Annotated in this window: 100 protein-coding genes, 1 tRNA gene and 1 pseudogene (1 of these 102 running past the window's edge); 58 read left to right on the top strand and 44 right to left on the bottom strand. The window is 71.7% G+C overall.

Annotated elements, in window-relative coordinates; translation table 11 throughout:
• On the top strand, window positions 1-17 hold the 3' end of the coding sequence (locus AB0958_RS02640) for an SDR family oxidoreductase (protein ID WP_366888455.1). It extends 724 nt beyond the left edge of the window; the window shows 17 of its 741 coding nt (coding positions 725-741); the start codon falls outside the window, past its left edge; it ends in the stop codon at window positions 15-17.
• Between the two features lie 18 nt (window positions 18-35).
• Here AB0958_RS02640 and AB0958_RS02635 read toward each other — a convergent pair whose 3' ends face one another.
• Window positions 36-1145, bottom strand: a complete 1110-nt coding sequence (locus tag AB0958_RS02635; RefSeq protein ID WP_366888545.1) for a mechanosensitive ion channel domain-containing protein — start codon at window positions 1143-1145, stop codon at window positions 36-38.
• A 145-nt stretch (window positions 1146-1290) separates the two neighbouring features.
• Here AB0958_RS02635 and AB0958_RS02630 point away from each other — a divergent pair, with 145 nt between their 5' ends.
• On the top strand, window positions 1291-1860 hold the full coding sequence (locus AB0958_RS02630) for a dienelactone hydrolase family protein (RefSeq protein WP_366888454.1): 570 nt from the start codon (window positions 1291-1293) through the stop codon (window positions 1858-1860).
• A gap of 7 nt (window positions 1861-1867) precedes the next feature.
• Here the strand turns inward: AB0958_RS02630 and AB0958_RS02625 are convergent, their stop codons facing one another.
• The 5 genes from AB0958_RS02625 to AB0958_RS02605 all read right to left on the bottom strand — a co-directional run bounded on the left by AB0958_RS02625 (window position 1868) and on the right by AB0958_RS02605 (window position 7241).
• Window positions 1868-3550, bottom strand: coding sequence for an alkaline phosphatase D family protein (locus AB0958_RS02625; RefSeq protein WP_366888453.1), 1683 nt, complete (start codon window positions 3548-3550; stop codon window positions 1868-1870).
• A gap of 113 nt (window positions 3551-3663) precedes the next feature.
• Window positions 3664-4074, bottom strand: coding sequence for a hypothetical protein (locus AB0958_RS02620; protein ID WP_366888452.1), 411 nt, complete (start codon window positions 4072-4074; stop codon window positions 3664-3666).
• Between the two features lie 157 nt (window positions 4075-4231).
• Window positions 4232-5053 carry a thioredoxin domain-containing protein gene (locus tag AB0958_RS02615; RefSeq protein ID WP_366888451.1) on the bottom strand — a complete coding sequence of 274 codons (822 nt, stop codon included), beginning with the start codon at window positions 5051-5053 and terminating at the stop codon, window positions 4232-4234.
• Between the two features lie 99 nt (window positions 5054-5152).
• Window positions 5153-5848 (bottom strand): hypothetical protein, encoded by a 696-nt coding sequence (locus AB0958_RS02610; RefSeq protein ID WP_366888450.1) that lies wholly within the window; start codon window positions 5846-5848, stop codon window positions 5153-5155.
• 67 nt (window positions 5849-5915) lie between these two features.
• Complete coding sequence (locus AB0958_RS02605) at window positions 5916-7241, bottom strand: DUF2252 domain-containing protein (protein ID WP_366888449.1); 1326 nt, start codon at window positions 7239-7241, stop codon at window positions 5916-5918.
• Between the two features lie 183 nt (window positions 7242-7424).
• Here AB0958_RS02605 and dnaE point away from each other — a divergent pair, with 183 nt between their 5' ends.
• Window positions 7425-10964 (top strand): DNA polymerase III subunit alpha, encoded by a 3540-nt coding sequence (gene dnaE, locus AB0958_RS02600; protein ID WP_366888448.1) that lies wholly within the window; start codon window positions 7425-7427, stop codon window positions 10962-10964.
• Between the two features lie 111 nt (window positions 10965-11075).
• Here the strand turns inward: dnaE and AB0958_RS02595 are convergent, their stop codons facing one another.
• Window positions 11076-11255 (bottom strand): hypothetical protein, encoded by a 180-nt coding sequence (locus tag AB0958_RS02595; protein ID WP_366888447.1) that lies wholly within the window; start codon window positions 11253-11255, stop codon window positions 11076-11078.
• Between the two features lie 221 nt (window positions 11256-11476).
• On the opposite strand from AB0958_RS02595, the gene AB0958_RS02590 reads away from it, so the two are divergent.
• From AB0958_RS02590 to AB0958_RS02575, 4 genes are all read left to right on the top strand, one after another.
• On the top strand, window positions 11477-12694 hold the full coding sequence (locus AB0958_RS02590; protein WP_366888446.1) for an NYN domain-containing protein: 1218 nt from the start codon (window positions 11477-11479) through the stop codon (window positions 12692-12694).
• Window positions 12695-12782: 88 nt separating this feature from the next.
• Window positions 12783-13802, top strand: coding sequence for an ABC transporter ATP-binding protein (locus tag AB0958_RS02585; protein ID WP_366888444.1), 1020 nt, complete (start codon window positions 12783-12785; stop codon window positions 13800-13802).
• A gap of 115 nt (window positions 13803-13917) precedes the next feature.
• A complete protein-coding gene (locus tag AB0958_RS02580; protein WP_366888443.1) occupies window positions 13918-14745 on the top strand; it encodes an ABC transporter permease in 828 nt (275 codons plus the stop codon).
• A 34-nt stretch (window positions 14746-14779) separates the two neighbouring features.
• Window positions 14780-15445: an AAA family ATPase gene (locus tag AB0958_RS02575; protein WP_366888442.1), complete on the top strand. Its 666-nt coding sequence runs from the start codon at window positions 14780-14782 to the stop codon at window positions 15443-15445.
• A 33-nt stretch (window positions 15446-15478) separates the two neighbouring features.
• Here the strand turns inward: AB0958_RS02575 and ybaK are convergent, their stop codons facing one another.
• The 4 genes from ybaK to AB0958_RS02555 form a co-directional block, all read right to left on the bottom strand.
• Window positions 15479-15985 carry a Cys-tRNA(Pro) deacylase gene (ybaK, locus tag AB0958_RS02570; protein WP_366888441.1) on the bottom strand — a complete coding sequence of 169 codons (507 nt, stop codon included), beginning with the start codon at window positions 15983-15985 and terminating at the stop codon, window positions 15479-15481.
• 16 nt (window positions 15986-16001) lie between these two features.
• Window positions 16002-16742, bottom strand: coding sequence for an LON peptidase substrate-binding domain-containing protein (locus tag AB0958_RS02565; RefSeq protein ID WP_366888440.1), 741 nt, complete (start codon window positions 16740-16742; stop codon window positions 16002-16004).
• A gap of 11 nt (window positions 16743-16753) precedes the next feature.
• Window positions 16754-17809: a hypothetical protein gene (locus tag AB0958_RS02560; RefSeq protein ID WP_366888439.1), complete on the bottom strand. Its 1056-nt coding sequence runs from the start codon at window positions 17807-17809 to the stop codon at window positions 16754-16756.
• A 136-nt stretch (window positions 17810-17945) separates the two neighbouring features.
• Entirely contained in the window at window positions 17946-19523 is a 1578-nt protein-coding gene (locus tag AB0958_RS02555; RefSeq protein ID WP_366888438.1) for an oxidoreductase, read from the bottom strand.
• A 253-nt stretch (window positions 19524-19776) separates the two neighbouring features.
• Here AB0958_RS02555 and hisD point away from each other — a divergent pair, with 253 nt between their 5' ends.
• The 10 genes from hisD to AB0958_RS02505 all read left to right on the top strand — a co-directional run bounded on the left by hisD (window position 19777) and on the right by AB0958_RS02505 (window position 27528).
• Window positions 19777-21102 carry a histidinol dehydrogenase gene (gene hisD, locus AB0958_RS02550; RefSeq protein ID WP_366888437.1) on the top strand — a complete coding sequence of 442 codons (1326 nt, stop codon included), beginning with the start codon at window positions 19777-19779 and terminating at the stop codon, window positions 21100-21102.
• Entirely contained in the window at window positions 21099-22208 is a 1110-nt protein-coding gene (locus tag AB0958_RS02545; protein WP_366888436.1) for a histidinol-phosphate transaminase, read from the top strand. Before hisD ends, AB0958_RS02545 begins: the two co-directional genes overlap by 4 nt.
• Window positions 22205-22798: an imidazoleglycerol-phosphate dehydratase HisB gene (hisB, locus tag AB0958_RS02540; RefSeq protein ID WP_366888435.1), complete on the top strand. Its 594-nt coding sequence runs from the start codon at window positions 22205-22207 to the stop codon at window positions 22796-22798. The genes AB0958_RS02545 and hisB overlap by 4 nt, the downstream gene beginning before the upstream one ends.
• On the top strand, window positions 22795-22959 hold the full coding sequence (locus AB0958_RS02535; protein ID WP_046729563.1) for a hypothetical protein: 165 nt from the start codon (window positions 22795-22797) through the stop codon (window positions 22957-22959). The genes hisB and AB0958_RS02535 overlap by 4 nt, the downstream gene beginning before the upstream one ends.
• Window positions 22950-23597, top strand: a complete 648-nt coding sequence (gene hisH / locus AB0958_RS02530; protein WP_366888434.1) for an imidazole glycerol phosphate synthase subunit HisH — start codon at window positions 22950-22952, stop codon at window positions 23595-23597. The genes AB0958_RS02535 and hisH overlap by 10 nt, the downstream gene beginning before the upstream one ends.
• The gene (gene priA / locus AB0958_RS02525) at window positions 23594-24319 is read left to right on the top strand and encodes a bifunctional 1-(5-phosphoribosyl)-5-((5-phosphoribosylamino)methylideneamino)imidazole-4-carboxamide isomerase/phosphoribosylanthranilate isomerase PriA (protein ID WP_366888433.1); all 726 of its coding nucleotides are present in this window, start codon (window positions 23594-23596) and stop codon (window positions 24317-24319) included. The genes hisH and priA overlap by 4 nt, the downstream gene beginning before the upstream one ends.
• Window positions 24316-24744: a RidA family protein gene (locus tag AB0958_RS02520; RefSeq protein WP_366888432.1), complete on the top strand. Its 429-nt coding sequence runs from the start codon at window positions 24316-24318 to the stop codon at window positions 24742-24744. Before priA ends, AB0958_RS02520 begins: the two co-directional genes overlap by 4 nt.
• Window positions 24741-25496, top strand: a complete 756-nt coding sequence (gene hisF, locus AB0958_RS02515) for an imidazole glycerol phosphate synthase subunit HisF (RefSeq protein WP_132886231.1) — start codon at window positions 24741-24743, stop codon at window positions 25494-25496. Before AB0958_RS02520 ends, hisF begins: the two co-directional genes overlap by 4 nt.
• Before the next feature lie 118 nt (window positions 25497-25614).
• Complete coding sequence (locus AB0958_RS02510; RefSeq protein WP_366888431.1) at window positions 25615-26202, top strand: helix-turn-helix domain-containing protein; 588 nt, start codon at window positions 25615-25617, stop codon at window positions 26200-26202.
• Between the two features lie 15 nt (window positions 26203-26217).
• The gene (locus AB0958_RS02505; protein WP_366888430.1) at window positions 26218-27528 is read left to right on the top strand and encodes an MFS transporter; all 1311 of its coding nucleotides are present in this window, start codon (window positions 26218-26220) and stop codon (window positions 27526-27528) included.
• Window positions 27529-27543: 15 nt separating this feature from the next.
• Here AB0958_RS02505 and AB0958_RS02500 read toward each other — a convergent pair whose 3' ends face one another.
• Window positions 27544-27951, bottom strand: coding sequence for a VOC family protein (locus AB0958_RS02500; RefSeq protein ID WP_366888429.1), 408 nt, complete (start codon window positions 27949-27951; stop codon window positions 27544-27546).
• 10 nt (window positions 27952-27961) lie between these two features.
• The gene (locus AB0958_RS02495) at window positions 27962-28597 is read right to left on the bottom strand and encodes a TIGR03085 family metal-binding protein (RefSeq protein ID WP_366888428.1); all 636 of its coding nucleotides are present in this window, start codon (window positions 28595-28597) and stop codon (window positions 27962-27964) included.
• An 82-nt stretch (window positions 28598-28679) separates the two neighbouring features.
• On the opposite strand from AB0958_RS02495, the gene hisI reads away from it, so the two are divergent.
• The 11 genes from hisI to lgt all read left to right on the top strand — a co-directional run bounded on the left by hisI (window position 28680) and on the right by lgt (window position 37620).
• Window positions 28680-29102 carry a phosphoribosyl-AMP cyclohydrolase gene (hisI, locus tag AB0958_RS02490; protein WP_366888427.1) on the top strand — a complete coding sequence of 141 codons (423 nt, stop codon included), beginning with the start codon at window positions 28680-28682 and terminating at the stop codon, window positions 29100-29102.
• 11 nt (window positions 29103-29113) lie between these two features.
• Window positions 29114-30601 carry an anthranilate synthase component I gene (locus AB0958_RS02485; RefSeq protein ID WP_366888426.1) on the top strand — a complete coding sequence of 496 codons (1488 nt, stop codon included), beginning with the start codon at window positions 29114-29116 and terminating at the stop codon, window positions 30599-30601.
• Window positions 30602-30673: 72 nt separating this feature from the next.
• Entirely contained in the window at window positions 30674-31318 is a 645-nt protein-coding gene (locus AB0958_RS02480) for a TIGR02234 family membrane protein (protein ID WP_366888424.1), read from the top strand.
• A gap of 145 nt (window positions 31319-31463) precedes the next feature.
• Window positions 31464-31721, top strand: a complete 258-nt coding sequence (locus tag AB0958_RS02475; protein ID WP_366888423.1) for an HGxxPAAW family protein — start codon at window positions 31464-31466, stop codon at window positions 31719-31721.
• Between the two features lie 80 nt (window positions 31722-31801).
• On the top strand, window positions 31802-32251 hold the full coding sequence (locus AB0958_RS02470; RefSeq protein WP_366888422.1) for a DUF2752 domain-containing protein: 450 nt from the start codon (window positions 31802-31804) through the stop codon (window positions 32249-32251).
• Between the two features lie 145 nt (window positions 32252-32396).
• Window positions 32397-33206 (top strand): indole-3-glycerol phosphate synthase TrpC, encoded by an 810-nt coding sequence (gene trpC / locus AB0958_RS02465; protein ID WP_361336398.1) that lies wholly within the window; start codon window positions 32397-32399, stop codon window positions 33204-33206.
• A gap of 21 nt (window positions 33207-33227) precedes the next feature.
• Window positions 33228-33455: a tryptophan synthase subunit(beta) gene (locus tag AB0958_RS02460; RefSeq protein WP_366888421.1), complete on the top strand. Its 228-nt coding sequence runs from the start codon at window positions 33228-33230 to the stop codon at window positions 33453-33455.
• A 78-nt stretch (window positions 33456-33533) separates the two neighbouring features.
• Entirely contained in the window at window positions 33534-34817 is a 1284-nt protein-coding gene (gene trpB, locus AB0958_RS02455; RefSeq protein WP_366888420.1) for a tryptophan synthase subunit beta, read from the top strand.
• On the top strand, window positions 34814-35632 hold the full coding sequence (gene trpA / locus AB0958_RS02450; protein ID WP_366888419.1) for a tryptophan synthase subunit alpha: 819 nt from the start codon (window positions 34814-34816) through the stop codon (window positions 35630-35632). The genes trpB and trpA overlap by 4 nt, the downstream gene beginning before the upstream one ends.
• 114 nt (window positions 35633-35746) lie before the next feature.
• Window positions 35747-36523 carry a thioredoxin domain-containing protein gene (locus AB0958_RS02445; RefSeq protein WP_366888418.1) on the top strand — a complete coding sequence of 259 codons (777 nt, stop codon included), beginning with the start codon at window positions 35747-35749 and terminating at the stop codon, window positions 36521-36523.
• A 92-nt stretch (window positions 36524-36615) separates the two neighbouring features.
• Complete coding sequence (gene lgt / locus AB0958_RS02440) at window positions 36616-37620, top strand: prolipoprotein diacylglyceryl transferase (RefSeq protein ID WP_366888417.1); 1005 nt, start codon at window positions 36616-36618, stop codon at window positions 37618-37620.
• A gap of 57 nt (window positions 37621-37677) precedes the next feature.
• On the opposite strand, the gene AB0958_RS02435 is transcribed toward lgt, so the two are convergent.
• From AB0958_RS02435 to AB0958_RS02405, 7 genes are read right to left on the bottom strand one after another with little or no spacing between them, the layout of a single operon-like run.
• The gene (locus AB0958_RS02435; RefSeq protein WP_366888416.1) at window positions 37678-38499 is read right to left on the bottom strand and encodes a CoA ester lyase; all 822 of its coding nucleotides are present in this window, start codon (window positions 38497-38499) and stop codon (window positions 37678-37680) included.
• On the bottom strand, window positions 38496-39698 hold the full coding sequence (locus tag AB0958_RS02430; RefSeq protein ID WP_366888415.1) for a CoA transferase: 1203 nt from the start codon (window positions 39696-39698) through the stop codon (window positions 38496-38498). The genes AB0958_RS02435 and AB0958_RS02430 overlap by 4 nt, the downstream gene beginning before the upstream one ends.
• Window positions 39695-40588 carry a ribokinase gene (rbsK, locus tag AB0958_RS02425; protein ID WP_366888414.1) on the bottom strand — a complete coding sequence of 298 codons (894 nt, stop codon included), beginning with the start codon at window positions 40586-40588 and terminating at the stop codon, window positions 39695-39697. The genes AB0958_RS02430 and rbsK overlap by 4 nt, the downstream gene beginning before the upstream one ends.
• On the bottom strand, window positions 40585-42195 hold the full coding sequence (locus AB0958_RS02420) for an ADP-ribosylglycohydrolase family protein (protein ID WP_366888413.1): 1611 nt from the start codon (window positions 42193-42195) through the stop codon (window positions 40585-40587). Before AB0958_RS02420 ends, rbsK begins: the two co-directional genes overlap by 4 nt.
• Window positions 42183-43358: an ADP-ribosylglycohydrolase family protein gene (locus AB0958_RS02415; protein ID WP_366888412.1), complete on the bottom strand. Its 1176-nt coding sequence runs from the start codon at window positions 43356-43358 to the stop codon at window positions 42183-42185. Before AB0958_RS02415 ends, AB0958_RS02420 begins: the two co-directional genes overlap by 13 nt.
• A gap of 8 nt (window positions 43359-43366) precedes the next feature.
• Window positions 43367-44485, bottom strand: coding sequence for an ADP-ribosylglycohydrolase family protein (locus AB0958_RS02410; RefSeq protein WP_366888411.1), 1119 nt, complete (start codon window positions 44483-44485; stop codon window positions 43367-43369).
• Complete coding sequence (locus AB0958_RS02405; RefSeq protein ID WP_366888410.1) at window positions 44482-45795, bottom strand: ADP-ribosylglycohydrolase family protein; 1314 nt, start codon at window positions 45793-45795, stop codon at window positions 44482-44484. Before AB0958_RS02405 ends, AB0958_RS02410 begins: the two co-directional genes overlap by 4 nt.
• 295 nt (window positions 45796-46090) lie before the next feature.
• Here AB0958_RS02405 and AB0958_RS02400 point away from each other — a divergent pair, with 295 nt between their 5' ends.
• The 3 genes from AB0958_RS02400 to AB0958_RS02390 all read left to right on the top strand — a co-directional run bounded on the left by AB0958_RS02400 (window position 46091) and on the right by AB0958_RS02390 (window position 53244).
• Entirely contained in the window at window positions 46091-46822 is a 732-nt protein-coding gene (locus tag AB0958_RS02400; protein ID WP_366888409.1) for a VIT1/CCC1 transporter family protein, read from the top strand.
• A gap of 373 nt (window positions 46823-47195) precedes the next feature.
• Window positions 47196-51791 carry a glutamate synthase large subunit gene (gene gltB / locus AB0958_RS02395; RefSeq protein WP_366888408.1) on the top strand — a complete coding sequence of 1532 codons (4596 nt, stop codon included), beginning with the start codon at window positions 47196-47198 and terminating at the stop codon, window positions 51789-51791.
• Window positions 51784-53244 carry a glutamate synthase subunit beta gene (locus AB0958_RS02390; protein ID WP_366888407.1) on the top strand — a complete coding sequence of 487 codons (1461 nt, stop codon included), beginning with the start codon at window positions 51784-51786 and terminating at the stop codon, window positions 53242-53244. Before gltB ends, AB0958_RS02390 begins: the two co-directional genes overlap by 8 nt.
• Window positions 53245-53377: 133 nt before the next feature.
• On the opposite strand, the gene AB0958_RS02385 is transcribed toward AB0958_RS02390, so the two are convergent.
• From AB0958_RS02385 to AB0958_RS02375, 3 genes are read right to left on the bottom strand one after another with little or no spacing between them, the layout of a single operon-like run.
• On the bottom strand, window positions 53378-53836 hold the full coding sequence (locus AB0958_RS02385; RefSeq protein WP_366888406.1) for a hypothetical protein: 459 nt from the start codon (window positions 53834-53836) through the stop codon (window positions 53378-53380).
• Window positions 53833-54168: a hypothetical protein gene (locus AB0958_RS02380; RefSeq protein ID WP_366888405.1), complete on the bottom strand. Its 336-nt coding sequence runs from the start codon at window positions 54166-54168 to the stop codon at window positions 53833-53835. Before AB0958_RS02380 ends, AB0958_RS02385 begins: the two co-directional genes overlap by 4 nt.
• Entirely contained in the window at window positions 54165-59228 is a 5064-nt protein-coding gene (locus tag AB0958_RS02375) for a caspase family protein (protein ID WP_366888404.1), read from the bottom strand. The genes AB0958_RS02380 and AB0958_RS02375 overlap by 4 nt, the downstream gene beginning before the upstream one ends.
• A 189-nt stretch (window positions 59229-59417) precedes the next feature.
• Between AB0958_RS02375 and AB0958_RS02370 the strand changes: the two genes are divergently transcribed.
• Window positions 59418-60143, top strand: a complete 726-nt coding sequence (locus AB0958_RS02370; RefSeq protein ID WP_366888403.1) for a VWA domain-containing protein — start codon at window positions 59418-59420, stop codon at window positions 60141-60143.
• Between the two features lie 76 nt (window positions 60144-60219).
• Window positions 60220-61881, top strand: a complete 1662-nt coding sequence (locus AB0958_RS02365; protein ID WP_366888402.1) for a cytochrome bc complex cytochrome b subunit — start codon at window positions 60220-60222, stop codon at window positions 61879-61881.
• A gap of 69 nt (window positions 61882-61950) precedes the next feature.
• On the opposite strand, the gene AB0958_RS02360 is transcribed toward AB0958_RS02365, so the two are convergent.
• Entirely contained in the window at window positions 61951-62919 is a 969-nt protein-coding gene (locus AB0958_RS02360; protein ID WP_366888401.1) for an acyl-CoA dehydrogenase family protein, read from the bottom strand.
• 1 nt (window position 62920) lies between these two features.
• The gene (locus AB0958_RS02355; protein WP_366888544.1) at window positions 62921-64060 is read right to left on the bottom strand and encodes an acyl-CoA dehydrogenase family protein; all 1140 of its coding nucleotides are present in this window, start codon (window positions 64058-64060) and stop codon (window positions 62921-62923) included.
• A gap of 53 nt (window positions 64061-64113) precedes the next feature.
• Between AB0958_RS02355 and AB0958_RS02350 the strand changes: the two genes are divergently transcribed.
• The 3 genes from AB0958_RS02350 to AB0958_RS02340 are packed head-to-tail and all read left to right on the top strand — an operon-like array spanning window position 64114 to window position 66733.
• Window positions 64114-64902, top strand: a complete 789-nt coding sequence (locus tag AB0958_RS02350; RefSeq protein ID WP_366888400.1) for an SDR family oxidoreductase — start codon at window positions 64114-64116, stop codon at window positions 64900-64902.
• 15 nt (window positions 64903-64917) lie between these two features.
• On the top strand, window positions 64918-65529 hold the full coding sequence (locus tag AB0958_RS02345) for a TetR/AcrR family transcriptional regulator (RefSeq protein ID WP_366888399.1): 612 nt from the start codon (window positions 64918-64920) through the stop codon (window positions 65527-65529).
• Between the two features lie 46 nt (window positions 65530-65575).
• Entirely contained in the window at window positions 65576-66733 is a 1158-nt protein-coding gene (locus AB0958_RS02340; protein ID WP_366888398.1) for an acetyl-CoA C-acetyltransferase, read from the top strand.
• A 176-nt stretch (window positions 66734-66909) separates the two neighbouring features.
• Here AB0958_RS02340 and AB0958_RS02335 read toward each other — a convergent pair whose 3' ends face one another.
• From AB0958_RS02335 to AB0958_RS02320, 4 genes are read right to left on the bottom strand one after another with little or no spacing between them, the layout of a single operon-like run.
• Window positions 66910-67959, bottom strand: a complete 1050-nt coding sequence (locus tag AB0958_RS02335) for a nitronate monooxygenase (protein ID WP_366888397.1) — start codon at window positions 67957-67959, stop codon at window positions 66910-66912.
• Window positions 67959-68687, bottom strand: coding sequence for a CoA-transferase (locus AB0958_RS02330; RefSeq protein WP_366888396.1), 729 nt, complete (start codon window positions 68685-68687; stop codon window positions 67959-67961). Before AB0958_RS02330 ends, AB0958_RS02335 begins: the two co-directional genes overlap by 1 nt.
• Window positions 68684-69535: a CoA-transferase gene (locus AB0958_RS02325; RefSeq protein WP_366888395.1), complete on the bottom strand. Its 852-nt coding sequence runs from the start codon at window positions 69533-69535 to the stop codon at window positions 68684-68686. Before AB0958_RS02325 ends, AB0958_RS02330 begins: the two co-directional genes overlap by 4 nt.
• Entirely contained in the window at window positions 69528-70280 is a 753-nt protein-coding gene (locus AB0958_RS02320) for an enoyl-CoA hydratase family protein (RefSeq protein ID WP_366888394.1), read from the bottom strand. The genes AB0958_RS02325 and AB0958_RS02320 overlap by 8 nt, the downstream gene beginning before the upstream one ends.
• Before the next feature lie 101 nt (window positions 70281-70381).
• Between AB0958_RS02320 and AB0958_RS02315 the strand changes: the two genes are divergently transcribed.
• Window positions 70382-71143: an SDR family oxidoreductase gene (locus AB0958_RS02315; protein ID WP_366888393.1), complete on the top strand. Its 762-nt coding sequence runs from the start codon at window positions 70382-70384 to the stop codon at window positions 71141-71143.
• Window position 71144: 1 nt separating this feature from the next.
• Window positions 71145-72050 (top strand): SDR family oxidoreductase, encoded by a 906-nt coding sequence (locus AB0958_RS02310; protein WP_366888392.1) that lies wholly within the window; start codon window positions 71145-71147, stop codon window positions 72048-72050.
• Between the two features lie 25 nt (window positions 72051-72075).
• Here AB0958_RS02310 and AB0958_RS02305 read toward each other — a convergent pair whose 3' ends face one another.
• Window positions 72076-72966 carry a hypothetical protein gene (locus AB0958_RS02305; RefSeq protein WP_366888391.1) on the bottom strand — a complete coding sequence of 297 codons (891 nt, stop codon included), beginning with the start codon at window positions 72964-72966 and terminating at the stop codon, window positions 72076-72078.
• Window positions 72967-73034: 68 nt separating this feature from the next.
• Window positions 73035-74786 carry a beta-galactosidase family protein gene (locus tag AB0958_RS02300; RefSeq protein WP_366888390.1) on the bottom strand — a complete coding sequence of 584 codons (1752 nt, stop codon included), beginning with the start codon at window positions 74784-74786 and terminating at the stop codon, window positions 73035-73037.
• Between the two features lie 122 nt (window positions 74787-74908).
• On the opposite strand from AB0958_RS02300, the gene AB0958_RS02295 reads away from it, so the two are divergent.
• From AB0958_RS02295 to pepN, 3 genes are all read left to right on the top strand, one after another.
• Window positions 74909-75763 (top strand): AraC family transcriptional regulator, encoded by an 855-nt coding sequence (locus tag AB0958_RS02295; RefSeq protein WP_366888543.1) that lies wholly within the window; start codon window positions 74909-74911, stop codon window positions 75761-75763.
• Window positions 75764-75774: 11 nt separating this feature from the next.
• Window positions 75775-76125, top strand: a complete 351-nt coding sequence (locus AB0958_RS02290; protein ID WP_366888389.1) for a chorismate mutase — start codon at window positions 75775-75777, stop codon at window positions 76123-76125.
• Window positions 76126-76299: 174 nt separating this feature from the next.
• A complete protein-coding gene (pepN, locus tag AB0958_RS02285; protein ID WP_366888388.1) occupies window positions 76300-78783 on the top strand; it encodes an aminopeptidase N in 2484 nt (827 codons plus the stop codon).
• Between the two features lie 426 nt (window positions 78784-79209).
• Here pepN and AB0958_RS02280 read toward each other — a convergent pair whose 3' ends face one another.
• Window positions 79210-79758 carry a GNAT family N-acetyltransferase gene (locus AB0958_RS02280; RefSeq protein WP_366888387.1) on the bottom strand — a complete coding sequence of 183 codons (549 nt, stop codon included), beginning with the start codon at window positions 79756-79758 and terminating at the stop codon, window positions 79210-79212.
• 228 nt (window positions 79759-79986) lie between these two features.
• On the opposite strand from AB0958_RS02280, the gene AB0958_RS02275 reads away from it, so the two are divergent.
• The 3 genes from AB0958_RS02275 to pyk all read left to right on the top strand — a co-directional run bounded on the left by AB0958_RS02275 (window position 79987) and on the right by pyk (window position 84402).
• Complete coding sequence (locus AB0958_RS02275; RefSeq protein ID WP_366888386.1) at window positions 79987-81345, top strand: aminotransferase class V-fold PLP-dependent enzyme; 1359 nt, start codon at window positions 79987-79989, stop codon at window positions 81343-81345.
• A complete protein-coding gene (locus AB0958_RS02270; protein WP_366888385.1) occupies window positions 81342-82748 on the top strand; it encodes a SidA/IucD/PvdA family monooxygenase in 1407 nt (468 codons plus the stop codon). Before AB0958_RS02275 ends, AB0958_RS02270 begins: the two co-directional genes overlap by 4 nt.
• A gap of 217 nt (window positions 82749-82965) precedes the next feature.
• Window positions 82966-84402, top strand: a complete 1437-nt coding sequence (pyk, locus tag AB0958_RS02265) for a pyruvate kinase (protein ID WP_366888384.1) — start codon at window positions 82966-82968, stop codon at window positions 84400-84402.
• A 33-nt stretch (window positions 84403-84435) separates the two neighbouring features.
• Here the strand turns inward: pyk and AB0958_RS02260 are convergent.
• Window positions 84436-85082: pseudogene (locus AB0958_RS02260) on the bottom strand (transcriptional regulator).
• A gap of 103 nt (window positions 85083-85185) precedes the next feature.
• A tRNA-Leu gene (locus tag AB0958_RS02255) sits at window positions 85186-85258 on the bottom strand.
• A 102-nt stretch (window positions 85259-85360) separates the two neighbouring features.
• Here AB0958_RS02255 and AB0958_RS02250 point away from each other — a divergent pair.
• Window positions 85361-86017, top strand: coding sequence for a response regulator (locus AB0958_RS02250; RefSeq protein ID WP_366888383.1), 657 nt, complete (start codon window positions 85361-85363; stop codon window positions 86015-86017).
• Between the two features lie 114 nt (window positions 86018-86131).
• Here the strand turns inward: AB0958_RS02250 and AB0958_RS02245 are convergent, their stop codons facing one another.
• The 7 genes from AB0958_RS02245 to AB0958_RS02215 form a co-directional block, all read right to left on the bottom strand.
• Window positions 86132-86848, bottom strand: a complete 717-nt coding sequence (locus AB0958_RS02245; protein ID WP_366888382.1) for an ABC transporter ATP-binding protein — start codon at window positions 86846-86848, stop codon at window positions 86132-86134.
• On the bottom strand, window positions 86845-87777 hold the full coding sequence (locus AB0958_RS02240) for an ABC transporter ATP-binding protein (RefSeq protein ID WP_366888381.1): 933 nt from the start codon (window positions 87775-87777) through the stop codon (window positions 86845-86847). The genes AB0958_RS02245 and AB0958_RS02240 overlap by 4 nt, the downstream gene beginning before the upstream one ends.
• 6 nt (window positions 87778-87783) lie before the next feature.
• Window positions 87784-89562, bottom strand: coding sequence for a branched-chain amino acid ABC transporter permease (locus AB0958_RS02235; protein WP_366888542.1), 1779 nt, complete (start codon window positions 89560-89562; stop codon window positions 87784-87786).
• 5 nt (window positions 89563-89567) lie between these two features.
• Window positions 89568-90506, bottom strand: coding sequence for a branched-chain amino acid ABC transporter permease (locus tag AB0958_RS02230; protein WP_366888380.1), 939 nt, complete (start codon window positions 90504-90506; stop codon window positions 89568-89570).
• Window positions 90507-90615: 109 nt separating this feature from the next.
• A complete protein-coding gene (locus AB0958_RS02225) occupies window positions 90616-91824 on the bottom strand; it encodes a branched-chain amino acid ABC transporter substrate-binding protein (protein WP_366888541.1) in 1209 nt (402 codons plus the stop codon).
• Between the two features lie 526 nt (window positions 91825-92350).
• Window positions 92351-92842 (bottom strand): hotdog fold thioesterase, encoded by a 492-nt coding sequence (locus AB0958_RS02220; RefSeq protein WP_366888378.1) that lies wholly within the window; start codon window positions 92840-92842, stop codon window positions 92351-92353.
• A gap of 50 nt (window positions 92843-92892) precedes the next feature.
• The gene (locus tag AB0958_RS02215; protein WP_366888377.1) at window positions 92893-95172 is read right to left on the bottom strand and encodes an FdhF/YdeP family oxidoreductase; all 2280 of its coding nucleotides are present in this window, start codon (window positions 95170-95172) and stop codon (window positions 92893-92895) included.
• Between the two features lie 210 nt (window positions 95173-95382).
• On the opposite strand from AB0958_RS02215, the gene AB0958_RS02210 reads away from it, so the two are divergent.
• The 8 genes from AB0958_RS02210 to AB0958_RS02175 all read left to right on the top strand — a co-directional run bounded on the left by AB0958_RS02210 (window position 95383) and on the right by AB0958_RS02175 (window position 104288).
• The gene (locus tag AB0958_RS02210; protein WP_366888376.1) at window positions 95383-95823 is read left to right on the top strand and encodes a S26 family signal peptidase; all 441 of its coding nucleotides are present in this window, start codon (window positions 95383-95385) and stop codon (window positions 95821-95823) included.
• Window positions 95820-97685 carry an AfsR/SARP family transcriptional regulator gene (locus AB0958_RS02205; RefSeq protein ID WP_366888375.1) on the top strand — a complete coding sequence of 622 codons (1866 nt, stop codon included), beginning with the start codon at window positions 95820-95822 and terminating at the stop codon, window positions 97683-97685. Before AB0958_RS02210 ends, AB0958_RS02205 begins: the two co-directional genes overlap by 4 nt.
• Window positions 97686-97744: 59 nt before the next feature.
• Window positions 97745-97942 (top strand): hypothetical protein, encoded by a 198-nt coding sequence (locus AB0958_RS02200; protein ID WP_366888374.1) that lies wholly within the window; start codon window positions 97745-97747, stop codon window positions 97940-97942.
• A 3-nt stretch (window positions 97943-97945) separates the two neighbouring features.
• Window positions 97946-98488: a MauE/DoxX family redox-associated membrane protein gene (locus AB0958_RS02195; protein WP_366888373.1), complete on the top strand. Its 543-nt coding sequence runs from the start codon at window positions 97946-97948 to the stop codon at window positions 98486-98488.
• Entirely contained in the window at window positions 98485-98991 is a 507-nt protein-coding gene (locus tag AB0958_RS02190) for a hypothetical protein (RefSeq protein WP_366888372.1), read from the top strand. Before AB0958_RS02195 ends, AB0958_RS02190 begins: the two co-directional genes overlap by 4 nt.
• Entirely contained in the window at window positions 98988-100853 is a 1866-nt protein-coding gene (locus AB0958_RS02185; RefSeq protein ID WP_366888371.1) for an ABC transporter ATP-binding protein, read from the top strand. The genes AB0958_RS02190 and AB0958_RS02185 overlap by 4 nt, the downstream gene beginning before the upstream one ends.
• A 143-nt stretch (window positions 100854-100996) precedes the next feature.
• On the top strand, window positions 100997-103723 hold the full coding sequence (polA, locus tag AB0958_RS02180; protein WP_366888370.1) for a DNA polymerase I: 2727 nt from the start codon (window positions 100997-100999) through the stop codon (window positions 103721-103723).
• Window positions 103724-103919: 196 nt separating this feature from the next.
• A complete protein-coding gene (locus AB0958_RS02175) occupies window positions 103920-104288 on the top strand; it encodes a hypothetical protein (protein WP_366888369.1) in 369 nt (122 codons plus the stop codon).
• Here the strand turns inward: AB0958_RS02175 and AB0958_RS02170 are convergent.
• A complete protein-coding gene (locus AB0958_RS02170) occupies window positions 104227-105063 on the bottom strand; it encodes a DUF4184 family protein (RefSeq protein ID WP_366888368.1) in 837 nt (278 codons plus the stop codon). The genes AB0958_RS02175 and AB0958_RS02170 overlap by 62 nt on opposite strands.
• 337 nt (window positions 105064-105400) lie before the next feature.
• Between AB0958_RS02170 and AB0958_RS02165 the strand changes: the two genes are divergently transcribed.
• From AB0958_RS02165 to AB0958_RS02155, 3 genes are all read left to right on the top strand, one after another.
• Entirely contained in the window at window positions 105401-107212 is a 1812-nt protein-coding gene (locus tag AB0958_RS02165; protein WP_366888367.1) for a lytic transglycosylase domain-containing protein, read from the top strand.
• 164 nt (window positions 107213-107376) lie between these two features.
• Window positions 107377-107511 carry an SPW_0924 family protein gene (locus AB0958_RS02160; RefSeq protein WP_366888366.1) on the top strand — a complete coding sequence of 45 codons (135 nt, stop codon included), beginning with the start codon at window positions 107377-107379 and terminating at the stop codon, window positions 107509-107511.
• A 21-nt stretch (window positions 107512-107532) separates the two neighbouring features.
• Entirely contained in the window at window positions 107533-108525 is a 993-nt protein-coding gene (locus tag AB0958_RS02155) for a DUF3068 domain-containing protein (RefSeq protein WP_366888365.1), read from the top strand.
• Here AB0958_RS02155 and AB0958_RS02150 read toward each other — a convergent pair.
• Window positions 108515-111220: an ATP-dependent helicase C-terminal domain-containing protein gene (locus AB0958_RS02150; RefSeq protein WP_366888364.1), complete on the bottom strand. Its 2706-nt coding sequence runs from the start codon at window positions 111218-111220 to the stop codon at window positions 108515-108517. The genes AB0958_RS02155 and AB0958_RS02150 overlap by 11 nt on opposite strands.
• An 80-nt stretch (window positions 111221-111300) precedes the next feature.
• On the bottom strand, window positions 111301-112257 hold the full coding sequence (locus AB0958_RS02145) for a class I SAM-dependent methyltransferase (RefSeq protein WP_366888363.1): 957 nt from the start codon (window positions 112255-112257) through the stop codon (window positions 111301-111303).
• A 227-nt stretch (window positions 112258-112484) separates the two neighbouring features.
• Between AB0958_RS02145 and rpsA the strand changes: the two genes are divergently transcribed.
• Together rpsA and AB0958_RS02135 are read left to right on the top strand one after the other, a co-directional pair.
• Window positions 112485-113981 (top strand): 30S ribosomal protein S1, encoded by a 1497-nt coding sequence (gene rpsA / locus AB0958_RS02140; protein WP_366888362.1) that lies wholly within the window; start codon window positions 112485-112487, stop codon window positions 113979-113981.
• 228 nt (window positions 113982-114209) lie between these two features.
• Window positions 114210-115148 carry a PAC2 family protein gene (locus tag AB0958_RS02135; RefSeq protein WP_366888361.1) on the top strand — a complete coding sequence of 313 codons (939 nt, stop codon included), beginning with the start codon at window positions 114210-114212 and terminating at the stop codon, window positions 115146-115148.
• Window positions 115149-115343 lie beyond the last annotated feature (195 nt).

Raw genomic sequence — 115343 nt, 5'->3', positions numbered from 1 at the left:
CCGAACGCGGCCACTGACCGGGGGCGCGGGCGCGGTCAGGGGCCGGTGCGGGGCGGTGCGTGCAGCCGGTGGCCCTGGTCCGCGCCGTCCTGGGAGGGGATGATCCCGCCCTGCGAAAGGACCGCGTCGGCCGTGTTCACCCGGGGCAGCGCGTACGGGTGCTCGGCGGCCAGCCAGGTGATCATCTGCTCGCGGACGGCGACCCGGGCCGTCCAGACGTCGTCCGAGTCCTTGGCGGTCACCAGGGCCCGCACCTGGATGGTGTTCGGCGTGGAGTCGGTGACCACCAGGCCGTAGGCCCGTCCGTCCCAGGCGGGGCACTCGCGCAGGATGTCGCGCAGCCGCTCCCGCATCGCCTCGATCGGCGCCGAGTGGTCCAGGTGCCAGTAGACGATCCCGGTCATCTCCGGGGTGCCCCGCGACCAGTTCTCGAAGGGTTTGGAGGTGAAGTACGACACCGGCATCGTGATCCGGCGCTCGTCCCAGGTCCGTACCGTCAGAAAGGTCAGGGTGATCTCCTCGACCGTGCCCCACTCGCCGTCGACCACGACCGTGTCGCCCAGGCGCACCATGTCGCCGAAGGCGATCTGCAGACCCGCGAACATGTTGCTCAGCGTGGACTGCGCGGCCACACCGGCGACGATGCCGACGATGCCCGCGGAGGCCAGCAGTGAGGCGCCGGCCGCCCGCATCGCGGGGAAGGTCAGCAGCATCGCCGCCGCGGCCACCACACCGACGATCGCCGTGACCACGCGCATGATCAGCGAGACCTGGGTGCGCACCCGGCGGACCCGGGCGGCGTCGTGGTGGGCGCGGGCGTACCGGGAGTACGAGGTCTGCACGATCGCCGACGCGATGCGCACCACCAGCCAGGCGGTCGACCCGATCAGCACCAGCGACAGCATCTGGCCCACGGCCACCCGGTGCCCCAGGAGCACCTCGGCCTGGTCGTAGGAGCCTCTGAGCAGGCCCGAGCAGAGCACCAGCTGGTAGGGGACGCGGCCGCGGCGCAGCAGCCCCCACAGGGGTGTCTCGCTGTGCCGTGCGTCGGCCTTGCGCAGCAGTTGGTCGGTCGCCCAGCCGATCAGCAGGGTGAGGACGACGGCGCCGCCGACCACGATCAGCGGGCGGAGTACGTTCTCCATCTCCATGGCTTCGAACGTAACCGGATCCGCGGGGTCCTGAACCTGCGGGAGGGTGAGAAGGATGTCACTGCCAGGCCGGTGCCGACCGGTGCCCGGCCGCAGGGACCGGGTCGGGGCCGCCCGCGACGGCTGGCACCATGGGCGCATGAACATCATGCTCTTTCACTCGACCCATGGCCTCAGGCCCGCCGTGCGCGAGGCGGCGGACCGGCTGCGTGCCGCCGGGCACGAGGTGTGGACGCCCGACCTCTTCGAGGGGCGCACGTTCGACGCGGTCGAGGACGGGATGGAGTTCAACGAGTCGATCGGCAAGGACGAGCTGCTGAAGCGGGCCGTGCTGGCGGCGGCGCCGTACTCGGAGCGCGGGCTGGTGTACGCGGGGTTCTCGCTGGGCGCGTCGATCGCGCAGACGCTGGGACTGGGCGACGAGCGGGCGCGGGGGCTGCTGCTCCTGCACGGCACCTCGGACATCGCGCCGAACGCCGCGGTGGACGGGCTGCCGGTGCAGCTGCACGTGGCCGAGCCGGACGCCTTCGAGACGGACGACTGGCTGAGCGCCTGGTACCTGCAGATGGGCCGGGCGGGCGCCGACGTGGAGATCTACCGGTACCCGGGCGCCGGGCACCTCTACACCGACCCCGGCCTGCCGGACTACGACGAGGAGGCCGCCGAGGCCACCTGGCGGGTGGCCCTCGGCTTCCTCGACACGCTGTAGCCGACGGTTACACCGGGTCGTAGGTGCGCTCGACCTTCTGGGTGCCGCTGCGGGTGCGGTACGACCGCTCCCAGGACGCGGTGGCGTCGGCCTTCGTCTTGTCGGAGAGGACGTAGTAGTCCATCTGCGCCCGGTCGGCGGTGATGTCCAGGACGCCGTAGCCGTGCCGGTCGGTGTCGACCCAGTGCACGTGGCGGTTGGCCAGCTGGATGACCGGGGCGGCGACGGTGGAGACGACGCCGGGGGAGACCTTGAGGATGTCGTCCAGGTTGTCCGAGGTCACCGAGGTGACCACGAACTCGGTGGCGGCCGAGGCGGACAGCGGGTAGGTCCCGGCGTCGACGGGCACGTCGTTGGCCCACGCCATGTGGATGTCGCCGGTCAGGAAGACCGTGTTGCCGATCGCGTGGGCACGCAGGTGGGCCAGCAGCTCGCGGCGGTCGTCGGTGTAGCCGTCCCACTGGTCGGTGTTGAGGGCGAGGCCGTCCTGGGGCAGGCCCAGCAGCTTGGCGAGCGGCTTCAGCAGGTCGGCGGAGAGCGAGCCGATGGCGAACGGCGAGATCATCACCGAGTTGCCGACCAGCCGCCAGGTGGTGTCGGAGGCCGTCAGCCCGGCCTTCAGCCAGTCGAGCTGGGCACGGCCGGTGATGGTGCGGTCCGGGTCGTCGACCGCGCCGCTGCCCGTGGACACCTGCTGGGAGCGGAAGGAGCGCAGGTCGAGCAGGGAGAGGTCGGCGAGCTTGCCGAAGCGCAGCCGGCGGTAGGTGGTGCCGGCGATGGCCGGGCGGACCGGCATCCACTCGAAGTAGGCCTGCTTGGCGGCGGCCTGCCGGGCCGTCCAGGTGCCCTCGGCGCCCTCGGTGTGGTTCTGGGCACCGCCGGACCAGGAGTCGTTGGCGAACTCGTGGTCGTCCCAGATCGCGATCACCGGCGCCTTGGCGTGCAGGGCCTGCAGGTCGGGGTCGGTCTTGTACAGGCCGTGCCGTATGCGGTAGTCGGCGAGCGTGATGATCTCGTGGGTGGGCGCGTGCTGCCGCACCACGGTGCCGCGGGTGCCGTACTCGCCGGTGCCGTACTCGTAGATGTAGTCGCCCAGGTGCAGCCAGGCGTCCAGGTCGCCCCGGGCGGCCAGGTGGCGGTAGGCGGCGAAGTAGCCGGCCTCCCAGTTGGTGCAGGAGACCACGCCGAACCGCAGGCCGGGGACGGCGGCGTCGGCGGCCGGCGCGGTGCGGGTGCGGGCGACCGGCGAGTCCGTGCCACCGGCCGAGAAGCGGAAGAAGTAGTCGGTGGCCGGCGCCAGCCCGCGGATGTCGGCCTTGACCGTGTGGTCGGAGGCCGCGGTCGCGGTGACGGAGCCCCGGGAGACGACGTTCGTCAGCGCCCTGTCGGTGGCGACGACCCAGCTGACCTCGGTGTCCGGGCCGACCCCGGAGCCGGGCAGGGCGTCGGCGGTCGGGGTCACCCGGGTCCACAGCAGGATGCCGTCGGGCAGCGGGTCGCCGGAGGCGGTGCCGTGCAGGAAGGCGGGGGCGTCCGAGGCAGCCCGGGCCGGCAGCGCGGCGGCGAACGGGGCGGCCAGAACAGCGGTCGCCGCCGCGGCCTTGACGACCGTACGGCGGCGGGGGGCGAGGACGCCGGGGCGCTCGGACGGGGTGCCGGCGCTCGTGGATGCTCTGTGTCTACTGGTCACGGGCGATCAGATTACTGACGAGTAGCGCCGGGATCAGGCGAACCGGAAAGAGGTTCGCCTGATGTTCGGCCACGCGTCAGGCGCCGACCTCGTGGGCCGTCACGGAGACGGCGTCAGCAGATGTTTACCGACCCGGAGGACAAGGAAAGGTTCCCGGAGTAGATCCAGCCTTTGGTCTGGCCGCTGCCCACGCGCCCGTACACCCAGAAATTCCCGGACGTGTTGTAGACACCGCACCAGGCGTGAAATGCCGTACCCGGGGCCACCGACTGGGTCTGCGTACACGACTCGAACGGTCCGTTCCGAAGGTGCCCGACCACGACCTTGAGTTCGCCGTCGGAATTGTTGGGGCCGGTGCTCCCGCATCCGTACGTCGTGTCCGCGCTGGCCGGGGCCGCCCCGCCCACGGTTACGCCGCCCAGTACGGCAACGGTGGCGGCAGCGGTCACGAGGGCTTTCTTGAATCTCATCTTTCCTCCGCAACGTGTCATGTCCGGGTGCGGCGTGAACGCTACCTTGATCAAATGTTGAATGTAAACGGCTTTTCTTTGCCCGGACGAGGATGGCGGATGTGTATCCCTTTACTTGTCTTGATTTCGTTCCCCCGGCATTCACGGTCGGGAGTCGAAAAAACGGAATGCCCCGGACCGCATAAGCGGTCCGGGGCATTCCGTTTGCTGCTCAGCCCTTGAGGGCCGCGGCCATCGCGGTCTCGTAGTCGGCGACGGTCATCGGGGCGCTGCCGTTGGCGCCGTTGACGAGCTTGCCGTCCATCACGAGGGACGGCGTTCCCTGGATGTTGTACTTCTTGCTGTCCGTGTCGAACTTCTCGCTCATGAGCAGAGCCCACTTGTCGAAGGTGCCGTTCTTCACGGCGGTCTGGAACTTCGTGTTGCCCTTCAGGGCCGGGACCGTGTCCGCCACCTTGATCAGGTAGGCGTCGTCCTTGAACTTGTCGTCGGTCTCGTCGGGGTGGTACTTCTTCGAGTACATCGCGGACTTGTACTCGAGGAACGCCTCGGGACTGACGTTCAGCGCCGCGCCGAGAGCGCTCAGCCCGTTCTTGGAGCCCTCGCCGGTGAGCTTGTCGTCGAGGAAGGTCGCGCCCACGTACTGGATCTTGTACTTGCCGTCCGCGACGTCCTTGTCCACGGTCGGTCCGACCGTCTGCTCGAACTGGGCGCAGATGGGGCAGCGCGGGTCCTCGTACATGGCGAGGGTCTTCTTGGCGCTCGCCTTGCCGATGACGACCGTCGTGCCGTTCTCGCCGCTGGTGTTCGCCGGCTTGACGAGCTTCTCGCTCTTGACGCTCTCCCAGTGGGCGGGCTTGTTGCTCTGGACGACGGCGTAGCCTATGCCGCCCGCCGCGGCCAGCACGGCCACGATCGAGCCGGCCACGATGAGCTGCCGCTTGGCCTTCGCGCGCTTGGCCTGCTTCTCGCGCTCGACGCGCAGCCGCTCCCGGGCGGCGGTCTTGGCGGCCGCGCTGTTGCGCTTGCTCATGTCGGTGATCTCCCTTGGGGACGCGCACGTGTCGTACGCGGAATACGTGTGAGGGACTCGTCCTGCTCGGACGAGGGACGTGCTCGGGAGGAGGGGCGCTCAGGCGAAGGCGAGAGGCCGTGCGGGCGCCCCGGAGCTCGGCGGTCCGCGCCGTCCCAGGGAGTGCACCAGCACCAGCTCGCGGGCGGCGGCCGTGCGCGGCACCGGACGCGGCCGCCGCCGTACCGCGGCCGGCCGGACCGTGCCCGCGGCGACCGCGAGGAGCAGCGGCCGGAAGGTGGTGGCGGCGACCGCGCGCAGCAGCTGGGTCAGGGCGCGCTCGCCCCGGCGCAGCCACGCGGCGGCCAGCAGGCCGACGCAGACGTGCGCGGCGAGCAGCAGCCAGGCGGCGGCCGGGTCGGCGTGCGCGAGGACCGCCGAGGCGCGGGAGCCGCCGGCCATCTGCGCCAGCGGAGTGCCCACCGCGCCGTGGCACAGCACGTCGAAGCCGACCGCGCGCAGCGGGCCGGTGACGGGGCCGCCCGCCCGGCCGTAGCAGGCGTGCTGGCCGGTGGTGAAGACCGTGTCGGCGGCCAGCTCCAGCGGGATCAGCAGGGCGGCGATCCGGCCGAAGCCGCGTTCGCGGCCGGCCAGCGCGTACGCCGTGCAGAACACCCCGGCGGCGACCGCGGCCACCGTCGTGACCGGCAGCGGGGCCCGGGACAGCAGCACGTGCGACGCGGTGCTGAGCGTCACGACGAAGGCCGTGAACAGCGCCGCGCGCACGGCTCTGAGCTGGGTCCCGGATATGTCCATAGCGGTGCAGAGTCTGTCACGTACTCGCGTAGGAGGCCCCTAAAAGGGCCCTGAGAATCCGCGAAGGTTACAGGCCCGGAATGCGGCCGTTGCGGAAGAGGTCGACGAAGATCTGGTGGTCGGTGCGGGCGCGGGCGCCGTAGCTGTGGGCGAAGTCGGTCAGCAGGGGGGCGAACCCGTCCTCGTCGGCGGCGATCGCCGCGTCGATGGCCCGCTCGGTGGAGAACGGCACCAGGGACTCGCCGGACTGGTCGTCGGCCGCCGCGTGCATGGACGCCGTGGCCCGGCCGAGGTCCGCCACGACCGCCGCGATCTCCTCCGGGTCGTCGAGGTCGCTCCAGTCCAGGTCCACCGCGTACGGCGACACCTCGGCGACCAGCTGCCCGGCGCCGTCCAGCTCGGTCCAGCCCAGCCACGGGTCGGCGTGCGCCTGCAGGGCACGCTGCGAGATCACCGTGCGGTGGCCCTCGTGCTGGAAGTAGTCCCGGATCGCCGGGTCCGTGACGTGCCGGGAGACCGCCGGGGTCTGGGCCTGCTTGATGTAGATCACGACGTCGTTCTCCAGGGCGTCCGTGGCCCCCTCCAGGAGGATGTTGTACGACGGCAGACCGGCCGATCCGATGCCGATCCCGCGCCGCCCCACCACGTCCTTCACGCGGTAGGAGTCCGGGCGGGACAGGGACGCCTCGGGAAGGGTCTCCAGATAGCCGTCGAAGGCCGCGAGCACCTTGTAGCGGGTGGCGGCGTCCAGCTCGATGGAGCCGCCGCCGGCGGCGAAGCGGCGCTCGAAGTCCCGGATCTCCGTCATCGAGTCCAGCAGCTCGAAGCGGGTCAGTGAGCGGGCCGCGCGCAGCGCGCCGAGCAGCGGGCCCTCGGCGGTGTCCAGGGTGAAGGGCGGCACCTCGTCGCGCTTCGCGCCCGTCGCCAGCGCGTGGATCCGCTCCCGGTAGGCGGCCGCGTACACCTCGACCAGGTCGGTGATCTGCTCGTCGCTGAGCGCCTTCGCGTATCCGACCAGCGCTATGGAGGCGGCGAAGCGCTTCAGGTCCCAGGTGAAGGGGCCGACGTAGGCCTCGTCGAAGTCGTTCACGTTGAAGACCAGGCGGCCGTTGGAGTCCATGTACGTGCCGAAGTTCTCCGCGTGCAGGTCGCCGTGGATCCACACGCGCGAGGTGCGCTCGTCCAGGTACGGGCCGCCGCGCCGGTCGGCGTCGAGGTCGTGGTAGAAGAGCCCCGCCGTGCCGCGGTAGAAGGCGAAGGCCGAGGCGGCCATCTTCCGGAACTTGACGCGGAACGCGGCCGGGTCGGCGGCCAGGAGCTCGCCGAAGGCGGTGTCGAAAACGGCGAGGATCTCCTCGCCGCGCTGCTCGTCGTTGAGCGGGGTGACCGACATCGCGGAGTGCCTCCTGGTGCATGACGTGTACGACAGCCGTATCTGCCGTAGCCAACGCACGAAGGTACGTGGGAGTGCCCGGCCGGTGTCAGTCCCGGGGCATAGACTTCGACGCTGTCCCCCCAGACTGTCCGCGGCCGGTCGGAAGATCGTGGACGACTGTTCTTTTTGGAGGCAGAACCAGTGTCGAAGCCGCCCTTCACGCACCTGCACGTCCACACCCAGTACTCGCTGCTGGACGGTGCCGCGCGGCTGAAGGACATGTTCAACGCCTGCAACGAGATGGGCATGACGCACATCGCCATGTCCGACCACGGGAACCTGCACGGGGCGTACGACTTCTTCCACTCCGCGCAGAAGGCCGGGGTGACCCCGATCATCGGGATCGAGGCGTATGTCGCCCCCGAGTCCCGGCGGAACAAGCGCAAGATCCAGTGGGGACAGCCGCACCAGAAGCGGGACGACGTCTCCGGTTCCGGTGGTTACACGCACAAGACGATGTGGGCGGTGAACAAGACCGGCCTGCACAACCTCTTCAAACTCTCCTCCGACGCCTACGCCGAGGGCTGGCTGCAGAAGTGGCCCCGGATGGACAAGGAGACCATCTCCCAGTGGTCCGAGGGGATCGTGGCCTCCACCGGCTGCCCCTCCGGCGAGGTGCAGACCCGGCTGCGGCTCGGCCAGTACGACGAGGCGCTGAAGGCCGCCGCCGACTACCAGGACATCTTCGGCAAGGACCGTTACTTCCTGGAGCTGATGGACCACGGCATCGACATCGAGCACCGGGTCCGCGACGGCCTCCTGGACATCGGCCGGAAGCTCGGCATCCCGCCGCTGGTGACGAACGACTCGCACTACACGTACGCGCACGAGGCGGCCGCCCACGACGCCCTGCTGTGCATCCAGACCGGCAAGAACCTCTCCGACCCCGACCGCTTCAAGTTCGACGGCACCGGCTACTACCTGAAGTCCACGGACGAGATGTACGCCATCGACTCCTCGGACGCCTGGCAGGAGGGCTGCGCCAACACGCTCCTGGTCGCCGAGATGGTCGACACCACGGGCATGTTCGAGAAGCGCGACCTCATGCCCAAGTTCGACATCCCCGAGGGCTACACCGAGGTCTCCTGGTTCAAGGAGGAGGTCCGCCGGGGCATGGACCGCCGCTTCCCGGGCGGTGTCCCCGAGGACCGGCAGAAGCAGGTCGAGTACGAGATGGACGTCATCATCCAGATGGGGTTCCCCGGCTACTTCCTGGTCGTCGCCGACTTCATCATGTGGGCCAAGAACAACGGCATCGCGGTGGGCCCCGGCCGAGGCTCCGCGGCCGGCTCGATCGTCGCCTACGCCATGGGCATCACCGACCTCGACCCGATCCCGCACGGCCTGATCTTCGAGCGGTTCCTCAACCCCGAGCGCGTCTCCATGCCCGACGTCGACATCGACTTCGACGAGCGCAGGCGCGTCGAGGTGATCAGGTACGTGACCGAGAAGTACGGCGCCGACAAGGTCGCCATGATCGGCACCTACGGCAAGATCAAGGCCAAGAACGCCATCAAGGACTCCGCGCGCGTGCTCGGCTACCCGTACGCCATGGGCGACCGGCTCACCAAGGCCATGCCCGCCGACGTCCTCGGCAAGGGCATCGACCTCGACGGCATCACCAACCCCTCGCACCCGCGGTACAACGAGGCGGGCGAGATCCGCGCCATGTACGAGAACGAGCCGGACGTCAAGAAGGTCATCGACACCGCCAAGGGCGTCGAGGGCCTGGTGCGGCAGATGGGTGTGCACGCGGCCGGCGTGATCATGTCCAGCGAGCCCATCGTCGACCACGCCCCGATCTGGGTGCGGCACACGGACGGCGTGACCATCACGCAGTGGGACTACCCGCAGTGCGAGTCGCTCGGCCTGCTGAAGATGGACTTCCTCGGCCTGCGCAACCTGACGATCATGGACGACGCCGTCAAGATGGTGAAGTCCAACAAGGGCATCGACCTCGACCTGCTGTCCCTGCCGCTCGACGACCCGAAGACCTTCGAACTCCTCCAGCGCGGCGACACCCTGGGCGTCTTCCAGTTCGACGGCGGCCCCATGCGCTCCCTGCTGCGCCTGATGAAGCCCGACAACTTCGAAGACATCTCCGCCGTGTCGGCGCTCTACCGTCCCGGCCCGATGGGCATGGACTCGCACACCAACTACGCGCTGCGCAAGAACAAGCTCCAGGAGATCACCCCGATCCACAAGGAGCTGGAGGAGCCCCTGGAAGAGGTCCTGGCCGTCACCTACGGCCTGATCGTCTACCAGGAGCAGGTCCAGAAGGCCGCGCAGATCATCGCGGGCTACTCGCTCGGCGAGGCCGACATCCTGCGCCGCGTGATGGGCAAGAAGAAGCCCGAGGAACTGGCGAAGAACTTCACCATCTTCCAGGCCGGTGCCCGCAAGAACGGCTACAGCGACGAGGCCATCCAGGCGCTGTGGGACGTGCTGGTCCCGTTCGCCGGATACGCGTTCAACAAGGCGCACTCGGCCGCGTACGGCCTGGTCTCGTACTGGACCGCGTATCTGAAGGCGAACCACCCCGCCGAGTACATGGCGGGGCTGCTCACCTCGGTCAAGGACGACAAGGACAAGTCGGCCGTCTATCTCAACGAGTGCCGGCGCATGGGCATCAAGGTGCTCCCGCCGAACGTCAACGAGTCGGTGCACAACTTCGCCGCGCAGGGCGACGACGTGATCCTCTTCGGCCTGGAGGCCGTCCGCAACGTCGGTACGAACGTGGTCGAGTCGATCATCAGGAGCCGCAAGGCCAAGGGCAAGTACAGCTCCTTCCCCGACTACCTCGACAAGGTCGAGGCGGTCGCGTGCAACAAGCGCACCACGGAGTCGCTGATCAAGGCGGGCGCCTTCGACTCCCTGGGGCACACCCGCAAGGGCCTCACCGCGCACTTCGACACGATGATCGACAACGTGGTCGCGGTGAAGCGCAAGGAGGCCGAGGGGCAGTTCGACCTGTTCGGCGGGATGGGCGAGGAGGAGAGCGACGAACCCGGCTTCGGCCTCGACGTCGTCTTCACCGACGAGGAGTGGGACAAGACCTATCTGCTCGCCCAGGAGCGGGAGATGCTCGGTCTCTACGTCTCCGACCACCCGCTCTTCGGCCTGGAGCACGTGCTCTCCGACAAGGCCGACGCGGGCATCGCGCAGCTGACCGGCGGTGAGCACGCCGACGGCGCGGTGGTGACGATCGGCGGCATCATCTCGGGTCTCCAGCGCAAGATGACCAAGCAGGGCAACGCCTGGGCGATCGCCACCGTGGAGGACCTCGCGGGCTCCATCGAGTGCATGTTCTTCCCGGCGAGCTACCAGCTGATCTCCACCCAACTCGTCGAGGACGCGGTGGTGTTCGTCAAGGGCCGGCTCGACAAGCGGGAGGACGTGCCGCGGCTGGTCGGCATGGAGCTGACCGTTCCGGACCTGTCCAACGCCGGCACCAACGCGCCGGTGGTCCTCACCATCCCGGCCACCCGGGTCACCCCGCCGATGGTCAGCCGGCTCGGTGAGATCCTCAGCCATCACAAGGGCGACAGCGAGGTCCGGATCAAGCTCCAGGGTCCGACCAGGACGACGGTGCTGCGCCTCGACCGGCACCGGGTGAAGCCGGATCCGGCGCTGTTCGGCGACCTGAAGGTGCTGCTCGGCCCGTCCTGCCTGGCCGGATGAGCGGGAGCGCGGCCCGCTGAGCCGTGCGCGTGCCGGAGGGGCGCACCCGATGCGGGTGCGCCCCTCCGTGATGTCCGGGCCTCAACAGCCCTGGCGGACCCGCCGGTCCGCTCAGTTGTGGCCGAAGCGCTTCTGCTGCCTACGGGCAACGTCCGCGGGGCTGCCCTGGATGTGCGACACCGGCGAGTCGTGGGACTCGGCCGACGTGCGCTGCGCGTGCTCGTGGGCCTGCTCGGCCTGGGGCGCGCGGTTCTGCGAGCCGCCCTGCTTACGGTTCTTGTTCTTGGCCATGGTGATCTGCCTCCTGTGGGGGATCTAGGGGCCGAATTCAGATTCACATAGGCTGACAACAGACGCATTTCGGATAATTACCCTGTGTAACAGGGCTGGTCGGCGAGGAAGGCCCCGAAACGCCACGCCGAAGATCGAGTTCGGGCCGTTAACCCCCGCGCCGTCGGGCAGACTCGAAGGAAGCCCCGAAAAGCAAACCTCCCGGAAAGAGGGTGAGTCGCGTGGACCGCTGCATCGTCCTGGTGGACGCCGGGTATCTGCTGGGTGCCGCCGCCAGTCTCCTCGCCGGTGAGCCCTCCCGATCCCGGATCACCGTCGACCACGCCGCGCTGATCCAGGCGCTGCGCGAGCGCGCGGAGTCCGACACCGAACGTCCACTGCTGCGCATCTACTGGTTCGACGGCGCCCCGGACCGCGTTCCCCAGCCGGAGCACCGCCGGCTGCGCGTGATGCCCCGGGTGACCGTCCGGCTCGGCGCCCTGACCCGCAGTGACGGACGCTGGGCGCAGAAGGGCGTGGACGCGGCCATGCACGCCGAGCTGACCGAACTGGCCCGCAACCGCGCCTGCTCCGACATCGTCCTGGTGACCGGCGACGGGGATCTGCTGCCGGGCATGATGGCCGCCAAGGAGCACGGGGTCGCCGTGCACCTGTGGGCCGTGCAGGCCGCCGACGGCGACTACAACCAGTCCGAGGACCTGGTCGCCGAGGCCGACGAGCGGCGGGTCCTGGACCGCGCGTGGATCACCCAGGCGGTCCGGGCCAAGGAGCTGACCGCGGTCTGCGCGCCCTCGCCGGTGCCCCGGCCGGAGATCGCCGCGATCCTCTCCGCGCCGCTGCCCGAGTCGGCGCCGGCCGCCGCGGAGACCGGCGCCGAGGAGGGGGAGCGGGCGCCGGTGGCGGGCGCCGCCGGGAGCCGGACGCAGGAGCGGGTGGCCACGCCGAAGGGGGTGCCGACGCCGAAGGACCTCGCGGCGCTGCGGGCGCCGGGGGCGCAGCCGGTGCACCCGGCGACCACCGCCACCCTGCGGTGGTCCTCCGACAAGGGGTGGGTGGACCGGCCCGGCGCCGTGGCGGAGTCGGCGGAGGCGGCCGCCATGCCGACGCTGGCCCAGCTGACCACGGCGGAGCAGCGGTGGGCCGACCGCGAGGAGGACATCACGACCGTCGGCGGGGATCCGTACGAGGTCGGACAGGTGTTCGCCCGGCGGTGGATCTCCCGCCTCGGGGACCAGGGGCACCTGCACCGGCTGTCCGGGATGTACCCGCGGATTCCGCACCGGATCGACGGGGAGCTGCTGCGGTACGCGGCGCGGTTCGGGCTGCTCGCGCACAAGGACGACCAGATCGACGAGCACGACCGGTACGCCATCCGGGCGGGCTTCTGGAGAGAGTTCGACGTACCGGCGGGGGCCGGGGAGCATGCGTCCTCGGAGTGACGGAGGAGGGGGTGCCCCCGGTGCCCCTTCGAGGCGCTGAGTGACCCAAGGACGAGTAAACGGGGGTGACCCCGTAATCTCGTTGCTTGTGAGCAACGGCGTGGGTCAGGTACTGCGGCATCGAAGTGACGTGGTGTGCGCGGTGCGTGGGCTGACCAAGACCTACGCCGCGGTCAAGGGGCGCCGTGGCACTCCCGGCGTGCCCGAGGTGCGCGCCACCGACGGGGTGGAGCTGGACGTCCGGCGGGCGGAGATCTTCGGGCTGCTCGGGCCGAACGGGGCCGGGAAGTCCACGCTGGTGCGGCAGCTCACGGGACTGCTGCGACCCGATTCGGGAGGCGTCGAGATCCTCGGGCACGACATCGTGCGGCATCCGGAGCGGGCGGCGCGGATCCTCGCCTACCTCGGCCAGCAGTCCACCGCCCTCGACGAGCTGACCGTCTCGCTCGCCGCCGAGACCACCGGGCGGCTGCGCGGCCTCGACGTACGGCAGGCGCGCCGGGAGCGCGACGCCGTGCTGGAGGAGCTGGGGCTGACGCCGATCGCCGGGCGGGCGCTCAAGAAGCTCTCCGGCGGACAGCGGCGGCTGGCCTGCTTCGCCGCCGCGCTGGTCGGGGAGCGGCCGCTGCTCGTGCTGGACGAGCCGACGACCGGGATGGACCCGGTGGCCCGGCGGGCGGTGTGGGCCGCGGTCGACCGGCGGCGCGCCGAGCGGGGCACGACCGTCGTCCTGGTCACCCACAACGTGATCGAGGCGGAGACGGTCCTGGACCGGGTCGCCGTACTGGACCAGGGGCGGGTCATCGCCTGTGACACCCCCGCCGGGCTCAAGGAACGGGTCGCCGGCGAGGTGCGGGTCGAGCTGGTGTGGCGGGAGCGGGCGCCGCTGGACGTGCCCGAGGTGGCCGCCCTGCGGGAGCGTGCCGTCGAGTCCGGCCGGCGCTGGACGCTGCGGCTCGCGCCCGAGGAGGCCCGGGCCGCCGTCGCCACGGTGACCGGCGGGGCAGCCTTCGCCGCCCTGGACGACTTCACCCTCGCCACGCCCAGCCTGGAGGACGTCTACCTGGCGCTGGGCGGCGCCGCACGGCAGGGGCTGGTGAAGGCGTGAAGGTGGATGCGAGAGTGAACGCGGCGGCGGGCGGGCCCGTACCGGAGGACGCGGCGGCCGTACGTGCCGTGGGCGCCGTGCGTGCCGTCGCCGTCGGGAAGAGGAGCAGCGCGACGTGAGTGTCGTACCCGCGGACATCCTGCCGGGCGGTGCCCTGGGCGCACAGGAGACGGCGCCGGGCGGCGCGGTGGCCGAGCTGGGGCCGCGTGCCCGGCTGTGGCCGTCACTGACGGCCGTCTACCGGGCGCAGCTGTCCCGCGCCCGGGTGGCGCGGATCCCGCTGCTGTTCGTCGCGACCTTCCAGTCCGTCGGCATCATGATCATGATGCGCGGAGTGGTGGACAACCGGGGCGAGGCCCAGTCCGTGGTGGCCGGCTCCTCGGTGGTCGTCGTCGCCTTCGTGGCCCTGAACCTGCTGGCGCAGTACTTCGGGCAGCTGCGGGCGAGCGGCGGGCTCGACCACTACGCCACCCTGCCGGTGCCGCCGGCCTCCGTGGTGCTCGGGGCCGCCGCCGCGTACGCCTCCTTCACCGTGCCGGGCACGCTGGTGACGGCCGCCTTCGGGTGCGTGCTGTTCGGGCTGCCGCTCGGGAACCTCTGGATCCTCGTCGCGGTGATCCCGCTCGCCGGGGCCGCCCTGGCCGGACTCGGCGCCGCCTGCGGACTGCTCGCGCCGCGCCCCGAGCTCGCCACGCTGCTCGGGCAGCTGGGCATGTCGGCGGCGCTGCTGCTGGGCGTGCTGCCGCCGGACCGGATGCCGGAGATCATCCGGTTCGCGCGGGACCTGCTGCCGTCGACGTACGGCGTCGAGGCCTACGCCCGGACCTTCGGGGCGCGCCCCGACTGGGCCGTCGTCCTCGTCGACCTGGGTGTGTGCGCGGCGGTCGGGGTGGTGTCGCTGGCCGTCGCGACCTGGGCCTACCGCCGGGCCGCCGTCCGGTGACGCGCCGCACAGCGCGACCTGGCACGATGTCAGGGTGACCGCACCGTTGACGCCGCCTCCGCCGCCGCACGACCAGTCCTCGCACCAGGCATGGCAGGTGCCGCCGCCCGCCGGGGCGGCCGCGGGAGAGTCGGGCGAGTACGGACAGGACGGTCCCGGGATGAAGACGGAACTGCGGGAGGCCGCGGTCGTCGCGGTGGCGCTGGCCGTGAGCGGGGTGCTGCTGGGGCTGCTGTGGCTGTGGCTGGCGCCGCACGTGCCGCTGGTGGGGGACCGGTCCGGCAGGAGCTGGGTGGTCTACCTCAAGGACACCGAGGGCGAGCAGGCGGCCGGCGTGGACGGTACGTTCACGCTGCTGGCGCTGGCCTTCGGGGCCGTGAGCGCGGTGGCGGTGTTCCTGTGGCGGCGGCGCGGGGGCGTGCCGCTGGTGGTGGCGCTGGGCGTCGGCGGGCTGCTCGCCTCGCTGCTGGCCTGGCGGCTGGGGACGTGGCTGGGGCCCCAGCAGGACGTGATCGCGCACGCCAAGGCCGTGGGGAAGGGCGTGACCTTCTCGGCGCCGCTGAAGCTCGGGGCGAAGGGGGCGCTGCTCGCGTGGTCGTTCTCGGCGCTGCTGGTCCAGCTGGGCCTCACGGCGCTGTTCGGCCCCCGCGACCCGGAGCCCCCCTACGAGGAGGGCCCGTACGCGGCCCCGCCGGCCTAGGCAGCCCCGCCGGGGCGCGGCCGTGCCGGGAGGTCAGGCGCGGCCGATCGGGGCCAGCGTGGCGCCCGTCAGCGTCACCAGGGAGGCCGGGGCGAGTTCCACTTCCAGGCCCCGGCGGCCCGCCGACACGCAGATCGTGGCGTGGGACGACGCCGACGCGTCCAGGACCGTGGGCAGCTTCTTGCGCTGGCCGAGCGGGGAGATGCCGCCCCTGACATAGCCCGTGGTGCGTTCGGCCAGGGCCGGGTCCGCCATCGCCGCGCGCTTGCCGCCCACCGCCGTGGCCAGGGCCTTGAGATCCAGGCTGCCCGCCACCGGTACCACCGCGACCGTCAGCGTGCCGTCCACGTCCGCGACCAGCGTCTTGAAGACACGGTCCGGGGAGACGCCCATCGCCTCCGCCGCCTCCTCGCCGTACGACGGGTGGGCGGGGTCGTGGTCGTAGGAGTGGACGGTGAAGTCCACGCCCGCCGCGGTCAGCGCCACCGTGGCCGGGGTGCCGCCCGCGGACTGCTGCTTCTTGTTCGCCTTCTTCGGCATGTCACAGGCCCCCTGCTCAGTTCAGACTCGTCGGCGACCGCGTCAGCTCCGCCGCGGGCAGTGACGGCAGGTTACGGATGATCGCCGTCTCGGAGCGAAGGAGTTTCAGCTCGTCACGGAGGCGGGAGGCGGTGTCGGGGGCCTGGAGGAGGCGCTGCTTGGTCGGCGTGTCGTGCATCATCGCGGCGGCCACCAGGTAGGAGACGACGGACGGCTCGTCCGGGAGCTCGATCCCCGCGGCCAGTGACCGCTCGCGGGCGCCGGCCAGCCGCTTCTGGTACTGGCGGAACGCCCGCAGGACGCCCTCCGCCAGCGGGCCGGCCTCGTCGCCCTGGTCCTCCGGCAGCTCCTCCAGCTCGGCCGTCAGGAACGGCCCTGAGGTGTCCACCGACAGCAGCCGCACCCGGTTCGTCCCCGTCGCCAGCACCTCGAACGTGCCGTTGGCCCGCTCCCGGATCGTCGCCGCGTCCGCCACGCAGCCCACCCCGTGGAAGGACTTGAGGGGGTCGGGCCCGAAGCCGGCCGCCGGGCCCTTGTCGGGCTGGGCCGTCGGGTCCGGCATGCCCGGTGCGCTCGGTGCCACCTCGTGGCCGTCGCGGATCGCCACCACGGCGAACCGGCGCGGTTCTTCCTCGGGTGTCTTCAGCAGGTCGCGCATCATGGCGCGATAGCGCTCCTCGAAGATGTTCAGCGGCAGCACGAGCCCCGGGAACAACACCGAGTTCAGCGGGAAGAGGGGGAGACGGACGGTGGTCACGGCGCCACAGCCTAGTGGTCATCGGCGGTGGCATGCCCGCCGTGCTCGATCAGTGGGCCCCCGGCGCCTCCCGCGGAGGGGACCGCTCCGGTCTCGAAGAGGGGTTCCGTCCCGGCCAGCAGCTGGGCGCGCAGCCGTACGAAGTGGCCCAGCGGGTCGTCGGACAGGCGGTCCCAGGGGAAGGACGTGACGTACGGGCCGATCAGGTGCAGCTGGGTACGGGCGGCCTCCCAGCGTTCCAGGCGGACCAGGAGGTACATCAGTTTGTTGCGGACCTCGGCGGGCCACAGGTCGGCCGCCGGGAACCGGGCGGACAGGGCGATCGCCCGGTCGGCCGCCGCGTCCAGGCGGCCCCGGGGCACCTCGGGACCGCAGCCGTCGGTGAGGTAGGCGAACGCCGCGCGGGCCGGCAGGGCCTGGACGAGCGAGTCGGCGGGCGCGTCCTGCGCGGCCAGGTCGGCGAAGTCGAAGCACTCGTGGTGCGAGCCGTGCCAGTAGGTGGCCAGGTAGCGCAGGGCCGCCACATGGCAGCCGTAGTGGTGCGGGGCCCGGCGGACCGCCGCCTCCCACAGCTCCTCGAAGTACGTGTGACCGGCGTTCGAGCCACGGGCGTGGTCCAGGGCGATCCGCCACGGCACCGGGTCCCGGCCGTCGCCGCGGGCGGCGCTCGTGATCACGGGACTCACCGCGCGTAGCACCTCGCTGCGGGCCGGGGAGTCCCAGGCGTGGTCCACCGCCAGCTGGGCGCGCAGCACGAGCAGGTCGGGATCCTGCGGGGCTGCCGCGTGCCACTCGTCGAGCCACTCCGGGCGGGAGCGGGCGAACAGGGCGAGACGGCGCACATACCGGTCCCGGGCCTCCCAGTCGGCCGCGGCCCGGGTGTCGGCGAGCAGTCCCGCGGCGGGTCCGTACGCACCCTGACCGGCCGCGACCAACGCCGGAGCGAGCCGCTCGTCGGGTGCGTCGAGGAGTACCTCGTCCTCGGCCGGCGGGAGCGGACCGGAGGCGGGGCGCGAAGTGGTTCTTGCCGTCCGTGCGGAACGGAACAGCGTGCGCAGCGAAGCCATGGTCCCGCCATTGAAGGTCGGCGTGCCGGGCCCGCGCCAGACCGTCCGGCCAAATCCGTGAAAGTTGTACGGCAGAAGGTCAAGGGAGGGTAAAAGGTGACGCGTGTTCATCTGCTGGACCCTGCCGGGGGTCCGCCTACCCGCGCCTCAGCAGGCGGGTGGCCCCCGCCGCCACCGTCGTCGCGAGGATCCAGCCCAGCAGGATCATCACCGTCGACGCCCACTCCCAGCCGCCGCTGAGGCGCCACTGACCGGCCTGGCCCAGATCGATCACCGGCAGCAGCAGGTCGAGGACGAACAGCGCGGGGTCCCAGGTGGGGTGCCCGCCGGGGTTCATCGGCGGGTGCGGGGCGTGCGCGAAGGCGAGCGTGCCGGCCGCCCACAGCACCGCCATCCACACCGCCGCCCGGCCCGGCCGGTACCCGTAGGCCACGGTCAGGTCCTGGGCGTACCCCCAGAGCTTGCCGGCCAGCGGCAGCGTCTCGCGGCGCCGGCGCTGCTTGGCGAGCAGCACCTCGCGCGCGTCCTCGTCCTCGCCGGCGGCCCGCAGCACGCTCGCCAGCCGCTCGTACGGCTCCGGGTTGTACTCGGCGGTCGCCGCCGCCACCCAGCCGAGCCGCCGGGTCAGCGGGAACGGACCCTGCGGCACCAGGTTCTCGTAGGCGAAGCCGCCCATGTGCAGCCGCCCGGGCCCCGGCCAGCTGGTCGCCCGGTCGACCAGGCTGACGACCCGGGCGCCGGACAGCAGCACCCGGCCTCGCTGCGGCTCCTCCCCGAGGAACCGCAGCTCCGGCGCCTGCACCCGGCGCAGCGACAGCTCCTGGTCGTCGGTGAGGGCGAGCCGCGCCCGCTCCAGGTCCACCGCGTCCCCGAAGCGCCCGTCGTCAAGGCGGATGCCGCCCCGGCACTCGAACCGCTGGATCCGCGTCCCGCGCGCCGGGGTCGTCCCGCTCTGCCAGGGCCCGCCCACCCCGGCCGGGGTCAGGTACAGGGTGCGGCCGACGGTCAGCTGGGGCGCGTTGAGGGCGTACCGCCCGTCGGGGTTGAGCAGCCGCGCGCCGCGCAGGCTCAGCGAGACGCCCACCTTCGCGCTGCGCAGCCTCAGCTCGCCGTGCGACTCCAGGAGGTCCGCCTGGAGGTCCTGGCCGACGGTCATGCCGTCGGCCGCGATCGACCGGCCGCTGCGGTCCCGGTGGACCACCGCCTCGTTCAGCAGCAGGTCGGTGCCGATGTGGGCGTCGGTCAGCCGGACCCCGCCGAGGAAACGGCAGCGCAGCAGGTGCAGGTCGCCCTCCGTGCGCACCCGGGCCGCCTCCAGGCGCGGCGCCGCGCAGTCCACGAACCGCACGGTCGTGAAGTGCGCCTCCGGCAGCAGGATCTCGTCGTCGAACCGGCAGCCGCGCAGCTCCACGTACGGCAGGACGGTCCCGCCCGCCAGGTCCAGCGTGCCGCTGATCCGCACGCCGGCCAGCTTCAGCGAGGGCACCCGGCCCGCGAGCGCGGGTGGGCCGTCCAGCAGCAGCCAGCAGACGATCCGGGCCCGCACGGTCCGCTCGGGTCCCCACGGGTGGCCTCCGTGCGGATCGTCCACGCGCGCGTCGCCGCTGCACAGGTCGTACACGCTGCCGTTGCGGAACGCCTGCCACATGCCGGCCTCGGCCGCGGTCAGATCGTCCGGCAGGTCGCCGTCCTGGACGCCGTCCCCCTCGGTCACGGCTCTTCCTTCCTCCTCAGCCACTCGTGAGTCAGCTACTCGTGAGTCATGTGCTCGCCCAGCGGTGATGCCCGTCCGTCACGCCTCGAACACACGACGTGAGGATGATCTTCCGTTTCCGGCCAGGGCCACGCACCGGCCGCCGGAGCACGGCCCGTCGCCCCACGCTAGGGACCGGCCGCCGGCCCGCGTTCTGTATCAGCCATTGATACGTGCGAACCGTCCGTCACAGCGGTCTGCGAGAATTGGTCGTGTGATCTCCCGAATCGATCTGCGCGGCGACGCCCTTCCCGAGGGACCCGCCCTGCGCGACCTGCTGCCCCGAGCCGACTTCGACGTCTCGGCCGCCCTGGAGAAGGTGCGTCCGATCTGCGAGGCCGTGCATCATCGGGGCGACGCGGCGCTGATCGACTTCGCCGAGAAGTTCGACGGGGTCGTCCTCGAGCAGGTGCGGGTGCCCGCCGAGGCGCTGGCCAGGGCTCTGGACGAGCTCGACCCCGCCGTGCGCGCGGCCCTGGAGGAGTCCATCCGGCGCGCCCGTCTCGTCCACCGTGAACAGCGTCGTACGACCCACACGACCCAGGTCGTGCCCGGTGGCTCGGTGACCGAGAAGTGGGTGCCGGTCGAGCGGGTCGGCCTGTACGCGCCCGGCGGCCGGTCGGTCTACCCGTCCTCCGTGATCATGAACGCGGTGCCCGCGCAGGAGGCCGGTGTCCCGTCCATCGCGCTCGCCTCGCCTCCGCAGGCCGACTTCGGCGGGCTGCCGCACCCCACGATCCTCGCCGCCTGCGCGCTGCTCGGCGTCGACGAGGTGTACGCGGCCGGCGGCGCCACCGCCGTCGCGATGTTCGCCCACGGCACCGAGTCCTGCCCGGCCGCCGCCATGGTCACCGGCCCCGGCAACATCTGGGTGGCCGCGGCCAAGCGCTACTTCACCGGCAGGATCGGCATCGACGCCGAGGCGGGCCCGACCGAGATCGCCGTCCTCGCGGACGCCACGGCCGACCCGGCGCACGTCGCCGCCGACCTGATCAGCCAGGCCGAGCACGACCCGCTGGCCGCCGCCGTCCTGGTCACCGACTCGGTCGAGCTCGCGGACGCGGTCGAGAAGGAGCTGGAGCCGCAGGTCGCGGCGACCCGGCACGTCGACGACCGGATCGTCCCCGCCCTGAAGGGCAGGCAGTCCGCCATCGTCCTGGTCGACGGCATCGAGGAAGGTCTCAGGGTCGTCGACGCGTACGGCGCCGAGCACCTGGAGATCCAGACCGCCGACGCCGCCGCCGTCGCCGACCGGGTCAGGAACGCGGGCGCGATCTTCATCGGCCCCTGGGCGCCGGTCTCCCTCGGGGACTACGCGGCCGGGTCCAACCACGTGCTGCCCACCGGCGGCTGCGCCTGCCACTCCTCGGGCCTGTCCGTCCAGTCCTTCCTGCGCGGCATCCACATCGTCGACTACACGAAGGACGCGCTGGCCGAGGTCGCGCACCACGTGGTCACGCTGGCGGAGGCGGAGGACCTGCCCGCGCACGGCGCGGCGATCAAGGCGAGGTTCGGGTGGAAGGTACCGGCGAGCAAGTGAACTTCGGAATCGACGATCTGCCCGTACGGGACGAGCTGCGCGGCAAGTCCCCCTACGGCGCGCCCCAGCTGGACGTCCCGGTCCGGCTGAACACGAACGAGAACCCGTATCCGCTGCCCGAGCCCCTGGTCGAGCGGATCACCGAGCGGGTCCGCGAGGCCGCCCGCGACCTGAACCGCTACCCCGACCGGGACGCGGTGCAGCTGCGCACCGAGCTGGCCAGGTACCTGACGGAGACCGGGAAGTACCCGGTCGGCGTCGAGAACGTGTGGGCGGCCAACGGCTCCAACGAGGTCATCCAGCAGCTGCTGCAGACCTTCGGCGGACCGGGCCGCACGGCGATCGGCTTCGAGCCGTCGTACTCGATGCACGGGCTCATCGCGCGCGGCACCGGCACGGGCTGGCTCTCCGGTCCGCGCGCCGCCGACTTCACCATCGACGCCGAGGCCGCCGGACGCGCGATCGCCGAGCACCGGCCCGACGTCGTGTTCGTCACCACCCCCAACAACCCCACCGGCAACGCGGTACCCCCCGAGACGGTCCTCGCGCTGTACGAGGCCGCCCAGGCGGCGAAGCCGTCGATGGTGATCGTCGACGAGGCGTACGTCGAGTTCAGCCACGGCGCCTCGCTGCTGCCGCTGCTCGAAGGTCGGCCGAATCTCGTCGTCTCCCGCACCATGTCCAAGGCATTCGGCGCGGCTGGCCTGCGCCTCGGCTACCTCGCCGCGCACCCCGCGGTGGTGGACGCGGTCCAGCTCGTACGGCTGCCGTACCACCTGTCGGCGATCACCCAGGCGACCGCCCTGGCCGCCCTGGAGCACACCGGCACGCTGCTGAAGTACGTGGAGCAGCTGAAGGCCGAGCGGGACCGGCTGGTGGCCGAGATGCGGGCGCTGGGTCTGGAGGTCACCGAGTCCGACGCCAACTTCGTGCAGTTCGGGCGGTTCGCGGACCCGCACGGCGTGTGGCAGAAGATCCTCGACCGGGGGGTCCTCGTCCGGGACAACGGCGTGCCCGGCTTCCTGCGGGTGTCCGCCGGAACCCCCGAAGAGAACGACGCGTTCCTCGACGCGGTACGTGAAGTCAAGAAGGAGCTGGACGCATGACCCGCGTAGGGCGCGTGGAGCGCACCACGAAGGAGACCTCGGTCCTGGTCGAGATCGATCTCGACGGCACCGGCAAGACCGACATCAAGACCGGCGTCGGCTTCTACGACCACATGCTCGACCAGCTCGGCCGGCACGGCCTGTTCGACCTCACCGTGAAGACCGACGGCGACCTGCACATCGACTCCCACCACACCATCGAGGACACCGCCCTGGCCCTCGGCGCCGCCTTCAGGCAGGCCCTCGGCGACAAGGTGGGCATCTACCGCTTCGGCAACTGCACGGTCCCGCTGGACGAGTCCCTCGCCCAGGTCACCGTCGACCTGTCCGGCCGCCCGTACCTCGTGCACACCGAGCCCGAGAAGATGGCGCCGATGATCGGCGAGTACGACACCACGATGACCCGGCACATCCTGGAGTCCTTCGTCGCCCAGGCGCAGATCGCCCTGCACGTGCACGTGCCCTACGGACGCAACGCGCACCACATCGTGGAGTGCCAGTTCAAGGCGCTGGCCAGGGCGCTGCGCTACGCCTCCGAGCGTGACCCGCGCGCGGCCGGCATCCTCCCCTCCACGAAGGGCGCGCTGTGAACGGCCTCTCGACCGTCCTGATCGTCGTCGGCCTCTTCCTGGTCGGCGGGATCATCTCCTTCGTCAAGCAGAAGATGCCCACCAGCCTGATCGTGCTGCTGTCGATAGGCGCCGCGATGTGCCTGGTGGCGGGCGTCATGAGGCTGGAGGTGTGGAATTGACCGCTCCCAGGAGCGTGGTGGTCTTCGACTACGGCTTCGGCAACGTCCGGTCCGCGGAGCGCGCCCTCGCCCGCACCGGGGCCGACGTCGAGATCACCCGTGACTTCGACAAGGCCATGAACGCGGACGGGCTGCTGGTGCCGGGCGTCGGCGCCTTCGCCGCCTGCATGCGGGGCCTCAAGGAGGCCCGCGGGGACTGGATCATCGACCGCCGGCTGTCCGGCGGGCGGCCGGTGATGGGCATCTGCGTCGGCATGCAGATCCTGTTCGGGCACGGCATCGAGCACGGCGTCCGCACCGAGGGCCTCGACGAGTGGCCGGGCGCCGTCGAGCCGCTGCAGGCCGAGATCGTGCCCCACATGGGCTGGAACACCGTGGACGTACCGGACGGCTCCCAGCTGTTCGCCGGCCTGGACGCCGACGCGCGGTTCTACTTCGTGCACTCCTACGCCGTCCACGAGTGGGCGCTGGAGACGCACAACGCCGCCATCCGGGCGCCGCTGGTGACCTGGTCGACGCACGGCAAGCCGTTCGTGGCGGCCGTGGAGAACGGCGCCCTGTGGGCCACCCAGTTCCACCCCGAGAAGTCCGGCGACGCCGGCGCCCAGCTCCTCACCAACTGGATCGGAACACTGTGAGCACGCTCGAACTCCTCCCCGCCGTCGACGTCCGCGACGGCCAGGCCGTCCGCCTCGTGCACGGCGAGTCGGGCAGCGAGACCTCCTACGGCTCCCCCCTGGAGGCCGCCCTCTCCTGGCAGCGGTCGGGCGCCGAGTGGCTGCACCTGGTCGACCTGGACGCCGCCTTCGGCACCGGCGACAACAGGGCGCTGGTCGCCGAGGTGGCCAGGGCGATGGACATCAAGGTCGAGCTGTCCGGCGGCATCCGCGACGACGCCACCCTGGCCGCCGCCCTCGCCACCGGCTGCACCCGCGTCAACCTCGGCACGGCCGCCCTGGAGACCCCCGAGTGGGTCGCCAAGGTCATCGCCGAGCACGGTGACAAGATCGCCGTCGGCCTGGACGTGCGCGGTACGACCCTCAGGGGCCGCGGCTGGACCCGCGACGGCGGCGACCTGTACGAGACGCTGGCCCGCCTCGACAAGGAGGGCTGCGCCCGCTACGTCGTCACCGACATCGCCAAGGACGGCACCCTCCAGGGCCCGAACCTGGAACTGCTGACGAACGTGTGCGCGGCCACCGACCGGCCGGTCGTGGCCTCCGGCGGCGTGTCGTCGCTGGACGACCTCCGCGCGATCGCCGAGCTGGTACCCCTCGGTGTCGAGGGCGCCATCGTCGGGAAGGCCCTGTACGCGAAGGCGTTCACCCTGGAAGAGGCCTTGGAGGCTGTGTCGTCATGACGTCCGGAGCCGTACGGCGCGTGCAGAGCGGAAGTCCCTGGGAAGAGAGTTTCGGATTCGCGCGCGCCGTGGCGGCGGGCGACCGGGTGCTGGTCGGCGGTACGACGTCCTTCAAGGGGACCGTGCTGTACGGCGAGGGCGACCCGTACGAACAGGCCAAGGTGGCCTTCACCGGCGCCATCGAGGCGATCGGCGAGTTCGGGCTCGACGTCGGGTCGGTGGTCCGGACCCGCATGTACCTGACCCACGTACGGGACGTGGACGCGGTGGGACGGGCCCACAAGGAGATCTTCGACGCGGTGCGCCCGGCGTCCACCCTGCTGGTGGTGGAGGGCTTCGTCGACCCGCGCATCCTGGTCGAAGTGGAACTGGAAGCCTTCCGGGGCCAGAGCACAGAGGCACACAGAGGAGCCGTGGATTCATGACCCTGGCGGTCCGAGTCATCCCCTGCCTGGACGTGGACAACGGCCGGGTCGTCAAGGGCGTGAACTTCCAGAACCTGCGCGACGCGGGCGACCCGGTCGAGATGGCCAAGGTGTACGACGCGGAGGGCGCCGACGAGCTGACCTTCCTGGACATCACCGCGTCGTCCGGCAACCGGGAGACCACCTACGACGTGGTGCGCCGCACCGCCGAGCAGGTGTTCATCCCGCTGACGGTCGGCGGCGGCGTCCGTACGGCGGAGGACGTCGACAAGCTCCTGCGCGCCGGCGCCGACAAGGTGGGCGTCAACACGGCGGCCATCGCCCGCCCGGACCTGATCCGGGAGATCGCGGAACGCTTCGGCCGCCAGGTGCTGGTCCTGTCGGTCGACGCCCGCCGCTCCGAGTCGGGCTCCTTCGAGGTGACCACCCACGGCGGCCGCCGCGGCACCGGCATCGACGCGGTCGAGTGGGCGCACCGGGCGGCCGAACTGGGGGCGGGGGAGATCCTGCTCAACTCGATGGACGCGGACGGCACCAAGGACGGCTACGACATCGAGATGATCACCGCGGTCCGCAAGCACGTCACGGTCCCGGTCATCGCCTCCGGCGGCGCGGGCGCGCTCGCCCACTTCCCCCCGGCGGTCTCGGCGGGCGCGGACGCGGTCCTCGCGGCCTCGGTCTTCCACTTCGGCGACCTGAGGATCGGCGAGGTGAAGCAGACCCTGCGGGAGGCGGGCCACCCCGTGCGGTGACCCCGTCCCGAGCCTGAGCCCCGGCGCCGGCGCCGGGGCTTTTCGCCGGCCGGATGCGAAAGGAAAGTTGCGCAAAATATGTTGCGCAACTTTTCTTTCCTAATTTAGGGTCGTGGGCATGGCAAGCACGGAGAACCGCCGGATCACCGATGTCGGCACGCTGAAGGCCTTCGCCCATCCGTTGCGCGCGGACCTCTACCGACTGCTGTACCTGGAACGGGCCGCCACGGCCTCGCAGCTCGCCGAGCGCGTGGACGAGGCCGTCTCCCTCGTCAGCTACCACCTGCGCAAGCTGGCCGAGCACGGCCTGATCGAGGCGGCCGAGCGACAGTCCGCGGACGGACGGGAGCGCTGGTGGCAGCCCGCCTCGGACGGTGTGACCATCCGGGACGCCGACTTCCGCGACGACCCCCAGAAGGCCGCGGCCCACCTCGCGGCCACCCGGCTCTTCCACGAACAGCGCGCCGACCGCTACCGCCGCTACCTGGACGAACGCCCCGCCTGGGCGCCCGAGTGGAACACCGCGGCCATCGACGACGAGTACCTGCTGAGGCTGACTCCAGCGGAACTCACCGCGATGAAGGGCGAGTTCGAAGCCCTGCTCGACAAGTATGCCGAGATGGGGCGCTCCGCCGCCGCGGACGGCGACACCGAGGGGCGCGAGAACGTCGCGCTGTACACGTACGGCTTCCCGTTCCGTCTCTGAGAAGGGCTCGCGTCCGTGACCGCGACCGTCTTACCCACCGCTCCCACGGCTCACCGCCCCGCCCACCGCGACCCCAACGTCCTGCGCTGGCTCGCCGCCTACGCCTCCTCCATGGTCGGCGACAGCGTCTACTACCTCGCGCTCTCCTGGGCCGCCGTCCAGGCGGGCTCGCCCGCGCAGGCCGGGGCCGTGATGTCGGCCAGCGCGCTGCCCAGAGCCGTGCTGATGCTGTTCGGCGGGGTGGTCGCCGACCGGCTGGGACCGCGCCGGGTCGTCATCGGCAGCGACGCGGTGCGCTGCGCCGCCGTGCTCGCCGTGGCGGCGCTGCTGCTCCTGACCAGTCCTGGTCTGTGGCCGCTGGCCCTGCTCGCCCTGGTCTTCGGCACCGTCGACGCCGTGTTCATGCCCGCCGTGGGCGCGCTCCCCGCGCGCGTGACGACCCACGACCAGCTCGCCCGCGTCCAGGGCATGCGCGGACTGGCCATCCGCCTCTCCTACGTCGTCGGCGCCCCCCTGGGCGGCCTCGGGGTCGCCGTCGGCGGCGCGGCGGGCGCGTTCGGCCTGGCCGGACTGCTCATCGCCGTCTCGGTGCCGCTGCTGGTCTCCGTACGGGTACGGGACCTGCCCGCCGAGGACTCCGAGGACACCAGGGGCACCGCCAAGGACACCAGGGCCACCGCCCAGGAGGCCCGGGACGCCGAGGGCCGCTCCGCCCCCACCCCCTGGCAGGACCTGCGTGCCGGTCTCACCTACACCCGCCGTCACCGGGTCCTGGCGCCGCTGATGCTGGCCATCGCACTCGGGGACCTCGGTTTCGTCGGCCCGCTCAACGTCGGGCTCACCCTGCTCGCCGACCGGCGTGGCTGGGGCGCCGCCGGCCTGGGCTGGGTGCTCGCCGGGTTCGGTGCCGGTGCCGGGTGCGCCTCGCTGCTGCTGACCGTCCGGGGCCGGCTGCCGCGCGCCGGGCTGGTCGCCGGGTGCACGGTCCTCGTCGGGGCGGTGGCGATCGGCGTCCTCGCCTTCGTGCCGGTCCTGGCCGCCGCCGCGGGGGCGGCCCTGCTGGTCGGGCTGTTCGCCGGGCTGAGCGGTGCGCTGTGCGAGGCGCTGCTCCAGACCCACGCGGACCCCGCCTACCTGGGGCGCGTCACCGCCGTCTCCGGGCTCGTCAGCCTGGGCCTCGCCCCGCTGACCATGCCCGTCTCGGCGGCTGCCGCCGGCGCCTTCGGACTCGGCCCGGTGTACGTGGTCAGTGCCGCGGTCTGCGGGCTCGGCGGGGTGGTCGCCCTGGTCGCGCCGGGGCTGCGCCGGGCCGAACTGCCCCGCTGAGGCCGCTCAGGCCGCTCAGGCCGCTCGGCCCTTCGGCTGGGCCAGCTGGACGAGGTTGCCGACCGTGTCGTCCAGGACGGCCGCGATCACCGGGCCCTGCTCCTGAGGCTCGTGCGTGAAGCGGACGCCCAGGGCGCGCAGCCGGTCGTACTCGGCCCGGATGTCCTCCACCGAGAAGACGATGGCCGGGAGCCCCGCCTCGTACACGGCCTTGCGGTACGGCTCCGCGATGGGGCCGTCACCGGGCTCCAGGAGCAGCTGGAGGTCCGGCTGGGCGCCCTCGGGCGCGCCGACCGTGACGAAGAGGGTGCCGCCGCCGAGGTCCAGGTGGGTGCGGGTCTCGAAGCCGAGGATGCCCGTGTAGAAGGCGTGCGCCTTCGGCACGTCGTCCACGTACACGTTCGTCATCGCGACCTTGATCATCGCGGTCTCCTCAGATGCCCAGCTGCCTGGACTCGGTCAGCTGGGCGATCGCGTTCTCGTCGCCGTCCACGTCGACCTTCGCCGCGCTCTGCCGGCCGAAGGCGAACAGCAGCAGCTCGGAGGGCTCGCCGGTCACCGTCACCACGGGGGTGCCGCGGTGGGCGACGGCCGTCTGCCCGTCGGGACGGCGCAGCACCAGCCCGGTCGGCACCCCCCGGCCCAGCAGCCGGGCGGTGCGCTCCAGACGGGACCACAGGGCGTCCTGGAAGACCGGGTCCAGCTCACGCTGCGACCAGTCCGGCTGGGCCCGGCGGACGTCCTCCGCGTGCACGTAGAACTCCACGGTGTTGGCCGCCTCGTCCACCTGCTTGAGCTGGAAGGGGGAGAAGCGCGGCGGACCGGTGCGGATCAGCTGGATCAGCTCCTCGTACGGCTTCGCGGCGAACTCGGCCGTCGTCTTCTCCAGACGCGGCGCGAGCGCCTTGATCACCGTGCCCCCGGCGGCGTCCGGCCGGCGCTCGCGGACCACCACGTGCGCGGCCAGATCACGGGTCAGCCAGCCCTCGCAGAGGGTCGGCGCCTCGGGACCGGCGGTCTCCAAGAGGTCGGCGAGCAGGAGCCGTTCACGCTTGGCGAAGGTCGACATGGGATCAGCCTACGACCACACGCACCGTCCGGACAGTGGACACGGTCCGTGACTGCCGATGCCGCGCGGCACAATGGCAGGCATGACCAGTACGACCGGTACGACGGGCGCGTCCCCGTCCGGTGGCCTCGCCCCGGAGATCGCCGCCCGCCTCAAGCGCAGTGCCGACGGCCTGCTGCCCGCCATCGCCCAGCAGTACGACACCGGCGAGGTGCTGATGCTCGGCTGGATGGACGACGAGGCGCTGCATCGGACCCTCACCACCGGACGCTGCACCTACTGGTCCCGCAGCCGCCGGGAGTACTGGGTCAAGGGCGACACCTCCGGCCACTTCCAGTGGGTGAAGTCGGTCGCGCTGGACTGCGACGCCGACACGGTGCTGGTCAAGGTGGACCAGGTGGGCGCCGCCTGCCACACGGGCGACCGGACCTGCTTCGACGCCGACGTGCTGCTCGGTGACGGCGGTGACGGCGCCGATTCCGGCCCGCCCGCCTCGAATCAGTAAGGTCTGCCGCCATGGACCTCGAGACCTTCCGCAAGCTGGCGACCGACCGGCGTGTCATCCCGGTCACCCGGCAGCTCCTCGCCGACGGCGACACCCCGGTGGCGCTCTACCGCAAGCTCGCCGCCGAGCGCCCCGGCACGTTCCTGCTGGAGTCCGCCGAGAACGGCCGCACCGCCTTCCGCTGGTCCCGCTACTCCTTCGTGGGCGTCCGCTCCGCCGCCACCCTGACCGCCCGCGACGGCCAGGCCCACTGGCTCGGCACCCCGCCGGTCGGCGTCCCCGTCGACGGCGACCCGCTGGCCGCCCTGCGCGCCACCGTCGAGGCCCTGCACACCCCGCACCCGGAGCACCTGCCGCCGTTCACCGGCGGCATGGTCGGCTACCTGGGCTACGACATCGTGCGCCGCCTGGAGAAGATCGGCCCGGGGGAGCGCGACGACCTGCAGCTGCCCGAGCTGACCATGCTCCTCACCAGCGACCTGGCCGTCATGGACCACTGGGAGGGCTCGGTCCTGTTGATCGCCAACGCGATCAACCACAACGACCTCGACACGGGCGTCGACGAGGCCTACGCCGACGCGATCGCCCGCCTCGACGCGATGGAGGCCGACCTCTCCCGCCCGGTCGCCCAGCCGCCCGCGGTGCTGCCGCCCTCCGAACTCCCCGAGTACACCGCCCAGTGGGGCGGCCCCGACTTCCAGGTGGCCGTCGAGGACATCAAGGAGCGCATCCGCGCGGGCGAGGCCTTCCAGGTCGTCCCCTCGCAGCGCTTCGAGACCCCGTGCACGGCGAGCTCGCTCGACGTCTACCGGGTGCTGCGGGCCACCAACCCGTCGCCGTACATGTACCTGTTCCGCTTCGAGGGGTTCGACGTCGTCGGCTCGTCCCCGGAGGCGCTGGTCAAGGTCGAGGACGGGCGGGCCATGGTCCACCCCATCGCCGGCACCCGGCCGCGCGGGGCCACCCCGCAGGAGGACCAGGCCCTCGCCGACGAGCTGATGGCGGACCCCAAGGAGCGCGCCGAGCACCTGATGCTCGTCGACCTCGGCCGCAACGACCTGGGGCGGGTCTGCGAGCCGGGCTCCGTCGAGGTCGTCGACTTCATGTCCGTCGAGCGGTACTCGCACGTCATGCACATCGTCTCGACGGTCACCGGGAAGGTCGCCGAGGGCCGCACCGCCTTCGACGTCCTCACCGCCTGCTTCCCGGCCGGCACCCTCTCCGGCGCCCCGAAACCCCGGGCGATGCAGATCATCGACGAACTGGAGCCGTCCAGGAGGGGGCTGTACGGCGGCTGCGTCGGCTACCTGGACTTCGCCGGCGACTCCGACACCGCGATCGCCATCCGCACCGCCCTGCTGCGCGACGGCACCGCGTACGTCCAGGCAGGCGCGGGCATCGTCGCCGACTCCGACCCGGTCGCCGAGGACCAGGAGTGCCGCAACAAGGCGGCGGCGGTGCTGCGCGCCGTACACACGGCCAACCGACTGGGCAAGTAGGCGCCCGGGCCCGGCGAATGGGGTGCTTCTCACCCCACCCCGGGTGACCGTTCGCCCCGGGTTCAGGCGATAGTGGAGTACGTGACTGCTGTTCCTCCCCCCTCTTCCGAAGCCGCCGCACCCGAGCGGTCCGGCCGCCGCAGCCTCGCGGCGGCGCTGTTGCTCGGTGCGCTCGGCGCGGCCGTGGCCCTGCTCTCCACCCGGCAGCGCTGGGCGGAGGGCACCGCGACGGTGGCCGGCGGCGACTTCCCGCTGACCGCGAAGGGCAGCGACGTCACGGGTGTTCCCGCGGCCCTCGCGATAGTGGGCCTCGCCGCGCTCGTCGCCGTCTTCGCCGTCCGCAGGGCCGGCCGCTCCGTGGTCTCCGGGCTGCTCGCGCTCTCCGGCGCCGGGATCACCGCCGCCGCCCTGCTGGGAGCCTCCGACGACTCCGCACTCGACGAGAAGGCCGCACAGGCCAGCGGCGACACCTCCGCCACGGTCGACGCCCTCAGCCACACCGGCTGGCCGTACGTCGCCGCGGTCGGCGGCGCGCTCATCCTGGTCGCCGGGCTGCTCGCGCTGCGCTACGGCCGGCTGTGGCCCGCGATGTCCGGACGCTACGAGCGCGGCACCGGGGCGGAGCGGCCGCGCCGCGCGCCGAAGCCGGTGGACCCCGACCGCCCCGAGGACCTCTGGAAGGCGCTGGACCGGGGAGAGGACCCCACCGGGGCGTAGCGCGTCGGTGTGGCGAATCAGACGCCACCCCCGCTCATCGCACGGGTACTCGTACGGGACAATGGGGGACGAGCGTCCGGAAGGACACGTACGAGCTCGCACGGACGGCCCGTACGACACGCACCAGTCAAATGAGGAGCAAGTCATGGCGGGCAGCAGCCACGGTCACACCCCGGCCGCCTGGACCGGCGTCACCATCGCCTTCATCGGTTTCTGCGTATCCGGTGCCTTCATGGTGATGGCGCAGCCGGTGGGCTTCTGGGCCGGAATGGTGATCGTGCTTCTCGGTGGCGTGGTCGGCATGATCATGCGCTCCATGGGCCTCGGCCAGCCGAAGGGCTCCGGTGCGCTCCGGCACACCGCCCCCGCCGTCACCCCCGAACCGGCGGCCGCCAAGAGCTGACCCGCACCTCTTCCCGAGAGGGGCGCTCCCGAGACGTCGGGGGCGCCCCTCTCGCGCGTGCGGCGACCGTACGGGGCACAATGCGAGGCGTGAACGCCGACAGCCCCAGCACAGCCGCCGCCCCGGTGCCGCCCTCGCTGCGCGGACGGCTGGCCGTGCCCGCGGGGGTGCTGGCCGCGGTGGCCGGGGCCTTCGCCTACGTCGGCACCGTCGACCCCAACCAGCCCGGCCACTACCCGGTCTGCCCGCTCTACCGGCTCACGGGCCTGTACTGCCCCGGCTGCGGCGGCCTGCGCAGCGCGCACGCGTTCGTCCACGGCGACTTCCTGGCCGCGCTCCAGGACAACGCGGCCGGGGTCGCCGCCTACCTGGCCTTCGCCGTGGTGTGGACCGTCTGGGTGGCGCGCGCGGTACGCGGCCGGCCCGCCCGGATCGAACTGAGGCCGGTGCAGATGTGGAGCCTCGGCGCGTTGGTGCTGGCCTTCACCGTTGTCCGGAACCTGCCGTTCGGTGGCTGGCTGCATCCTTGATCAACTACGGAAAGTCCAGGTAGGGGGAGCGCTGAAGCACCGATGCGAGGACAGCGCCGTCCTGCGGATACCATCGGACTGACCATGGGTTTTTTACCTGTGGGATTGACCGCCTTGAAGAACCGTCCGGAAGGGGGCCGCTCGCGTGAGTGTGCTCGACGAGATCATCGACGGAGTCCGTGCCGACCTCGCGGAGCGGCAGGCGCGCGTCAGCCTCGACGAGCTCAAGGAGCGCGCGGCGAAGGCGCCCGCCGCCAAGGACGGCGTGGCCGCGCTGCGCGGTGAGGGCGTCAAGGTCATCTGCGAGGTCAAGCGTTCCAGCCCGTCGAAGGGCGCGCTGGCCGCGATCGCCGACCCGGCCGGACTCGCCGCCGACTACGAGGCGGGCGGCGCGGCCGTCATCTCGGTCCTGACCGAGCAGCGCCGCTTCGGCGGTTCGCTGGCCGACCTGGAGGCGGTCCGGGCCCGGGTGGACATCCCGGTGCTGCGCAAGGACTTCATCGTCACGTCGTACCAGCTGTGGGAGGCCCGGGCGTACGGCGCCGACCTCGCGCTGCTGATCGTCGCCGCCCTCGAACAGCCCGCCCTGGAGTCGCTGATCGAGCGCGCCGAGTCCATCGGCCTCACCCCGCTCGTCGAGGTCCACGACGAGGACGAGGTCGAGCGCGCGGTGGACGCGGGTGCCAAGATCATCGGCGTGAACGCGCGCAATCTGAAGACCCTGGAGGTCGACCGCGCCACCTTCGAGCGCGTCGCCCCCGAGATCCCCGAGAACCTCGTCAAGGTCGCCGAGTCCGGCGTCCGCGGCCCGCACGACCTGATCGCGTACGCCAACGCGGGCGCCGACGCGGTCCTGGTCGGCGAGTCCCTGGTGACGGGGCGCGACCCGAAGTCGGCGGTGGCCGACCTGGTGGCGGCGGGCGAACACCCCGCACTCCGGCACGGCCGCTCCTGATCACCCGCTAGGCTGACCCCGATGACTCCCACGGTGACGACGACAGTGGACCGGTACGCCCGCCTGGCGCGCGGCTGCCGCCCACGCGGTTGCCGTGCGCCGGCCCGCCGGGTCCACGGCCGCCGCGTCCGCTACGTCATCGGCGACGAACCGGGCCAGGTGAACGGCCGCCGATGGCAGCGCCCCGTTAGGGGCGCGGGGCTGTATCTGATGTGCGGCTACCGCCGCGCGGGCGCGACAAGCCACTGACGGCCCGCAGTCAACGAACAACCCCCCGCCCCACGGCGAACAGTGTCTTTTCACACGCACTCACCGTGAGGTTCTGGCATGCCCAGCGATTTCTTCTTCCCTGACCCCGAAGGTCAGGTGCCCTCCCCCGAGGGCTACTTCGGCGCCTTCGGCGGCAAGTTCATCCCGGAGGCCCTCGTCGCCGCCGTGGACGAGGTCGCCGTCGAGTACGACAAGGCCAAGCACGACCCCGAGTTCGCCCGGGAACTCGACGACCTCCTGGTCAACTACACCGGCCGCCCCAGCTCCCTCACCGAGGTCCCCCGCTTCGCGGAGCACGCCGGCGGCGCCCGCGTCTTCCTCAAGCGCGAGGACCTCAACCACACCGGTTCCCACAAGATCAACAACGTCCTCGGCCAGGCCCTGCTCACCAAGCGCATGGGCAAGACCCGGGTGATCGCGGAGACCGGCGCCGGCCAGCACGGCGTCGCCACCGCCACCGCCTGCGCCCTGTTCGGCCTCGACTGCACCATCTACATGGGCGAGATCGACACCCAGCGGCAGGCCCTGAACGTCGCCCGGATGCGCATGCTCGGCGCCGAGGTCATCGCCGTGAAGTCCGGCAGCCGCACCCTCAAGGACGCCATCAACGAGGCGTTCCGCGACTGGGTGGCCAACGTCGACCGCACCCACTACCTCTTCGGCACGGTCGCGGGACCCCACCCCTTCCCGGCCATGGTCCGCGACTTCCACCGGGTCATCGGCGTCGAGGCCCGCCGCCAGCTCCTGGAGCGCGCCGGCCGCCTCCCGGACGCCGCGATCGCCTGCGTCGGCGGCGGCTCCAACGCCATCGGCCTCTTCCACGCCTTCATCCCCGACGAGACCGTCCGCCTCATCGGCTGCGAGCCCGCGGGGCACGGCGTCGAGACCGGCGAGCACGCGGCCACCCTCACCGCCGGCGAGCCCGGCATCCTGCACGGCTCCCGGTCCTACGTCCTCCAGGACGACGAGGGCCAGATCACCGAGCCGTACTCGATCTCCGCCGGTCTCGACTACCCCGGCATCGGCCCGGAGCACTCCTACCTCAAGGACTCCGGCCGCGGCGAGTACCGCGCGGTCACCGACGACGCGGCCATGCAGGCCCTGCGCCTGCTGTCCCGCACCGAGGGCATCATCCCGGCCATCGAGAGCGCGCACGCCCTCGCCGGCGCCCTGGAGGTCGGCAGGGAGCTCGGCGCGGACGGGCTGATCGTCGTCAACCTCTCCGGGCGCGGCGACAAGGACATGGACACCGCCGCGCGCTACTTCGGGCTGTACGACACCGACGCCGAGGTGGCCGCCGACGCCACCGCCACCGCCGAGATCGAGGGGGACGCCAAGTGAGCGGGAACATCCAGCTGCTGTCGGACGCCCTCGCCGGCGCCAGGGCCGAGGGCCGCGCCGCGCTCATCGCCTACCTCCCGGCCGGGTTCCCGACCGTGGACGGCGGCATCGACGCGATCAAGGCGGTCCTGGACGGCGGAGCCGACGTCGTCGAGGTCGGGCTGCCGCACAGCGACCCGGTCCTGGACGGCCCGGTCATCCAGACCGCCGACGACATCGCCCTGCGCGGCGGCGTGAAGATCGCGGACGTCATGCGCACGGTCAAGGAGGCCCACGAGGCCACCGGCAAGCCGATCCTCGTCATGACGTACTGGAACCCCATCGACCGCTACGGCGTCGAGCGGTTCACCGCCGAGCTGGCCCAGGCGGGCGGCGCGGGCTGCATCCTGCCCGACCTGCCGGTCCAGGAGTCGGCACTGTGGCGGGAGCACGCCGAGAAGCACGGCCTCGCGACCGTCTTCGTCGTGGCCCCCAGCAGCAAGGACGAACGGCTCGCCACGATCACCGCGGCGGGCAGCGGCTTCGTCTACGCGGCGTCGCTGATGGGTGTCACCGGTACGCGTGAATCCGTCGGCGCCCAGGCCGAGGAGCTCGTGGAGCGCACCCGCGCCACCGGCACCGCACTGCCCGTCTGCGTCGGTCTCGGCGTCTCCGACGCGGCCCAGGCCGCCGAGGTCGCCCGCTTCGCCGACGGGGTGATCGTCGGTTCGGCCTTCGTGAAGCGGATGCTGGACGCGCCGGACGACGCGGTCGGCGTGACGGCGGTCCGGGAACTCGCCGGACACCTCGCGAAGGGTGTGCGCGGCCAGGCGTAGCGCGATGGCCCGGTCGCCGGTCGGGCCACGGGCACGACAGAACATTCGGTCACTCGAACGGGTGGACCTGGGACCGGGGAGGCGCGGTGCGCCTCCCCGGTTCGTTCTGGGGGTGTGAGCGAGAAGAATCGTGACGGAAAGCGGATGGCCCGCGAGCGGCTGGCGGTCGAGCGCGAGAAGCAGAAGGCCGCGGACAGGCGACGGCGCGCGCTGATCGTGGGCGCGAGCGTCGTCTGCGTCCTCGGCCTGGCCGCGGTGATCGGCGTCGTCGCCGCGAACGCGGGCAAGGACAAGAAGAGCGAGAGCTCCGGGCCGGTGGTGGCGCCGTCGGGCGCGCAGGGCAAGGACAGCCTCGCGATCCCGGTCGGCAAGGACGGCGCCAAGGCGACGCTCACCGTCTGGGAGGACTTCCGCTGCCCGGCCTGCCGGGCCTTCGAGACGGCGTACCGGCCCACGCTCCACGAGCTGGTCGACTCCGGCAAGCTCAGGATCGAGTACCACCTGGCCACCCTCATCGACGGCAACCTCGGCGGCAGCGGCTCCCGGCAGGCGGCCAACGCGGCCGCCTGCGCCCAGGACGCCGGGAAGTTCCGCGACTTCCACGACGTGCTGTACGAGAACCAGCCCGAGGAGACCGACGACGCCTTCGCCGACAGCGCCAAGCTGATCGGGCTGGCCGGCAAGGTCAAGGGCCTCGACACGCCGGCCTTCCGCACGTGTGTCGACGGCGGCACGCACAACGCCTGGGTCGTGAAGTCGAACCAGGCCTTCCAGGCGGGCAGGTTCAGCGGCACGCCGACCGTCCTGCTCGACGGCAAGAACATCTACCAGGACCAGACGATGACCCCGGCCAAGCTGAAGCAGCTGGTCGAGGACGCGAACAAGCGGTAGGGCGGGGTAAGCGATTCTCACGTCCCTGTTATGGAGCCGTATCCGGGCTGGTTGCCGTCGCCCCGGTCCGGCACGGTAGCGTCGACCCTGCCATGGAATATCTTGCCTACATTCCCAGCCCTTCGCGCGGAGTGATCCACCTCGGTCCCATTCCGCTGCGCGGCTACGCGTTCTGCATCATCATCGGTGTCTTCGTAGCCGTCTGGCTCGGAAACAAGCGCTGGATCGCCCGCGGCGGGCGGGCCGGCACCGTGGCCGACATCGCGGTCTGGGCCGTACCGTTCGGCCTGGTCGGCGGGCGTCTGTACCACGTGATCACGGACTACGAGCTGTACTTCAGCGCGGGCCGGGACTGGGTCGACGCCTTCAAGGTGTGGCAGGGCGGCCTCGGCATCTGGGGCGCGATCGCCCTCGGCGCGGTGGGCGCGTGGATCGGCTGCCGGCGCCGGGGCATCCCGCTCCCGGCCTACGCCGACGCCATCGCCCCCGGCATCGCCCTCGCCCAGGCCTGCGGCCGCTGGGGCAACTGGTTCAACCAGGAGCTGTACGGCCGCGAGACGCATCTGCCGTGGGCCCTGCACATCACCTCCTCCGAGGGGGGCCGGGTCCCGGGCTACTACCACCCCACGTTCCTGTACGAGTCGCTGTGGTGCATCGGCGTCGCCTTCCTCGTGATGTGGGCCGACCGCCGCTTCACGCTCGGACACGGCCGGGCCTTCGCCCTGTACGTCGCCGCGTACTGCGTGGGCCGCGGCTGGATCGAGTACATGCGCGTCGACGACGCCCACCACATCCTCGGTCTGCGGCTCAACGACTGGACCGCGATGATCGTGTTCCTGCTCGCGGTGCTGTACATGGTGCTCTCCGCGAAGAAGCGGCCGGGCCGGGAGGACGTGGTGGAGCCGGGCGCCCCCGACGACGAGACCGACACAGCGGCCGCGGCCGACGGTGCCGTCGAGGCCGGAAAGGCTCCCGAGGCGGCGGCCGCCGGGAGCGAGCCGGAAGCGGAGCCGGGCGCGGCGTCGGACGACGCGGCCGAGGACGGGTCCGGCGAGGTCAAGGACGGGGCCGGAGCGGCGCCGACCAAGAAGAGCTGACCTTCGGCAGACGACGAAGACGGCGCCCGGGACCTGCTCGGGCGCCCACTTCGCATGTCACCGGTGGGTCGCCAGGGACAGGGTTCTGCGGGCCGCCGCCACGACCGCCGCGTCGATGAAGCTGCCGTCCGGGAGGGCCTGGGCGCCCTGTTCCGTGGTGGCCGCCTTGATGATCGTTTCGGCCTGCTCCAGTTCCGCCTCCGTGGGGAGGTAGGCCCGCTCGATGACCGGGAGCTGGCGGGGGTGGATGGCGGCCCGGCCCAGGAAGCCCAGGGCACGGCCGTGCGCGCAGGAGGCGGCCAGGCCGGCCAGGTCGCGGGTGTCCGGGTGCACCGACTGGGGCGGCGGGGCCAGGCCCGCCGCCCGTGCGGCGACCACGATCCGCGAACGCGACCAGTCCAGGCCGATGTCGCCCCGTACGCCGAGGTCGGCCCGTAGGTCCGCCTCGCCCAGGGAGATGCCCCGCAGGGCGGGATGGGCGGCGGCGACGGCGTAGGCGTGTTCGATGCCGAGGGCCGATTCGAGGAGTGCGTAGAGCGGGAGGACGGTGGTCCGGGCGGTGACGTGGAGGATGTCGGCCGGACCGGTGACCTTGGGCAGCCGCAGGCCGCCGAGGCCGGGGAGGCCGAGCAGGGCCGCCAGGTCGGCCTCGGCCCAGGGGGTGTCCAGGCTGTTGATCCGGACGTGCACCGGGACCGGCTGGCCGTGGGTGAGCAGGTCGGCGGTGGCGCCACGGGCGTAGTCCTTGCGGTCGGGGGCGACCGCGTCCTCCAGGTCGATCACCACCACGTCGGCGCCCGACGCCAGCGCCTTGGTGACCACCCCCGGCCGGTCACCCGGGACGTACAGCCAGGTCAGGGGGAACGCCGCCGTGGTCATACGGCGCCCTCCTCGCGCAGGGCCCGCAACTGTGCCCCGGTCAGCCCGAGCTCGGTGAGGACCGCGTGCGTGTCGGCGCCGTGCGGGCGGCCCGCCCAGCGGATCGCGCCGGGTGTCGCGGAGAGCCGGAAGAGGACGTTCTGCATGCGCAGCGGACCCAGTTCGGGGTCGGCGACGGTGGTGATCGTGTTCAGCGCCTGGTACTGCGGGTCCTCCATGACGTCCCGGACGTCCTGGACGGGCGCCACCGCCGCCTCCGCCTTCTCGAACTCGGCCAGCACCTCGGCACGGGAGCGGGTGGCGACCCAGTCCCCGACGGCCGCGTCGAGGACGTCGGCGTGCGCGGCCCGCTCGGCGCCCGTCGCGAACCACGGTTCGTCGATCAGCTCCGGGCGCCCGACCAGCCGTAGTACGCGTTCCGCGATCGACTGGGCCGAGGTGGAGACGGCGACCCAGTCCCCGTCCGCCGTGCGGTAGGTGTTGCGCGGGGCGTTGTTGGCGGAGCGGTTGCCGGTGCGCTCCTGGACGTAGCCGAGCTGGTCGTACCAGGTGGGCTGGGCGCCGAGGACGGTCAGGATCGGCTCGATGATCGCCATGTCGACGACCTGGCCCTCGCCGGTGCGGTCCCGGCCTGCGAGGGCGGTCAGGACCGCGTACGCCGTCGCGAGCGCCGCGATGGAGTCGGCCAGACCGAACGGCGGCAGCGTGGGCGGCGCGTCCGGTTCGCCGGTGATCGCCGCGAACCCGCTCATCGCCTCGGCGAGGGTGCCGAAGCCGGGGCGGTTCGCGTAGGGGCCGAACTGGCCGAAGGCGGTGACCCGGGTCAGGATCAGGCGCGGGTTGGCCGCGGACAGTTCCTCCCAGCCCAGGTCCCACTTCTCCAGGGTGCCGGGGCGGAAGTTCTCGATGACCACGTCGGCGGTCGCGGCGAGCTTCAGCAGGGTGGCGCGGCCCCCGGGCTTGGACAGGTCGAGGGTGATGGCGCGCTTGTTGCGGCCGAGCACCTTCCACCACAGGCCGACGCCCTCCTTGGCCGGGCCGTGCCCCCGGGAGGGGTCCGGCTTCGTGGGGTGCTCGACCTTGACGACATCGGCGCCGAAGTCGCCGAGCAGGGTGGCGGCGAGGGGCCCGGCGAAGAGGGTGGCGAGATCCAGCACGCGCAGTCCGCCGAGGGGCGGGGGCGGGGTCGTCGTCCTCATGCCGTGAACTGGGCGTCGATCTCCGGGCGGTACGGCATCGATGTCGACGCCCCCTCCCGCTGGACGGCGAGCGCGGCCGCGGCGGCGGCCCAGGACAGGGCCTCGCGGACCGGTTTCTCCTCGGCCAGGGCCACCGCGAGCGTCCCGACGAAGGTGTCTCCGGCCCCCGTCGAGTCGACGGCGGTCACCCGGGGCGCGGGAATCACCAGGGGCGCGGCGTCCCGGGTGAGGTAGAGGCTGCCGGCCGCGCCGAGCGTGACGACGACCTGGGGCACCAGGCCGAGCAGGGCGGCGGCGGCGTCACGCGGGTCGGTCCGGTCGGTGAGGGCGGCCGCCTCCCGTTCGTTGGCCACCAACAGGTCGATGTTGTCGAGGAGCTCGGGGGGCAGGGGGCGGGCCGGGGACGGCGTCAGGACGGTCCGGACACCGTGCCTGCGGGCGGCCTGGGCACCGGCGACGACCGCGGGGAGCGGGATCTCCAGCTGGAGGAGCAGGGTGTCCGCGGAGGCGATGACGCCCTCGTCGCCCGGGGCGAGATGGTCGACGGTGCCGTTCGCGCCGGGGACCACGACGATCGCGTTGCCGCCCTCGTCGTCCACGACGATGTGCGCGGTACCGGAGGGGCACTCGATCGTGCGCAGCGAGTCGGTGTCCACACCGGAGTGTTCGAGGGTCTCGCGCAGCCGGACGCCGTAGGAGTCGTGGCCGACCGCGCCGATCATCGAGACGGTGGCGCCGGCGCGGGCGGCGGCGATCGCCTGGTTGGCGCCCTTGCCGCCGGGGATCGTACGGAACTCCCGTCCCGGCACGGTCTCGCCGAGCCGGGGGGCCTTCTCGGCGTACGCGACGAGGTCCATGTTGGTGCTGCCGAGTACGGCGATATGGGTCATGGGCGGGTCGCCTCCAGGTGGGTGAGGTGGGCGAGGGTGTCGAAGCCGGTGCCGTCGAAGCCGGCGACGGAGGTGGCGAGTCGGTTCTTGAGCGGGGCGGTCCAGCGGTCCGGGAGGGCGTCGGGGTCGCCCGCGAGCAGTCCGGCGACGGAGCCGGCGGTCGCGCCGTTCGAGTCGGTGTCCCAGCCGCCGCTCACCGCACGGGTGACGGAGCCGCTGAAGTCGCCGTCCGCGTGGGTGAGCGCGGCGGCGAGCAGAGCGGTGTTGGGGATGGCGTGCACCCAGTGGTGGGTGGGGGAGTGGACGGCGTGGAGTGCGTCGACGACGGTGTCGAAGTCGGCGTGCGTCCCGGCGAGCCGGATCGCGTGATCGACGGCGTGGGCGAGGCGCGAGTGGGGCGGGACGACGGATCGGCCGGAGCGCAGACAGGCGTGGACGTCATGGGTGCCGGTGGCGGCGGTCGCGATGACGGCCGCCGTGAACATCGCCGCGTAGACGCCGTTGGCCGTGTGGGTGAGGGTGGCGTCGCGGTGGGCCTGTTCGGCGGCGGCGCCCGGGTCGCCGGGGTTGGTCCAGCCGTGCACGTCGGCGCGGATCAGGGCGCCGATCCACTCGCGGAAGGGGTTGCGGTGGCGGGCGGTGCCCGGGGGTTCGACGCCGCTGAGCAGGTTGCGGTAGGCGACGCGTTCGGCGGTGAAGGTGCGGCCGGCGGGGAGTTCGTCGAGCCAGAGGGCGGCCACGTCGGTGGTGGTGAAGTCCTTGCCGTGGCGCTGGAGCAGGAGGAGGTCGAGGAGGGGGTAGTTGAGGTCGTCGTCCTCGGGCATGCCGTCGATGTTCTCGGCGAGGGAGGTGGGGGCCGAGCGGCGGTTCCAGGGGTGGGCGGAGAGGAGTTCGGCGGGGACGCCCCGGGCGGTGAAGTAGCGGTTCAGGGGCCAGTTGCCGGTGGCGCGGGCGAGGTCACGGACGGCGTGCAGGGGGAGCTTCTCGACGGGTTTGCCGAGCAGGCACCCGACGGCACGGCCGAGCCAGGCGGCGTGGTAGGCGCGCGCGGGCGGGGGCTGGGGGGCGGGGACGCTCACCGGCGCTTGCCGGGTGCCTCCCCCAGAGGGGGTACCCCCAGCGCCCGCCCTCCCCCACGCTCGGCTTCGCTCGCGCGGGGGGACCCCCATCGCTCCCGCGGCACGACTGCCCGCGGCTGGGTGAGGGCGGCTGGGCAGCGCCCCGTCAGGGGCGCGGGGCCGGGACATGTGCGGCTCCGCCGCGTGGGCGCGATCAGCCACATCGCACCCGCAGTCGCACGACGGTCCGCACCGCCCTCCCCGTGGCGCGGTCGGCCACTGCGGACACAGCGCCTTGATCGCGGCCAGATCCGTCGGCTCGTTCAACCGACTGGGCAGGTCCGCGAGTTCGTCGAGCAGGTCTTCCGCCAGCTGGCGCAGGTAGCGGGACGCCCGGTCCGGCGACGCCCCGGCCCGCGCGGGCGCCTCCGCACCCCCCGCCGCCCGCCACCGTGCCTCGACGGCCGACGGCTCCCGTCCGTCCTGCCGGGCCTGGCGCAGCTCGTGGCCCAGCAGATCCTCCGGCTGGACCCAGGTCAGTCGGAGCAACTCGGGCCTCCGAGACGGGCGAAGGACTCCTCGTGGGCGCGGCGGCGTCCGACGTCACGGGTGAAGACCTCCCGGGCCACCCCGGCCAGGACGCGCGGCGGCTCCCAGAGGTCGAGACGGCTCGCCTCCGCCACCCGTTTCGACCACTCCTGCGGCACCGGCGAGCCCAGCGCCCCGGCGACCGCGCCCGCCATCGTCGCGATGGAGTCGCAGTCCCGGCCGTAGTTGACGGAACCGAGCACGGCCCGCCGGTAGTCGCCGTCCGCCACCAGCACCATGCCCAGCGCGACGGGGAGTTCCTCGATGGCGTGCAGCCGGGAGGGGCGGCGGGCGCCGAGCGACGGGGACCGGTAGTCGGGGCCCACCGTGTCGTAGGGGGCGACCGCCTCCCGCAGGGGGGTGAGCGCCGACTCGAAGTCGGAGTGCCGCGCGGCCGTTTCACAGACCCGTTCGACGGCCTCGCGCGTCCCGTCCTTCGCCAGCGACAGGCACGTGCCGACGACGGAGTCCGGGGTCGCCCCCGGCGAGGCCGCCGCCGCCACCGCCGCCGCGAAGACGCCCGCCGCCTCCCTGCCGTACGACGACTGGTGGGCGCCCGCGACGTCCAGCGCCTCGTGGTACGCGGCCCGCGGGTCGGCCGCGTTGACCAGGCCGACCGGGGCCATGTACATCGCCGCACCGCAGTTGACGATGTTGCCGACGCCGGCCTCCCGTGGGTCGACGTGGCCGTAGTGCAGGCGCGCCGCCAGCCATTTCTCGGCGAGGAAGACACGGTGGAGGGGGAGGGTCTCCGCCTCCAGCTCGGGGATCCAGCGCGGGTTGGTCATCAGGTCCGGGACCAGGTGCTCGGCGATCGCGTACGCGTCGAGGTGGTCGCGGACGCGGTCGTACACCCGTACCAGCGCATGGGTCATCAAGGTGTCGTCGGTGACGTGCCCGTCGCCCTTGTGGTACGGCGCGACGGGGCGGGCGGTACGCCAGTCCTCGCCGTGCCAGGGGCCGACGATGCCGTGCACGCGCCCGCCGTGGCGTTCGAGGATCTGGTCGGGGGAGTAGCCCTCGACCGGGCCGCCGAGGGCGTCACCGACGGCGGCGCCGACGAGGGCCCCGGTGATCCGTTCGTCGAGGGAAGTGCCGGTGCTTTCATCTCCTATGGGCGTCATGCACCGAATCATCCACCTGGACGGGCCGGTTGTGCGGCTTCCAGGAGTTCGGCGAGTTCCACGAGGTCGGTGCCGGTGAGGCGGGGGAGGGCGCAGCCGGAGAGGGTGCGGCAGGCGTCCCGCCAGGACGGCGGGATCGACTCCGCGCCGCCGAGGGCGCCGGTGAGCGCGCCGGCCAGGGCGGGGGCCGAGTCGGCGACCCGCGACAGGCAGGCGGCGGCGGGTACGGCCTCGGCGATCCGGCCGCGTGCGGCGGTGGCGAGGGCGAGGGCGACGGGGACGGTCTCGGCGGCGGCGATGCCGTAGCTGTAGACGTGGTCGACGATTTCGTGTTCGAGGAGGGGGATCAGGGCGAACGCGGTGTCGCTGGCGCCCGCGAGGGTGAGGGCGTGACGGGCGTTGCGGCCGATCTCGGTGGGCTCGGGGAGTTCGGCGAGGGCCGCGGCCACGCAGGTCTCCACCTCGGCGCCGGCGAGGGCGAGGGCCAGGGCGGCGGCCATGGCGCGGGCGCCGTGCACCCCGTCGCCGTCCTGCGTGTAGCGGGCGTCGAACTCGGCGAGGTCGGCGGCGTGCTCGGGGTCGCCGGGATGGGCGACGGCGAGCGCGCAGGCGCGGACGCAGGCGGCGTCGTCGAAGTAGTGCGGGTTGTCGTGGCCGCTGGCAGGCGGGCGCAGGCCGGTGGCGAGGTTGCCGAGGCCGGCGCGCACCGAGATGCGGGCGCGCAGGGGGAGCACGGCGGACTCGATCTCGGGGGCGCGCTCCGCCGCGGCGGCGACCTCGGAGGCCACGGCGGTCCAGGTGAGGTCGATGGCGGCGCGGGTGCGGAGCTCACGGCTGAGGTCGGCCAGGGCGGTGTCGTCGCCGGCGCGCAGCACGGCTTCCGCGGCGAAGGCCGCCCACTCGGCGTCGTCGGAGGGGCCGAGGCGCAGCGGCTCGGGGGGCTGGTTCAGGGCGATGGGGACGGGGAGGGTGGTGGTCGCGTTGTGCTCGGCGAAGGTGTCCAGTTCGCGGGTGAGGCGGCGGGTCCACTCCGGCATCCGGGCGGCGCGGTGCCGGGCGGCGGGCCAGCCGGCGGCGTCACCCGCGGCGAGCCCGAGGAAGAGCCCCTCGATGCGGCGCCGGTTCACGGCCGGACCTCGCTGAGGACCGCCTCGGTGAGGACCGCCTCGCTGAGGACCGTCTCGGTGAGGACCGCCTCGGTGAGGACCGTCTCGGTGAGGACCGCCTCGGTGAGGGGGGTGGCCGGGGTGTGGGGTGGTTGGGTCTTCGGGACGGCTCGGTCGGGGAGCGGCTGTGCCTGAGGGGTGGCCGGGGTGTGGGGAGGCTGTGTCTGAGGGGTGGCCGGGGTGTGGGGAGGCTGTGTCTCCACGGGCGTCCTGCCGTGCGGTGATCGCGTTCGGGGGCCCGCTGCGTCGTGGTGGGTGGGCGTTCGCCGAGCCGCTGACGCCGTCAGCAGTTCCGCCACCTCCAGGACGTGCTGTCCCGCCATCGAGGGCAGACAGCTCCCCCGGGCCGGACCGATCGCGGCGGCCCACTCCGCCGGGATCGCCCCCTCGCCCCGCGTCGCTCCGGCCAGCGCACCCGCCACGGCCGCCGTCGTGTCCGCGTCCCGGCCCATGTTGACGGCCGTCAGTACCGACTCCCTGAAGTCGCCGTCCGCCGACGCGTACGCGCCGAAGGCCAGGGCCACCGCCTCCGGGGCCAGGTCGGTCCACGGGTAGCCGCCGATCACCACCGCCGAGCGGACCGCCCGCTCCCCGCGGTGGGCCACCGACACCCCCCGGCGCAGCGAACGCGCCGTCCAGGAGTCGTCCGGGATCACCGCGAGCGCGGCCGCGACCACCGCCGTGGGAGGGGCCCCCGCCATCGCCGCCGCCACGCCCGCCGCCACCGCCTGGCCGCCGTAGATGCCCTCGCCCTCGTGGCTCACGGAGCCGTCGACGGCGACCAGACGGGCCGCTTCCGCGGGCCGGCCGGCCGCGAAGACCCCGAAGGGCGCCGCCCGCATGGCCAGCCCGTCGCTCCAGGCGTGCCGGTGCTGGGCGGAGATCGGCGCGGCGAGGCCGCGGCGGAGGTTCTCCAGCGTGCCGCGTTCGCTGAAGCCCGCGCCCTTGAAGGGGCCCTCGGCGCGGCTGGCGATCCACTCGTGCCAGGCCGCCTCGACATGGGCGGGGGTGAGCGCCGAGCCGTGGCGGGCGAGGAGCAGACCGGAGAAGATCGCGTACTCGGTGTCGTCCGTGCCCGCGGGGTGGTCGGTGACGTATCCCGTGACGCGGCCCCAGCGGGCACGGATCTCGGAGGGCTTCATGTTCTCCGCCGGTGCCCCGAGCGCGTCCCCGACGGCCAGACCCAGCAGCGCGCCCCGTGCCCGGTCGTGCGGTGCGGGTGCGGGTCCGTCGGGAGCGGGGACCGACGGGGCGCAGGCGATCGATGACATGGGCGGGCCTCTCCGGGAGGGGCTCCGCGCGGGCGCGGAACCGTTTGCGGATGTGTCCCACCAACGGCGGTTGACCGCAGCCTCGGAGGCGTTCACATCACCCGGTCGACATCTGCGCGGCCCGTCGCACGGCTGAGCAAAGGAGGGTAAAGCCGCAGGTTAGCCGAGCCTTTCCTTGCTGGCGGCGGGGAATGCGGCGACGTAGTGTTGCCGTTGTCAAAAGGTAGAACTTGTCCAAACTTAGCTTTGCCTCAGCTTATTCGAGGCTCCTTACGCGACTCCTGGGGGACCCCACATGGCCATCATCGACACCGAGGCGACGCTCCACGAAGCCCACCGCGACAACCACACCCACCGGGACGTCAACGGGGGCTGGCTGCGACCCGCCGTCTTCGGTGCGATGGACGGGCTGGTCTCCAACCTCGCCCTCATGACCGGTGTGGCCGGTGGTGCCGTCGGTCATCAGACCATCGTCATCACCGGTCTCGCGGGTCTCGCCGCCGGCGCCTTCTCCATGGCGGCCGGCGAGTACACCTCCGTCGCCTCGCAGCGTGAGCTGGTCGAGGCGGAGCTGGACGTCGAGCGCCGGGAGCTGCGCCGGCATCCGCAGGACGAGGAGGCCGAGCTGGCCGCGCTGTACGAGGCGAGGGGCGTCGAGCCCGCGCTCGCGCGCGAGGTCGCCCGGCAGCTGTCCGCCGACCCCGAGCAGGCGCTGGAGATACACGCCCGCGAGGAACTGGGCATCGACCCCGGCGATCTGCCCTCGCCGCTGGTCGCCGCGGTGTCGTCCTTCGGCTCGTTCGCGCTCGGCGCCCTGCTGCCGGTCCTGCCGTTCCTGCTCGGCGCCACCGCGCTGTGGCCCGCCCTGCTGCTGGCCCTCGCCGGGCTGTTCGGCTGCGGTGCCGTGGTGGCCAGGGTGACCGCGCGGAGCTGGTGGTTCAGCGGACTTCGGCAGCTCGCGCTGGGTGGTGCCGCGGCCGGTGTGACGTACGCCCTGGGCACGCTGTTCGGAACGGCCGTAGGATAGGTGGACCGCTACTTATGCGTTGGGCCGCATAAGTAGCCGTTACTCGCTGGTTTCGAATGCTTAACCACTGGGCATGAGCCGTAAGCGCCGCAGGCAATGACGCCTGTCGTGCACCCCTGGGGTGACACGACGCTCAACCCCACCCCCTCGGACCGATGGACACGGATCTGTCCCGATCGGTCCCCCTCGCCTTCACCGCCCAGTGCGGTACCCCGCTGCGAACCCCTGCGGCGTCCGCATGTTGGAACGGAGTATCCGGTTCCCGAGAACCGCTCCATCATGTAACCTGCGTGAAATTTCGCAACAAAAACGCAGAGGGCCAGCGTCGTCCCTCGGCACCTGCTATATGCCACTGACGACGACGGGAGAGCCGATGCGTACGCCGCGCCAGCCGTCCCAGCACTCCGCGAATGGCCAGAACTGGTCCTTCATGGATGCTCGCCCTGCTGCGCAGGGTATGTACGACCCCCGCAATGAGCACGACGCCTGCGGCGTCGGCTTCGTGGCCACCCTCACCGGAGAGGCGAGCCATGCGCTGGTCGAGCAGGCGCTCACGGTGCTGCGCAACCTGGAGCACCGCGGCGCCACCGGCTCCGAGCCGGACTCCGGCGACGGCGCGGGCCTGCTCTCCCAGGTGCCGGACACCTTCTTCCGCGAGGTGGCCGGATTCGAGCTGCCCGCGGCCGGTTCCTACGCCGTCGGTATCGCCTTCCTCCCCGAGGACGGCGCCCAGGACGCCGTCTCGCGGATCGAGACGATCGCGGCCGAGGAGGGCCTCACCGTCCTCGGCTGGCGCGAGGTCCCGGTCGCCCCGGAGCTGCTCGGCGCCACCGCCCGCTCCACCATGCCGGTCTTCCGGCAGGTCTTCGTCACCGACCACGCCAGCGAGGGCATCGCGCTGGACCGCAAGGCGTTCGTGCTGCGCAAGCGCGCCGAACGCGAGGTGGGCATCTACTTCCCGTCGCTGTCCGCGCGGACCATCGTCTACAAGGGCATGCTGACCACCGGCCAGCTGGAGCCCTTCTTCCCGGACCTGTCCGACCGCCGTTTCGCGTCCGCGATCGCGCTCGTGCACTCCCGGTTCTCCACGAACACCTTCCCGTCGTGGCCGCTCGCCCACCCGTACCGGTTCGTCGCCCACAACGGTGAGATCAACACCGTCAAGGGCAACCGCAACTGGATGGTCGCCCGCGAGTCCCAGCTGGTCTCCGACCTGTTCGGCCCGCAGGAGAAGCTCGACCGGGTCTTCCCGATCTGCACGCCCGACGCCTCCGACTCGGCGTCCTTCGACGAGGTGCTCGAACTCCTGCACCTGGGCGGGCGTTCGCTGCCGCACTCCGTGCTGATGATGATCCCGGAGGCGTGGGAGAACCACGACTCCATGGACCCGGCCCGGCGCGCCTTCTACGGCTTCCACTCCACGATGATGGAGCCCTGGGACGGCCCCGCCTGCGTCACCTTCACCGACGGCACCCAGGTCGGCGCCGTGCTCGACCGCAACGGCCTGCGTCCCGGCCGCTACTGGGTCACCGACGAGGGCCTGGTCGTCCTCGGCTCCGAGGTCGGCGTCCTCGACATCGACCCCGCCAAGGTCGTCCGCAAGGGCCGGCTGCAGCCCGGCAGGATGTTCCTCGTCGACACCGCCGAGCACCGCATCATCGAGGACGACGAGATCAAGGCGACCCTCGCCGCCGCACAGCCGTACGCGGAGTGGCTGGAGGCCGGCGAGATCGAGCTGAGCGACCTGCCCGAGCGCGAGCACATCGTGCACACCCACGCCTCGGTCACCCGTCGCCAGCAGACCTTCGGCTACACCGAGGAGGAGCTGCGCGTCATCCTGGCGCCGATGGCCAAGGCCGGCGCCGAGCCGATCGGCTCCATGGGCACCGACTCGCCGATCGCCGCGCTGTCCGCCCGCCCGCGGCTGCTCTTCGACTACTTCACCCAGCTGTTCGCACAGGTCACCAACCCGCCGCTGGACGCCATCCGCGAGGAGCTGGTCACCTCCCTGCGCTCGTCGCTGGGTCCGGCGGGCAACCTGCTCGACCCGACCGCCGCGTCCTGCCGCAGCGTCGTGCTGCCCTTCCCGGTGATCGACAACGACGAGCTGGCCAAGCTCATCCACATCAACGCCGACGGCGACATGCCCGGCTTCAAGGCCGCGACCCTGTCCGGTCTGTACCGGGTCTCCGGCGGCGGCGACGCCCTCGCCGCGCGCATCGAGGAGATCTGCGCCGAGGCCGACGCCGCCATCGAGAACGGCGCCCGGCTCATCGTCCTGTCGGACCGCCACTCGGACGCCGAGCACGCGCCGATCCCCTCGCTGCTGCTCACCGCGGCGGTCCACCACCACCTCATCCGCACCAAGCAGCGCACTCACGTGGGCCTGCTCGTCGAGGCCGGTGACGTCCGCGAGGTCCACCACGTCGCCCTGCTGATCGGGTTCGGCGCCGCCGCGGTCAACCCGTACCTGGCCATGGAGTCCGTCGAGGACCTGGTCCGCGCGGGCACCTTCCTGCCGGGCATCGAGGCCGAGGCGGCCATCCGCAACCTGATCTACGCCCTCGGCAAGGGCGTCCTGAAGGTCATGTCCAAGATGGGCATCTCGACGGTCGCCTCCTACCGCGGCGCCCAGGTCTTCGAGGCCGTCGGTCTCGAAGAGGGCTTCGTGGAGAAGTACTTCAACGGCACCGCCTCCAAGATCGGCGGCGTCGGCATCGACGTCATCGCCCAGGAGGTCGCCGCCCGGCACGCCAAGGCCTACCCGGCCTCCGGCATCGCGCCGGCCCACCGCGCCCTGGACATAGGGGGCGAGTACCAGTGGCGCCGCGAGGGCGAGCCGCACCTGTTCGACCCGGAGACGGTCTTCCGCCTCCAGCACTCCACGCGCTCCGGCCGCTACGACATCTTCAAGAAGTACACGGACCGCGTGAACGAGCAGTCCGAGCGCCTCATGACGCTCCGCGGCCTCTTCGGCTTCAAGAGCGACCGTCCGTCGATCTCCGTCGACGAGGTCGAGCCGGTCTCCGAGATCGTCAAGCGCTTCTCCACCGGCGCCATGTCGTACGGCTCCATCTCGCGCGAGGCCCACGAGACCCTCGCCATCGCCATGAACCAGCTGGGCGGCAAGTCCAACACCGGTGAGGGCGGCGAGGACCCGGACCGCCTCTACGACCCGGCGCGGCGCAGCGCGATCAAGCAGGTCGCCTCCGGCCGCTTCGGCGTGACCTCCGAGTACCTGGTCAACGCGGACGACATCCAGATCAAGATGGCCCAGGGCGCCAAGCCCGGCGAGGGCGGCCAGCTGCCCGGCCACAAGGTGTACCCCTGGGTCGCCAAGACCCGGCACAGCACCCCCGGCGTCGGCCTGATCTCCCCGCCGCCGCACCACGACATCTACTCCATCGAAGACCTCGCGCAGCTGATCCACGACCTCAAGAACGCCAACCCGAAGGCCCGGATCCACGTCAAGCTGGTCTCCGAGGTCGGCGTCGGCACGGTCGCCGCGGGTGTCTCCAAGGCGCACGCGGACGTGGTCCTGATCTCCGGCCACGACGGCGGCACCGGTGCCTCCCCGCTGACCTCGCTGAAGCACGCGGGCGGCCCCTGGGAGCTGGGTCTCGCCGAGACCCAGCAGACCCTGCTGCTGAACGGCCTGCGCGACCGCATCGTCGTGCAGACCGACGGCCAGCTGAAGACCGGCCGTGACGTGGTGATCGCCGCGCTGCTCGGCGCCGAGGAGTTCGGTTTCGCGACCGCGCCGCTCGTCGTCTCCGGCTGCATCATGATGCGCGTCTGCCACCTCGACACCTGCCCGGTCGGCGTCGCCACCCAGAACCCGGTGCTGCGCGACCGCTTCAACGGCAAGGCCGAGTACGTGGTGAACTTCTTCCGGTTCATCGCCGAGGAGGTCCGCGAGATCCTCGCCGAGCTGGGCTTCCGCTCCATCGAGGAGGCCGTCGGCCACGCCGAGGCGCTCGACGTCACCCGTGCCGTGAACCACTGGAAGGCGCAGGGCCTGGACCTGGCCCCGCTCTTCCACGTGCCCGAGCTGCCCGAGGGCGCCGCCCTGCACCGGACGGTCGCCCAGGACCACGGCCTGGAGAAGGCCCTGGACAACGAGCTGATCAAGCTCGCCGCGGACGCCCTGGCCGCCTCCAGCGCCACCGACGCCCACCCGGTGCGCGCCCAGGTGAAGGTGCGCAACATCAACCGCACGGTCGGCACCATGCTCGGCCACGAGGTGACGAAGAAGTTCGGCGGGGCGGGCCTGCCCGACGACACCATCGACATCACCTTCACCGGCTCGGCCGGCCAGTCCTTCGGCGCCTTCCTGCCGCGCGGGGTCACGCTCCGCCTGGAGGGCGACGCCAACGACTACGTCGGCAAGGGCCTCTCCGGCGGCCGGGTGATCGTGCGTCCCGACCGCAACGCCGACCACCTCGCCGAGTACTCCACCATCGCGGGCAACACCATCGCGTACGGCGCGACCGGCGGCGAGCTGTTCCTGCGCGGTCGTACCGGCGAGCGGTTCTGCGTCCGCAACTCCGGCGCGACGGTCGTCTCGGAGGGCGTGGGCGACCACGGCTGCGAGTACATGACCGGCGGTCACGCGGTGGTCCTCGGCGAGACGGGCCGCAACTTCGCGGCCGGCATGTCCGGCGGCATCGCCTACGTCATCGACCTCGACGTCGACAACGTCAACGTCGGCAACGTGGACGCCGTCGAGGCCCTCGACGACACCGACAAGCAGTGGCTGCACGACGTGGTGCGCCGGCACGCCGAGGAGACCGGCTCCACGGTCGCCGAGAAGCTGCTCGCCGACTGGGACGTGGCCGTGCAGCGGTTCAGCAAGATCATTCCCGGTACTTTCAAGGCAGTGCTCGCCGCCAAGGACGCCGCCGAGCGAGCGGGTCTCTCCGAGACCGAGACCCACGAGAAGATGATGGAGGCGGCGATCAATGGCTGACCCGAAGGGCTTCCTGAACCACGGCCGTGAGGTCGCCGAGACCCGTCCCGTCGCCGATCGTGTCAGGGACTGGAACGAGGTCTACGTCCCCGGCTCCCTGCTGCCGATCATCAGCAAGCAGGCCAGCCGGTGCATGGACTGCGGCATCCCGTTCTGCCACAACGGCTGTCCGCTCGGGAACCTGATCCCCGAGTGGAACGACTACGCCTACCGCGAGGACTGGACGGCGGCGTCCGAGCGTCTGCACGCCACGAACAACTTCCCGGAGTTCACCGGCCGCCTGTGCCCGGCCCCGTGCGAGTCGGCGTGCGTGCTCGGCATCAACCAGCCGCCCGTCACCATCAAGAACGTCGAGGTCTCCATCATCGACAAGGCGTGGGACGCGGGCACCGTCGCCCCGCAGGCTCCCGAGCGCCTGTCGGGCAAGACCGTCGCCGTCATCGGCTCCGGCCCCGCGGGCCTGGCCGCCGCCCAGCAGCTGACCCGGGCCGGCCACACGGTCGCCGTCTACGAGCGCGCCGACCGCATCGGTGGCCTGCTCCGCTACGGCATCCCCGAGTTCAAGATGGAGAAGCGGCACATCAACCGCCGTATCGAGCAGATGCGCGCGGAGGGCACCCGCTTCCGTACCGGCATCGAGATCGGCGTCGACCTCAAGGCGACCGACCTGAAGAAGCGGTACGACGCGGTCGTCATCGCCGCCGGCGCCACCACGGCCCGTGACCTCCCGGTCCCCGGCCGTGAGCTCAAGGGCGTCTACCAGGCGATGGAGTACCTGCCGCTGTCCAACAAGGTCCAGGAGGGCGACTACGTCACCTCCCCGATCTCGGCCGAGGGCAAGCACGTGGTCGTGATCGGCGGCGGCGACACCGGCGCGGACTGCGTGGGCACCGCCCACCGCCAGGGCGCGGCCTCCGTCACCCAGCTGGAGATCATGCCCCGGCCGGGCGAGGACCGCGCGCCGCATCAGCCGTGGCCGACCTTCCCGATGCTCTACAAGGTCACCTCGGCGCACGAGGAGGGCGGCGAGCGGGTCTACTCCGTCTCCACCACCCACTTCGAGGGCGACGAGGACGGCAACGTCCAGTGGCTGCACCTCACCGAGGTGGAGTTCGTCGACGGCAAGCTGACCCCGAAGCCGGGCACCGAGCGGAAGATCCCGGCCCAGCTGGTCACCCTCGCCATGGGCTTCACCGGCACCGACCGGGTCAACGGCCTGGTCGAGCAGTTCGGCGTCGACCTCGACGAGCGCGGCAACATCGCCCGCGACGCGGACTTCCAGACCAGCGTCCCCGGTGTCTTCGTCGCCGGTGACGCGGGCCGCGGCCAGTCCCTGATCGTCTGGGCGATCGCCGAGGGCCGCTCGGCCGCCAAGGGCGTCGACCGCTTCCTCACCGGAGCGAGCGACCTCCCGGCCCCGATCCGCCCGACGGACCGCTCGCTGACGGTCTGACGCACCCTCTGAGAACGTCCCGTACAAAGGCGTACGGGCGGGCCGTCTGGGGGACACCCCCCAGACCCCCCGTAGACGGCGCCTGCCCCACAGTCCCCGACCGGACGACCGGGCAGGCGCCGCCGCATGTTCGTCACCTGTGGGCGGAGTGGACCGGGACCACCCAGGTGAGGATGACCGCCGCGGCGATGGCGAGGACACCGAGGAGGGCGAGCCAGCGTGTCCACTCCACGAGCAGCCACACCGTGCGGGTGCGGTCCTTCTCGTACTGGAGGAGTCTGCCCGCCTCCAGCATGATCTCCTCCCCGGGCCGCCCGTGCACGGCGAGCACACCCAACGACGAGGCCACGATCAGCGCCACGAACCCTGTGATCAGCAGGCCGATCACGATCCAGCGCGGGGTGTGCGCAAGCTTGCTGAGGTCTTCCTGCCCTTTCAGCACGAAGACCGCCGTGAGCAGACCGGTCAGCGAGGCGAGGAAGTTGCGGTAGCCCTCGGCCTGGTGCAGTGCGGCCTGCAACTGCCGTGCGGGAGAGGACAGCTCGCGCACCCGGCGGTCGGCGTCGCGAAGCTGGTCAGGGGTGAAGGTCATGGCGTCGGACCGTTCGTGCTGGGCCCCGGCGGGGCGAGGACGAGCATGGCTCCGCACCCGAACCGTTCGTCGGCGGGCCGGCCGTGGTGCAGGGTCCGGCACTGGCAGAGCGTGTGGTACGACTCGGCCCCCGCTTCCGTACGGCGTCCGCGGAAACCGCCCTTGGTCAGCAGGGCCTGCCCGTAGCCGAAGGTCCGCGTCATCGGGCAGTGGCAGACGGGGCAGGTTCCGCTGGCCGTGTAGGACGGCTCGCCGCCGGCCTCGCTGTACGTCCACTGGAAGGCGAGCGGGCCCGGATGCTGTGCAGTGTCGTCGTAGGGGATCGTGGTCACCTGGTGGGGGCCTTTCTGACGGGGTCTTCTGGTATCCGGAGCCCGAAGAGGCGACCGTAGCGCTCCAGTCGGTCGCGTACCTGGGCCTCGGTGAGGTCGGTCTCCTCGGCGCACAGGACGATGTGCGCGGGGGTGACATGGCCGCTCACGGCGGGTGCCCGTCCGGTGAGTTGGCTGGTGAGAAGGATGACATCCCGCCAGTCGGGGGCGAGTTCGGCCTCGTCGGGGGAGGGTTCGTCCACCGTCACGTCGAGTCCGAGACAGCGGAAGGGCGAGTAGCGCTCGTAGGTGGCGCCGAGCGTCCAGCCGAAACGGCCTGCCACCAGGACGAGTTCGAGGGGGCCCAGAGTGCCCGGGCCGAGGAGGCCCTTACCGAAGGCGATCGTGTCGAAGCGGTCGGGGACGAAGGTCTCCAGCTTCTCGGCGTCGGGGCCGGTGAAGTCGCCGGGGGCGGTGGGGCCGCCGACGACGGTGAAGCGGGCGATGTGGCGGAGGGTGGGGCCCAGGGGGGTGTCGTTGACGCGGCAGCGGGCGAGTAGGGGCCGGAGCAGTAGGCGGTCGGTGAAGTAGCGGCTCCCGCCGGGGGACCGCTTGGTGAGGAGGTCATCGTCGCCCGCAACGAATCGAAGGCTCCGGACTTCCGGAGAGGTGATCTGGGGGATGCTCTTCAGCGGGAGATGTCTCGGGACAGCGGCCAACTCGTCCAGCTCCTCGCCGAGGGCGCGGTAGCGCTTCAATGCCATGACGACGGTGATGCCGTCGTCATCGAACCCGGAAGCCGCGGATCCGTAGCGCGTCACGAGAGGGCTCCCGGACTCCACCTCCGCCACGACTGCTTCGTCGTCCCAGGCGACATCTGTCCGGAGCAGTCCGCAAGCGCGGAGAACGGGCAGTACCTCGCGGAAGTCGGCCGGGATCTCCCTATGCCGCGCCGTCCGGGGCATGGCCGCCGCGACCAGCGACCAGGGCCCGTGCAGCGCGCGAGAGCCGAAGAGCAAGGCGTCGACGACCCACCTGGGTACCACGAAGCCGGCGGTCTCGGCGGGTACTTCGGGTGCTCGCACGCATGTGGCGGCACTGATGTCGTTGATGCGCTGGGCGATCTCGCCCAGGGGCTTCCGCAGCTTGTTCGAGATTCTGAAGAGCTGACTCATGGAAATGTCGCCGCGCAGCGGTTCCGCTCGGCGGTCCTGGGACAGGAGCTGCCGTTCGGAATCCTTGAGGGACCCGTGTTCCAGTGTCGCGTCGGTGGGCTCGGACAGGAACGAGAATCCGAGCGGAGCCAGGTGCCTGACCAGGGCGATCAGTTCGTCGATCGGGAAAGCCCCGTCAGCCTGGTTCAACAGGGTGACGGGAGCCACTGCGCCGGGGCGGGCCCCGTTCATCACGATGTCCCATGCGGACGTCACGGACATGGAGCCGCTTACCAGGGAGAACGCCTCACGCGAGGCACGCTCCGCCGCGAACTCGGCGGTGAGTTGCGGGGGTTCCGGCAGATCGGGCTCGAGCTCCCGCAGTCGATGCAGCCGCTCCGACAGCATTTCGTAGGTGAGGCCGTGGCGGGCGGAGAGCAGCACCATAGGCGCATGCCGTGCGAGACTCCTTCTGCCGAGCCCTTGCCAGTCACCTTGGTAGAGGGAACGGAGGAGCACATCGGTCTGGTCGGGTCGTAGCTCGTCGAGCAGGGCGAGATTGCCGACGGCGGGTACATGTATGCCCATCACGGCGTATCTGCGCAGAGCCCGAACCGACTCACGAAGGGTGATCTGGTTCATCGCGGCGGCGCGCAGGGCGGAGTGCCATCCGACGGTGGGTCTGTCCAGGAACAGCAGCGCGTCCAGGGGAGAGGGAGCCGGATATCCGGCGGGGCGGAACTCATCCGACGCCGACTCGATGAGACAGAGCCGGGTCGCCTGCCAGTCGCGTACCAGCCAGGCCTCGTCCTCGTGTGCCCAGTGCGGTGATTGAGGCAGGCCTTCCTGCAACATCTCCCGGTCGAAGGGAAGACATCCCACTTCGGCCAGGGGCAGCCGCTCCAGCACGAGAGCGAGGTCCCCCGGACTGCTCTCCAGCACGGCCGTCGTACCGTCTGACAGTGCCGCCAGCACAGCGACCGCGAGCCGCGGTGCCTGCTGGGAGAGCTCCCACAGCCAGGTCAGCGGAATCTCCGGCCACTGCGCCGCGCCCTCCGGAACGCCGGCCAGCAGCTCCCGCATGACCAGTTCCTCGTCGTAGGAGAGCATGCGGTTGCGGTCGACGCTCGGTTCGGGCGCATGCCGCTCACGCAGGTTGAACACGCGGCCGTGCACGGTGGGCGCGTTCTTGACCACGACGCCGTCGAGCAGCAACTGCCCGTCGCCCTGTACCAGCCAGGCGTCCTGTCCCGCCCGGACCGGCACACCGGCCCACGGGCCGTTGGCCGTGAGCGTCCCCGGAGCCCAGGTCGCGCTCCTGACGACCCGCTCCGTGTCCTTCCGGTCCCGCTCCTCCGCCGTCACCTCGTAGTCGCTGACCCAGAGGATCGACCGCAAGGCCTCGACGAGTGACGGCTGCTTCTCCTCGTGGGCCGCGAGATACATCCGCACCCGGGTACCGCCGAGTTCGGGAGCATCGGCGGTGTCGCTGACCCGCAGCAGGCCGGAGCCGGACTGGATGTCCGCGCGCAGCGGTCGGCCCGAGCCGGGCACACCGTGGCGGTCGACGGGACGGGTCCACACGACGACTTCGTCGGCCAGCATGAAGTACGAGAACACCCCGATGCCGAATCGCGAGTTCATCCCGATGTCGTGGACCCCGGCACGACGCCAGTTGCGCCGCTCCTGGATGAAACCCGGATCCTGCTCGTACCGTTTGCCGGCCCGCGCGAACATCGAGGTCAGCTTGGCACGGGTCATCCCGGTGCCGTTGTCCTCGCACTCGATGTAGGGCCGCCCGTCGGCGTCCCAGCCCTGGACGAAGCGGATCCGCGGGGTCCAGTCGGCGCGGGAGCCACAGTCGACCTGTATCGCCCCGTACTCGCGGCGCATGGAGCGGTAGCGGCACGCGTCGAGGGCGTTCTGGTACAGCTCTCGGACGGCCAGCATGCGGTCGCCGTACAACTGGGTCCCCATCAACAGCGGCCGGATCTCGTCCTCGGCGAGCCGGAAGCGCTCCAACGGCTGTCGGTAGAGCTGGTTCTGCGGGGTCAGGTTCTCGGCGGTGACGCGATCGGGCAGCCCTTTGAGCAGGGGCGGCAGACCCGTCGAACTGTGCTCGCGGTGGACCGAGGCGACCGTTGCGTCGGCATGCCCAGCCAGTTCCTCGACGGCCGCGTGGAGGGCGGGGTGAGGGCAGCTGAAGCGTACGTCGAGGCCGTGCGTGACGGCGGTACGGCCATCGGTCGAGGTGTAGTCGAACTCGAACGACAGAGCCGCCACCACATCCTGCGGACGCAGCGGGTCGTGCGCACCGAGATGGTCCACGAGCACACTGGACAGTCGGCGCGGATCGGCGGCGAGGAAGGCGGCGCTCCACAGCAGACGGGCCAGCGCCGGTGCGCGCCACGTGTTGCCGCGCACCGGCTGACCGAGGTTCCATCGGTCGCCCTTGCCGCGCACGTTGATCCGGGGGCCGTTGTCGGCCCCACCGGGGTTCACCGTGAAGTGCCCGAGCACCTGACGCACCTGGTTGTCCACCTCGCACCGCGCCTGCTCGGTGCGAGGTCCGGCGGTTGCGTCCTCGGCCGCCGCGACAACGGCGTCGACCGCCATCGCGATGATCGCGTCCACACCGGGATGTTGTCCATCCCGCTCCCACAGGGCGTCCCAGTCGGCGATGAAGCGGTGCCGAAGCCAGTGGTCGGCGGCGTTCGCCGCCTCGTCGAGCCGACGGGCCCGCAGCGTGTCGGCCGTGCGTTGCACCTGGGAGTGGGCACGGCACACGTCCTGTGCGGCGCTGCGGACTTCCCGGCCCTGTTCATCGCCGTCGTCCTCCACCGGAGCGCCCAGATACCGTGGCTGGTGAGTCCGCAGTTCCTGGAGCGCCATGGCGACGATGCCCTCGTGCACGAAGGGCCCGGAGAGCAGGCAGGCCGTCTCGGCGGGCGAGAGGTAGTCGCCCGGCCGTAGGCCGGCGTCGCGTACGAGGTCGCTCATGCGCTGCAGGACGCGTTCGGGATAGGCCTGGTCGTGCCACGGGTCGTCCTGGTGGGCACCGGCGCCCGAGCAGCTGTCGACGACGTACCGGATCAGCCTGCCCAACTGGTCTTTCACACGTTTGTGAGAGGCGGGGGTACCGGATGTGTACTCCCACAACACGGAGTGCTCGACCGCCGTGGTCCAGCGGAGTGTGTCCTCGGACCCCTCGCACAGAACGATTTCCCCGGTGCGGTCCTTCAGCCGCGAAGGGACGAAAGGGGCGGGGATCTGTGGCGCGACCGGCAAGTCCGCGGACAGCCGACGCAGCGCTTTGCGGGTGTACTCGACGACGTCCGCGAAGGTGTTCGGCGGGGTGCTCGGCTGAAGGGCCTCCGCGAGGGCTCGCGCGAAGAGGCTGCCTCCGGACGGATCGGCGTAGGAGTACTGTCCGGGGCCGCAGCCGTACAGCCACAAGGCGTCCACGTCGTCAGAGGCCCAGCGTCGCTCGCGCTTCTCCTGCCCGAGATCCTCTTCCTGGATTCGGCAGGCGTCGACGCAGACCACGGCTGTGACTGCGGGTTTGAGCCCCCGCAGCACGTTACGGGGATCGGCCTCGATCAGCGTGTCGGTCAACAACCCCTGCACACCGTTGGGCTGCGCGTCGGACGGGAGTAGATAGTCGTGACCGTCGACCGACACTCCATGGCAGGACAGATAGACGAAGGCGGTGTCGCCGGGCTGACACGACGAGAAGAAGTTGTTGAGCGTACCTCTCAGCCGCGCGAGGGAGACGTCGTCGCTACGCGTAGTGACCGTGTACCCGGACCGCTTCAGGGTCGAGCCGACCAGTTCTACGTCCTGCGCTGCGCACGTGAGCGGGACGTATCGGTCGGCGAGTTCCGGGACCTCCCACAGATCGGGAGTCTCCGTGATGCCGATGAGCAAGGCCAGCCGGCGCCCCGCCGTAGTACGTGTGTGATCAGCGGAACCCAAGGCGCGCCTTTCCCCCGATGGACTGTCGTGTGTCCCGAAGTGCATATGCTCTCAGAAGTGGCAGCAGACGAGGCACGGTTGACGGCAGCTCGGTGACATGGGCGAGGAAGCGGGAACCGGTGAACGGCGGGAGGCGGGGACATGGCGGCGATCAGTCTCAGCAAGGTGGAGCAGACCGCACCCGCCCTCGTCGGTGCCTACCGCTCCGCCGGGATCTCCCTCACCAAGCACGGACTCGACGGCCTGCGTGCCGCCGTCTACCTGGTCGTCGACTACTCCGGCTCCATGAAGCCGTACTACGCCGACGGCAGCGTGCAGGCGCTCGCCGACCGGGTCCTCGGCCTCTCCGCGCACCTCGACGACGACGGCCGGGTGCCCGTGGTCTTCTTCTCCACCGACATCGACGCGGTCACCGACATCGCGCTGGCCGAGCACACGGGCCGGATCGAGAGGATCGCGGCCGGGCTCGGGCACATGGGGAAGACCAGCTACCACCTCGCCATGGACGCCGTCATCGACCACTACCTCGACAGTGGCGCCACCGACCCCGCCCTCGTCGTCTTCCAGACCGACGGCGGCCCGATCAGCAAGCTCGCCGCGGAACGCTACCTGTGCAAGGCGGCGAAGCTGCCGCTGTTCTGGCAGTTCGTCGGCTTCGGCGACCCGCACAGCAAGCAGTTCGACTTCCTGCGCAAGCTCGACGAGCTGGCCGTGCCGGCGAAGCGGGTGGTGGACAACGCGGGCTTCTTCCACGCCGGTTCGGACCCGCGGAAGGTCCCGGACGGCGAGCTGTACGACCGTCTCGTCGGCGAGTTCCCGCTGTGGCTGGCGGCGGCGCGGGCGGCCGGCATCGTCGCGGTGGCCTGAGTTCACGACGCCCCGTTGGCTGTAGCGCTCCGGCGTGCCACCCTGAGGGGTGATCCGGCGGGGAGGCGGGCGACGTATGGACGACGGCGCACGAACGGTGAACGGACAGGCACGGGTGGGGAGTTCGGCGGACCGAGCGGCGCCGCCCGGCAAGGGCGAGAAGCTCGCGGACTGGGCCGACGGCAGGCTCGGACTGTACTCCCTGGCCAAGGCCAACATGCGCAAGGTGTTCCCGGACCACTGGTCCTTCATGCTGGGTGAGATCTGCCTCTACAGCTTCCTCATCCTGATCCTCACGGGCGTCTACCTCACGCTCTTCTTCGAGCCCAGCGGCGCCGAGGTCGTCTACCACGGCAGCTACGGGCCGATGAACGGCATCGTCATGACCAAGGCGTACGAGTCGACGCTGCACATCAGCTTCGACGTGCGCGGCGGACTGCTGATCCGGCAGATCCACCACTGGGCGGCGCTGGTCTTCGTGGCCGGGATGGTCGTCCACATGATGCGGGTCTTCTTCACCGGCGCCTTCCGCAAGCCCCGCGAGGTCAACTGGCTGCTCGGCTGGACCCTGCTGTTCCTCGCCATCCTCACCGGTCTGACCGGCTACTCGCTCCCGGACGACCTGCTCTCCGGCACCGGCGTCCGGTTCGCCGACGGCGCGATCCTGTCGATCCCGATCGTCGGGTCGTACATCTCGATGTTCCTGTTCGGCGGGGAGTTCCCCGGGCACGACATCATCTCGCGGTTCTTCCCGATCCACGTGCTGCTGCTGCCGGGGATCATGCTGGGACTGGTGGTCGCCCATCTGATCCTGGTCTTCTACCACAAGCACACCCAGTACCCGGCGCCCGGACGCGACCAGAAGAGCGTGGTCGGCATGCCCTTCCTGCCGGTCTACATGGCCAAGGCCGGCGGCTTCTTCTTCCTCGTCTTCGGCGTCCTCGCCGTCATCGGCGGCATCGCCACCATCAACCCGGTGTGGGCCTTCGGTCCCTACCGTCCGGACCTGGTGACCACCGGCGCCCAGCCCGACTGGTACCTCGGCTTCTCCGAAGGCCTGATCCGGGTCATGCCCGGCTGGGAGATCAACGCCTGGGGCCACACCCTGGAGCTGGGCGTCTTCATCCCCTTCTCGCTCTTCCCGCTCTTCCTCCTCGCCATCGGCGTCTACCCGTTCATCGAGGCGTGGATCACCGGCGACCGACGCGAACACCACATCCTCGACCGGCCGCGCAACGCCCCCGTCCGCACCGCCCTCGGCGTCGCCTGGCTCACCGTCTACTTCGTCCTGCTGGTCGGAGGCGGCAACGACGTCGTGGCCACCCACCTCCATCTCTCCATCAACTCGATCACCTGGTTCGTGCGGATCTCCGTCTTCGTCGCCCCCGTCCTGGCCTTCGTCGTCACCAAGCGGATCTGCCTCGGGTTGCAGCGCCGCGACCGCGACAAGGTGCTGCACGGCAGGGAGACCGGCCTCATCAAGATGCTTCCGCACGGCGAGTACATCGAGGTCCACGAACCCCTCAGCCAGGCCCACCTGTTCACCCTCACCCAGCACGAACAGAACCCGCCGTACGAACTGGGCCCGCTGGAGGACGCGAACGGGGTACGGCGCAAGGTCACGCTCGCGCAGCGGATGCGCGCGAGCCTGGCCAGAGGGATGTTCGGCCCGGACACCCACATCCCCAAACCGACGCAGGAGGAGTACCGGGAGATCGCAAGCGGGGATCACCACTGAATCGCCCCGAGGGGAAGCGCCCCTTGGGGGCGCGGGGAACTGCGCGACCAGCCCCCACCGGCCCGCAGTTCAAGTACGACCTTTGAGCACATCTCCCCGGCATTCCTCCGGCGTCCCCCAAGCCCCCCGCAGGGCCCGCGCCTTGGTCAGCCAGAGCGACAGGTCGTACTCCGCCGTGTACCCGATCGCCCCGTGCAACTGCAACGCCGCCCGCGCCGCCGCATACCCCGCCTCGCACGCACTCACCTTCGCCGCGGCGACATCCGCCGGACTCATCGTCACCGCCGCCCCGAAGACCAGCGGCCGGGCGAACTCCAGCGCGATCCTCACATCGGCCAGCCGGTGCCCGACCGCCTGGAACGACCCGATGGGCACGCCGAACTGAGTGCGCTGCTTCACGTACTCCACCGTCCGGTCGAGCAACGCGATCCCCACCCCCAGCGCCTGCGCCGCCGTCGCCAGCCGCGCCCGGAGCAGCGCCTCCCCCCACGGCGGCTCCGCACCGACCAGCTCACCGACGGGCGGCAGCGGTGTGAGCCGGCGCGCCGGATCCAGCGACCGGCGCACCGCACCGGCACCGGGCGACAACCGCAGTCCCTCCGGTGTGGCGGCCAGCCGCACCTGCGCAGCGTCCCCGTCCAGCGCGGGTCCGTACCCGTGCCCGGCGAAGGACATCGTCACCGTCGCCATCGCCCCGCCCGACACGATCTCCGGCAGGAACCGCTTCGCCAGGTCGGGCCGCTCACCGAGCAGCACCGCGGCCGCCACCGTCTCCACCAACGGCCCGGGCACCGCGAACCGCCCCAGCTCGACGAAGGCGACGGCGAGTTCGACGGGCCGGTACCCCACCCCGCCGTACTCCTCCGGCACCGCCAGCCCGAACACCCCCGCCTCGGCGAGACGACCCCACAGGGCCCGCCCGCTCGCGTGCTCCCCGCGGCTCCAGTCCCGTATCACCGTCGGTGTGTCCGCCGCCGCGAGCAGGCTCCGCACGGCGTCCGCGAAGTCCCGCTGCTCCGTGTCGAGGAGGAAGCGCATGTCAGCGGCGTCCCTTCGGCAGGCCGAGCAGGCGCTCGGCGATGATGTCGCGCTGGATCTCGTTGGTGCCCGCGTAGACGGGACCGGCGAGCGAGAAGACGTACCCCTCGGACCACGCCGTGTCCGCCGACTCGCCCTCCTCGCCGAGCAGATCGAGGGCCGTCTCGTGCAGGGAGAGGTCCAGCTCGGACCAGAACACCTTGTTGAGGCTGGACTCCGGGCCCAGCGCCTCGCCGTCCAGGAAACGCGCGGCCGCCGCATAGGTGAACAGCTGGTAGGCGCGGGCCCGGACGACGGCGTCGGCCACCCGGGCCGCGGCGGACTCCGGGGCGCCCCGCTCCCGCCAGAGCCGCACCAGCCGGTCCGCGGAGGCGAGGAACCGGCCCGGCGAGCGCAGGGTCAGCCCCCGCTCGTTGCCCGCCGTCGACATGGCGATCCGCCAGCCCTGCCCCGGTTCGCCGATCACGTCCTCGTCCGGCACGAACACCTGGTCGAGGAACAGCTCGGCGAAGGCCGGCTTCCCGTCGAGGCGGCCGATCGGCCGGACCGTCACGCCCGGCGCGCGCAGGTCGAACATCAGATAGGTGAGTCCCTGGTGGGGTCTCGGGGTGTCCGGCTCGCTGCGGAACAGGCCGAAGGCGCGGTCGGCGAAGGCGGCCCGCGACGACCAGGTCTTCTGGCCGGTCAGCAGCCAGCCCCCGGCCGTCCGCACCGCCCGGGATCTCAGGGCGGCCAGGTCGGAACCCGCCTCGGGTTCCGACCAGGCCTGTGCCCAGACCACCTCCCCGGTGGCCATCGGCGGCAGCACCCGGGCGCGCTGCTCCTCGGTCCCGTGGTCGAAGAGAGTCGGCGCGAGCAGACCGACACCGTTCTGGCCGACCCGGCCCGGCGCACCCGCCGCGTAGTACTCCTCCTCGAAGACCAGCCAGCGCAGCAGGCCCGCGTCCCGGCCGCCGTACCGCTCGGGCCAGGACACCACCGACCAGCGGTCGGCGGCCAGTTCGGCCTCCCAGGCGCGGTGCGCCGCGAAGCCCTCCGCGGTCTCCAGGGAGGGCAGCGGACGGGACGGCACATGCGCCGTCAGCCAGGCGCGGGCCTCGGCGCGGAACTCCTCGTCCGCCGGGGTGTGGGTCAGGTCCACTGCCTCCGTCACCATCCTTCCCTAACAATTGTTTGGTAGGTTAGCGTGGCCCCATGACAGGCGTCGAGACTCCGGAGTACGTGCCCGGGCACGGCCTGCTCGCGGGCCGTACCGCCGTCGTCACCGCCGCGGCCGGGGCGGGGATCGGCGGGGCGACCGCGCGGCGCCTCCTGGAGGAGGGCGCACGCGTACTGATCAGCGACGCGCACACCCGGCGGCTCGAGGAGCACGAGGCCGCACTCACCCGTGAGTTCCCCGGGGCGGTGAGCGCCGTCGCGTGCGACGTGACCGACGAGGCGCAGGTGGCGGCCCTGTTCGAGACCGCCGTCCGTGCGCACGGACGGCTGGACGTCGTCGTCAACAACGCCGGTCTCGGCGGGACCTCCGCGCTCGTCGACATGAGCGACGAACAGTGGTCGCGGGTCCTCGACGTCACCCTGGGCGGCACCTTCCGATGCACCCGGGCCGCGCTGCGGCACTTCCGCGACGGCGGGCACGGCGGAGTGATCGTCAACAACTCCTCCGTCGTCGGCTGGCGGGCCCAGGCCGGACAGGCGCACTACGCCGCGGCCAAGGCCGGGGTGATGGCGCTGACCCGGTGCGCGGCGATCGAGGCGGCCGCGTACGGGGTGCGGGTCAACGCGGTGGCGCCGAGCCTCGCCATGCACCCCCACCTGGTGAAGGTGACCTCCGCGGAGCTGCTGGCGGACCTCACCGCCCGTGAGGCCTTCGGCCGCCACGCCGAACCCTGGGAGGTCGCCAACGCGATCGTCTTCCTGGCGTCCGGCTACTCCTCGTACATCACCGGAGAGGTCGTCTCCGTCAGCAGCCAGCACCCGTAGGACGAGAATGTACCCGTGCCGACCAAGAAGAAGCCCCAGGTGACCGCCGCCCCCGCCCGGCGGCGCGAACTCCTCGACACCGCCGCCGAGGTCTTCGCCGAGCAGGGCTACAACGCCACCACCGTACGCAAGATCGCGGACCACGCGGGCATGCTCGCGGGCAGCCTCTACTACCACTTCGACTCCAAGGAATCGATGCTGGAGGAGATCCTGCGGACCTTCCTCGACGAGCTGTGGGACGGCTACGACACCGTCCTGGACGCCGGGCTCGGTCCGCGCGAGACCCTCGAAGCCCTGGTCACCGAGTCCTTCCGGGAGATCGACCGGCACCGCGCCGCCGTCGCGATCTACCAGAAGGAGAGCAAGCAGCTGGTCGCGCAGGACAGGTTCACCTTCCTCGCCGAGTCCCAGCGCAGGTTCGAGAAGGCGTGGCTGGCCACCCTGGAGCGCGGGGTCGCCGCGCACGTCTTCCGTGCCGACCTCGACGTCCGCCTCACCTACCGGTTCGTGCGCGACACGGTCTGGGTCGCCGCCTCCTGGTACCGGCCGGGCGGACAGCACAGCCCGGAGGAGATCGCCCGGCAGTACCTGTCGATGGTGCTGGACGGGATCGCCGTCCGCGAGTAGCTCACCCATTCGTTGAAAACCCCTTTCTGGGCAGGGAGTCGATGACATGGCCGAGGCCTACATAGTCGAAGCGGTGCGCACGCCGGTCGGGCGGCGCCGGGGCGGACTGAGCGGGGTCCATCCGGCCGACCTGGGCGCCCATGTGCTGACCGCCCTGGTCGAGCGCTCGGGCGTGGACCCGGCCGCCGTCGAGGACGTCGTCTTCGGCTGCCTCGACGCGGTGGGACCGCAGGCCGGTGACATCGCCCGCACCAGCTGGCTGGCGGCCGGGCTGCCCGAGGAGGTGCCGGGGGTGACCGTCGACCGGCAGTGCGGCTCCTCGCAACAGGCCGTGCACTTCGCCGCGCAGGCCGTCCTCTCCGGCACCCAGGACCTGGTGGTCGCCGGCGGCGTCCAGAACATGTCCCAGATCCCCATCGCCTTCGCCTCCCGGCAGGCCGCCGAGCCGCTCGGCCTGACCGAGGGCCCCTTCCTGGGCAGCGCCGGCTGGCGCGCCCGCTACGGCCGGCAGCCCGTCAACCAGTTCGCCGGAGCCGAGATGATCGCCGCCAAGTGGGGCATCAGCCGCCAGGACCAGGAGGAGTTCGCCCTGCGCTCCCACCGGCGGGCGCTGAGCGCCATCGACGAGGGCCGCTTCGAGCGCGAGACGGTCCCCTACGGTCATGTCACGGTGGACGAGGGCCCGCGCCGGGACACCTCCCTGGAGAAGATGGCCGCGCTCGAGCCGGTGGTCGACGGCGGCACCATCACCGCCGCCTGCTCCTCCCAGGTCTCCGACGGCGCCGCCGCCCTGCTCCTCGCCTCCGAACGCGCCGTCCGCGAACACGGACTGCGCCCCCGCGCCCGCGTCCACCACCTCTCGGTGCGCGGCGAGGACCCGATCCGGATGCTCTCCGCCCCGATCCCGGCCACCGCCCACGCGCTGAAGAAGACCGGCCTCACCATCGACGCCGTCGACCTGGTCGAGATCAACGAGGCGTTCGCCCCGGTCGTCCTCGCCTGGCTCAAGGAGACCGGCGCCGACCCCGCCAGGGTCAACGTCAACGGCGGTGCCATCGCCCTCGGCCACCCCCTCGGCGCGACCGGCGTCAGGCTGATGACGACCCTCCTGCACGAACTGGAACGCACCGGCGGCCGCTTCGGCCTCCAGACGATGTGCGAGGGCGGCGGTCAGGCCAACGTGACGATCATCGAGCGGCTTTGACCGGAGTGGGCAGAGCGTGGCCATGACTTCGGCGGGCGGAGTCCGCCGCAGGCCGCCGAAGCCTGGGGGGCCCGCTGGGGCCGAGCGGTGCGAGGGGGCCGTTGGGGATGGTGCCGATGTGCGAGGGCGGCGGTCAGGCCAACGTGACGATCATCGAGCGCCTGTGAACGGCACGCTCATCGAGCGGCGGTGAGACGTGTCCTGACCTCCTCCGCCTCCTTCATGACCCGTGCCACCAGCTCCGCGCACGACGGCAGGTCGTCGATCACCCCGGCGACCTGCCCCGCCGCCATCACCCCGAGATCCGTACGCCCGTCCACCATCGCCGACCTGAGCAGCATCGGTGTGTTCGCGGCCAGCAGCACCTGACTCCACGACAACTCCTTGCCGTGCCGCAGCGCCAGGCCGTCCCGGACGAGGTGCCGCCAGGTGAGTCCGGACAGCCTCCGGAACCCCGCCGCCCGCCGTATCGCGTGCAGCAGACGCCGGGCCCCGCCCGAACGCTCCAGCGCGGTCACCAGATCGGACCGCAGCATCCGGTGCGGCAACCCGTCGACCGCCCGGGTCACGGTGACGTCCTTGACCGTCGCCGCCAGATACCTCGCCTTCACCGCGTCCGGCACCGTCGAGTCCGAGGTGAGCAGGAACCGCGTGCCCATCGCCACCCCCGCCGCGCCGTACGCCAGCGCCGCCACCAGCCCCCGGCCGTCGAAGAAACCCCCCGCCGCCACCACCGGTATCCGCACCGCGTCCACCACCTGCGGCAGCAGCACGCTCGTCGCCACCTCACCGGTGTGCCCGCCGCCCTCGCCGCCCTGCACGACCACCGCGTCCGCGCCCCACGCCGCCACCTTCTCGGCGTGCCGCCGCGCCCCGACGGACGGGATCACCACCACGCCCGCCGCCTTCAGCTCGGTGATCAGCTCGGGGGAGGGGGCCAGTGCGAAGGACGCCACCCGCACGCCCCCGTCGACGATCAGCCGCACCCGGTCACCGGCGTCGGCCGCGTCCGCCCGCAGGTTCACCCCGAACGGGGCGTCCGTACGGCACCGCACCTCCGCTATCGCGGCCCGCAACTGATCGAGGGTCATGGTGGCCGAGGCCAGGATGCCGAGGGCTCCGGCGTTGGCCGTGGCCGAGACCAGCCGGGGGCCAGCCACCCACCCCATCCCCGTCTGCACGATCGGATGCCGGATCCCGACCAGCCGGGTCAGCGCCGTCTCCATCAGCCGGCGACCTCCCTCGTCCGCGCGCCACCGGGATCCAGGACCTCGCGGATCAGCCGTAGCTCCTCCTCGTCCGGATCACGGGTGAACGGCACCTCGTCCGGCACCTCGAGGGCGAAGTCCGTGGCCTCCCGCACCTGGTCCACGCTCACCCCCGGATGCACCGCCGCCAGCCGCATCGAGTGGTCCGGGGTCTCGAAGTCGAGGACGCCGAGGTCGGTGACGACCCTGGGGATCCGGTGGAAGCGTTCCGTGCCCGGGTGCCGGGCCACCCGGTCGTACCCCACCCCGCACACCATGTCGACCCGCTCCACGAACACCCGCCTGGAGTGCTTCGGCACCCAGTAACTCGTCGGGTTGTTCAGTGTGTTCAGCGGCGCCCCGCGCACCCCGAGCAGCTGCCGCCGGGGCCGTGCCCAGTCGCCGATGCACGAGATGTTCTGGTTGCCGTACCGGTCGAGCTGGCTCGCGCCCATCATCACGTGCCGCCGTCCGCCGGCCACCAGCTCCAGATGCTGCCGGTAGGGCAGCCAGCCCTCGGGTGTCCCGTCCGGGCGGACGAGCGTCGCCTCGCCGTCGGTCAGCAGCAGGTCCGGTGCGAAGGTGAGCCGGGCCAGCCGTGCGCCCAGGGAGGGGATCAGGCCCATCGGGCTCGCCAGGATCTCACCCGAGCCGCGCCAGGCCTCGGCGCAGGCGATCACGCAGTACTCGGAGCGGAGAACGTTCATCCGGCCTGCTCCTCCCGCCAGCCGCGCACCGCCGACCGGTACGCCTGCTCGTCACCCGCCAGGAAGCGGGCCGAGAAGTCCTCCCACGGGGTGCTCGCGTACAGCTTCTGGAAGTCCTCGTCCCGGCCGTGGTCCGGTGCGCATGACGTGAAGTGCGCGCCCCCCGGGGCCTCCACCACCCCCGTCACGTCCAGCCGTTTCAGCAGCAGGGACTGCGGGGGCGCCGCCTTCGTCAGCTCCGCGGTGTCCACCAGCCGTTCGCAGGAGACGTAGGCGCGGTCCGCCGCCGCGCAGAACAGGTCGTCGAAGTAGGGATCCGGGCCGAGGTACTGCCCGTTGCCGAGCCGGTCGGCGCGGTTGACGTGGACCAGGGCCGCGTCCAGCCGCAGGGCGGGCATCGCCACGAACGTCTCCCCGTCGTCGTACGGCGACGTGACGGTCCGCAGCTCCGGGTCGACCCGCATGACGTCGGAGCCGAGGCCGGCCCGCACCGGGAGGAACGGCAGCCGGTTCGCCGCCGCGCGCAGACCCCACATGAACATGCCCTCGTCGACCTCGGTCAGTTCGAGGTCGCCGCGTTCGCGGGCCGCGCGGTAGTGCGGTTCCAGCGGGACGGAGTCGAGGGTGACGAAGGCCGTCACCAGCCTGCGCACCCGGCCGGCCGCGACCAGCATCCCCACGTCCGGGCCGCCGTACGAGACCAGGGTCAGATCGTCGATCCCACTCCGGAGCAGCGCTCTGACCAGGGACATCGGCTTGCGCCGGGAACCCCAGCCGCCGATGCCGAGGGTCATGCCGCTGGTCAGCCGCGCCACGACCTCGTCGGCGGTCATCGTCTTGTCAGTCACTTCCCGCACCCCCCTTCCCGAAGGTGTCACGGACCCGGCCGCCCACCCCGCTGAGGGCGGCCTCGAAGGTGAAGCCCTGTTCGAAGCGGTAGCTCCGCCGTACGTCGACCGGGTCGATGCCGTTGATGGCGGCCTTGGCGAGCCGCAGCAGCCGGCCGTCCTTCGCGGCGATCTCCCGTGCCAGCTCCAGCGCGGCGGACCCGAGTTCCTCGCGTGCCACGACCCGCCACACCGATCCGTGCGTGTGCAGCTCGGCCGCGGTCGCCGTGCGCGAGGTGTAGTAGAGCGTCCGCATCAGATGCGGCGGGACCAGCCGGGACAGCTGGGTGGCCGCGCCCAGGGCACCCCGGTCCAGCTCGGGCAGGCCGAACACGGCGTCCTCGCTCGCCACGATCGCGTCCGCGTTGCCCACCAGGCCTATCCCGCCGCCCAGGCAGAAACCGTGCACCGCGGCCACCACCGGGGTCTCGCACTCGTACACCGCCGCGAAGGCCTCCGCGCAGGCCCGGTTGACGCCGATCAGCGTCTCGTTCCCCTCGGCCTGTATCTCCTTGATGTCCACGCCCGCGTTGAAACCCCGGCCCTCGGCGGCCAGTACCACACAGCGCACCGCCGGGTCACGGCCGGCGGCGCGCACCGCGTCGGCCAGCTCGAACCAGCCGCGCACCGGCAGTGCGTTCACCGGCGGGAAGCCGACCGTGACGAGCGAGATTCCCTTTTCCGGGGATGAGGTGGAGACACCCATGGACGCATCAGCTACCTTCGCACTCAGCTGCCTTTCCACCAAACATTTGTTAGGTGTGAGGCTTCGAAGCTAGCAGCCGGTACGGACGAGTGGGAGGCCCTGTGGACAACTCGCCGAGCGGCAGGACCGTGGTCGTCACCGGCGGTACCAGGGGCGTGGGCGCCGGGATCGCCCGCGCCTTCGCCGAGACCGGCGCCCGGGTCCTGGCCTGCGCCCGTCGGCCGCCCGAACATCCGCTGGACGGTGTCGAGTTCGCCCCTCTCGACCTGCGTGACGCATCCGCCGTCCGCGCCTTCTTCGACGCCCTGCCCCGGGTCGACGTGCTGGTCAACAACGCGGGCGGCACCCCCTACCGGCAGCTCACCGACGCCGACGCCGAGCGGCACGCCCGGGTGATCGAGCTCAACCTCGTCGCCCCGCTGACCGCCTCGCTCGCCGCCCACCAGCGGCTCAGGCGGGCCCGGGGAACGGTGGTGATGGTCGGCAGCGTCAGCGGCGGCCGGCCCTCGCCGGGCTCGGCCGCCTACGGCGCGGCCAAGGCGGGACTGGAGAACCTCGCCCGGTCCATGGCGGTGGAGTGGGCGCCGGAGGTCCGGGTCAACACCCTCGTCGTCGGCATGGTCCGCACCGAGCTGGCCCACCTGCACTACGGCGGGCCGGAAGGCGTCGACGCCGTCTCCCGGACCGTCCCGCTCGGGCGCCTCGCCGCCCCGTCCGACGTCGGTGCCGCCGCCGTCTTCCTGGCCTCCGACGCGGCCGCCTACATCACCGGGGCCAGCCTGCTCGTGCACGGCGGCGGGGAGCGGCCGGCCTTCCTCGACGCCGCGACCGCCAACAAGGACCACCAACGCAGGGAGGACTGAGATGAGCCAGATCTGCGCGGACCGGGTCGTGATCGTCACCGGCGCCGGGCGCGGGCTCGGCCGGGCTCACGCGCTCGCCTTCGCCGCCGAGGGCGCCCGGGTCGTCGTCAACGACCTCGGCGTCGGCCTCGACGGCGCGCCCGGCCCGGACAGCCCCGCCCGGGCCGTCGTGGCCGAGATCCGGGCGGCCGGCGGCGAGGCGGTGGCGCACGGCGGTGACGTCGCGACCGACGCCGGCGCCGACTCCCTGGTCGCGACGGCCCTGGACGCGTACGGCCGCCTCGACACCCTCGTCAACAACGCCGGGTTCCTGCGCGACCGGATGCTGGTCGGTCTTGCCGAGGACGACTGGGACGCGGTGATGAGGGTCCACCTCAAGGGCCACTTCCTGCCGCTGCGGCACGCGGCCGCGTACTGGCGGGCCGAGGCCAAGGCGGGACGGACGCCGGTGGCACGGGTCGTCAACACCAGCAGCGGGGCCGGTCTGCTGGGCTCGGTCGGACAGGGCAACTACAGCGCCGCGAAGGCCGGGATCGTGGGCCTCACCCTGGTCGCGGCGGCCGAACTGGCCCGCTACGGCGTACAGGTCAACGCCATCGCCCCGGCCGCCCGCACCCGGATGACCGAGCGTGTGTTCGCCGCCACCATGGCCGCCCCCGGCTCGGGCTTCGACGCGATGGCCCCCGAGAACGTCTCCCCGCTCGTGGTCTGGCTGGGCTCCGCCGCGAGCGCCGGGGTCACCGGGCGGGTGTTCGAGACGGAGGGCGGCCGGATCACCGTGATGGAGGGGTGGCGGCCCGGCCCGACCGCCGACAAGGGGGCACGGTGGACACCGGCCGAGGCGGGGGAGACGGCACTGAAGCTGCTGGCGGAGGCGGCACCGCCGGGAGTGGTGTACGGGACGTGACGGCGGCTCCGGCCTGGGGCGAGGCCTATGTGTCGCAGTCCAGCACCGTCCGGCACAGTGAGCACCGTGCCCTGAGCCGGCCCCGGACCGGTACCCGGATCCGCTGGTGGCAGGTCGGGCACGGGAACGAGACCCGCAGCCGCCCGCCGCCGTCGGGGGTGAAGGCGTAGGGGGTGCCGGGCTGCTGGGCGGGCGCGGTGGAGGCGTGGCGGCGGTCGCGCGCATAGCGGCGTCGGCCCGCCCAGCCCGCCGCGGTCAGCGGCGGCTGCTCCTCGTCCTGGCGGGCCCGCGCCATCCCCTTCCGGTACGCCGTGTACGCCTGCGGGCTGGTGAACCACACGGACGGGTCCTCGTGGAAGGCCAGGGCCCGCTTGGCGAGGACGTAGCCGAACTCCTCCGGGGTGAGGTAACCGAGCTTCTGGGACGCCTCCCCGTGCTCCCGGTACGCGTCGAGCAGCAGCCAGCCCGCGCCGAGGTACGTGGCCGCGGTGTCCGTGAGGATCTCGTTCTCCCGGGTGCTCGGGAAGGACAGGTCCAGACGGTGCAGGTAGACGTGCGTCACCTCGTGGGCGAGGGCCGCGCCGATGTCCCTGCGGTGGCTGCGGAAACGGTCGTTCAGCTCGATGAAGTACTCGGGGCCCGCGGTGAGTTCGACGTTCGCCGCGTGCGTCATGTCCCTGAAACCGACGATCATGCGGGCGTCGGGGAGGCGGAAGTGCCGGACGATCTCGTGGGCGACGCGCTGGGCGCCGAGGTGGAGGTCGTCGGTGTCGCAGAACGCGACGTCGGCGGGGGCGACGCTGGTGGCGAAGGTCTGCACGGTGTCGTACGACAGGCGCCGGTACAACGCCGTGACGGCGGCCCGCACGGTGTCCAGGTGCGGGTAGCCGTGTTCCACCGGGCCGCCGTTCGCCACGTCCCTACCCCCACAGAGGCTGCCGGAGCTTCCTTCACAGTATGCGGGGGACAGGGAGGATCGGGTCCCTAAAGGGGCGCCAGCCGTACCGTTCCCCGGTTCGTCTCCTGGAGCTCCAGGACCCAGATCTCGTTCTCGCCCTCCTTCAGGACCGGACCGGGGACGTACAGCGACTCCTGCGGTCCTGCCGACCAGTAGCGGCCCAGGTTGAAACCGTTGAGCCAGACGAAGCCGCGGGTCCAGCCGGGGAGTTCCAGGCGCGCGTCCCCGCCACCGGGCACCGTGACCGTGCCCCGGTACAGGCCCGGGGCGCCGTCCTCCGGAAGGACACCGAAGGGCACCGCGTCCACACCGTCCTCGAAGGCGTCGAGATCCAGGCCGCGCGCGCGTACCCCGTGCAGGAACTGGCGCTCGTGCAGGAGGCCGCCGGTGATGCCCTTCGTCTCGCCCGAACGGGGGCCGTAGTTGACGCGGCCCAGGGTCTCCACCCACAGCTCCACGCGCGCGGGACCCGCGATCGGCTCCTTGAGCCGGGGCTCCTCCTCGGTGAGGATCCCGGCCCGCTCCCCGTCGACGTACACCACCGCGAGGTCGCGCAGCCCCCGCGCGGTCAGCGGGTACGGCTGACGCGGGCCGGGGACGTCCGCCTCGTAGCGGACCAGGCCACGGGCGATGCCCAGATCCTCGAAGGTCGGCGGGACGGCGTGGACGCGCTCCGGGGTGCCCAGGGTCTCCAGGACGGCGGCCAGGGGAGCCCAGCCGGTCACCGCGGCGTCCGCCGCCGCGGCCAGCGCCGCCGGCGCGGGCGGCAGCTCCGGCAGCGGACCGTCGTGGTGGGCGGCGAGCACCTCGCGGAAGCGCCAGAACTTCTCCGTGGGGCGCCCGTACTCGTCGATCGGCGCGTCGTAGTCGTACGACGTCACGTCCGCTTCCAGCGGCCCCTCGTGCAGCTCGCCGCCGGGCCGGTTGGCGCCCGCCCAGCCGGCGAAGTTGGTGCCGCCGTGCGCCATGTAGACGTTGACCGACGCCCCGCAGTCCAGGATCTCCCGGAGGGCGTCCGCCGCGTCACCGGCGTCCCGTACGACGTGCTCGCCGCCCCAGTGGTCGAACCAGCCGCACCAGAACTCCATGCACATCAGCGGGCCGGCGGCCTGGTGGCGGCGCAGCGTCTCGAAGGCCGCGCGCGCGTGGGAGCCGAAGTTCACCGTCGCGAGCAGGCCGGGCACCGAACCGCCGGTGAGCATGTGGTCCTCGGGGCCGTCCGAGGTGACCAGCGGCACCGTGACGCCCCCTGCGCGCAGCAGGTCGGTCAGGTGGGCCAGATAGGCGGCGTCGGAGCCGTAGCTGCCGTACTCGTTCTCCACCTGCACCATGATCACCGGGCCGCCGCGGTCCAGCTGCCGGGAGACGACCTCGGGCAGCAGCCGGCCGAACCAGCTGTCCACGTACCGGAGGAAACGCTCGTCACGCGTGCGCGCGCGTGCGCCCAGCTCGCCCGTCACCCAGTGCGGCAGACCGCCGTTCTCCCACTCCGCGCAGATGTACGGCCCCGGCCGCACGATCGCCCACAGGCCGGCCTCCCGCGCCGCGTCCAGGAAGCGGCCGAGCGCCTCGACGTCCCGGACGTCACCCGGACGCGGCTCGTGCAGGTTCCACGGCACGTACGTCTCCACGCAGTTCAGCCCCATGGCGCGCAGCAGCGCCAGCCGGTGGCGCCACTGCTCCTCGTGCACCCGGAAGTAGTGCAGCGCGCCGGACAGCAGCCGCACCGGCCGCCCGTCCAGCAGGAAATCGGTTTCGCCCACCGTGAAGTCACTCATGGGTTCACTCTGGCCTGCTGGCGGGTGCCCGGACCATGGACAAAGATCGGCAGCACTTGGACGAAAGAGCCGACAGCGAGGAGCACGCAGTGCCGGGCGGACCGCCGACCTTCCACACCTGGATGCGGTTCTTCACACCCGGCGCCGTGCACCGCCGGCTCGGTCTGGTCTGCTGGGGCGTCGGCCTCCAGTACGGGGCGGTGCCCGCGGTGGGTCCGCGCCTGCTGGAGCAGCACGTCGCCGTGGTGATCAGCTCGGGCCGGGGCTGGTACCGCACGCCCGACGGCCGCGGCACCGCCGTCGTCGCGCCCGCGCTGGTGTGGCTCACGCCCGGTGTCCCGCACCACTACGGGCCCGACCCGGACACCGGCTGGGACGAGGCCTTCGTGACCTTCACCGGGCCCGACACCGAGACCTACACGGAACTCGGCTACATCGAGCCCGAGCGGCCCGTGGTGCCCCTCGCGGACGCCAACGGACCCCGGGACGTCATCACCCGCATCGCCCGCGCCGCCCGCCAGGGCAACCCCCTCCTGGAGGTCGAGACCGGCGCCGCCGTGCACGAGCTCCTCGTCGCCCTGCGCCGCGCGCGCGCCGACCTCGCCCCCGACGGCGACCCGGTGCTGCACGCGCTCGCCCGGGACGCCTGCACCGGCATGACCGTCGCCGACCACGCGGCCCGGCACGGCATGACCCCCGCCGAGCTGCGCGCCGCCGTCCGCCGGGTCGCGGGCTGCAGCCCCAAGGACTACCTGATCGGCATCCGGCTCGGCCGGGCCCAGGAACTCCTCGCGACCACCGAGCTGTCCGTCGCCGCCGTCGCCCGCCGCGTCGGCTACGACGACCCGGCCTACTTCTCCCGGCTGTTCACCCGCCGCGTCGGCACCGCCCCGGTACGCTTCCGCGCCCAGCAGAGCCGGGCCGTGCCCGAGGACCGGACCGACGCCCTCGGGGATCACCCGGCCGACCCCCCGTAGGGTTGACGTCCATGACCACCAGCAACACCGGTACCGGTGACGTCGACCCCGCCGTCCACGCGGAGCTCGGCCGGCTGCGCGACAGCATCGACAACATCGACGCGGCCGTCGTCCACATGCTCGCCGAGCGTTTCAAGGCCACCCAGCAGGTCGGGCGCCTGAAGGCGGTCCACCGGCTGCCCCCGGCCGACCCGGCCCGCGAGGCCCGGCAGATCGCCCGGCTGCGCGCCCTCGCCGAGAACGCGAAACTCGACCCGGCCTTCGCGGAGAAGTTCCTCAACTTCATCATCGCCGAAGTCATCAGACACCACGAGTCCATCGCCGAGGACACCGTCAACAGCCGGGCGGGCGACACACCCTGACCACGGGACGCGGGGGGTGTGCCCGAGGACCGCACGGCCCGTCCACACCCCCGCCTCCCCCCGCACACCGCCCACCAGCGCCGTCGTACGGCACCACCGGCCTCGGAGCGGACATAAGCCGCGTACCGCTCCCGCCCCTGTGCGTCGCCGGTGTCATCGGGCAGCATGGCCCGCATGTCCGTACTGACTCGCGACGAAGCGCAGAGCCGCGCCGAGCTCCTCGACGTCCACCGCTACACGATCGACCTCGACCTGACCACCGGGGACGAGACCTTCGACTCCCGTACCGTGATCCGGTTCACGGCCCGATCCGACGGCGACACCTTCGTCGAGATGAAGCCCGCCGAACTGCGCGCCGTCACCCTCGACGGACAGTCCCTCGACCCCGGCACGCTGGACCAGGACCGGCTGCCGCTGAGGAACCTCACCGCGGGCGAGCACGAGCTGCGCGTCGAGGCCACCATGCGCTACTCGCGCACCGGCGAGGGCATGCACCGCTTCACCGACCCCGCGGACGACCTGACGTACGTCTACACGCAGGTGTTCATGGACGACGTGCAGCGGGTCTTCGCCGCCTTCGACCAGCCCGACCTGAAGGCCGTCTTCGAGCTGTCCGTGACCGCGCCCGAAGGCTGGACCGTCCTCGCCAACGGGGTCACCGAGGACCTCGGCGAGGGCCGCTGGCGGGCCGCCGCCACCCCGCTGATCTCCACCTACCTGGTCGCCGTCGCCGCCGGCCCCTGGCACTCGGTGCGCACCGAGCACCGCGGACTGCCCTTCGGCATCCACTGCCGCCGCTCCCTCGCACCGCACCTCGACGCCGACGCCGAGGAGATCCTCGACATCACGCGCGCGTGCTACGACCGCTACCACGAGAAGTTCGAGGAGCCGTACCCCTTCGACTCCTACGACCAGGCGTTCGTCCCCGAGTTCAACGCCGGCGCCATGGAGAACCCCGGACTGGTCACCTTCCGCGACGAGTTCGTCTACCGCTCCGCCGTCACCGACACCGAACGGCAGACCCGCGCGATGGTCGTCGCCCACGAGATGGCCCACATGTGGTTCGGCGACCTCGTCACCCTCAGGTGGTGGGACGACATCTGGCTGAACGAGTCCTTCGCCGAGTACATGGGCTACCAGACCCTCACCGAGGCCACCCGCTTCACCGACACCTGGGTCGACTTCGGCGTCGCCCGCAAGGCCTGGGGCTACGACGCCGACCAGCGCCCCTCCACCCACCCCGTCGCCCCCGAGGCCGTCGACGACACCGCCGCCGCGCTGCTCAACTTCGACGGCATCTCCTACGCCAAGGGCGCCTCCGCACTGCGCCAGCTGGTCGCCTGGATGGGCGAGAAGGACTTCCTCGCCGGCATCAACATCCACTTCCGGCGGCACCGGTTCGGCAACGCCACCCTCGCCGACTTCATCGACTCCCTGGCCGCCGCCACCGACCGCGACGTGCACGCCTGGGCCGACGCCTGGCTGCGCACCACCGGCGTCGACACCCTCACCCCGGTCCTCGCCACCGCCGCCGACGGCACCCGCACCCTCACCGTCGAGCGCACCGGCAGCCGCCCGCACCGCGTCTGCGTCGGCGTCTACGACCAGGACCTCGCCGACGACGGCCGGCTCACCCTGCGCGAGCGCATCGACCTCGACATCCCGGGGAGCGCGCCGCAGCCCCTCGGCAAGCGCCCCGCGCTGCTCCTGCTCAACGACGGCGACCTTACCTACGCCAAGGTCCGCTTCGACGCCGAGTCCGCCGCCACGATCCGCGCCCACCTGTCGGGCCTGCCCGACCCGCTCACCCGCGCGGTGGTGTGGAACGCCCTGCGGGACGCGGTCCGCGACGGCGAACTGGCGCCCGCCGCCTACCTGGAGACCGCCCGCGCGCACCTCCCGCACGAGACCGACCTCGCCCTCGTCCAGGGCGTGCTGGCCTTCGCCGCCGTCCACGTCGTCGACCGTTACCTCGCGCCCGAGGAACGCCCGGCCGCGCTCGCGACCCTGTCCGCCCTGTGCCGGGACTTCATCCGGCGCACCGAGGACGGCGACAACCCCGGTCTGCGCCTGATCGCCGTACGGCACTTCATCCGCGCCGCCGCCCAGCCCGACACCATCGCCGCCTGGCTCGCCGAGGGCACCGTGCCCGGCGGCCCCGAACTCGACCCCGAGCTGCGCTGGCGCATCATGGGGCGGCTCGCCGTCCTCGGCGCCGTCGACGAGGCCCGGATCGCCGCCGAGCTGGCCCGCGACCCCAGCGCCAGCGGCCAGGAGGGCGCCGCCCGCTGCCGGGCCGCGCTGCCCGACCCCGAGGCCAAGCGCGCCGCCTGGGAGGCCATGTTCAGCGGCGACGACCTGTCCAACTACCTGTTCGCGGCCACCGCCCAGGGCTTCTGGCACCCCGAACAGGCCGACCTGGTGGAGGAGTACGTGCCGCGCTACTACCAGGACGCGGTCGCCGTCGCCGCCCGGCGCGGGCCCGCCATCGCCGGCGTCGTCGGCCGCGAGGCCTTCCCCGCGCACGCCGTCGACGCCGGGAACCTCGCCCTCGGCCAGGAGTGCCTGCGCGACGCCGACCCGGTCACCGCCCTGCGCCGCCGCCTGACCGACGAACTGGACGACCTGCACAGGGCACTGCGGATCCGCGGCGCGTAGGGCACCGGGCACCGGGGCGACCGGTGCGGAGCCCCGGCCGCGCGGTTCCCCGGCGCGTAGGGCACCGGCCCCGTGACGCGGTGGCCACGGCCGGGCTCACACCGCGGCCGGGCCGCAGCCGCCCCGCCGGGACTCGGCCTGTGGCTCGCGGTGTGCCGCGGTTGTCCCGGCGGGGGCTGGCTTGTGGCTGGTGGTGTGCCGCGGTTGTCCGGGCGGGGGTTGGCTTGTGGCTGGTGGTGTGCCGCGGTTGTCCGGGCGGGGGTTGGCTTGTGGCTGGTGGTGTGCCGCGGTTGTCCGGGCGGGGGTTGGCTTGCGGCTCGCGGTGTGCCGCGGTTGTCCCGGCGGGGGTCGGGCTGCGGCCGGTGGTGTGCCGCTGTCGTCGTGGCGGGGGGTGGCGGCCCGTGGCGTGCGTTCCGCCATGGCCCGTCAGGCCCCGGCCGGCCGTAGCTCCGCCCGGCGTACGCCGCCCTCGCGAGGGCCCGCGCGGCGGTTGCCCACCTCGGCCGTGCCGGGCGTCTCGGCGCCCAGCGTGAAGCCGAGGCGCTCCAGGAACCGCTCCCCGGCGCGCCACCCCGGCGGCACCGTCGCCGTCACCAGGGCCACCCCCTCGGCATGGGCGAGCAACGACTCGGCCAGCGCCCGCCCGAGACCCCGGCCCCGCGCCCACGGCGCCAGCAGGAACAGGCCCACCGCCACCGCGCCGGGCGCCGGATGGTTCCGCACCGCGTCCACCAGGCCCGAGACGACCCCGTCCCGCTCCAGCACCAGCAGCACCTTGTCGTCGGGGTCGGCCCCGTCCGGCAGCCCGTAGAACAGGCTCTGCACGTCACCGGGCCCCGACGGCAGCCCCGTCGCCGCCACGAACCAGTCCTCGCAGGCCTCGAAGAGGTCCAGCAGCGGCGCCTCGTCCGAGGGCAGCGGCTCCCGCACCACCACCCGCTCACCGGGCACGTCGATCATCCACGCGTCAACCATCCGACCGACGTTAACCCCGGTCAGCCCTCGTCTCAACGCCCCGGCCCCGCTCGGTCCGACGCCCCGGCACAGCACCCCGGCCGACCGCCCCGACAGGTTTTCCCCGCACGGCAGTACCCACTTTCGGGTTCCGATCGTTGAGCTTTATGGGCGCGCAGACCCAATCCCGTACAAGCTGGAACTCCCCCCGCGGACCACCCCCTTCGGCCAGCGACCCGAGGAGAGCCCATGGGCATGCCGCCCCTCGCATCAGGACCGCACGACCCCGACGCGTTGCGGCCCCTGCTGGACACCGTGCTCGGCGCCCTGCGCGAGGGCGGCCGGGCACGTGGCGGCCCGCTGCCCGCGGGCGGTCCCGAAGCGGTCGCCGAGCGCGTCGCGGACGCCGTGGGGGACGTCCTCCCCGACGACGGTGATCCCGACGCCCTGCGCACCCTGGTGACCGCCCTCGCGGAAGGCGCCGCCGACCCCGCCGACCCGCTGTGCGCGGCACACCTGCACTGCCCGCCGCTCGCCGTCGCCACCGCCGCCGACCTCGCCGTCAGCGCCCTCAACCCCTCCCTCGACTCCTGGGACCAGGCCCCGGCGGCCGCCGCCCTGGAGGCCATGGTCACGCGCACCCTCGCCCACACCATCGGCCTCGCCGACGCCGTGGTCACCAGCGGGGGCACCGAGTCCAACCAGCTCGCCCTCCTGCTCGCCCGCGAGGCCCTCGGCGGCGGTGTCCAGCTGGTCCTCGGAGCCAACGCCCACCACTCGCTGCCCCGCGCCGCCTGGCTGCTCGGCCTGCCCGACCCCGTCGTGATCCCCACCCCGAACGGCACCGTCGACCCCGCCGCCCTCCACGACGCCCTCACCCACCTGCCCCGGCCCTGCCTCGTCGCCGCCACCGCCGGCACCACCGACGCCGGGCTCATCGACCCGCTCCCCGAGATCGCCGGCCTCTGCGCCGCCTACGGGGCCCGGCTCCACATCGACGCGGCCTACGGCGGCGGCCTCGTCTTCAGCGACCGGCACCGGGACAAGCTGGCCGGCCTGGAGCGGGCCCACACCGTCACCCTCGACCTGCACAAACTCGGCTGGCAGCCGGTCGCCGCCGGCCTCCTCGCCGTCGCCCGCCCGACCGAGTTCGGCGTCCTGCACCACCGCGCCGACTACCTCAACGCCGACGACGACACCGAAGCCGGCTACCCGGACCTGCTCGGCCGGTCGCTGCGCACCACCCGCCGCCCCGACGTCCTCAAGATCGCGGTCACCCTCAGGACCCTGGGCCGCTCCGGACTCGGCGCCCTCGTCGACCAGGTGTGCGCACGCGCCCGGGAGTTCGCGTCCCTGGTCCGCGAACACCCCGGATTCGAGCTCTACGACCGGCCGGACATCAGCACCGTGCTGTTCCGCCCCACCGAAGCCACCGACGAGGCCGTCGCCGGCATACGGCGCAGCCTGCTGCACGACGGCCGGGCCGTCCTCGGCCGGGCCCGGCTCGACGGCCGGCTCTGGCTCAAGGCCACCCTCCTCAACCCCCACACCCGGCCGGACGAACTGGCCCTCCTCCTGAAACTCGTGGAAGGAACGACCCCCCGATGACCCACCCCCCACACCACGAGCCCGAAGCACCCCGCGACCTGGTCGGCATCGGCATCGGACCGTTCAACCTCTCCCTCGCCGCACTCGCCCACCCGCTCGCCGAACTCGACACCGTCTTCTACGAACAGCGCCCCGGCTTCGACTGGCACCCCGGACTGCTGATCGACGGCGCCACCATCCAGGTGCCCTTCCTCGCCGACCTCGTGACCCTCGCCGACCCCGCCAGCCCCTGGTCGTTCCTCAACTACCTCAAGGCCCGCGAGCGGCTCTTCCCGTTCTACTTCGCCGAACGCTTCCACATCCGGCGCGCAGAGTACGACGCCTACTGCCGCTGGGTCGCCGAGAGCCTGCCCGGACTGCGTTTCTCCCACCAGGTGGACGCCGTCCGCTGGAACTCCGAACGCGACCTGTTCGAGGTCGACTACACCCAGCTCGACGCCGACGGGGAGGCCGAGGCCCTCGGCCGTACCTACACGAAGAACGTCGTGCTCGGCGTCGGCACCGTGCCCCACGTGCCCGACCCACTCAGGCCGCTGGTGGAGTCACCGGGCGTACCCGTCGTCCACGCGGCCGACTACCTCGACCACCGCGAGGCCTTCCTCGCGGCCGAGCACGTCACCGTCGTCGGCTCCGGTCAGTCCGGCGCCGAGGTCTTCCTCGACCTGCTGCGGAACCGGCCGGCCGGCCGGGAGAAGCTGCACTGGATCGGCCGCAGCGAGGCGTTCGCGCCCATGGAGTACTCCAAGCTCGGCCTGGAGCACTTCACCCCCGACTACACCCGCTACTTCCACGCCCTCGGCGAACCCGTCCGGGACCGGCTCGTGGCCTCCCAGTGGCAGCTCCACAAGGGCATCGACGCCGACACCATGGCCGCCATCCACGACGAGCTCTACCGCCGCACCCTGCACGGCGGCTGGCCCGACGCCGTTCTCACCCCCGGAGTCCAGGTCCGTACGGCCGGACGCATCGCCACCACCAAGGTCGAACTCCACCTCGAACACGTCCAGCAGGGCGGCCGCTCCCGGCTCACCACCGACGCCGTGGTCCTCGCCACCGGCTACCGCGAGCGCCCCCTGGGCCGTCTGCTCGCCGGACTCGACCCCTATCTGCGCCGCGACAGCAGCGAACGCCCGCGCGTGGACGAGCGGTTCCGGCTGGTTCTCGACCCCGCCGTGACCGGAGCGGCGTACGTCCAGAACGCCGGACTGCACACCCACGGCGTCGGCGCCCCCGACCTGGGCCTCGCCGCCTGGCGCAGTGCCACCATCCTCAACTCCCTGACCGGCAAGGACCCCTACCCGCTGCCCGCGCGCACGGCCTTCACCAGCTTCGGCCTGGAGGGGCCGGAGGACAGGGTCCCGGCCCAGCAGCAGCCCAGGCAGCTCACCCCCCTGGTCGACTGAGACCGGGCACACGGCGCCGGCCCGCACCGGCCGGCGCCACCCACGCCCCAGGACACCGGCGTGCCGTCTGCGATGCCGACGCGTTCAACATCTGCGAGATGCTCATAGGAGCGGACTCCCGCACATTCAACACTTGTCAACGGGCCTTCATCCAAAGGTTGTTGGGTCGCCATGCAGGGCCGATTCTCTACCCGCCGGTAAGGCCTAGGCTCGAACCATGCGCCGAGCAAAGATCGTTTGTACTCTGGGGCCCGCCACCGACTCGTACGACCAGATCAAGGCCCTGGTCGAGGTCGGCATGGACGTCGCCCGATTCAACCTCAGCCACGGCGACCACGCCGAGCACGAGGAGCGCTACCGGCGGGTGCGCAAGGCCTCCGACGAGAGCGGTCGCAGCGTCGGGCTCCTCGCCGACCTTCAAGGCCCGAAGATCCGGCTCGGCACCTTTACCGAAGGCCCGGTACTCCTCGAACGCGGTGACACCTTCACCCTCACGGTCGAGGAAGGCGCCGAGGGCGACCGCCGGCAGTGCGGGACGACGTACGCGGGCCTCGCGGGCGACGTCACCCCCGGCGAACGCATCCTCGTCGACGACGGCAAGGTCTGCCTGGAGGTCACCCATGTCGACGGGCCCCGGGTGCACACCAGGGTCGTCGAGGGCGGGATGGTCTCCGACCACAAGGGCCTCAACCTGCCCGGGGTCGCCGTCTCCGTCCCGGCCCTCTCCGACAAGGACGAGGCCGACCTGCGCTGGGCGCTGCGCACCGGCTTCGACGTGATCGCGCTGTCCTTCGTGCGCAGCGGCGAGGACATCCGCGACGTCCACCGCATCATGGACGAGGAGGGCCGCCGCCTCCCCGTGATCGCCAAGGTCGAGAAGCCGCAGGCCGTCGAGAACATCGACTCCATCGTGGCCGCCTTCGACGGCATCATGGTGGCCCGCGGCGACCTCGGCGTGGAGATGCCGCTGGAGCAGGTGCCGATCGTCCAGAAGCGCGCCGTGACACTGGCCAGGCGCAACGCCAAGCCGGTCATCGTCGCCACCCAGATGCTCGACTCGATGATCGACAACTCCCGGCCCACCCGTGCCGAGGCCTCCGACGTCGCCAACGCGGTCATCGACGGCACGGACGCGGTGATGCTCTCCGGCGAGACCAGCGTCGGCAAGTACCCGATCGAGACCGTGCGCACCATGGCGAAGATCGTCGAGGCGGCCGAGGAGGACATCCTCGCCAAGGGGCTGTCGCCGCTGACCGAGAGCAACAAGCCCCGCACCCAGGGCGGCGCGGTCGCCCGGGCCGCCGCCGAGATGGGCGACTTCCTGGGCGCGAAGTTCCTGGTCGCGTTCACCCAGTCCGGGGACACCGTCCGCCGGCTGTCGCGCTACCGCTCGCCGATCCCGCTGCTGGCCTTCACCCCGGAACCGGCCACCCGCTCTCAGCTCAGCCTCACCTGGGGCGTCGAGACCTTCCTCGGCCCGCACGTCGACTCGACGGACAAGATGGTCGACCAGGTCGACGAACTCCTGCTGAAGTACGGGCGCTGCCAGAAGGGTGACGTCGTGGTCATCACGGCGGGCTCCCCGCCCGGCGTCTCCGGCTCCACCAACATGGTCCGCGTCCACCACATCGGCGAGGACGACAGCCCCAGGTGACGACTGAGGGCCCCTCTTCGAGGAGGGGCTTCTTCAGCTTCCGTTGGGCAGGCAGTAGGTCCACTGGACGCCCAGCTTGTCGCAGGTGTCGGTGAAGAGTCGCCGGATGTCGTCGGAGACGTTGGTGAAAAAGTAGCGGGGGTGTTCGTAGCGCTTGCGCTCTCCGGCGACGATGCGGGTGGTCCAGTTGGTGATCCGGCAGCCGTCGGAGTGGATGAGGCCTCGGGTGAACTGCCAGGGATGAGCGTCGACGATCGCTTGCTGCCAGGGTTCGAGGGCGATTCGACGTTCGTGTTTCTTGCCCGGGCCGTGCACGTAGCCGTGGGCCTGTACGCGGTAGGCATGGCCCGAGTGGTTGATCGAGCGCATGGCGGCCTCGCAGGCGTCGATCAGCCCAGGCCACGAGCTCGCGCAGGCGATACGCAGACAGTGACCCTTCCCGCGAGGGTGAGGACTGATGCAGCCGTCTCCGAGGTAGAGGCCTAGCAGATAGGCGTAGGCGGCTTCGTTCTCCGGCGGTCCCGGTGGCGGCGGAACCGTCATGCGGGGGAGGGGTTCCAGCCGCACTTTCCAGGAGCGGATTGCGGCTCGCGAGACACCGGTCTCCTGGCTTACGGATTCAGGCTGCGTCCCTGCGCGACCAGGGCGAGTGCTCGCCTGCGTGTGTCAATGTCGTACATGTGGCCACTGCCGAAGAGGGGCCGGGGCGACACGCAGCAAAAAGCGGATGTTCACGCGAACGGGAACATCCGCCTCCGTTGTGACCTTGGAAACCAAGGAAAGTGCCCCGAGTCGGATTCGAACCGACGCTGTATGGGTTTTGAATCCATGGCCTCTACCGCTGGGCTACCGGGGCCCCTTCAATGTGAAGGTCAGCGGTCACCCGCTGTGCCCCTACCTTATCGCAGCTAGGTACGCTCTTGTCAGCAGTACCCCTGCCCTGAACGAGGAGCCCCCCGTGACCGCCGCCGAGTCGCCCCAGCCAGTCGACGCACCCGACGACGACAAGTCGCACGTGCCTCCGCTGACGACCCGTGTCGTCATCGCCGAGGACGAGGCCCTGATCCGGCTCGACCTCAAAGAGATGCTGGAGGAGGAGGGGTACACGGTCGTCGGCGAGGCGGGTGACGGCGAGCAGGCCGTCGAGCTGGCCCGCGAGCACCGCCCCGACCTGGTCATCCTCGACGTCAAGATGCCCAAGCTGGACGGCATCTCGGCCGCCGAGAAGATCGCCGCGGAGTCCATCGCCCCGGTCCTGATGCTCACCGCGTTCTCCCAGCGCGACCTGGTCGAGCGGGCCCGGGACGCCGGTGCCATGGCGTACCTGGTCAAGCCGTTCAGCAAGAGCGACGTCGTCCCGGCGATCGAGATGGCCGTCTCCCGCTTCACCGAGCTGAAGCAGCTGGAGCAGGAGGTCGCGGACCTCAGCCAGCGCCTGGAGACCCGCAAGCTGGTCGACCGCGCGAAGTCCGTCCTCCAGACCGAGTACGGCCTGACCGAACCGGCCGCGTTCCGCTGGATCCAGAAGACGTCCATGGACCGCCGCATGTCGATGCAGCAGGTCGCGGAGGCGGTCATCGCGGACAGCGAGGAGAAGAAGGCCGGCAAGGGCTGACGCGATCCGTACGTACGCAGGCCCGCGCCCCGGAGAAACGGGCGCGGGCCTACGTTTGTCGGGGCGCGGGGAACTGCGCGACCAGCCCCCACGCACCCGCAGCCGACCGATTGCCTAGTCCTCGCCCAGGTAGGCCTTGCGGACCGACTCGTCGTGCAGCAGGTCCTGTCCGCTGCCCGACAGGACGATGTTGCCGACCTCCATGACATGCCCCTGGTCGGCCAGCGAGAGCGCCGCCTGGGCGTTCTGCTCGACGAGCAGGATCGTGGTGCCCTGCGACTTCAGCTCGGCGATCGTCGCCATGATCTTCTGCATCATGATCGGCGAAAGCCCCATCGACGGCTCGTCCAGCATCAGCAGCTTCGGCTGGGACATCAGCGCCCGCCCCATCGCCAGCATCTGCTGCTCACCGCCCGAGAGGGTGCCCGCGGCCTGCTTGCGCCGCTCGCCCAGGATGGGGAAGAGGTCGTAGGCCCGCTGGATGTCCTTCTCGATGCCGGGCTTGTCCTTCCGGAGGAACGCACCGAGCTGGAGGTTCTCCGCGATGGTCAGGCGGGGGAAGATGTGTCGGCCCTCGGGGGAGTGGGCGAGCCCGAGCGCGACGATCTTGTGCGCCGGGACCCCGCCGAGCGGCTTGCCGTCGAAGACCACCTTCCCCGAGGAGGGCTTGAGCAGCCCCGACAGGGTACGCAGGGTCGTCGTCTTGCCGGCGCCGTTGGTGCCGATGAGGGTGACGACCTGACCGGCCTCGACGCTGAACGAGATGCCCTTGACGGCCTCGATCTTGCCGTAGGCGACCCTGAGGTCCTCGACCTCGAGCAGTGCGGTCACTGGGCCTCTCCCTTGGTGGTGCTGTCCGCCTCTGTGCTCTGCGCGCCGGTGTCCTCCGCGTCGGCGTCCTGCGCGTCCGCGGCCGGGGCCGGCTCGGCGGTCCGGTCCTCGGCGGCGGCCTCCGCGGCCTCGAGGACGGCCACCTCCGCCGCCCCCGGGTCGCCCTCGAAGGGCTCGCCCAGATAGGCGGCGACGACCCGGTCGTCCGCCTGTACGACCTCGGACGTGCCCTCCACGAGCTTCTCGCCCTGGACGAGGACGGCGACCCGGTCGCACAGGTTGAAGATGAAGCGCATGTCGTGCTCGATGACGAGGACGGCGATGCCCTTGTCCCGGATCGCGAAGACCAGTTCTTCGGTGGCCCGGGTCTCCTGCGGGTTCATGCCGGCCGTCGGCTCGTCGAGCAGCAGCAGGCCCGGCTCGCTGGCCAGCGCACGGGCGATCTCCAGCTTGCGCTGCTCGCCGTAGGGCAGGTTGCGCGCGAGGTGGTCGCGCTTGGCGGCGAGGCCGATGAACTCCAGGAGCTCCATGGCCTTCGCCTCGGACTCCTTCTCGGCCTTGCGGAAGCCGGGGCCGCGCAGCAGCGCGGACCACAGGCCCTCCTTGGTCCGCGTGTGGCGGCCGACGAGGACGTTCTCCAGGACGGTCATGTTGGCAAAAAGCCGGATGTTCTGGAACGTCCGGGCGATGCCCGCCTGTGTCACCAGGTGCGGCTTGGGCGGCAGCACCTTGCCCTGGTAAGAGACCGTGCCCTCGGTGGGCACGTACAGGCCGGTGAGGCAGTTGAAGAAGGTGGTCTTGCCAGCGCCGTTCGGGCCGATCAGGCCGACGATCTCGCCGCTGTTGACCGTGAAGTCCACGGACCGGACAGCGGTCAGACCACCGAAGCGCATCGTGACGTCACGGGCTTCGAGTACAGGTGTCGTCATGGTTCCTCACGCCCCTGCCTTGGTGACGGCCGGATCGTCGCTCAGCGTCGCCTGTGCCGGTACGTCGAGCTGGCCGGTCTCGTGGAACTCCAGCTGGCGGCGGCGGTTGGCGATGATGCCCTCCGGCCGGAACCGCATCAGCAAGATCAGCGCGACGCCGAAGGCGAACAGCTCGTAGTTCTGCAGGAACTGGAGCTTCTCCGGGACCAGGTAGAGCACGCTCGCGCCGAGCAGCGGGCCGCTGACCGTTCCCATGCCGCCGAGGACGACGGCGGCCAGCAGGAAGGCCGAGTTGGGCGGGGCGGCGCCGGCGAACTGGTACGGCTGCGGGTTCACGCTGTAGTTGACGTGCGCCATCACGGTGCCGGCGAGGCCCGCGAGGGAGGCGCCGAGGGCGAAGGCGATCAGCTTGACGCGGAAGCCGTTGATGCCCATGGCGGTGGCCGCGGTCTCGTCCTCGCGGATGGCGATCCAGGAGCGGCCGATACGGGAGTCGGCGGCTCGGGTGAAGACGAGCACGACGATCGCCGTGACGATGAGCATGAGGAACAGGTAGTTGGCGAACCGGCCCAGGGTGAACCCGCCGACGTCGTGCGCCTCGCCCAGGTTGAACCCGAAGATGTTCAGGTCCGGGATCTGGGTGATGCCGTTCGGGCCGCGGGTGATGTTCGGTCCGGAGTCGCCGTCCAGGTTGTTGACGGTGATCCGGAAGATCTCACCGAAGCCGAGTGTCACGATCGCCAGGTAGTCGCCGCGCAGCCGCAGGGTCGGCGCGCCGATCAGCACACCGAAGACCAGCGAGGCGGCCATGCCGGTGAGGGCCGCGGCCCAGAACGGGAAGTGCACACCGGAGAACCGGGAGTACTCCGAGCCGGAGACCAGGGCGGCCGCGTATGCGCCGACACCGAGGAACGCGACGTAACCGAGATCGAGCAGACCGGTGAGGCCGACGACGATGTTCAGGCCGAGGGCGACGGTGGCGAAGATCAGGATGTTCACGCCGACGTTGGCGTTGTGGTCGTCGCTCTGGGTGAACGGGAAGATCACTGCCGCGACGAAGGCGAGCGCCGAGGCGAACCCCTTGTGGTGTGCGGCGGTGGTGGCGAAACGGTCGACGAGGCCGGTGTGCATGAGGCCCCAGGCGGCGAAGACGAGCAGCAGCAGGTAGCCGATGAACGTCTCGCTCGCGTCGTTGTCGATGCCGATGCCGTAGGTGAAGGCCACGAGGGCGAGCGCGACGCCGACCGTGATGACGATCCGCTCGGTGAGCGGTGACGTCTTGCCGGGAACTGGCAACTGAGGCTTGGTCAGGTAGCCACGGAATCCGGTGCCCGGCGCCGGGTGGGGCAGGGCGAGGGCGCCGACGACAGGCAGCGCTGAGGCCGCCATCGCCACGTAGGCGCCGGGGTCGAGGTTGACCAGGCCGCCGAGGTCGACGGCGATGGCGATGCCGGTGAACCAGCAGACGGCGAACGCCGACAGGGCTGTCAGGAAGATCGGGGAGGTGGCGCTCGCCGGGTTCAGCCAGCGCAGTCCCGTGACGTCCCACAGGGTCAGCCCGAACAGCAGCGTGAGGGCGCCGCCGACGAGGGCCAGGATCTGCAGGCCGGCCGGGTAGCCGTAGACCGTCAGGTCGCCGGGGAAGTCGGACGTCCAGGTCCAGCTCATGAAGGTGCTGGCGATGGTGCCCACGGCACCGACGGCGATGAGCAGCCGGGCGACGGACAGCGGCAGCGGGACGGGCCCGCGATCGGCCGCGGCCGGGGAGTTGGTGATGTCGGTCATGCTGCTCACGCCCTGTCCGCGACGCGTTCGCCGAGCAGACCCTGCGGTCTGAAGAGGAGTACGAGGATCAGCAGGACGAAGGCCCACACGGAGGCCCAGCCGCCACCGCCGAGCTGCTGCATCCCGGGGATGTTGGCGATGTACGCGGTGGCCATGGCCTCGGCGATGCCGAGGACGAGGCCGCCGAGCATGGCGCCGTAGATGTTGCCGATGCCGCCGAGGACGGCCGCGGTGAACGCCTTCAGACCGGCGATGAAGCCCATGTCGTAGGAGACGGAACCGTACTTGAGCCCGTACGAGACACCGGCGACGGCCGCGAAGAAGCCGCCGATCGCGAAGGCGATGACGATGATGCGGTTGGTGTCGATGCCCATCAGCTGGGCGGTGTCCGGGTCCTGGGCGGTGGCCTGCATGGCGCGGCCGGTGCGGGAGAGCCGGACGAACAGGGCGAGGATCGCCATGCACAGCGGGGCGGCGATGATCAGGAAGATGTCACCGCTCTGCACGGTCACGGAGCCGATGTGCAGCGGTCCGAACGGCAGCTGCGGGAAGACCCGGGCGGACTTGGCGTCGCCGCCGACGTGGTACCAGTTGAAGACCGCCTGCTGAAGGGCGAGCGACAGGCCGATCGCGGTGATCAGCGGGGCGAGGCGTGGTGCGCCGCGCAGCGGTCGGTAGGCGAAGCGTTCGGCGCCGACGGCGATGAGGACGGAGGCCAGGGCGCCGCCGATGAGCATCGCCGGCAGGGCTACCCACATGGATATGCCGTCCGGCAGGAGAAGGTAGACCGTGAGGGCGCCGAAGCCTCCGGTCATGAAGATCTCGCCGTGGGCGAAGTTGATGAGCTGGACGATGCCGTACACCATCGTGTAGCCGATGGCGATCAGACCGTACATCGAGCCGAGGAACAGCCCGTTGGCCAGCTGCTGCGGCAGGGTGTTCACCGCATGGCCTCCATGTGGTGGGGAGAGTCAGGGGGGCGGTAGAGGGCGGGCCGCGCGGTGACGGTGGTCTGCGCCGCGCGGCCCTGGTGGTGCGATGTGCTGTGGCCGGTTACTTCGGGGTTGCCACGCCGCTCTTGACGGACTTCCACGCTCCGCCGACGACCTGGTAGACGGTCAGCTGCTTGTTCGTGGTGTCGCCGTACTGGTCGAACGAGATCTTGCCGGAGATGCCGTCGAAGGAGGTGTTCTGGACGGCGCTGACGATCTGGGAGCGGGCGTCGGTGGGGATCTTGCCGTCCTTCACGACGGTGCCGACGGCCTTGATGATCGCGGTGGTGGCGTCGTAGGAGTACGAGCCGTAGGTGCCGTAGTCACCGGGGTACTTCTTGGCCTTGTAGGTGGCCACGAAGTCCTTGGCGGCGGGCAGGGTGTCGACCGGGACGCCGATCGAGGTCACCAGGTCGCCCTCGGCGGCCTTGCCGGCCGTCTTGATGTAGGTCGGGGTGAACATGCCGTCGCCGCCGAACAGCGGGATGTTGGCGCCCGCGTCCTTGAGCTGCTTGGTGAGTACCTGAGACTCGTCGTACTGGCCGCCGTAGTAGAGGATGTCGGCGCCCGAGTTCTTGATCTTCGTGACCAGGGTGGAGAAGTCACGGTCGCCGGTGTTGACGTGGTCGGTGCCGATGACCTTGCCGCCCTGCTTGGCGAACTGCTCCCTGAAGATCTTGGAGAGGCCCGCCCCGTAGGCCTGCTTGTCGTCGACGACGAACGCCTTCTTCTTGTGGATGCCGTTGTAGGCGTAGTCCGCCGCGTAGGCACCCTGCAGGGCGTCGGTGGTCGCGGTGCGGAAGTACGTCTTGAACGGGCGGACCTTCTTGGTCTGCCAGTCCTTGCCCTGGGTCAGATCGACGCCGGTGTTGGACGGGGAGATCTCCACCAGGTTGGCGGTGGCGAAGACCTGCTGCATCTGGGCCGCCACACCGGAGTTGAGCGGACCGACGACGCCGAGCACGCTTTTGTCGGAGACGAGCTGGGTGGCGTTCTGCTGCCCGATGGGGGGAGTCGCCTTGTCGTCCAGCGCCTTGATCTTGAAGGTGACGCCCGGGACGGTCTTGTTCTTGTTGGCGTCGTCGACGGCGATCTGGGCGCCGTACTGGATGCCGAGACCCGTGGCGGAGTTCTGGCCGGTCAGCGGGGCGTCGACGCCGATCGTGACCGTCACGTTGCCGCTGTCGCCGCTCTTGCTGTTGCTGTCGCGAGAACCGCAGGCGGTGAGGGTCAGGGCTCCGGTGGTCAGGACGGAGGTAAGAATCACCAGAGAACGCTGTCGCACAATCGATCCTTTCCGCGGGCATGCGCCCCCTCGCAGGGAACGACGGGTGCCGCGCCGGTACCGAACTCCCCATGGAGCGGTGACTGGCCGTGACTCTAAGCGCGGGTGAGGAACGTGGAGGAGTGCTTGACGAAGGCTGTGACGCTCTTGTTATGACACGAGGTAATGCAGAGCGGTACATCGTGGGGGGAAAGCAGGAATTGAGCCCGATTCGCCCCGTCCGCATTCTGAGAACCTGCAGGACCCGGCATGATCCGTTCAGGTGTCTCGACGGTTTTGGCCATGACACCGGGCCGTTGCTGTGGGCGACTTTCGTGGTGGGTGGGAGATGCGGCGGGCCCCGGGAACTGGGGGGAATCTGCGAATGTAAATTACACGCGTATTACGTAGAGTTACGCCGCGGAAAGAAAGTCAAGCCTTTGGAACTTTTTCGCGTTTCTCGCGCGGGAGGGGGGCGGCGCCGCCGATGGTGGTTCGCCACCCTCCCTGCCGTTCTCTTACCGGGCGCCGATCAGGCGCCGGCGCCCCGGACATGGGCTTCGTCCCCCGTGTGCACGTCACGCAGCAGACAGGTCAGCCGGGCGGTGCACACCCGGCGGCCCTCCTCGTCGCTGATCACGATCTCGTACGTGGCCGTGGAGCGTCCCCGGTGCACCGGCGTGGCCACGCCGGTGACCAGGCCGGAGCGGGCGCCCCGGTGGTGCGTGCAGTTCAGGTCGACGCCGACCGCGATCTTCGAGCTGCCGCCGTGCAGCATCGACCCGACCGAGCCCAGGGTCTCCGCCAGCACCGCGCTGGCCCCGCCGTGCAGCAGCCCGTACGGCTGGGTGTTGCCCTCCACCGGCATGGTGCCGACGACGCGGTCCGCGGAGGCCTCGACGATCTGCACGCCCATCCGGGTGCCGAGGTGCCCCGCGGAGAACAGGGCCGGCAGGTCGACGCCGAGCGAGGCGTACTCGTCGATGACCTCCTGCGGGAACTTCACGTGCTGCTGCTCGCCCATGGGGCCGGCTCCGATCGTCGTACGACTGTCTCTCTCCGCTGAGCAAACGCTCAGTCGGTCGCCGATTGTTCCAGACGGATCACGACCGACTTGCTGGCCGGGGTGTTGCTGGTGTCCGCGGTGGCGTCGAGCGGCACCAGCACGTTGGTCTCCGGGTAGTACGCCGCCGCGCAGTTGCGCGCGGTCGGGTAGTGCACGACCCGGAAGCCCGGCGCCCGGCGCTCCACGCCGTCCTTCCACTCGCTCACCAGGTCCACGTACGACCCGTCGGCGACCCCCAGCCGCCGCGCGTCCTGCGGGTTCACCAGGACCACCCGGCGGCCGTTCCTGATCCCCCGGTAGCGGTCGTCCAGGCCGTAGATCGTGGTGTTGTACTGGTCGTGCGAGCGCAGGGTCTGCAACAGCAGGCGGCCCGCGGGCAGTTCGGGGAACTCGACGGGGGCCGCCGTGAAGTTCGCCTTGCCGGTGGCCGTCGGGAACCGCCGTTCGTCGCGCGGGGCGTGCGGGAGGGCGAAGCCGCCCGGGTGCGCCACGCGCGCGTTGAAGTCCTGGAAGCCGGGGATCACGCGCGCGATGCGGTCGCGGATCGTCGCGTAGTCCTTCTCGAACTCCTCCCAGGGCGTGCGGCTGTCCGCCCCGAGCACCCGGCGGGCCAGCCGGCACACGATCGCCGGCTCCGACAGCAGGTGCGGGCTCGCGGGCTTGAGCCGGCCGCGCGAGGCGTGCACCATGCCCATGGAGTCCTCCACGGTCACGAACTGCTCGCCGCCGGCCTGCAGGTCGCGTTCGGTGCGGCCGAGCGTCGGCAGGATCAGCGCCCGCGCGCCGGTGACGACATGCGAGCGGTTGAGCTTCGTCGACACGTGCACCGTCAGCCGCGCGCGCCGCATGGCCGCCTCGGTGACGTCCGTGTCGGGGGTGGCGGAGACGAAGTTGCCGCCCATCGCGAAGAAGACCTTCGCCTGGCCGTCGCGCAGCGCGCGGATGGCCCGCACGACGTCGAAACCGTGCTCGCGCGGGGGCGCGAAGCCGAACTCCTTCTCCAGGGCGTCCAGGAACGCGGGGGCGGGGCGTTCGAAGATGCCCATCGTGCGGTCGCCCTGCACGTTCGAGTGACCGCGGACCGGGCAGACGCCCGCGCCGGGGCGGCCGATGTTGCCGCGCAGCAGGAGGAAGTTGACGACCTCGCGGATGGTCGGCACCGAGTGCTTGTGCTGGGTGAGGCCCATCGCCCAGCACACGATGGTGCGCTTCGAGGCGAGCACCATGCGCAGCGCTTCCTCGATCTCCGCGCGGGACAGCCCGGTCGCCGCCAGCGTCTCGTCCCAGTCGGCGGCGCGGGCGGCCTTCGCGAACTCCTCGAACCCGGAGGTGTACTCGCGTACGAACTCCTCGTCGACCGCGCCGTCCGTCTCCAGGACCAGCTTGTTCAGGAGGCGGAACAGGGCCTGGTCGCCACCGATGCGGATCTGCAGGAACAGGTCGGTGAGCGCGGCGCCCCGGAGCATCCCCTGGGGGGTCTGCGGGTTCTTGAACCGCTCCAGACCGGCCTCCGGTAGCGGATTGACGCTGATGATCCGCGCGCCCCCGGCCTTGGCCTTCTCCAGGGCGGAGAGCATCCGGGGGTGGTTCGTCCCCGGGTTCTGCCCGGCGACGATGATCAGGTCGGCCCGGTGGAGGTCCTCCAGCAGGACACTGCCCTTGCCGATGCCGATCGTCTCGCTCAGTGCCGATCCCGACGACTCGTGGCACATGTTGGAGCAGTCCGGCAGGTTGTTGGTGCCGAGCTCGCGCGCGAAGAGCTGGTACAGGAACGCGGCCTCGTTGCTGGTCCGGCCCGAGGTGTAGAAGACGGCCTCGTCGGGTGAGCCGAGGGCGGCGATCTCCGCGCCGATGATGTCGAAGGCGCGCTCCCAGCTGACCGGCTCGTAGTGCTCGGCGCCCTCCGCCAGGTACATGGGGTGCGTGAGCCGGCCCTGCTGACCCAGCCAGTAGCCACTGCGGCCGTGCAGGTCGGTGAGGCTGTGCGCGGCGAAGAACTCGGGCGTCACCCGCCGCAGGGTGGCCTCCTCGGCGACCGCCTTCGCGCCGTTCTCGCAGAACTCGGCGGTGTGCCGGTGCTCCGGCTCCGGCCAGGCACAGCCCGGGCAGTCGAAGCCGCCCTTCTGGTTGACCCGCAGCAGCGTCAGTGCGGTACGCCTCACACCCATCTGCTGCTGGGCGATGCGCAGCGTGTGCCCGACGGCGGGCAGCCCCGCGGCCGCGTGCTCGGGCTCCGCGACCCGCGGCGCGTCCTGGACCGGATCCTCCTTGGGCGGCTTCGTCGCCATCGAGCACTCTCCTTCGCGCATACACGTCGGGTACCCGCCCGATCGTCGCACGCGACGGTGACATCGTCCGCGCCGGATCGGGACTGGCTGTGGGAGGTGGTCATCGTTCCCGCCGGGTCGCGCGTGCGGGCGGTGCGGTTCCCTCTGCCGACCAGGGACCGGGGGAGAAAGCCGGTTGTTCCCGCCGTCCGCCGATCATAGGATCTTGGTGTGATCCTGACATCCGTGTTTCTGGGCGCGTTAGCTGTCTCCGCGGCGATGCTGTGGTGTCGTAGGAACCTGGTGGTCGTCACCGTGGAGGGCATGAGCATGGCGCCCACGATGGCGCACGGCGACCGTGTCCTCGTCAGACGAAGACGGCTGTGTCACGTGAGGGTTGGCGACGTCGTGGTGCTGGAACCACCGCTGACCGGCCCGTATCGCACGGCGGCCCAGGCGGGCCCGGACGGCCGGATCTGGAACGTGAAACGGGTCGCCGCCCTCCCTGGTGACCCCCTGCCGTCCGAGATCCCCGGTGACGGTCCGGTGGGGCCAGGAACCCTGGCGGTCCTCGGCGACAACCGACTCGGCAGCATCGACTCCCGCCACCGTGGGCCGTTCTCGGTCGAGGGGCTGATGGGGGTCGTGCTGCACAGACTCTCGTCGCGATGAGGTTCCGGCTCCTGGGTCCGTTGGAGATCCGAGACGGCGCACGCCAAATCCCCCTTCCGGCGGAAAAGCAACGGACGGTCGTCGCCGCCCTGCTGGCCGCCCGCGGCCGCGCGGTCAAGGTGGCCGACCTGGTGAACGAGATCTGGGGCGAGGACGCGCCCGCCTCCGCATTACCCAACCTCCGTACCTACGTCATGCGGCTGCGACGCGGCGCCCCTGAACTCGCCGCTCGCCTGAGGACAGAGCCGACCGGCTATCTCCTGCAGGTGGGACCGGGCGAACTGGACCTGGGGATTTTCGAGGAAGCCGCGGAAACGGGACGTAGGGCGATGGCTAGGGGGGACACTCGTACCGCCGCTCCGGCGTTCGACCGCGCCCTCGCGCAGTGGCGGGGAGAGGCCCTGGCGGACGTACGCCTCGGCCCTGTCCTGACCGAGCTCGCCCAGTCCCTCGGGGAGCAGTTCGCGCGCACCGTCGAGGACCACGCCACGGCCGCTCTCGCGCTCGGTGACCACCGTGAGGTCGTGGACAGGCTCCGTCCCTTCGTCGAACGCCATCCGCTGCGTGAACGCGCCCAGGCGCGGTTGATGTTGGCGTTCTACCGCTGCGGAGACGTGCACAGTGCGATCCGCGTCTTCCACCGGGCACGTGACGTCCTGCGCGAGGAACTCGGCGTCGGCCCGGGCCGCGAGCTGTGCCGTCTCCTCCAGTCGATCCTCGCGCGGGCTCCGGAAATCGACACTCGGGAACGTGGCGCAACGGAACTCGACGCCTCGGCACGTCCCGCCCTGCAGCCCGGCCCGCGTGGAGCAGCCGGCCGGCCCGTCCCGCGGCAGCTGCCGCCGAGTCCGAGGCTCTTCGTGGGTCGCGCTGCGGAGTTCGACCGTACGACGATGGCGCTGCGCGTGGAGACGAGGCCGACCGTGATAGCCATCCACGGGCTCGGCGGCATCGGCAAGTCCGCGCTGGGACTCCGCTCCGCCCACGCCGTCGCCGACCACTTCCCCGACGGACAGCTTTATGCCGACCTGCAGGGCGCCCGATCGGACCTGCCACCGCTGCCCGCCCATGAAGTGCTGAACCGGTTCCTGCGCGCCCTCGGGGTCCGCCGGCACCGGCTCCCGCCGACAGAGGCGGAGGCCGCCGCCCTGTTGCAGTCGCTGGTCGCCGAACAACGCGTCCTGGTGTTCCTGGACAATGCGGCCGGCGTCTCACAGGTCCGGCCGCTGCTACTGGCCGGGGCCGGCTGCGCGACCGTCATCACCAGCCGGCCGGTGTTCTCCACGCTGGACGCCGAGCAGATCGGGCTGAAAGAGCTGAGCCTTGCAGACGCGGTGCGGGCGTTGGCTCTGCACGTGGGCGAGGCCAGGGCTGCGCAGGATTCGGAGGCGGTCGGCGCGGTCGCCAGGGCGTGCGGAGGACACGCCCTGGCCCTACGGATCGTGGGCGCGCGGCTCACCGAACGCCCTGACCTGCCGATCGGCCGCCTCGGGGCGCGGCTGGAGCGGCGACGGCTGGTGGAGTGGCGTACGGGCGACCTGGATCTGGGCGCCTGCTTTGAGGCCAGTTACGGAACGCTGGCCGACACGGCGGCCGCGGTGCTGCGTCGCCTCGCCGCGTGCCCGCCCGCCGACCTGGACATCGGACGCGTCGCGGCGCTGCTCGGCAGCGATGTCCCGACCGCGGAGACCGTGCTGGACGAACTGGTACAGGCCCGGCTGCTGGATGCCGTCGGCGAAGGGCGCTTCCGCATGCACGGACTGGTCCGCCTGTACGCGAGGGAACTACCGGCCCCGGATCCTCACGTCCCGCCCGAGGAGCCGCGCGCGATCCGTACAGTCGCGTTCGCGGGCGGTGTATGAGCCGGTGTACGGGCCGTTTGTATGTTCGAGGCATTCGCAGCCGACAGAAGGGAACCATCATGAACGCCCTGATGGACAAGGTGCTCGACCGCCTGGTACCGAAGGCTACGGCCAGCGCCGACACCTCGTTCTACAAGAACTGCACCTCGTGCGGCTACATCGAGTATCTCGGCGTATACGGCCGTCTGTTGAAGTTGTGTCATGTAGTGGGCGGGGTGACCAGTTGTGGAGCATGTAACACGATCGACAACTGCTGACAGGTGACCTACCTGTTCCTCGGGTGCCGCGCGCTACTTCTCGTGGTCTTCCTCGTCGCCGTGACGGGGAAGACCCGCAGTAGCGCGGCATTCGCCGAATTCACGTCGTCCGTCGTCGCCCTACGGCTCCTGTCGCGCAGAGCCTCCAGGACGGTCGCCGCGGCGGTCGTCGGCACCGAACTCGTCGCCACCGTGCTGCTGGCGGTCAGTGCCACCGCGCTCGCGGGGTTCGTCGTGACGATCGGTCTGCTCCTGGCGTTCCTGACGGGCATCACCGTGGCGCTGCGCGACGGCCGGGCCGTGCCGTGCCGCTGTTTCGGCGCCTCGACCGCCCCGCTCGGGCCGGTCCACGTCGTGCGCAACCTGGCCCTCGCCGCCGTCGGCCTCACCGGCCTCGCCGCGGGCCTGGTCTCGTCCGCCTGGCCCCCGCACACGGGGGGTGTCGCGGTGACCGCGGCGACTGCGGTGATCGGCGCCCTAATTTTCATCCGGTTCGAAGACCTGGCCTTTCTGTTCACCGACACGAAGCGAGACTCGCACTCATGATCTTCCTCGCCGCCGCCGTGGTGCTGGTGGGCCTGCTCTGTATGTTCGACCTGCTGCTCACCCTCGCTGTGCTGCGCAGGCTCCGTGAGCACTCCGAGGAACTCGGCAGGCTTAGCGTCAAGCCGAACTTCCAAACGTACGACCCCCAGGTCCTGGTGGGGACGCAGGCTCCCGACCTCGCCGGCGAGTCGGGCGTCCGGTTCGTGGCGTTCCTCGACGCCCATTGCGACAGCTGCCACGACCACGCCGCCGAGTTCGCGCAGATCGCCCGTGCCCACGACGACGTCCTGGCCTTCGTCTCCGGGGAGGGCCGGCAAGCCGACGAACTCATCGCGCTCGTGGGGCCCGGCATCCCGCTGGTGCGGGGGGAGGAGGTGCGGACTCAGGTCATGGCCATCGGCCTCAAGGCGTTCCCGACCTTTCTCCTCGTCCGGGCCGACGGCACGATCATCCAGGCGGTCACCGAGCCAGGTGCCCTGGCCTGGCCGGTTCCGGCGCCATGACCGGGTGGCGCACGACCCTGCGGTTGGTCGGCGTCGCCGCAGTCCTGTGCTGGCGGGCGGGGCGCGTCCGCTGCGTGGCCTACCTCGCGACCACGCTGTTCGGCGGCCTGCTGCCGACCGCCACGGCGTGGCTGACCAAGTTCGTCGTCGACGACCTCACGTCCGGGCGGAGGGCCGGCGCGCTGCGCTGGTCGGTCGCGCTCGCCGCGGTCGGACTGGCCACGGGGCTCCTGCCGTACCTGACCCGCTTCGTCCGAAGCGAACTGGACCGGCGCATCGACCGCCTCATGCAGGACGAGCTGTACACCGCGCTCAACGGACTGCACGGGTTGGCACGGTTCGAGGATCCCGGATTCCGCAATGACCTGGCGATGGCGACCCAGGGGGCCGGAGCGGTGGCCGGCACCACCGCAGGTTTGTTCGACACCGCACGCAGCTGCATCACCATCGCCAGCCTGATGGCCACGCTGTTCGCACTGAGCCCGACGATGGCGGCCTTGGTCGCCGTTGCCGCCGTACCCGCGCTCCTGGGGCACCTGGCGCTGACCCGCGGACGCGTCTCCATGCTCGCCTCGATCTCCCCGGCCACCCGGCGACGGATCTTCTACTCGGCACTGATCTCCGACCTCACAGCCGTGCAGGAGACCCGCCTCTTCGGCCTCGGTGAATTTCTCAAGGGCCGCATGCTGGACGAGGTGAGTGTCATGCACGACGGCCAGCGACGGGTCGACCGCAAGGAGTTCCGCACCCACGGACTGCTCGCGCTGCTGTCCTCCGCGGTCGCCGGCGGGGGACTGGTGTGGGCCGTCACCGAGGCCGCTGACGGCGCCCTGACCGTCGGTGCCGTCATGGCCTTCGTCGCCGCGGTGACCGGAGCGCAGGGAGCACTGATCGGCCTCGCGACCGGCCTGGCGGGCTCGTACCAGTCGCTGCTGCTGTTCCGTTACCACCACAAGATCCTTGCCGCCGCCGACGACTTCCCCGCCGTCCTCGCGACCGACACCGCGCTCGCCCCTCTGCGCAAAGGCATCGAACTGCGCGACGTGTGGTTCCGCTACGACGAGAGCCACCCCTGGGTGCTGCGCGGACTCGACCTGACTCTCCACCGCGGCTCGTCGGTGGCGCTCGTCGGCCTCAATGGAGCCGGCAAAAGCACCCTCATCAAGCTGCTGTGCCGCTTCTACGACCCCACCCGCGGTGCCATCCTCTGGGACGGCGTGGACATCAGAACGATCCCTCCCGCGGAGCTGCGCCGCCGGATCTCAGTCCTGTTCCAGGACTTCATGCGCTACGACCTCACCGCGGCCGAGAACATCGGCATCGGCGACCTGGCCCGGCTGACAGACACCAGCGGCATCGCGGAGGCGGCTCGGCTTGCGGACATCGACAGCAAGATCCGTGAACTGCCGCAAGGCTACGGCACCCTCCTCAGCCGGATCTTCTTCGACCAGGACGAGGAGGACGACCCGAACGCCGGAGTCGTGCTCTCCGGCGGCCAGTGGCAACGCGTCGCGCTGGCGCGCACCCTGCTGCGCGACGACTGCGACCTGCTCGTCCTGGACGAGCCCAGCGCAGGGCTCGACGCCGAGGCCGAGCACGAGATCCACCGTCGCCTCACCGGCCACCGCGCCGGCCGCACCAGCCTGCTGGTCTCCCACCGTCTCGGAGCGGTCCGGTCGGCGGACACCATCGTCGTCCTGGATGCCGGCCGCATACGGGAACAGGGCACCCACGAGGAACTCATGGCCGCCGCAGGGCGCTATGCCCGCCTGTTCGCCCTTCAGGCGGAGGGTTACCGCTCCTCGGAAACGTCGGATGGCGTCCAGCTGTCGGGCGAGGAGCGAGCGTCGGTCGTGCCCTGACCGCCTTGCGCCGGTGATGCCCTGGCCGGTCGGTGGTCCGGGACCCGCGCGGGGCCCTGTGAGCGGTCCGGTTCCGGTGGCCGGGCCGGTGGGTGCACCGACGGTGTGCCCGGCTGTCAGTGGCGCGTGGCAGGATCGGGGGCGTGGCAGAGACAGCATCGAAGAAGACCGACAAGACCCCCGGCGGCACCCGTCCCCGGCTGATGCTCATGGACGGGCACTCGCTGGCGTACCGCGCGTTCTTCGCGCTGCCCGCGGAGAACTTCACGACCGCGACGGGCCAGCCGACGAACGCGATCTACGGCTTCGCGTCGATGCTGGCCAACACCCTGCGTGACGAGGCGCCCACGCACTTCGCGGTGGCGTTCGACGTCTCCCGCAAGACCTGGCGCTCGGCGGAGTTCACCGAGTACAAGGCGAACCGCTCGAAGACCCCGGACGAGTTCAAGGGCCAGGTCGAGCTGATCGGCGAGCTGCTCGACGCCATGCACGCGCAGCGCTTCGCCGTCGAGGGCTTCGAGGCCGACGACATCATCGCCACCCTCGCCACCCAGGCCGAGGCCGAGGGCTACGAGGTCCTCATCGTCACCGGCGACCGCGACTCCTTCCAGCTCGTCACCGAGCACACCACGGTCCTCTATCCCACCAAGGGCGTCTCCGAGCTGACCCGGTTCACCCCGGAGAAGGTTTTCGAGAAGTACGGCTTGACGCCCGCCCAGTACCCCGACTTCGCGGCGCTGCGCGGCGACCCGTCCGACAACCTGCCCGGCATCCCCGGCGTCGGCGAGAAGACCGCGGCGAAGTGGATCAACCAGTTCGGTTCCTTCGCCGACCTGGTCGAACGCGTCGACGAGGTCAAGGGCAAGGCCGGTCAGAACCTCCGCGACCACCTGGAGTCGGTCAAACTGAACCGCCGGCTCACCGAGCTGGAGCGCGGCGTGCAGCTGCCGAAGTCGGTCGCCGACCTGGAGCGCGCGCCGTACGACCGCAAGAGCGTCGCGATGATCCTGGACACCCTGGAGATCCGCAACCCCTCGCTGCGCGAGCGGCTCTACGCCGTCGACCCCGGCGCCGAGCAGGCCGAGTCCACCCCGGTCGCCGAGGCAGGCGTGGAGGTCGACGCCACCGTCCTCGGCACCGGCGAACTCGCCGGCTGGCTCGCCGAGCACGGCACCGGCGCACTGGGCGTCGCCACCCTCGACGCCTGGGCCCTCGGCGCCGGCTCGGTCGCCGAGGTCGCCCTCGCCACCGGAGACGGCCCGGCCGCCTGGTTCGACCCCGCCCAGCTCGACGAGTCCGACGAGAACGCGTGGGCGGCCTGGCTCGCCGACGCCGGCAGGCCCAAGGTCTTCCACAACGCCAAGGGGGCGATGCGGGTCTTCGCCGAGCACGGCTGGCGCATCGAAGGCGTCACCATGGACACCGCGCTCGCCGCGTACCTGGTCAAGCCCGGCCGTCGCTCCTTCGACCTGGACGCGCTGTCCCTGGAGTACCTGCACCGCGAGCTGGCCCCCGCCGCGGCGGCCGACGGTCAGCTGGCCTTCGGCGCGGACGACGGTGCCGAGGCCGAGGTTCTGATGATCCAGGCCCGCGCGATCCTCGACCTCGGCGAGGCCTTCGAGGGCCTGCTGGAGGAGGTCGGCGCCGCGGACCTGCTGCGCGACATGGAACTGCCCACCTCGATCCTCCTCGCCCGCATGGAGCGGCACGGCATCGCGGCCGACCGCCCGCACCTGGAGGCGATGGAGCAGATGTTCGCGGGCGCGGTGCAGCAGGCCGTGAAGGAGGCGCACGCGGCCGCCGGGCACGAGTTCAACCTGGGCTCGCCCAAGCAGCTCCAGGAGGTCCTCTTCGGCGAGCTGGCGCTCCCGAAGACGAAGAAGACCAAGACCGGCTACACCACCGACGCGGACGCGCTCGCCTGGCTCGCCGGCCAGACCGAGAACGAACTGCCGGTGATCATGCTCCGGCACCGAGAGCAGGCCAAGCTGCGGGTCACGGTCGAGGGCCTGATCAAGACCGTCGCCGCCGACGGCCGTATCCACACCACCTTCAACCAGACCGTCGCCGCGACCGGCCGGCTCTCCTCCACGGACCCGAACCTCCAGAACATCCCGGTCCGAACGGACGAGGGCCGGGCGATCCGCCGCGGCTTCGTTGTCGGCGAGGGCTACGAGTCGCTCATGACCGCCGACTACAGCCAGATCGAGCTGCGCGTGATGGCCCACCTCTCCGAGGACGAGGGCCTGATCGAGGCCTTCACCTCCGGGGAGGACCTGCACAACACGGTCGCCTCCCAGGTGTTCGACGTCGACCGCTCGGCCGTCGACGCGGAGATGCGCCGCAAGATCAAGGCGATGTCCTACGGCCTCGCGTACGGTCTGTCGGCCTTCGGCCTCTCCCAGCAGCTGAACATCGACGCGGGCGAGGCCAGGGCCCTGATGGACACGTACTTCGAGCGGTTCGGCGGGGTGCGCGACTACCTGCGCCGTGTGGTCGACGAGGCCCGGGCCACCGGCTACACGGCGACCCTGTTCGGCCGCCGCCGCTACCTCCCCGACCTCAACAGCGACAACCGCCAGCGCCGGGAGGCCGCAGAGCGGATGGCCCTCAACGCGCCCATCCAGGGCACGGCGGCGGACATCGTGAAGATCGCCATGCTCCGGGTGGACGGCGCTCTGCGCGAGGCGGACCTGAGGTCCCGCATGCTCCTCCAGGTACACGACGAAATCGTTCTGGAGATCGCCCCCGGCGAGCGCGCCGAGGTCGAGTCCCTCCTGCGCGCCCAGATGACCGACGCGGTCCGCCTCAGGGCCCCGCTGGACGTGTCGGTGGGCGTCGGCCCGGACTGGGAGTCGGCAGCACACTGAGTTCCGTCCCCACGGGGCCGCCGCGGTGGCCGGCGCTCAGCCGGCGCCGCGGGCCAGGGGCGACGGGTCGCGAGGAGGCGGCCCAAGGGGCGGCGGGCCCAGTGCCGTCGCCCCGGCTCTCCGGGCCCGCGGAGCCCGTCACTCACCTGGACCCCGTCAGAACGCCCCCGCCATCGCCACCGGCAAGGATGCGGCCATGGGTATACGCATGGTTCACCGCCGGACGCCCCAGAGCAGGCCCCCGGCCCAGGCCCGCTCAGCCGCGGCGCAGGTCACGGCAGTTCCGTCGGCCCCGGCCCAGGCGGCCGGCGCCAGCTCCGCCCGCATCCCCGCCGACCTCGCCGCCACCGCGCGCCGCACGGTCACCCGTCTCCGCCGGCGGCTCCGCGCCCGTCCCGGCCCGCGCCAGTGGCTCGACCTCGGCCGCGGCTACCTCGCGCTGGTCCTCACCGCGCTCCCGGGCCCGCACCGCCCCCGCACCATGACCGTGTTCGTGGCCACCCTCACCGAACGGCGGCCCGGCTCCGCCGCACGGCGGCAACCGGAACCGGACGCCACACCCTGACGGCGACGGCGTATCCGACCACCCCCAGCAGCAGCCCCGCGCCCGCTCCGAACAGCACGGCCGGCAACAGCTCCCAGGGCTTCGCCGTGGACCCCCAGTACTCCCACCACCGCGTCGCCCGCTGCACCGCCGCCAGCAGGGCGCAGCCCGCCAGCGCGGTCCCGGCCCACCACCGGTCCCGTAGCGACAGCTGCGGCACCCCCACCGGCTCCCCGTCCGGCGCCCGCCGTACCGCGCGCACCAGGAACACGACGAGGACGGCCGCCCCCACCGCCGAACTGCCGTACTGGAGCAGGGTGTACAGCGGCATTCCCGCGACGTTCCGGCCGATCGCGGGGACGAGCCGGCTGCCCCAGCGGTCGTGGTGCGTGAACGCGTCCCAGACGACATGGGTGAGACCGCCGAGCGCGGCGCAGACGTACCAGCGGGCCGTCAGCCGCAGCCCGGCACGCGCGCGGGGCGCACCGCAGTGCAGCAGGACCGAGAGCCGCCCCTGCCGAGCCCGGGGGAGGAGCGCCACCAGCGGCTCCCGCACCAGCAGCCACAGGGCCACCAGCGCCCAGGAGAACAGCACGTCCACGGTGAGGACTCCGGTGAAGGAGTGCGTGAACCCGCCGAACGCCATCGCGTCCGGCACCGCGCTCGCCGCGTAGAAGGTGAGGTCGGGGGCGAACGATCCCGCGACGAGCACCGCCGGCACCAGCCCCCCGCGGCCGGTCCTGTCACCGCGCACGGCGGGCAGCACGGCGGCGGCGTGGCTGAGAGTGAACGGCACCGGTCCCCCTGGATCAGTCGTCTGGATCAGTCGTCTAAAGCAGTCGTCGGCCGGAGCGCCGAACAGTGATCGCGTACGACAAGTATCCGGGACACCACCGCCGTTCGACGGCGGATGGCCAACTGGTGAAAACCGGGCACCGCCGGGTGTCGGCGGAAAGCAAGTTGTCGTAGGGTCGCCTGGGTCGCAGCCCGGGGCGCGTACCGCCGGGTGCACGATCTCACAACCCGAAAGGGGCAACGGGGGCAACCACAGCACCGGGTCCATCGTCACACCAGGGCGAGCAGACAGACGGAGACGGGCGCCCAGAAGGCGTCCAGGGGAGGAACTCACCACTATGGCGGCGCAATTCGGCAGGCGGCTGCGCAAGGGGGCGGCGACGACCGCCGCGGCCGCGTTGGCGGTGGCGGCTCTGTCCGCGTCCCAGGCTCCCGGCGTCACGAACGCGGACACGGGCAGACAGGCCAACGCCGGCGCCAGCACCTCCGCTGCCGGTGAAGGCGGTGCGGCCGGCGGTGCCACCGGCAACTCGCCTTACTACACGGACCTGCCGCCGCTGAACAGCCCCAACCCCAGCGCGAGTCCGACCGCCTCCTCGTCGAGCATCGGCACCGCCGTCTCCCGAGGCGCGGCCGAGGCCGGCATACCCGCCACGGTCCTCGACGCCTACCAGAAGGCCGAGGCGGAACTGCGCGCCTCCAAGCCCGGCTGCAACCTGCCCTGGCAACTGCTCGCCGCCATCGGCAAGGTGGAGTCCGGGCAGGCCCGCGGCGGTGACGTCGACGCCGAGGGCAACACACTGCACCGGATCCTCGGCCCCGAGCTCGACGGCAACGGCTTCGCGCTCATCAAGGACACCGACGGCGGCAAGTACGACGGCAACAGCCAGTACGACCAGGCCGTGGGCCCGATGCAGTTCATCCCGTCGACCTGGGCGTGGGCGGGCCGCGACGGCAACGGCGACGGCGTCAAGGACCCGAACAACGTCTACGACGCGGCGCTCGCCGCCGGTCACTACCTGTGCCGCAACGGCTGGGACCTGTCCGTCCAGGCCGACATGAACAGCGCGATCCTCAGCTACAACAACTCGCAGGACTACCTGAACCTGGTCCTCTCCTGGTACGAGTTCTACCGCAAGGGCACCCACTCGGTCCCGAACGGCACCGGCACCGTGCCCTCCCACCGCAGCGGCTCCGGCTCGGGTTCCGGCTCCCACTCCGGCGGCTCGGGCGGCTCCACCACCTCCCCGTCGCCTGGCACGCCCAGCACACCCAGCACACCCAGCACACCGGGCACCTCCACGCCGCACCCCGGCGAGCCCGCCCCGGGCACGCCGAGCACGCCCCCCAGCCTGCCGCCCACGGCCACCGACTCCGTGGACCACCTGGAGGACGCGGGCACCGCCAAACTCACCGCGACGGCTGGTGAGGCGTTCGCCAAGAGGATCAGCACGCGCGCGGAGACCAAGGTCGGCCGGACCGTCGCCAAGGTGCGCGTCCGCTTCACCATCGTCGGGGACACGGACACGACCTTCACCGGCGGCGAGGACACCGCCACGGTCGTCACCGACAGCAAGGGCGTGGCCGTCGCGCCGGCGCTCCAGGCGGGCGAGAAGACCGGCGACTTCACGATCCGCGCCAGTGTGGTCGGCCGTACGGTCAAGGGCGTCGACTACGCCGCGACCGTCACCGCGCGTGCCGCGGACACCCTCGCCCGCACCAGCGACACCGCACTGACCTGCACCCCCGGCGCCGAGTTCGCCGACCAGGTCCAGGTGAAGGCCACCTACAAGGGTGCCGTCGCCGGCAAGGTCGCCGCCACCGCCACGCTGATCAAGTCCGCGGACGACCCGAGCACCGCCGACAAGGGCCCGTACTTCAAGGACGCCGACGGCAACGCCGTACGCACCCTCACGGGCCTCCAGACGGACGCGAAGGGCCTGCTCACGCTGCCCAAGCTGTACGCGGACGACACCACCGGCACGTTCCTGCTGCGCATCACCACCACCGGCGGGGCGACGCTCACCGTCGAACTGACGGTGGCCGCGGCGGACACCTCACCGAGCCCGTCGCCGACCGCCTCCGCGTCGGCGTCGGCGTCGGCCTCCGCCTCGGTTTCGGCGAGTCCGTCCGTCTCCGTCACGCCCTGATCCGCCGACCCGGCCGTACGACCACGAGGGCGCCCTCCCGCCGACGCGGGCCGGCGCCCTCGCCGTCGTACGGCCGTGTGCGACGTGTTCTCATCTCGTCCTCCCGTTGCTACCGTGCCCGGACCTGACGAACCATCAGGAAGCCGTCCGCAGGGAGGTCCCGCATGCGCGCCCTGATCGCCGCCGCGACCGGCCTCGTTCTCGCGGTCGTCCTGGTGGTGACCGTCAGTGCCATGGGATCGCCGACCGGAAAGACGTCCCCCAAGCCGCTGCTCACGACGGTGCCTGCACACCCGTAACCGCCGCCCCGGGAGGCCGAGATGCGCCGCACGGCCAGTCTGGTCCTGCTCGCCTGCGCCGTGTTCTTCGCGGCGCTGTCCCCGCTGCTGCGCTGGTACGCCTTCCCGCGCCTGGCCAGGATCCCGGCGAACCAGTACCAGGCCGTGGTCATGGTGGCGAAGAACGCCACGCTCCTCGACTACGGCACCATGAAGGCGAAGAAGGTCCCGCGGGTCACCATCGTGCAGACCCTCAAGGGCGACGTGGCGGCCGCGCGGCGGATCGAGAAGACGGCCGGGCGGGACGTCGTCGTCTGGGACGGCCTGTCCTACGTCCAGGGGCCCGACGGCAAGATGGTCTCCGAGATCCCCGAGCGCTACATCTTCGACTCCCACAGTCAGGAACCCGTCCACGCCACCGGCGAGATGGTCGACGGCGACCCGGTGAAGCGGGACGGCATCGAGTTCAAGTGGCCGTTCCTGACCGAGAAACGGGACTACGAGTACTTCGACGCGCAGACCCGCACCACCAACCCCATCCACTACAAGGGCACGCGGACCTTCCGGGGCGTCAAGGTCTACTACTTCGAGCAGACCATCCCGTGGACCCGGGTCGCCCTGCCCAAGAAGATGCCGGTGCAGGGCATCACCCCCGAGTCGGTCGCCAGGACCGGCACCACCCGCTGGTACACCACGGTCCGCAAGTTCTGGGTGGAACCCGTCACCGGCGCACCCGTCAACGGCGAGGAGATCCACCAGGAGGAACTGCGCGGCGGCACGCTGCTCGGCGGCCGCGCCGAGGTGACCGCCTTCGCCGGTGACGTGAAGATGCGCGAGGACTACGTCGAGCACACGGTCGCCCTGGTCAAGCACAACCGCACCATCGTCCTGCTGCTGACCTCCTACCTCCCCTGGGGCTTCCTCTCCCTCGGCGTCGCGCTGCTCGCACTCTCGCTGTACCTGGAGGCGCTCGGCCGCCGCCCCGCCGACCCGCGGCCGGCGCCGGCCGACGTCCCCGAACCGGTCAGCGCCTGAGCCGCGCGTTGGTGTGCCGGGTGGGTTCGGCGCCCGCGGGGTCCTCGGGCCAGGGGTGCTTCGGGTAGCGCCCCCGCAGTTCGGCCCGTACGCCCTTGTAGCCGTCCCGCCAGAAGGAGGCGAGGTCGGCGGTGACGGCGGCGGGCCGCCCGGCCGGCGACAGCAGATGCACCAGCACCGGCACCCCTGCCACGGCGGGCGACTCCTGCAATCCGAACATCTCCTGCAACTTCACCGCGAGCACCGGCTGCTCCGGGTTCCCGTAATCGACCCGGATCCGCGACCCACTGGGTACGACGATCCGCTCCGGCGCCAGCTCGTCCAGCCGCCCCGCCTCGCCGCTCGCCCACGGCAGCACCCGCCGCAGCGCCTCCCCGGCGTCGACACGCCCGAGATCGGCCCGCCGCCGGGCCCTGCTCAGCTCCGGTTCCAGCCATTCGGCCACGCGCGCGTGCAGCGCGTCGTCGCCGACGTCGGGCCAGGGCTCCCCGACCCGCAGCCGGAGAAACGCGAGCCGCTGCCGCAGCGCGACGCCGTCCGCCGTCCACCGCAACAGGCCGAGCCCTTCCTGCCGCAGCCCTTCGAGCAGCGCCTCACGCACGAGGGCGGGGTCGGCGTCCCGCAGCGGCCGCACCGCCAGCTCGATCGCCCCGAGCCCGGCGACCCGCCGCGCGACGACGTCCCCGTCGGCCCAACGGACCTCGTCCCGGGTGTCGAGCAGGGGGCCGGCCGCCCTGCGCGCGGTCTCCTCGTCCACCGTCGCCGCGAGCTGCACGCGCGCGTGCCCCTTCCCCACGGGCCGGTCGGCCACGGCGACGGCGAGCCAGGGCGCGGACCGCAGCGGTGATCCCTCGCGGAGCTCGGCACGGGTCCCGGAGGCCATGAGATGAGAGCCGCCGTCGGCCCGGGCGATCCGCTCGGGAAAGGCCAGCGCGACGACGAGCCCGGCGGCCTGATCACCAGAGCCACCCTCCCCGGCCCCGTCCCCACCTCCGGCACCGACGCGGGCCCCGGCCCCGCCTCTGGCACCAGCCCCACCACTGGCATCGGCATCGGCCTCGGCCCAGTCCTTGGCGCCGGCCCCGGCCCCGGCCCCGTCCCCGTCCTCGGTCCGCATCCCGCCCCCCACCTGGGCACCGCCCCCCGTCTCGCCCTCGCCCTCCGGTGACGAGGAGCGCGCCGGACCGGAGAGCTCGGTGAAGGCGCCCCGGAGGCGCCGGACCTCCGCGCGCCACCTCCCGGCGTAGGCGTCGCCCCCGCGCCGCGCGCGCCGCAGGGCGGCCCCCAGGTCGTCCCCGTACTCCCGGGGTACCTCCTCGCTCAACAGCGCGACCACCTCGGCGGCCGGCTCCGCCCCCATCGCCGCGGCGCCGTCCACCAGGGCCCGCCCCAGCCGGGGGTGCAGACCCAGCCGGGCCAACCGTGACCCCCGCTCGGTGGCCCGCCCGGCGGGGTCCACCGCCCCGATCGCCGTCAGCAGGGCCCGCGCCGCCGCCATCGCCCCGCCCGGCGGCGGATCCAGCAGGGCCAGCCCGGTGGCCTCGGGGTCGCCCCAGCAGGCCGCCTGAAGGGCGAACGCGGTCAGGTCGGCCACCCTGATCTCCGGCGCCGGAAAGGCGGTCAGACGCGCGTCCTCGGCCTCGGACCAGCAGCGGTACACCGCCCCCGGCGCCTCACGCCCGGCCCGCCCCGCCCGCTGCCGTCCGGCTGCCCGGGACGCCCGTACCGTCGCCAGCGCGCCCAGCCCGCGCGCGTGGTCGACCCGCGGCTCCCGCGCGAGCCCCGAGTCGACGACCACCCGTACCCCGGGGACGGTCAGCGAGGACTCGGCGACCGCCGTCGCCAGCACCACCCGACGCCGCTCCCCGGGCGCCAGCACCGCGTCCTGCACCGCGGCCGGCGCCCTGCCGTGCACCTGGAGCACCTCGGTGTCCCCGAGATCGCCCAGCTGCCCCGCCACGCGCGCGATCTCGCCCACGCCCGGCAGGAAGCACAGCACGTCCCCGTCCCGCTCGGCCAGCGCCCGCCGCACCACCGACGCCACATGCGTCAGCAGGGCCGGGTCGACCCGCATCCCGTGCGGTGGCCGCACCGGCCGCACCGGCGGCGCCCACACCACGTCCACGGGGTACGAGACGCCGCGCGCCTCGACCACCGGCGCGCCGCCCAGCAGCCGGGCCCAGCCCTCGGCGTCCGTGGTCGCCGAAGCGGCCACCAGGCGCAGCTCCGGCCGCAGCGTCTCCCGTACGTCCCAGAGGAAGGCCGCCACCGTGTCGGCGTCCAGATGCCGTTCGTGGCACTCGTCGAGGACGACGACGTCGACCCCGGACAACTCCTGGTCGCGTTGCAGGCGCTGCAAAAGCACACCGGTCGTGGCGACCTCCACGCGCGCGCGGCGCCCGACGACCCGCTCGCCGCGCACGGTGTAGCCGACGCTCCGCCCGACCTGCTCACCCAGCAGCCACGCCATCCGCCGGGCCGCCGCGCGGGCGGCGATCCGGCGCGGTTCGGCCACCACCACCCGCCGCGGCGGTCCCTCGCCCAGCAGACCGGCGAGCGCCAGCGGCACCAGCGTCGTCTTGCCGGTGCCGGGCGGCGCCACCAGGACGGCGGTGCCGTGCCCGGCCAGGGCGTCGTCCAGACCGGGCAGGGCCTGTCGTACGGGCAGCGCGTCCAGAGCGTCGTAACGGATCACGCCCCTAGTGTCGTACGCCCCCGGGAACGCCCTTCACGCGCGCGTGCGCGCCGGCTGTGCGGACGGTGCGGACGGTTCGGTCACGCACGCTCGCACACGAAGATCGCCGTGCCCGGCACGAGGCCGCCCCGCAGCGGGGACCAGCCGCCCCATTCGGAGGTGTTCCAGGCCGGCCACTCCGGCTCGACCAGGTCGACGAGGGCGAAGCCCGCGGAGACGATGTCACGGACGCGGTCGCCGAGCGTGCGGTGGTGCTCGACGTACACCGCGCGGCCGTCCTCGTCCTGCTCGACGTACGGGGTGCGGTCGAAGTAGGAGCTCGCGACCGTGAGGCCCTCGGGTCCCGGCTCGTCCGGGAACGCCCAGCGGACCGGGTGGGTGACCGAGAAGACGAAGCGGCCGCCGGGGCGCAGCACCCGGCGCACCTCGCGCAGCACCTGACGCGGGTCGGCGACGAAGGGCAGCGCGCCGTACGCCGAGCACGCCAGGTCGAAGGAGGCGTCCGCGAAGGGCAGCGCGCCGGCGTCCGCGCAGACGAGCGGAAACGATCCGCCGATGCGCAGCGCGTGCTGGAGCTGGCGGTGCGAGAGGTCCAGGGCGACCGGCCGCGCACCCTGGGCGGCCAGCCAGCGCGCGCACTGGGCCGCGCCGGCGCCGATCTCCAGGACGTCCTTGTCCTTCAGCTCCTCCGGCGGGCCGAGCAGCTCCGCCTCCACCTCGTCGAGGCCCTCGGGACCCCACACGAAACGGTCGTCGCCGAGGAACGTGCCGTGCTCGATCTGGTACTCGTCGGCGTTGCGGTCCCACCAGCCCCGGTTGGCCCTGCTGCTCTCGGCGGCCCCGGCGGTCCGCCGGGTGGCTTCCGGTTCGAGGTCGAACGAATCGGGCTCTTGGATGATCGGCTCCCTCGTCGTACTCTTCCCTGCAACCCGTCGGCGGGGCGTCTCGGAAGAGGTTTTCCGGACCTGCGTGGCCTCGCGGGACGGTTCTTGTGCCGGGTATGCGGCGATCCGCCCCGGGTGTGCGCCTTCGCGCATTGACCCTGTCCGGCTGCCCCCGTATGCTACAAGTTGCGCTGCGAGCCTGCGCACCTCAGACGTAGCAGGCTGCGCTCGCATCTGTTGTATGTCCCCTCGGTTTTCGAGGCGCCACCAGCGGTTTTGTGTGGCGTTTCCTTGGCTGTCCGGTCTTCATCAGAGCGAAACGGGCTCCCGGCGTAAGCAGTACCTACGACTTCAATGTCCGTACCGGAGCCCTTTCCCACATGACGAGCAGCACCGAGACCACCGCCACCACCCCGCAGGTAGCGGTCAACGACATCGGTAACGAGGAAGCCTTCCTCGCCGCGATCGACGAGACGATCAAGTACTTCAACGACGGCGACATCGTCGACGGCGTCATCGTGAAGGTCGACCGGGACGAGGTCCTGCTCGACATCGGTTACAAGACCGAAGGTGTCATCCCGAGCCGAGAGCTCTCGATCAAGCACGACGTCGACCCGAACGAGGTCGTCGCCGTCGGTGACGAGATCGAGGCCCTTGTCCTCCAGAAGGAGGACAAGGAAGGCCGCCTGATCCTCTCGAAGAAGCGCGCCCAGTACGAGCGTGCCTGGGGCACCATCGAGAAGATCAAGGAAGAGGACGGCATCGTCACCGGTACCGTCATCGAGGTCGTCAAGGGTGGTCTCATCCTCGACATCGGCCTCCGTGGCTTCCTCCCGGCCTCCCTGGTCGAGATGCGCCGCGTCCGCGACCTCCAGCCCTACGTGGGCAAGGAGCTCGAGGCGAAGATCATCGAGCTGGACAAGAACCGCAACAACGTGGTCCTGTCCCGCCGTGCCTGGCTGGAGCAGACCCAGTCCGAGGTCCGCCAGACGTTCCTCACGACCCTCCAGAAGGGTCAGGTCCGTTCCGGTGTGGTCTCCTCGATCGTCAACTTCGGTGCCTTCGTGGACCTGGGTGGCGTCGACGGTCTGGTCCACGTCTCCGAGCTGTCCTGGAAGCACATCGACCACCCGTCCGAGGTCGTCGAGGTCGGCCAGGAGGTCACCGTCGAGGTCCTCGACGTCGACATGGACCGCGAGCGTGTCTCCCTGTCGCTGAAGGCGACCCAGGAAGACCCGTGGCAGCAGTTCGCCCGCACCCACCAGATCGGCCAGGTCGTGCCCGGCAAGGTCACGAAGCTGGTTCCGTTCGGTGCGTTCGTCCGCGTGGACGAGGGCATCGAGGGTCTGGTCCACATCTCCGAGCTGGCCGAGCGCCACGTGGAGATCCCGGAGCAGGTCGTCCAGGTCAACGACGAGATCTTCGTCAAGGTCATCGACATCGACCTCGAGCGCCGCCGCATCAGCCTCTCGCTGAAGCAGGCCAACGAGGCCTTCGGCGCCGACCCGGCCACGGTCGAGTTCGACCCGACCCTGTACGGCATGGCCGCGTCCTACGACGACCAGGGCAACTACATCTACCCCGAGGGCTTCGACCCCGAGACCAACGACTGGCTCGAGGGCTACGAGACCCAGCGCGAGGCGTGGGAGCACCAGTACGCCGAGGCGCAGCAGCGCTTCGAGCAGCACCAGCAGCAGGTCATCAAGAGCCGCGAGGCCGACGCCGCTGCCGCCGCCGAGGGTGGCGACGCCGCGGGTGCCGCTCCGGTCACGGGTGGCGGTTCGTACTCCTCCGAGGGTGCGGACACCTCCGGCGCGCTCGCTTCGGACGAGGCGCTCGCCGCGCTCCGCGAGAAGCTGGCCGGCGGCCAGAGCTGACGCCGGGCCCCAGGGCCTAGCCGCTTCACCGAGGGCCCGCACCTTTCGAGGTGCGGGCCCTTCGGCGTGTTCCGAGGCGTCCCACCGGTGCGTCCCGGGAACTTCCGGGCAGTCCCCGGGAGTTGCCCTGCTGCCCCGGTGTGAAAAGGCCACGAGAGGCCGGCTGATCAGGAATGCCCGCGTCGTACGGTGCGTTGTCACGTACGAACACGAGGAGGAGCGGTCACAGTGCTTGATCCGCAGGGTTTGTACGCATGGGAGCCGAAGGGCCTGGCCGTCGTCGACATGGCGCTCGCCCAGGAGTCGGCCGGTCTGGTCATGCTCTACCACTTCGACGGATACATCGACGCGGGCGAGACCGGCGACCAGATCGTCGACCGGATCCTCGACTCGCTGCCCCACCAGGTCGTCGCCCGCTTCGACCACGACCGGCTCGTGGACTACCGGGCGCGTCGCCCGCTGCTGACCTTCAAGCGGGACCGCTGGACCGAGTACGAGGAGCCCGGCATCGAGGTCCGTCTGGTCCAGGACGCCACGGGCGCGCCGTTCCTGCTGCTCTCCGGCCCCGAGCCGGACGTCGAGTGGGAGCGCTTCGCCGCGGCCGTGCGGCAGATCGTGGAGCGCCTCGGCGTCCGCCTGTCGGTGAACTTCCACGGCATCCCGATGGGCGTGCCGCACACCCGCCCGGTGGGTCTCACCCCGCACGGCAACCGCACCGACCTCGTCCCCGGCCACCGCAGCCCCTTCGACGAGGCCCAGGTGCCCGGCAGCGCCGAGGCGCTGCTCGAATACCGCCTCATGGAGGCCGGCCACGACGTCCTCGGCGTCGCCGCGCACGTCCCGCACTACATCGCCCGCTCGCCCTACCCGGACGCCGCCCTGACCGTCCTGGAGGCCGTCACCGGTGCCACCGGGCTGGTGCTCCCGGGCATCGCCCACGCCCTGCGCACGGACGCGCACCGCACCCAGACGGAGATCGAACGCCAGGTCCAGGAGGGCGACGAGGAGCTCACCGCGCTCGTGCAGGGCCTTGAGCACCAGTACGACGCGGCCGCGGGCGCCGAGACCCGGGGCAACATGCTCGCCGAGCCGGTGGAGATCCCCTCGGCGGACGAGATCGGCCTGGAGTTCGAACGCTTCCTCGCGGAGCGGGAGGGCGACAACTAGGGCCTGTCTGACAATTCCCGTCGTCGCCCGGAGGGCGGCCGCGCGGCGTCAGGTGCGTGCTCTCGGCGTGCCGGGCCCTGATCCACGTACTGGACGTACTTGGGTCAGGGCCCGGTGCGGCGAGTGGGGGTCCCCCGGCCGGAGGCTGGGGGAGCGTGCATGGCGTCGGCGACGTCGTACGCCGCGCGTTCGGCA

It is taken from the genome of Streptomyces sp. NPDC006655 (assembly GCF_040703965.1).
Classification (GTDB): Bacteria; Actinomycetota; Actinomycetes; order Streptomycetales; family Streptomycetaceae; genus Streptomyces.
The sequence above is the reverse complement of the archived record's forward strand: the minus strand, read 5'-3'. Positions and strand labels throughout refer to the sequence as shown.

Excerpts from the sequence above, each read along its gene's own strand:
- AB0958_RS02370 (WP_366888403.1), top strand. The coding sequence starts at position 59,418 with ATGGCGGCGATCAGTCTCAGCAAGGTGGAGCAGACCGCACCCGCCCTC.
- AB0958_RS02160 (WP_366888366.1), top strand. The coding sequence starts at position 107,377 with ATGCGCGCCCTGATCGCCGCCGCGACCGGCCTCGTTCTCGCGGTCGTC.
- rbsK (WP_366888414.1), bottom strand. The coding sequence starts at position 40,588 with ATGACCCATATCGCCGTACTCGGCAGCACCAACATGGACCTCGTCGCG.
- AB0958_RS02280 (WP_366888387.1), bottom strand. The coding sequence starts at position 79,758 with ATGGTTGACGCGTGGATGATCGACGTGCCCGGTGAGCGGGTGGTGGTG.
- AB0958_RS02310 (WP_366888392.1), top strand. The coding sequence starts at position 71,145 with ATGAGCCAGATCTGCGCGGACCGGGTCGTGATCGTCACCGGCGCCGGG.
- AB0958_RS02610 (WP_366888450.1), bottom strand. The coding sequence starts at position 5,848 with ATGGACATATCCGGGACCCAGCTCAGAGCCGTGCGCGCGGCGCTGTTC.
- gltB (WP_366888408.1), top strand. The coding sequence starts at position 47,196 with ATGCGTACGCCGCGCCAGCCGTCCCAGCACTCCGCGAATGGCCAGAAC.
- AB0958_RS02435 (WP_366888416.1), bottom strand. The coding sequence starts at position 38,499 with ATGACCACGGCGGCGTTCCCCCTGACCTGGCTGTACGTCCCGGGTGAC.
- AB0958_RS02340 (WP_366888398.1), top strand. The coding sequence starts at position 65,576 with ATGGCCGAGGCCTACATAGTCGAAGCGGTGCGCACGCCGGTCGGGCGG.
- AB0958_RS02635 (WP_366888545.1), bottom strand. The coding sequence starts at position 1,145 with ATGGAGAACGTACTCCGCCCGCTGATCGTGGTCGGCGGCGCCGTCGTC.
- hisB (WP_366888435.1), top strand. The coding sequence starts at position 22,205 with ATGACCCGCGTAGGGCGCGTGGAGCGCACCACGAAGGAGACCTCGGTC.
- AB0958_RS02385 (WP_366888406.1), bottom strand. The coding sequence starts at position 53,836 with ATGACCTTCACCCCTGACCAGCTTCGCGACGCCGACCGCCGGGTGCGC.
- AB0958_RS02165 (WP_366888367.1), top strand. The coding sequence starts at position 105,401 with ATGGCGGCGCAATTCGGCAGGCGGCTGCGCAAGGGGGCGGCGACGACC.
- AB0958_RS02270 (WP_366888385.1), top strand. The coding sequence starts at position 81,342 with ATGACCCACCCCCCACACCACGAGCCCGAAGCACCCCGCGACCTGGTC.
- AB0958_RS02560 (WP_366888439.1), bottom strand. The coding sequence starts at position 17,809 with ATGGCTTCGCTGCGCACGCTGTTCCGTTCCGCACGGACGGCAAGAACC.
- pyk (WP_366888384.1), top strand. The coding sequence starts at position 82,966 with ATGCGCCGAGCAAAGATCGTTTGTACTCTGGGGCCCGCCACCGACTCG.
- AB0958_RS02295 (WP_366888543.1), top strand. The coding sequence starts at position 74,909 with ATGCGGTTCTTCACACCCGGCGCCGTGCACCGCCGGCTCGGTCTGGTC.
- AB0958_RS02200 (WP_366888374.1), top strand. The coding sequence starts at position 97,745 with ATGAACGCCCTGATGGACAAGGTGCTCGACCGCCTGGTACCGAAGGCT.
- AB0958_RS02240 (WP_366888381.1), bottom strand. The coding sequence starts at position 87,777 with ATGACGACACCTGTACTCGAAGCCCGTGACGTCACGATGCGCTTCGGT.
- AB0958_RS02145 (WP_366888363.1), bottom strand. The coding sequence starts at position 112,257 with ATGCGCGAAGGCGCACACCCGGGGCGGATCGCCGCATACCCGGCACAA.
- AB0958_RS02300 (WP_366888390.1), bottom strand. The coding sequence starts at position 74,786 with ATGAGTGACTTCACGGTGGGCGAAACCGATTTCCTGCTGGACGGGCGG.
- AB0958_RS02460 (WP_366888421.1), top strand. The coding sequence starts at position 33,228 with ATGACTCCCACGGTGACGACGACAGTGGACCGGTACGCCCGCCTGGCG.
- AB0958_RS02495 (WP_366888428.1), bottom strand. The coding sequence starts at position 28,597 with ATGTCGACCTTCGCCAAGCGTGAACGGCTCCTGCTCGCCGACCTCTTG.
- AB0958_RS02190 (WP_366888372.1), top strand. The coding sequence starts at position 98,485 with ATGATCTTCCTCGCCGCCGCCGTGGTGCTGGTGGGCCTGCTCTGTATG.
- AB0958_RS02390 (WP_366888407.1), top strand. The coding sequence starts at position 51,784 with ATGGCTGACCCGAAGGGCTTCCTGAACCACGGCCGTGAGGTCGCCGAG.
- AB0958_RS02595 (WP_366888447.1), bottom strand. The coding sequence starts at position 11,255 with ATGGCCAAGAACAAGAACCGTAAGCAGGGCGGCTCGCAGAACCGCGCG.
- AB0958_RS02155 (WP_366888365.1), top strand. The coding sequence starts at position 107,533 with ATGCGCCGCACGGCCAGTCTGGTCCTGCTCGCCTGCGCCGTGTTCTTC.
- AB0958_RS02415 (WP_366888412.1), bottom strand. The coding sequence starts at position 43,358 with ATGACGCCCATAGGAGATGAAAGCACCGGCACTTCCCTCGACGAACGG.
- AB0958_RS02205 (WP_366888375.1), top strand. The coding sequence starts at position 95,820 with ATGAGGTTCCGGCTCCTGGGTCCGTTGGAGATCCGAGACGGCGCACGC.
- AB0958_RS02330 (WP_366888396.1), bottom strand. The coding sequence starts at position 68,687 with ATGAACGTTCTCCGCTCCGAGTACTGCGTGATCGCCTGCGCCGAGGCC.
- hisI (WP_366888427.1), top strand. The coding sequence starts at position 28,680 with ATGACCAGTACGACCGGTACGACGGGCGCGTCCCCGTCCGGTGGCCTC.
- trpB (WP_366888420.1), top strand. The coding sequence starts at position 33,534 with ATGCCCAGCGATTTCTTCTTCCCTGACCCCGAAGGTCAGGTGCCCTCC.
- AB0958_RS02175 (WP_366888369.1), top strand. The coding sequence starts at position 103,920 with ATGGGTATACGCATGGTTCACCGCCGGACGCCCCAGAGCAGGCCCCCG.
- AB0958_RS02615 (WP_366888451.1), bottom strand. The coding sequence starts at position 5,053 with ATGAGCAAGCGCAACAGCGCGGCCGCCAAGACCGCCGCCCGGGAGCGG.
- AB0958_RS02500 (WP_366888429.1), bottom strand. The coding sequence starts at position 27,951 with ATGATCAAGGTCGCGATGACGAACGTGTACGTGGACGACGTGCCGAAG.
- AB0958_RS02185 (WP_366888371.1), top strand. The coding sequence starts at position 98,988 with ATGACCGGGTGGCGCACGACCCTGCGGTTGGTCGGCGTCGCCGCAGTC.
- AB0958_RS02350 (WP_366888400.1), top strand. The coding sequence starts at position 64,114 with ATGACAGGCGTCGAGACTCCGGAGTACGTGCCCGGGCACGGCCTGCTC.
- AB0958_RS02335 (WP_366888397.1), bottom strand. The coding sequence starts at position 67,959 with ATGGAGACGGCGCTGACCCGGCTGGTCGGGATCCGGCATCCGATCGTG.
- AB0958_RS02400 (WP_366888409.1), top strand. The coding sequence starts at position 46,091 with ATGGCCATCATCGACACCGAGGCGACGCTCCACGAAGCCCACCGCGAC.
- AB0958_RS02430 (WP_366888415.1), bottom strand. The coding sequence starts at position 39,698 with ATGAGGACGACGACCCCGCCCCCGCCCCTCGGCGGACTGCGCGTGCTG.
- AB0958_RS02275 (WP_366888386.1), top strand. The coding sequence starts at position 79,987 with ATGGGCATGCCGCCCCTCGCATCAGGACCGCACGACCCCGACGCGTTG.
- AB0958_RS02290 (WP_366888389.1), top strand. The coding sequence starts at position 75,775 with ATGACCACCAGCAACACCGGTACCGGTGACGTCGACCCCGCCGTCCAC.
- AB0958_RS02485 (WP_366888426.1), top strand. The coding sequence starts at position 29,114 with ATGGACCTCGAGACCTTCCGCAAGCTGGCGACCGACCGGCGTGTCATC.
- hisF (WP_132886231.1), top strand. The coding sequence starts at position 24,741 with ATGACCCTGGCGGTCCGAGTCATCCCCTGCCTGGACGTGGACAACGGC.
- AB0958_RS02405 (WP_366888410.1), bottom strand. The coding sequence starts at position 45,795 with ATGTCATCGATCGCCTGCGCCCCGTCGGTCCCCGCTCCCGACGGACCC.
- AB0958_RS02630 (WP_366888454.1), top strand. The coding sequence starts at position 1,291 with ATGAACATCATGCTCTTTCACTCGACCCATGGCCTCAGGCCCGCCGTG.
- ybaK (WP_366888441.1), bottom strand. The coding sequence starts at position 15,985 with ATGCCGAAGAAGGCGAACAAGAAGCAGCAGTCCGCGGGCGGCACCCCG.
- AB0958_RS02470 (WP_366888422.1), top strand. The coding sequence starts at position 31,802 with ATGCGAGGCGTGAACGCCGACAGCCCCAGCACAGCCGCCGCCCCGGTG.
- AB0958_RS02220 (WP_366888378.1), bottom strand. The coding sequence starts at position 92,842 with ATGGGCGAGCAGCAGCACGTGAAGTTCCCGCAGGAGGTCATCGACGAG.
- AB0958_RS02510 (WP_366888431.1), top strand. The coding sequence starts at position 25,615 with ATGGCAAGCACGGAGAACCGCCGGATCACCGATGTCGGCACGCTGAAG.
- AB0958_RS02605 (WP_366888449.1), bottom strand. The coding sequence starts at position 7,241 with ATGTCGGTCACCCCGCTCAACGACGAGCAGCGCGGCGAGGAGATCCTC.
- lgt (WP_366888417.1), top strand. The coding sequence starts at position 36,616 with ATGGAATATCTTGCCTACATTCCCAGCCCTTCGCGCGGAGTGATCCAC.
- AB0958_RS02215 (WP_366888377.1), bottom strand. The coding sequence starts at position 95,172 with ATGGCGACGAAGCCGCCCAAGGAGGATCCGGTCCAGGACGCGCCGCGG.
- AB0958_RS02475 (WP_366888423.1), top strand. The coding sequence starts at position 31,464 with ATGGCGGGCAGCAGCCACGGTCACACCCCGGCCGCCTGGACCGGCGTC.
- AB0958_RS02235 (WP_366888542.1), bottom strand. The coding sequence starts at position 89,562 with ATGACCGACATCACCAACTCCCCGGCCGCGGCCGATCGCGGGCCCGTC.
- rpsA (WP_366888362.1), top strand. The coding sequence starts at position 112,485 with ATGACGAGCAGCACCGAGACCACCGCCACCACCCCGCAGGTAGCGGTC.
- AB0958_RS02360 (WP_366888401.1), bottom strand. The coding sequence starts at position 62,919 with ATGCGCTTCCTCCTCGACACGGAGCAGCGGGACTTCGCGGACGCCGTG.
- AB0958_RS02320 (WP_366888394.1), bottom strand. The coding sequence starts at position 70,280 with ATGGGTGTCTCCACCTCATCCCCGGAAAAGGGAATCTCGCTCGTCACG.
- pepN (WP_366888388.1), top strand. The coding sequence starts at position 76,300 with ATGTCCGTACTGACTCGCGACGAAGCGCAGAGCCGCGCCGAGCTCCTC.
- AB0958_RS02365 (WP_366888402.1), top strand. The coding sequence starts at position 60,220 with ATGGACGACGGCGCACGAACGGTGAACGGACAGGCACGGGTGGGGAGT.
- AB0958_RS02520 (WP_366888432.1), top strand. The coding sequence starts at position 24,316 with ATGACGTCCGGAGCCGTACGGCGCGTGCAGAGCGGAAGTCCCTGGGAA.